This is a genomic window from Haloferax sp. S2CR25 (assembly GCF_031624535.1).
Classification (GTDB): domain Archaea; phylum Halobacteriota; class Halobacteria; order Halobacteriales; family Haloferacaceae; genus Haloferax; species Haloferax massiliensis.
In genome coordinates, this window is record NZ_JAMQOO010000002.1 from 384,034 (window position 1) to 490,933 (window position 106,900).

Annotated in this window: 120 protein-coding genes and 6 tRNA genes (2 of these 126 running past the window's edge); 51 read left to right on the forward strand and 75 right to left on the reverse strand. The window is 67.5% G+C overall.

Annotation, left to right across the window (positions count from 1 at the left end):
- Together NDI65_RS07320 and NDI65_RS07325 are read left to right on the forward strand one after the other, a co-directional pair.
- Positions 1-524, forward strand: the 3' end of a protein-coding gene (locus NDI65_RS07320) for a bifunctional metallophosphatase/5'-nucleotidase (protein ID WP_089777403.1). 856 nt of this gene lie to the left of the window's left edge; 524 of the gene's 1,380 nt are visible here — the last part of the coding sequence; the start codon falls outside the window, past its left edge; it ends in the stop codon at positions 522-524.
- A 91-nt stretch (positions 525-615) separates the two neighbouring features.
- Positions 616-1,023 carry a universal stress protein gene (locus tag NDI65_RS07325; protein WP_042662696.1) on the forward strand — a complete coding sequence of 136 codons (408 nt, stop codon included), beginning with the start codon at positions 616-618 and terminating at the stop codon, positions 1,021-1,023.
- A gap of 82 nt (positions 1,024-1,105) precedes the next feature.
- On the opposite strand, the gene NDI65_RS07330 is transcribed toward NDI65_RS07325, so the two are convergent.
- Positions 1,106-2,263 carry a mechanosensitive ion channel family protein gene (locus NDI65_RS07330; RefSeq protein WP_089777404.1) on the reverse strand — a complete coding sequence of 386 codons (1,158 nt, stop codon included), beginning with the start codon at positions 2,261-2,263 and terminating at the stop codon, positions 1,106-1,108.
- 92 nt (positions 2,264-2,355) lie between these two features.
- On the opposite strand from NDI65_RS07330, the gene NDI65_RS07335 reads away from it, so the two are divergent.
- Together NDI65_RS07335 and NDI65_RS07340 are read left to right on the forward strand one after the other, a co-directional pair.
- Positions 2,356-3,096 (forward strand): PAC2 family protein, encoded by a 741-nt coding sequence (locus NDI65_RS07335; protein WP_089777405.1) that lies wholly within the window; start codon positions 2,356-2,358, stop codon positions 3,094-3,096.
- A gap of 129 nt (positions 3,097-3,225) precedes the next feature.
- Positions 3,226-4,287: a TrmB family transcriptional regulator gene (locus tag NDI65_RS07340; RefSeq protein WP_042662698.1), complete on the forward strand. Its 1,062-nt coding sequence runs from the start codon at positions 3,226-3,228 to the stop codon at positions 4,285-4,287.
- Between the two features lie 59 nt (positions 4,288-4,346).
- Here the strand turns inward: NDI65_RS07340 and NDI65_RS07345 are convergent, their stop codons facing one another.
- The 8 genes from NDI65_RS07345 to NDI65_RS07380 all read right to left on the reverse strand — a co-directional run bounded on the left by NDI65_RS07345 (position 4,347) and on the right by NDI65_RS07380 (position 12,676).
- A complete protein-coding gene (locus tag NDI65_RS07345) occupies positions 4,347-5,147 on the reverse strand; it encodes a hypothetical protein (RefSeq protein ID WP_089777406.1) in 801 nt (266 codons plus the stop codon).
- Between the two features lie 42 nt (positions 5,148-5,189).
- Positions 5,190-6,290, reverse strand: a complete 1,101-nt coding sequence (locus NDI65_RS07350; RefSeq protein ID WP_089777407.1) for a Gfo/Idh/MocA family oxidoreductase — start codon at positions 6,288-6,290, stop codon at positions 5,190-5,192.
- A gap of 170 nt (positions 6,291-6,460) precedes the next feature.
- Positions 6,461-6,664 carry a hypothetical protein gene (locus NDI65_RS07355; RefSeq protein ID WP_042662700.1) on the reverse strand — a complete coding sequence of 68 codons (204 nt, stop codon included), beginning with the start codon at positions 6,662-6,664 and terminating at the stop codon, positions 6,461-6,463.
- Between the two features lie 104 nt (positions 6,665-6,768).
- A complete protein-coding gene (locus NDI65_RS07360) occupies positions 6,769-7,956 on the reverse strand; it encodes an ABC transporter ATP-binding protein (RefSeq protein WP_089777408.1) in 1,188 nt (395 codons plus the stop codon).
- A gap of 2 nt (positions 7,957-7,958) precedes the next feature.
- Positions 7,959-8,918 (reverse strand): carbohydrate ABC transporter permease, encoded by a 960-nt coding sequence (locus NDI65_RS07365; RefSeq protein ID WP_310893521.1) that lies wholly within the window; start codon positions 8,916-8,918, stop codon positions 7,959-7,961.
- A 1-nt stretch (position 8,919) separates the two neighbouring features.
- On the reverse strand, positions 8,920-9,867 hold the full coding sequence (locus NDI65_RS07370; RefSeq protein ID WP_089777410.1) for a sugar ABC transporter permease: 948 nt from the start codon (positions 9,865-9,867) through the stop codon (positions 8,920-8,922).
- 126 nt (positions 9,868-9,993) lie between these two features.
- Positions 9,994-11,487: an extracellular solute-binding protein gene (locus NDI65_RS07375; protein ID WP_345784707.1), complete on the reverse strand. Its 1,494-nt coding sequence runs from the start codon at positions 11,485-11,487 to the stop codon at positions 9,994-9,996.
- 211 nt (positions 11,488-11,698) lie between these two features.
- Complete coding sequence (locus tag NDI65_RS07380; protein WP_310893561.1) at positions 11,699-12,676, reverse strand: aldo/keto reductase; 978 nt, start codon at positions 12,674-12,676, stop codon at positions 11,699-11,701.
- 125 nt (positions 12,677-12,801) lie between these two features.
- Between NDI65_RS07380 and priS the strand changes: the two genes are divergently transcribed.
- The 3 genes from priS to bcp are packed head-to-tail and all read left to right on the forward strand — an operon-like array spanning position 12,802 to position 15,440.
- Positions 12,802-13,959 (forward strand): DNA primase small subunit PriS, encoded by a 1,158-nt coding sequence (priS, locus tag NDI65_RS07385; RefSeq protein WP_089777412.1) that lies wholly within the window; start codon positions 12,802-12,804, stop codon positions 13,957-13,959.
- Positions 13,956-14,936: a DNA replication protein gene (locus NDI65_RS07390; protein ID WP_089777413.1), complete on the forward strand. Its 981-nt coding sequence runs from the start codon at positions 13,956-13,958 to the stop codon at positions 14,934-14,936. Before priS ends, NDI65_RS07390 begins: the two co-directional genes overlap by 4 nt.
- 36 nt (positions 14,937-14,972) lie before the next feature.
- Positions 14,973-15,440, forward strand: a complete 468-nt coding sequence (bcp, locus tag NDI65_RS07395; protein WP_089777414.1) for a thioredoxin-dependent thiol peroxidase — start codon at positions 14,973-14,975, stop codon at positions 15,438-15,440.
- A 337-nt stretch (positions 15,441-15,777) separates the two neighbouring features.
- Here bcp and NDI65_RS07400 read toward each other — a convergent pair whose 3' ends face one another.
- Both NDI65_RS07400 and NDI65_RS07405 read right to left on the reverse strand, forming a co-directional pair.
- Entirely contained in the window at positions 15,778-18,042 is a 2,265-nt protein-coding gene (locus NDI65_RS07400; RefSeq protein WP_089777415.1) for a CDC48 family AAA ATPase, read from the reverse strand.
- Complete coding sequence (locus NDI65_RS07405; RefSeq protein ID WP_042662709.1) at positions 18,043-18,294, reverse strand: Hsp20/alpha crystallin family protein; 252 nt, start codon at positions 18,292-18,294, stop codon at positions 18,043-18,045.
- Between the two features lie 251 nt (positions 18,295-18,545).
- Between NDI65_RS07405 and NDI65_RS07410 the strand changes: the two genes are divergently transcribed.
- The gene (locus NDI65_RS07410) at positions 18,546-19,328 is read left to right on the forward strand and encodes an alpha/beta hydrolase (protein WP_089777416.1); all 783 of its coding nucleotides are present in this window, start codon (positions 18,546-18,548) and stop codon (positions 19,326-19,328) included.
- A gap of 45 nt (positions 19,329-19,373) precedes the next feature.
- On the opposite strand, the gene panB is transcribed toward NDI65_RS07410, so the two are convergent.
- A complete protein-coding gene (gene panB, locus NDI65_RS07415; RefSeq protein ID WP_089777417.1) occupies positions 19,374-20,183 on the reverse strand; it encodes a 3-methyl-2-oxobutanoate hydroxymethyltransferase in 810 nt (269 codons plus the stop codon).
- 148 nt (positions 20,184-20,331) lie between these two features.
- On the opposite strand from panB, the gene NDI65_RS07420 reads away from it, so the two are divergent.
- The 3 genes from NDI65_RS07420 to NDI65_RS07430 all read left to right on the forward strand — a co-directional run bounded on the left by NDI65_RS07420 (position 20,332) and on the right by NDI65_RS07430 (position 22,159).
- Complete coding sequence (locus NDI65_RS07420) at positions 20,332-20,838, forward strand: type IV pilin (RefSeq protein WP_089777418.1); 507 nt, start codon at positions 20,332-20,334, stop codon at positions 20,836-20,838.
- A gap of 132 nt (positions 20,839-20,970) precedes the next feature.
- Positions 20,971-21,207 (forward strand): DUF5822 domain-containing protein, encoded by a 237-nt coding sequence (locus NDI65_RS07425; protein WP_049920556.1) that lies wholly within the window; start codon positions 20,971-20,973, stop codon positions 21,205-21,207.
- Between the two features lie 103 nt (positions 21,208-21,310).
- Positions 21,311-22,159 (forward strand): translation initiation factor eIF-2B, encoded by an 849-nt coding sequence (locus tag NDI65_RS07430; protein WP_310893523.1) that lies wholly within the window; start codon positions 21,311-21,313, stop codon positions 22,157-22,159.
- 51 nt (positions 22,160-22,210) lie between these two features.
- On the opposite strand, the gene NDI65_RS07435 is transcribed toward NDI65_RS07430, so the two are convergent.
- The 3 genes from NDI65_RS07435 to NDI65_RS07445 all read right to left on the reverse strand — a co-directional run bounded on the left by NDI65_RS07435 (position 22,211) and on the right by NDI65_RS07445 (position 25,057).
- Positions 22,211-23,329 (reverse strand): Gfo/Idh/MocA family oxidoreductase, encoded by a 1,119-nt coding sequence (locus tag NDI65_RS07435; protein WP_310893524.1) that lies wholly within the window; start codon positions 23,327-23,329, stop codon positions 22,211-22,213.
- 173 nt (positions 23,330-23,502) lie between these two features.
- Positions 23,503-24,471 (reverse strand): sugar phosphate isomerase/epimerase, encoded by a 969-nt coding sequence (locus NDI65_RS07440; protein ID WP_089777421.1) that lies wholly within the window; start codon positions 24,469-24,471, stop codon positions 23,503-23,505.
- A 109-nt stretch (positions 24,472-24,580) separates the two neighbouring features.
- Complete coding sequence (locus NDI65_RS07445) at positions 24,581-25,057, reverse strand: N-acetyltransferase (protein ID WP_042662716.1); 477 nt, start codon at positions 25,055-25,057, stop codon at positions 24,581-24,583.
- Between the two features lie 175 nt (positions 25,058-25,232).
- On the opposite strand from NDI65_RS07445, the gene NDI65_RS07450 reads away from it, so the two are divergent.
- Entirely contained in the window at positions 25,233-25,643 is a 411-nt protein-coding gene (locus tag NDI65_RS07450) for an archease (RefSeq protein WP_089777422.1), read from the forward strand.
- Positions 25,644-25,749: 106 nt separating this feature from the next.
- Positions 25,750-27,210 (forward strand): RtcB family protein, encoded by a 1,461-nt coding sequence (locus tag NDI65_RS07455; protein ID WP_089777423.1) that lies wholly within the window; start codon positions 25,750-25,752, stop codon positions 27,208-27,210.
- A 21-nt stretch (positions 27,211-27,231) separates the two neighbouring features.
- Here the strand turns inward: NDI65_RS07455 and NDI65_RS07460 are convergent, their stop codons facing one another.
- The 3 genes from NDI65_RS07460 to NDI65_RS07470 form a co-directional block, all read right to left on the reverse strand.
- Positions 27,232-27,579, reverse strand: coding sequence for a hypothetical protein (locus NDI65_RS07460; protein WP_310893525.1), 348 nt, complete (start codon positions 27,577-27,579; stop codon positions 27,232-27,234).
- Between the two features lie 126 nt (positions 27,580-27,705).
- Positions 27,706-28,119, reverse strand: a complete 414-nt coding sequence (locus tag NDI65_RS07465) for a hypothetical protein (RefSeq protein ID WP_089777424.1) — start codon at positions 28,117-28,119, stop codon at positions 27,706-27,708.
- A gap of 193 nt (positions 28,120-28,312) precedes the next feature.
- Positions 28,313-28,867: an HAD hydrolase-like protein gene (locus NDI65_RS07470; protein WP_089777425.1), complete on the reverse strand. Its 555-nt coding sequence runs from the start codon at positions 28,865-28,867 to the stop codon at positions 28,313-28,315.
- 75 nt (positions 28,868-28,942) lie between these two features.
- Here NDI65_RS07470 and NDI65_RS07475 point away from each other — a divergent pair, with 75 nt between their 5' ends.
- Positions 28,943-29,356 carry a hypothetical protein gene (locus tag NDI65_RS07475; RefSeq protein ID WP_089777426.1) on the forward strand — a complete coding sequence of 138 codons (414 nt, stop codon included), beginning with the start codon at positions 28,943-28,945 and terminating at the stop codon, positions 29,354-29,356.
- Between the two features lie 46 nt (positions 29,357-29,402).
- Here NDI65_RS07475 and NDI65_RS07480 read toward each other — a convergent pair whose 3' ends face one another.
- From NDI65_RS07480 to NDI65_RS07490, 3 genes are all read right to left on the reverse strand, one after another.
- Positions 29,403-30,548 (reverse strand): acyl-CoA dehydrogenase family protein, encoded by a 1,146-nt coding sequence (locus NDI65_RS07480; RefSeq protein ID WP_089777427.1) that lies wholly within the window; start codon positions 30,546-30,548, stop codon positions 29,403-29,405.
- Positions 30,549-30,645: 97 nt separating this feature from the next.
- A complete protein-coding gene (locus NDI65_RS07485) occupies positions 30,646-31,842 on the reverse strand; it encodes a DHHA1 domain-containing protein (RefSeq protein ID WP_310893526.1) in 1,197 nt (398 codons plus the stop codon).
- Positions 31,843-31,877: 35 nt separating this feature from the next.
- Positions 31,878-32,399: a multiprotein-bridging factor 1 family protein gene (locus NDI65_RS07490; protein ID WP_089777429.1), complete on the reverse strand. Its 522-nt coding sequence runs from the start codon at positions 32,397-32,399 to the stop codon at positions 31,878-31,880.
- A gap of 53 nt (positions 32,400-32,452) precedes the next feature.
- On the opposite strand from NDI65_RS07490, the gene NDI65_RS07495 reads away from it, so the two are divergent.
- The gene (locus NDI65_RS07495) at positions 32,453-32,611 is read left to right on the forward strand and encodes a hypothetical protein (protein WP_167344106.1); all 159 of its coding nucleotides are present in this window, start codon (positions 32,453-32,455) and stop codon (positions 32,609-32,611) included.
- 65 nt (positions 32,612-32,676) lie between these two features.
- Here the strand turns inward: NDI65_RS07495 and NDI65_RS07500 are convergent.
- Positions 32,677-32,761, reverse strand: a tRNA-Leu gene (locus tag NDI65_RS07500).
- Between the two features lie 142 nt (positions 32,762-32,903).
- On the opposite strand from NDI65_RS07500, the gene NDI65_RS07505 reads away from it, so the two are divergent.
- On the forward strand, positions 32,904-33,464 hold the full coding sequence (locus NDI65_RS07505) for a DUF420 domain-containing protein (RefSeq protein ID WP_089777430.1): 561 nt from the start codon (positions 32,904-32,906) through the stop codon (positions 33,462-33,464).
- 333 nt (positions 33,465-33,797) lie between these two features.
- Here the strand turns inward: NDI65_RS07505 and purF are convergent, their stop codons facing one another.
- The 3 genes from purF to NDI65_RS07520 form a co-directional block, all read right to left on the reverse strand.
- A complete protein-coding gene (purF, locus tag NDI65_RS07510; RefSeq protein WP_004969405.1) occupies positions 33,798-35,279 on the reverse strand; it encodes an amidophosphoribosyltransferase in 1,482 nt (493 codons plus the stop codon).
- Between the two features lie 395 nt (positions 35,280-35,674).
- Entirely contained in the window at positions 35,675-35,851 is a 177-nt protein-coding gene (locus NDI65_RS07515; RefSeq protein WP_004042936.1) for a 50S ribosomal protein L37e, read from the reverse strand.
- A complete protein-coding gene (locus NDI65_RS07520; RefSeq protein WP_004042938.1) occupies positions 35,848-36,078 on the reverse strand; it encodes an LSM domain-containing protein in 231 nt (76 codons plus the stop codon). The genes NDI65_RS07515 and NDI65_RS07520 overlap by 4 nt, the downstream gene beginning before the upstream one ends.
- Before the next feature lie 380 nt (positions 36,079-36,458).
- On the opposite strand from NDI65_RS07520, the gene NDI65_RS07525 reads away from it, so the two are divergent.
- From NDI65_RS07525 to NDI65_RS07540, 4 genes are all read left to right on the forward strand, one after another.
- Positions 36,459-37,811 (forward strand): ribonuclease J, encoded by a 1,353-nt coding sequence (locus NDI65_RS07525; RefSeq protein ID WP_004061394.1) that lies wholly within the window; start codon positions 36,459-36,461, stop codon positions 37,809-37,811.
- Complete coding sequence (locus NDI65_RS07530; RefSeq protein ID WP_089777431.1) at positions 37,811-38,857, forward strand: polyprenyl synthetase family protein; 1,047 nt, start codon at positions 37,811-37,813, stop codon at positions 38,855-38,857. The genes NDI65_RS07525 and NDI65_RS07530 overlap by 1 nt, the downstream gene beginning before the upstream one ends.
- Before the next feature lie 190 nt (positions 38,858-39,047).
- Entirely contained in the window at positions 39,048-40,760 is a 1,713-nt protein-coding gene (locus tag NDI65_RS07535) for a glutamate--tRNA ligase (protein WP_310893527.1), read from the forward strand.
- 66 nt (positions 40,761-40,826) lie between these two features.
- The gene (locus NDI65_RS07540) at positions 40,827-41,486 is read left to right on the forward strand and encodes a cyclase family protein (RefSeq protein WP_007275186.1); all 660 of its coding nucleotides are present in this window, start codon (positions 40,827-40,829) and stop codon (positions 41,484-41,486) included.
- 39 nt (positions 41,487-41,525) lie between these two features.
- On the opposite strand, the gene NDI65_RS07545 is transcribed toward NDI65_RS07540, so the two are convergent.
- On the reverse strand, positions 41,526-42,005 hold the full coding sequence (locus NDI65_RS07545; protein ID WP_310893528.1) for a DUF456 domain-containing protein: 480 nt from the start codon (positions 42,003-42,005) through the stop codon (positions 41,526-41,528).
- Positions 42,006-42,174: 169 nt separating this feature from the next.
- Between NDI65_RS07545 and NDI65_RS07550 the strand changes: the two genes are divergently transcribed.
- The 6 genes from NDI65_RS07550 (at position 42,175) to NDI65_RS07575 (ending at position 48,202) form a co-directional block, all read left to right on the forward strand.
- Entirely contained in the window at positions 42,175-42,504 is a 330-nt protein-coding gene (locus tag NDI65_RS07550; protein WP_004969399.1) for a ferredoxin family protein, read from the forward strand.
- Positions 42,505-42,634: 130 nt separating this feature from the next.
- On the forward strand, positions 42,635-43,510 hold the full coding sequence (locus NDI65_RS07555; RefSeq protein ID WP_089777434.1) for an electron transfer flavoprotein subunit beta: 876 nt from the start codon (positions 42,635-42,637) through the stop codon (positions 43,508-43,510).
- A gap of 2 nt (positions 43,511-43,512) precedes the next feature.
- A complete protein-coding gene (locus NDI65_RS07560) occupies positions 43,513-45,258 on the forward strand; it encodes an electron transfer flavoprotein subunit alpha/FixB family protein (RefSeq protein WP_089777435.1) in 1,746 nt (581 codons plus the stop codon).
- Positions 45,255-46,919 (forward strand): FAD-dependent monooxygenase, encoded by a 1,665-nt coding sequence (locus tag NDI65_RS07565; RefSeq protein ID WP_089777436.1) that lies wholly within the window; start codon positions 45,255-45,257, stop codon positions 46,917-46,919. Before NDI65_RS07560 ends, NDI65_RS07565 begins: the two co-directional genes overlap by 4 nt.
- 13 nt (positions 46,920-46,932) lie before the next feature.
- Positions 46,933-47,373 (forward strand): hypothetical protein, encoded by a 441-nt coding sequence (locus tag NDI65_RS07570; protein WP_310893529.1) that lies wholly within the window; start codon positions 46,933-46,935, stop codon positions 47,371-47,373.
- 94 nt (positions 47,374-47,467) lie between these two features.
- Positions 47,468-48,202, forward strand: a complete 735-nt coding sequence (locus NDI65_RS07575) for a GNAT family N-acetyltransferase (RefSeq protein ID WP_089777437.1) — start codon at positions 47,468-47,470, stop codon at positions 48,200-48,202.
- Positions 48,203-48,316: 114 nt separating this feature from the next.
- On the opposite strand, the gene NDI65_RS07580 is transcribed toward NDI65_RS07575, so the two are convergent.
- Positions 48,317-48,481 (reverse strand): hypothetical protein, encoded by a 165-nt coding sequence (locus NDI65_RS07580; RefSeq protein WP_310893530.1) that lies wholly within the window; start codon positions 48,479-48,481, stop codon positions 48,317-48,319.
- 75 nt (positions 48,482-48,556) lie between these two features.
- Positions 48,557-50,821 (reverse strand): tRNA(Met) cytidine acetyltransferase TmcA, encoded by a 2,265-nt coding sequence (tmcA, locus tag NDI65_RS07585; protein WP_310893531.1) that lies wholly within the window; start codon positions 50,819-50,821, stop codon positions 48,557-48,559.
- A gap of 369 nt (positions 50,822-51,190) precedes the next feature.
- Between tmcA and rpl7ae the strand changes: the two genes are divergently transcribed.
- From rpl7ae to NDI65_RS07610, 5 genes are all read left to right on the forward strand, one after another.
- Positions 51,191-51,553 carry a 50S ribosomal protein L7Ae gene (rpl7ae, locus tag NDI65_RS07590; protein ID WP_004042964.1) on the forward strand — a complete coding sequence of 121 codons (363 nt, stop codon included), beginning with the start codon at positions 51,191-51,193 and terminating at the stop codon, positions 51,551-51,553.
- A 6-nt stretch (positions 51,554-51,559) separates the two neighbouring features.
- The gene (locus tag NDI65_RS07595) at positions 51,560-51,784 is read left to right on the forward strand and encodes a 30S ribosomal protein S28e (RefSeq protein WP_004042966.1); all 225 of its coding nucleotides are present in this window, start codon (positions 51,560-51,562) and stop codon (positions 51,782-51,784) included.
- 2 nt (positions 51,785-51,786) lie between these two features.
- Entirely contained in the window at positions 51,787-51,987 is a 201-nt protein-coding gene (locus NDI65_RS07600) for a 50S ribosomal protein L24e (RefSeq protein ID WP_004974594.1), read from the forward strand.
- Positions 51,987-52,451, forward strand: coding sequence for a nucleoside-diphosphate kinase (ndk, locus tag NDI65_RS07605; RefSeq protein ID WP_089777438.1), 465 nt, complete (start codon positions 51,987-51,989; stop codon positions 52,449-52,451). Before NDI65_RS07600 ends, ndk begins: the two co-directional genes overlap by 1 nt.
- Positions 52,452-52,666: 215 nt before the next feature.
- Entirely contained in the window at positions 52,667-53,233 is a 567-nt protein-coding gene (locus tag NDI65_RS07610; protein ID WP_310893532.1) for a hypothetical protein, read from the forward strand.
- An 88-nt stretch (positions 53,234-53,321) separates the two neighbouring features.
- Here the strand turns inward: NDI65_RS07610 and NDI65_RS07615 are convergent, their stop codons facing one another.
- From NDI65_RS07615 to NDI65_RS07650, 8 genes are read right to left on the reverse strand one after another with little or no spacing between them, the layout of a single operon-like run.
- Positions 53,322-54,395 carry a methionine synthase gene (locus tag NDI65_RS07615; RefSeq protein WP_310893533.1) on the reverse strand — a complete coding sequence of 358 codons (1,074 nt, stop codon included), beginning with the start codon at positions 54,393-54,395 and terminating at the stop codon, positions 53,322-53,324.
- Positions 54,392-55,399: a 5-methyltetrahydropteroyltriglutamate--homocysteine methyltransferase gene (locus NDI65_RS07620; RefSeq protein WP_089777439.1), complete on the reverse strand. Its 1,008-nt coding sequence runs from the start codon at positions 55,397-55,399 to the stop codon at positions 54,392-54,394. Before NDI65_RS07620 ends, NDI65_RS07615 begins: the two co-directional genes overlap by 4 nt.
- 59 nt (positions 55,400-55,458) lie before the next feature.
- Entirely contained in the window at positions 55,459-56,055 is a 597-nt protein-coding gene (locus NDI65_RS07625; RefSeq protein WP_310893534.1) for a HemK2/MTQ2 family protein methyltransferase, read from the reverse strand.
- The gene (locus NDI65_RS07630; RefSeq protein ID WP_089777441.1) at positions 56,052-57,290 is read right to left on the reverse strand and encodes a mechanosensitive ion channel family protein; all 1,239 of its coding nucleotides are present in this window, start codon (positions 57,288-57,290) and stop codon (positions 56,052-56,054) included. The genes NDI65_RS07625 and NDI65_RS07630 overlap by 4 nt, the downstream gene beginning before the upstream one ends.
- Positions 57,291-57,293: 3 nt before the next feature.
- Positions 57,294-58,157, reverse strand: a complete 864-nt coding sequence (locus NDI65_RS07635; RefSeq protein ID WP_310893535.1) for a 16S ribosomal RNA methyltransferase A — start codon at positions 58,155-58,157, stop codon at positions 57,294-57,296.
- A 42-nt stretch (positions 58,158-58,199) separates the two neighbouring features.
- Positions 58,200-58,793, reverse strand: coding sequence for a DUF655 domain-containing protein (locus NDI65_RS07640; RefSeq protein WP_089777443.1), 594 nt, complete (start codon positions 58,791-58,793; stop codon positions 58,200-58,202).
- Positions 58,794-58,846: 53 nt separating this feature from the next.
- A complete protein-coding gene (locus NDI65_RS07645; RefSeq protein WP_004042989.1) occupies positions 58,847-59,203 on the reverse strand; it encodes an RNA polymerase Rpb4 family protein in 357 nt (118 codons plus the stop codon).
- 3 nt (positions 59,204-59,206) lie between these two features.
- Positions 59,207-59,497: a 50S ribosomal protein L21e gene (locus NDI65_RS07650; RefSeq protein ID WP_004061361.1), complete on the reverse strand. Its 291-nt coding sequence runs from the start codon at positions 59,495-59,497 to the stop codon at positions 59,207-59,209.
- A 123-nt stretch (positions 59,498-59,620) separates the two neighbouring features.
- On the opposite strand from NDI65_RS07650, the gene NDI65_RS07655 reads away from it, so the two are divergent.
- On the forward strand, positions 59,621-60,781 hold the full coding sequence (locus tag NDI65_RS07655) for a cystathionine gamma-synthase (RefSeq protein WP_089777444.1): 1,161 nt from the start codon (positions 59,621-59,623) through the stop codon (positions 60,779-60,781).
- Between the two features lie 167 nt (positions 60,782-60,948).
- Positions 60,949-61,206: a hypothetical protein gene (locus NDI65_RS07660; protein WP_089777445.1), complete on the forward strand. Its 258-nt coding sequence runs from the start codon at positions 60,949-60,951 to the stop codon at positions 61,204-61,206.
- Positions 61,207-61,268: 62 nt separating this feature from the next.
- Here NDI65_RS07660 and NDI65_RS07665 read toward each other — a convergent pair whose 3' ends face one another.
- The 8 genes from NDI65_RS07665 to NDI65_RS07700 form a co-directional block, all read right to left on the reverse strand.
- A complete protein-coding gene (locus tag NDI65_RS07665) occupies positions 61,269-61,535 on the reverse strand; it encodes an elongation factor 1-beta (protein WP_089777446.1) in 267 nt (88 codons plus the stop codon).
- Positions 61,536-61,537: 2 nt separating this feature from the next.
- On the reverse strand, positions 61,538-61,717 hold the full coding sequence (locus tag NDI65_RS07670) for an HVO_2753 family zinc finger protein (protein ID WP_004042997.1): 180 nt from the start codon (positions 61,715-61,717) through the stop codon (positions 61,538-61,540).
- A gap of 83 nt (positions 61,718-61,800) precedes the next feature.
- On the reverse strand, positions 61,801-63,084 hold the full coding sequence (locus NDI65_RS07675; RefSeq protein WP_310893536.1) for a tripartite tricarboxylate transporter permease: 1,284 nt from the start codon (positions 63,082-63,084) through the stop codon (positions 61,801-61,803).
- 202 nt (positions 63,085-63,286) lie between these two features.
- Positions 63,287-63,625 carry a 50S ribosomal protein P1 gene (gene rpl12p, locus NDI65_RS07680; RefSeq protein WP_004974573.1) on the reverse strand — a complete coding sequence of 113 codons (339 nt, stop codon included), beginning with the start codon at positions 63,623-63,625 and terminating at the stop codon, positions 63,287-63,289.
- A gap of 21 nt (positions 63,626-63,646) precedes the next feature.
- Complete coding sequence (locus tag NDI65_RS07685; protein WP_089777447.1) at positions 63,647-64,693, reverse strand: 50S ribosomal protein L10; 1,047 nt, start codon at positions 64,691-64,693, stop codon at positions 63,647-63,649.
- Positions 64,690-65,328, reverse strand: a complete 639-nt coding sequence (locus tag NDI65_RS07690) for a 50S ribosomal protein L1 (protein WP_089777448.1) — start codon at positions 65,326-65,328, stop codon at positions 64,690-64,692. The genes NDI65_RS07685 and NDI65_RS07690 overlap by 4 nt, the downstream gene beginning before the upstream one ends.
- 305 nt (positions 65,329-65,633) lie before the next feature.
- Positions 65,634-66,113, reverse strand: coding sequence for a 50S ribosomal protein L11 (locus NDI65_RS07695; RefSeq protein WP_310893537.1), 480 nt, complete (start codon positions 66,111-66,113; stop codon positions 65,634-65,636).
- 99 nt (positions 66,114-66,212) lie between these two features.
- Positions 66,213-67,277: a M42 family peptidase gene (locus tag NDI65_RS07700; RefSeq protein WP_310893538.1), complete on the reverse strand. Its 1,065-nt coding sequence runs from the start codon at positions 67,275-67,277 to the stop codon at positions 66,213-66,215.
- Positions 67,278-67,429: 152 nt separating this feature from the next.
- On the opposite strand from NDI65_RS07700, the gene NDI65_RS07705 reads away from it, so the two are divergent.
- The 3 genes from NDI65_RS07705 to NDI65_RS07715 all read left to right on the forward strand — a co-directional run bounded on the left by NDI65_RS07705 (position 67,430) and on the right by NDI65_RS07715 (position 69,709).
- A complete protein-coding gene (locus tag NDI65_RS07705; protein ID WP_089777451.1) occupies positions 67,430-67,771 on the forward strand; it encodes a hypothetical protein in 342 nt (113 codons plus the stop codon).
- 118 nt (positions 67,772-67,889) lie between these two features.
- Positions 67,890-68,966, forward strand: coding sequence for a mevalonate kinase (gene mvk, locus NDI65_RS07710; RefSeq protein ID WP_310893539.1), 1,077 nt, complete (start codon positions 67,890-67,892; stop codon positions 68,964-68,966).
- Positions 68,963-69,709, forward strand: coding sequence for an isopentenyl phosphate kinase (locus tag NDI65_RS07715; RefSeq protein ID WP_089777453.1), 747 nt, complete (start codon positions 68,963-68,965; stop codon positions 69,707-69,709). The genes mvk and NDI65_RS07715 overlap by 4 nt, the downstream gene beginning before the upstream one ends.
- Before the next feature lie 24 nt (positions 69,710-69,733).
- On the opposite strand, the gene NDI65_RS07720 is transcribed toward NDI65_RS07715, so the two are convergent.
- Positions 69,734-70,480, reverse strand: coding sequence for an MBL fold metallo-hydrolase (locus NDI65_RS07720; protein WP_089777454.1), 747 nt, complete (start codon positions 70,478-70,480; stop codon positions 69,734-69,736).
- A 104-nt stretch (positions 70,481-70,584) separates the two neighbouring features.
- Between NDI65_RS07720 and NDI65_RS07725 the strand changes: the two genes are divergently transcribed.
- Positions 70,585-73,341, forward strand: a complete 2,757-nt coding sequence (locus tag NDI65_RS07725; protein ID WP_089777455.1) for an ATP-dependent helicase — start codon at positions 70,585-70,587, stop codon at positions 73,339-73,341.
- A 25-nt stretch (positions 73,342-73,366) separates the two neighbouring features.
- Here the strand turns inward: NDI65_RS07725 and NDI65_RS07730 are convergent, their stop codons facing one another.
- Positions 73,367-76,021, reverse strand: a complete 2,655-nt coding sequence (locus tag NDI65_RS07730) for an AAA domain-containing protein (RefSeq protein ID WP_310893540.1) — start codon at positions 76,019-76,021, stop codon at positions 73,367-73,369.
- A 120-nt stretch (positions 76,022-76,141) separates the two neighbouring features.
- Between NDI65_RS07730 and NDI65_RS07735 the strand changes: the two genes are divergently transcribed.
- Together NDI65_RS07735 and NDI65_RS07740 are read left to right on the forward strand one after the other, a co-directional pair.
- The gene (locus NDI65_RS07735) at positions 76,142-76,714 is read left to right on the forward strand and encodes a hypothetical protein (RefSeq protein WP_089777457.1); all 573 of its coding nucleotides are present in this window, start codon (positions 76,142-76,144) and stop codon (positions 76,712-76,714) included.
- Positions 76,715-76,817: 103 nt separating this feature from the next.
- On the forward strand, positions 76,818-77,045 hold the full coding sequence (locus tag NDI65_RS07740; RefSeq protein ID WP_089777458.1) for a hypothetical protein: 228 nt from the start codon (positions 76,818-76,820) through the stop codon (positions 77,043-77,045).
- 6 nt (positions 77,046-77,051) lie between these two features.
- Here NDI65_RS07740 and NDI65_RS07745 read toward each other — a convergent pair whose 3' ends face one another.
- Positions 77,052-78,014, reverse strand: a complete 963-nt coding sequence (locus tag NDI65_RS07745) for a zinc-dependent metalloprotease (protein WP_089777459.1) — start codon at positions 78,012-78,014, stop codon at positions 77,052-77,054.
- 110 nt (positions 78,015-78,124) lie between these two features.
- On the opposite strand from NDI65_RS07745, the gene NDI65_RS07750 reads away from it, so the two are divergent.
- Positions 78,125-78,943, forward strand: coding sequence for a VOC family protein (locus NDI65_RS07750; protein ID WP_089777460.1), 819 nt, complete (start codon positions 78,125-78,127; stop codon positions 78,941-78,943).
- Between the two features lie 27 nt (positions 78,944-78,970).
- Here NDI65_RS07750 and NDI65_RS07755 read toward each other — a convergent pair whose 3' ends face one another.
- From NDI65_RS07755 to NDI65_RS07820, 14 genes are all read right to left on the reverse strand, one after another.
- Positions 78,971-80,131: a rhodanese-like domain-containing protein gene (locus NDI65_RS07755; protein WP_089777461.1), complete on the reverse strand. Its 1,161-nt coding sequence runs from the start codon at positions 80,129-80,131 to the stop codon at positions 78,971-78,973.
- Between the two features lie 177 nt (positions 80,132-80,308).
- Entirely contained in the window at positions 80,309-81,094 is a 786-nt protein-coding gene (rpsB, locus tag NDI65_RS07760; protein WP_089777462.1) for a 30S ribosomal protein S2, read from the reverse strand.
- Positions 81,091-82,290 carry a phosphopyruvate hydratase gene (eno, locus tag NDI65_RS07765; RefSeq protein ID WP_089777463.1) on the reverse strand — a complete coding sequence of 400 codons (1,200 nt, stop codon included), beginning with the start codon at positions 82,288-82,290 and terminating at the stop codon, positions 81,091-81,093. The genes rpsB and eno overlap by 4 nt, the downstream gene beginning before the upstream one ends.
- 4 nt (positions 82,291-82,294) lie before the next feature.
- On the reverse strand, positions 82,295-82,471 hold the full coding sequence (locus tag NDI65_RS07770; protein WP_004043021.1) for a DNA-directed RNA polymerase subunit K: 177 nt from the start codon (positions 82,469-82,471) through the stop codon (positions 82,295-82,297).
- Positions 82,468-82,662 carry a DNA-directed RNA polymerase subunit N gene (locus tag NDI65_RS07775; protein WP_004061330.1) on the reverse strand — a complete coding sequence of 65 codons (195 nt, stop codon included), beginning with the start codon at positions 82,660-82,662 and terminating at the stop codon, positions 82,468-82,470. Before NDI65_RS07775 ends, NDI65_RS07770 begins: the two co-directional genes overlap by 4 nt.
- 12 nt (positions 82,663-82,674) lie before the next feature.
- Positions 82,675-83,073 carry a 30S ribosomal protein S9 gene (locus tag NDI65_RS07780; protein WP_004969360.1) on the reverse strand — a complete coding sequence of 133 codons (399 nt, stop codon included), beginning with the start codon at positions 83,071-83,073 and terminating at the stop codon, positions 82,675-82,677.
- A complete protein-coding gene (locus NDI65_RS07785; protein ID WP_089777464.1) occupies positions 83,067-83,504 on the reverse strand; it encodes a 50S ribosomal protein L13 in 438 nt (145 codons plus the stop codon). The genes NDI65_RS07780 and NDI65_RS07785 overlap by 7 nt, the downstream gene beginning before the upstream one ends.
- On the reverse strand, positions 83,501-83,851 hold the full coding sequence (locus NDI65_RS07790) for a 50S ribosomal protein L18e (protein ID WP_004043025.1): 351 nt from the start codon (positions 83,849-83,851) through the stop codon (positions 83,501-83,503). Before NDI65_RS07790 ends, NDI65_RS07785 begins: the two co-directional genes overlap by 4 nt.
- Before the next feature lie 26 nt (positions 83,852-83,877).
- Positions 83,878-83,962, reverse strand: a tRNA-Leu gene (locus NDI65_RS07795).
- Between the two features lie 144 nt (positions 83,963-84,106).
- The gene (locus NDI65_RS07800; RefSeq protein WP_089777465.1) at positions 84,107-84,886 is read right to left on the reverse strand and encodes a DNA-directed RNA polymerase subunit D; all 780 of its coding nucleotides are present in this window, start codon (positions 84,884-84,886) and stop codon (positions 84,107-84,109) included.
- A 6-nt stretch (positions 84,887-84,892) separates the two neighbouring features.
- Positions 84,893-85,285, reverse strand: a complete 393-nt coding sequence (locus NDI65_RS07805) for a 30S ribosomal protein S11 (protein WP_004043027.1) — start codon at positions 85,283-85,285, stop codon at positions 84,893-84,895.
- The gene (locus tag NDI65_RS07810) at positions 85,282-85,809 is read right to left on the reverse strand and encodes a 30S ribosomal protein S4 (protein ID WP_004043028.1); all 528 of its coding nucleotides are present in this window, start codon (positions 85,807-85,809) and stop codon (positions 85,282-85,284) included. Before NDI65_RS07810 ends, NDI65_RS07805 begins: the two co-directional genes overlap by 4 nt.
- The gene (locus tag NDI65_RS07815) at positions 85,806-86,309 is read right to left on the reverse strand and encodes a 30S ribosomal protein S13 (protein ID WP_089777466.1); all 504 of its coding nucleotides are present in this window, start codon (positions 86,307-86,309) and stop codon (positions 85,806-85,808) included. Before NDI65_RS07815 ends, NDI65_RS07810 begins: the two co-directional genes overlap by 4 nt.
- Before the next feature lie 23 nt (positions 86,310-86,332).
- Positions 86,333-86,417 (reverse strand) — tRNA-Ser (locus tag NDI65_RS07820).
- A gap of 206 nt (positions 86,418-86,623) precedes the next feature.
- Between NDI65_RS07820 and NDI65_RS07825 the strand changes: the two genes are divergently transcribed.
- Entirely contained in the window at positions 86,624-86,971 is a 348-nt protein-coding gene (locus NDI65_RS07825; protein ID WP_089777467.1) for a thioredoxin family protein, read from the forward strand.
- Between the two features lie 59 nt (positions 86,972-87,030).
- Here the strand turns inward: NDI65_RS07825 and NDI65_RS07830 are convergent, their stop codons facing one another.
- The 3 genes from NDI65_RS07830 to moaA form a co-directional block, all read right to left on the reverse strand.
- Positions 87,031-87,504 (reverse strand): zinc ribbon domain-containing protein, encoded by a 474-nt coding sequence (locus tag NDI65_RS07830; RefSeq protein ID WP_089777468.1) that lies wholly within the window; start codon positions 87,502-87,504, stop codon positions 87,031-87,033.
- A gap of 185 nt (positions 87,505-87,689) precedes the next feature.
- Positions 87,690-88,598 (reverse strand): universal stress protein, encoded by a 909-nt coding sequence (locus NDI65_RS07835; protein WP_310893541.1) that lies wholly within the window; start codon positions 88,596-88,598, stop codon positions 87,690-87,692.
- 54 nt (positions 88,599-88,652) lie between these two features.
- Positions 88,653-89,615, reverse strand: a complete 963-nt coding sequence (gene moaA / locus NDI65_RS07840; RefSeq protein WP_089777470.1) for a GTP 3',8-cyclase MoaA — start codon at positions 89,613-89,615, stop codon at positions 88,653-88,655.
- Positions 89,616-89,808: 193 nt separating this feature from the next.
- Here moaA and NDI65_RS07845 point away from each other — a divergent pair, with 193 nt between their 5' ends.
- The 5 genes from NDI65_RS07845 (at position 89,809) to NDI65_RS07865 (ending at position 92,965) form a co-directional block, all read left to right on the forward strand.
- Entirely contained in the window at positions 89,809-90,849 is a 1,041-nt protein-coding gene (locus tag NDI65_RS07845) for an Mrp/NBP35 family ATP-binding protein (RefSeq protein WP_089777471.1), read from the forward strand.
- Positions 90,846-91,145: a hypothetical protein gene (locus NDI65_RS07850; RefSeq protein ID WP_089777472.1), complete on the forward strand. Its 300-nt coding sequence runs from the start codon at positions 90,846-90,848 to the stop codon at positions 91,143-91,145. Before NDI65_RS07845 ends, NDI65_RS07850 begins: the two co-directional genes overlap by 4 nt.
- Positions 91,146-91,362: 217 nt before the next feature.
- The gene (locus NDI65_RS07855; protein ID WP_089777473.1) at positions 91,363-91,998 is read left to right on the forward strand and encodes a uracil-DNA glycosylase; all 636 of its coding nucleotides are present in this window, start codon (positions 91,363-91,365) and stop codon (positions 91,996-91,998) included.
- 81 nt (positions 91,999-92,079) lie between these two features.
- Entirely contained in the window at positions 92,080-92,835 is a 756-nt protein-coding gene (locus tag NDI65_RS07860; RefSeq protein WP_089777474.1) for a hypothetical protein, read from the forward strand.
- Positions 92,836-92,881: 46 nt separating this feature from the next.
- Positions 92,882-92,965 (forward strand) — tRNA-Ser (locus tag NDI65_RS07865).
- A 205-nt stretch (positions 92,966-93,170) separates the two neighbouring features.
- Here NDI65_RS07865 and NDI65_RS07870 read toward each other — a convergent pair.
- A complete protein-coding gene (locus NDI65_RS07870; protein ID WP_089777475.1) occupies positions 93,171-93,902 on the reverse strand; it encodes a GNAT family N-acetyltransferase in 732 nt (243 codons plus the stop codon).
- A gap of 146 nt (positions 93,903-94,048) precedes the next feature.
- Between NDI65_RS07870 and NDI65_RS07875 the strand changes: the two genes are divergently transcribed.
- The gene (locus NDI65_RS07875; RefSeq protein ID WP_089777476.1) at positions 94,049-94,369 is read left to right on the forward strand and encodes a DUF5785 family protein; all 321 of its coding nucleotides are present in this window, start codon (positions 94,049-94,051) and stop codon (positions 94,367-94,369) included.
- Between the two features lie 36 nt (positions 94,370-94,405).
- Here the strand turns inward: NDI65_RS07875 and udk are convergent, their stop codons facing one another.
- Positions 94,406-95,101, reverse strand: coding sequence for a uridine kinase (gene udk / locus NDI65_RS07880; protein WP_089777477.1), 696 nt, complete (start codon positions 95,099-95,101; stop codon positions 94,406-94,408).
- A 186-nt stretch (positions 95,102-95,287) separates the two neighbouring features.
- Here udk and NDI65_RS07885 point away from each other — a divergent pair, with 186 nt between their 5' ends.
- Both NDI65_RS07885 and NDI65_RS07890 read left to right on the forward strand, forming a co-directional pair.
- A complete protein-coding gene (locus NDI65_RS07885) occupies positions 95,288-96,598 on the forward strand; it encodes an ABC transporter substrate-binding protein (protein WP_089777478.1) in 1,311 nt (436 codons plus the stop codon).
- Between the two features lie 168 nt (positions 96,599-96,766).
- Positions 96,767-97,945, forward strand: a complete 1,179-nt coding sequence (locus NDI65_RS07890; protein WP_089777479.1) for a hypothetical protein — start codon at positions 96,767-96,769, stop codon at positions 97,943-97,945.
- Between the two features lie 41 nt (positions 97,946-97,986).
- On the opposite strand, the gene NDI65_RS07895 is transcribed toward NDI65_RS07890, so the two are convergent.
- The 4 genes from NDI65_RS07895 to NDI65_RS07910 are packed head-to-tail and all read right to left on the reverse strand — an operon-like array spanning position 97,987 to position 101,903.
- Positions 97,987-98,748, reverse strand: coding sequence for an ABC transporter ATP-binding protein (locus tag NDI65_RS07895; protein ID WP_089777480.1), 762 nt, complete (start codon positions 98,746-98,748; stop codon positions 97,987-97,989).
- A complete protein-coding gene (locus NDI65_RS07900; protein ID WP_089777481.1) occupies positions 98,745-99,608 on the reverse strand; it encodes an ABC transporter ATP-binding protein in 864 nt (287 codons plus the stop codon). The genes NDI65_RS07895 and NDI65_RS07900 overlap by 4 nt, the downstream gene beginning before the upstream one ends.
- Positions 99,601-100,968, reverse strand: coding sequence for a branched-chain amino acid ABC transporter permease (locus tag NDI65_RS07905; protein ID WP_089777482.1), 1,368 nt, complete (start codon positions 100,966-100,968; stop codon positions 99,601-99,603). Before NDI65_RS07905 ends, NDI65_RS07900 begins: the two co-directional genes overlap by 8 nt.
- Positions 100,965-101,903: a branched-chain amino acid ABC transporter permease gene (locus NDI65_RS07910; RefSeq protein ID WP_193310942.1), complete on the reverse strand. Its 939-nt coding sequence runs from the start codon at positions 101,901-101,903 to the stop codon at positions 100,965-100,967. Before NDI65_RS07910 ends, NDI65_RS07905 begins: the two co-directional genes overlap by 4 nt.
- Positions 101,904-102,231: 328 nt before the next feature.
- Here NDI65_RS07910 and NDI65_RS07915 point away from each other — a divergent pair, with 328 nt between their 5' ends.
- Together NDI65_RS07915 and NDI65_RS07920 are read left to right on the forward strand one after the other, a co-directional pair.
- On the forward strand, positions 102,232-102,759 hold the full coding sequence (locus tag NDI65_RS07915; RefSeq protein WP_089777484.1) for a GNAT family N-acetyltransferase: 528 nt from the start codon (positions 102,232-102,234) through the stop codon (positions 102,757-102,759).
- 11 nt (positions 102,760-102,770) lie between these two features.
- Positions 102,771-102,844 (forward strand) — tRNA-Thr (locus NDI65_RS07920).
- An 83-nt stretch (positions 102,845-102,927) separates the two neighbouring features.
- Here the strand turns inward: NDI65_RS07920 and NDI65_RS07925 are convergent.
- The 5 genes from NDI65_RS07925 to NDI65_RS07945 form a co-directional block, all read right to left on the reverse strand.
- A complete protein-coding gene (locus NDI65_RS07925; RefSeq protein ID WP_089777485.1) occupies positions 102,928-103,347 on the reverse strand; it encodes a hypothetical protein in 420 nt (139 codons plus the stop codon).
- A gap of 447 nt (positions 103,348-103,794) precedes the next feature.
- Positions 103,795-104,013, reverse strand: coding sequence for a helix-turn-helix domain-containing protein (locus tag NDI65_RS07930; RefSeq protein WP_008094913.1), 219 nt, complete (start codon positions 104,011-104,013; stop codon positions 103,795-103,797).
- A 235-nt stretch (positions 104,014-104,248) separates the two neighbouring features.
- Positions 104,249-104,346 (reverse strand) — tRNA-OTHER (locus tag NDI65_RS07935).
- A gap of 159 nt (positions 104,347-104,505) precedes the next feature.
- Entirely contained in the window at positions 104,506-106,353 is a 1,848-nt protein-coding gene (locus NDI65_RS07940; protein ID WP_089777486.1) for an FAD-binding protein, read from the reverse strand.
- Between the two features lie 55 nt (positions 106,354-106,408).
- On the reverse strand, positions 106,409-106,900 hold the 3' portion of the coding sequence (locus tag NDI65_RS07945) for a succinate dehydrogenase/fumarate reductase iron-sulfur subunit (protein WP_089777487.1). Its footprint extends 390 nt past the window's final position; the window shows 492 of its 882 coding nt (coding positions 391-882); its start codon lies off the right edge, out of view; it ends in the stop codon at positions 106,409-106,411.

The window sequence follows — 106,900 nt, forward strand, 5'->3', positions numbered from 1 at the left end:
GCAACGCCATCGCCGACGCCTACCGCTGGGCGACCGGCGCGGACGTGGGGCTCCAGAACAGCGGCGGCATCCGCTCCGGCCCGCCCATCGGCCCCGACGTGACCCACGCCGACCTCGTGAGCCTCGTTCCCTTCGAGGAACACCTCGTCGTCGCCGAGGTGACCGGCACGGAGCTACTGGCGGCGTTCGGAGCCGCCCGCGGAGCCGAGATGGGCTTCGGCGAACCCGACTGGTGGCACGCCCACGTCAGCGGCGCGCGCATCGTCTGGGACGACGACCGAGACGAGGTGGTCGAGGCGTTCGTCGACGGCGAGCCAATCGACCCCGAGGCGCGCTACACCGTCGCCACGAGCGACTACCTGCTGCACAGCACACAGGAGTTCCCGGCTATCACGCAGGCCCACCGCGTCGGCGAGTTCGAGATTCAACACGACGCGCTGGCGCGGTACGCCCGCGAGGTCGGCTTCGACGCCGCCGTCGAGGGCCGCATCGAGCGCCGGTCGGCCACCCGCGCCGACGACTGAGCGCGGAACGGGGCCGAAACCGAGACGCGGCCGCCGGCGAACCCGTCCGAGAGGGAAAGGTTCACGCACGCCCGGCGAGTGGCTTCGGAGTATGACACGGGTCGTGGTCCCGGTTCGATACCCCCTCTCGAAGCACTCCCGGGCGACGCTCGAAGAGGCCGTCCGCGTCGCGAGAGAGCGCGACGCCGAACTGACGGTCCTCCACGTCGACCTCTACCAGTCGAACCGCGGCGTGACGCGGACCGAACTCAAGCGGGCGGTCGAAGGCGAGTTCGGCCCGCTCGTCCGCGCGCGCTACGTGGTCCGCCGGGGCTTCCTCGTCGAGGAGACGATTCTCGAAGAGGTCGCCGCCGAGGAGGCCGACATCGTCGTCATCGGGTCGAAACAGGCGAGCCGCTGGCGGCGGATGCTCCGGCGGTTCCTCGACGACCCCGACATCGACGTGTTCCTCCGCGAAAAGCTCGACTGCACGGTCATCACCGTCCGCGCGGACGACTGAACCGGCGACGCTCGGGTTCGGGTTCGGTCGGTTTTCCGTTTCCGCCGCCGCCCCAGTGCCGACCGTCTCGGGCGCTACCCGCTCAGTCGTCGTCGGCGGTGTCCGTCGACTCCGCGTCAGCCGAATTCGGGGAGTCAGTCGCGTCGGCCGCGTCGGCCGAATCAGCCGCATCGACCGGGGCTTCGCCGCCCTCCCCGGAGACCGGGTGGGTAGGCGCTCCCGGTGCCGGCGACGCGGTGGCGTGACGCCGGTTCGCGGCCTCGTCGCCGGTGACGTGGAGGCTCCCGCTCGTCTCGTCGAAGACGAGGTGGGTGTGCGGGTAGGCGAACTCGACGGTCGCCTCTGACTCCTCGACGAGCGTCCAGAGCCGCGTCTGGACCTCGGACTGGATGCGGCCGATTTTGTACGGTTTCAGCGCCCAGTAGCGGAGGCGCAGGAGGACGCCGTTGTCGGCGTAGGAGTTGATGTAGGCGGTCGGCTTCGCCGGGTAGCGGGCGCTCCCGATGCGGATGTCCGGCCCGCCTTCAACCACCGCGTCGCAGTCGCGGGCGGCGCGCTCGACGAGGTCGCGGGCGGCGTCGATGTCCGACTCGTAGGTGACGAGCACGTCGAGCGACAGGCGGGTCCGCTCGTCCTCCGCGGAGTAGTTGATGACGTCGCGGTCGCGGATGTTCGAGTTCGACATCACGAGAAAGGTGTTGTCGAGGGTGAATATCTTCGTGTAGCTCAGGGTAATCTCGTCGATGAAGCCCTTCGTGCCGTCGTCGAGTTCGATCATGTCGCCGATTTCGAACGGCTGGTCCGAGAGGACGAACACCCCGTTGATGATGCTCCCGACGATGGGCGCGAGGACGATACCGAGCACCGCCGAAAACACCGTCACCGAGAGGACGATGTCGCCGAGTTCGAGGCCGAGGACGTTCGCCCCGACGCCGACGCCGACGAGGACGATGGCGAGGCGGACGATTCGGAGGACGGTCTGGGCGACGCTCTGACGGCGGAACTGCCGGGCGACCGGCCGGCCGAGCAGGCGGACGATGTACTTCGAGAGCCCGACCGACAGGGTGACGATGACGAGCGCGACGGCGATGCGCCACCCCGGGAACAAGAGGTACTCCGGCACGAACGTCGGCGGCGTGAGCGCCGTGGACTGGAGCGGGGCGACCGCGACGTGGATCCCCGCAGTCGGTACCCCGCCCGACGCGCCCGACACGTCGGCAACCCCCTCGACTCCGTGCATGGAAACCGCAACGGGGAGCGGCGAAAAAAGGGTTGTTACTACGGGGGGCGGTCGCGGTGAACGGCTAAGTGTCGGGGCGTCGCAATATTAGTATGAGCAACGCGACGACCTCCCGTCCCGACTTCCGGATAACGCACGACACCCCGCCCAGTCGAGCGCTCCTCTGTGGCTTTTCGTCGTTCGGACTCGCCGGCCTCACGGCCGTCGACTTCATCGTCGACCACCTCGACCTCGAACAGACCGGTCACCTCACCGTCGAGGGCCTCCCGGCGGTGACGCCCTTCGAGGACGGGCGGCCCCGACACCACACGCGACTGTTCTCCCGCGACGACCTCGACGTGACCGTGCTCGTCGGCGAACTGTTCGTCCCGGCGGTCCACGGCACGCAGTTCGGAAACGCCATCCTGGAGTGGACCGAACGAAATCAGGTGGAGGAACTCGCCGTCCTGTCGGGGATTCCGATGGCCCACGGCCCGGACGAACACCGCGTGTTCTACATCGCCACCGACGACTACCGCGAGGCGCGACTCGCCGACAGCGACATCCCGCCGATGGGGCGCGGATTCTTCGACGGCACCAACGCGGCGCTCGTCGAGCGCGGCATCGGGTCGCCCCTCGGCGTCGGCGTCTACGTCACGCCCGTCCACGCGCAGGTCCCCGACGTTGAGGCGGCGATTCGACTCGTCGACGCCGCCGACGACGTGTACGACCTCGGCGTCGACTCCTCGCCGCTGGAGTCCTTTGCGGCCGAGGTGCAGCAGTACTACGCCGAACTCGCCGAGCGACTCCACGACAGCGAGGCCGACCTCCCGGAAGACCGGATGTACATGTGAGGGGCGATTCGCCCGCCGTCCCGCGATATTCGGCGGCCACCCTGCTATCAGTTGTGCCACTTGTTTTCGGAATTTCGTGCTACTCGGATTTCAGTAAATGATTTAGGTGATGCCGTACACGTCACGAGCATGGCCGACGAACTGCGGCTCACCATGGAGCGAGTCGGTGAGCGCTTCAACCTCGGTGAGTACGAGATAGACGCGTATCTGGCCGTCCTCGAACACGGACAGTTGACGGCGAGCGAAATCGCCGACCGAACCAGCATCCCCCAGCCGCGGGTGTACGACACGGTCCGGAGCCTGTCCGACCGCGGCCTCGTCGAACTCCGCGAGTCGCGGCCGATGAAAATCGTCGCCGTCGACCCCGACGACGCCTTCGCGAACGTCAAGACCTCGCTGGAGGAACTCATCGAGGAACTGGAGGCGCGGTACACCGCCCCCGCCCGCGACACCGAGGCGGTTTCGCTCGTCAAGTCGCGGTCGACCATCCTCCGCTACATCGAGGAGATTATCGAGGCCGCCGAGTACGAACTCGTGCTCTCTTTGACGCCCGACCTGCTCCGTCGCTTCCGCGACGACCTCGCGGCGGCCATCGATAGCGGCGTCAGCATCGACCTGCTCGTCACGCCCGCCTCCCGCGCGCCCGACCCCGAGGAGTTCAACTACCTCGACGTGGCGACCATCGCCCGCGCCCGCCGCGGCATCACCTCGCCCGTCCTCGCGGTCGCCGACGGCGAGTACTCCATCTACGCGACGCAGGACGCCCTCCGAGACGACCGCGACCGCTACGGCGTCATCTTCAACCGCTCCGCGCTCGGCTTCCTCGTCAGCGGCTTCTTCGGGACCGTCCTCTGGACCACCGCCGAGACCATCGTCGCCAACGGCAAGCGTCGGCCGTTCCCGCGCCGCTACGCCTCCATCCGCCGGGCCGTCAAGGACATCCGCGAGATAGACGGCGACTTCTACGCCTCCGTCTCCGGCCGCGACATCGAGACGGGCGACCCCGTCGTGGTCGAGGGCCGCGTCATCGAGACGGCCTTCGAGGACACGGAGGAGGTCGCGTCGCTCCACATCGAGACCGAAGAGAGCGTCGTCGAAGTCGGCGGACTGGTCGCCGCGCTCGAAGACGTGGAAGGACAGGAGATTCTGCTCGGCCGCGACGAGGTTCCGAACCGCGACGAAATCGTCTGAAGCCGCGTCGTCAGTCACCGCACGTAGCTTTTCGGGCCCGCCGCCCTCGCCAGCGACGGCTACTCGTCGGGGAACTCGTAGACGACCGCGCCGCAGTCCGCACAGCCGAGCACCTCGTGTTCCGGTGAGTCGTACAGCCCCGCGGTGCCGCCGCAGCAGTTGCGCGTCGTCGTCTCCTCGACCGGGCCGCCGCAGTCCGGACAGACCTCGGCGAACATCCGCATCGGCTCCGTGGCCGCGAGCGCGACCATCGGGTCGACGCCGCGCTCGACGACCGTGTAGAGGGTCGCCACGTCCGCGATGGCCTGCGGCCGGGAAATCCACACGGACATCGAGGGACCGTCGAGCGAGATGCCATCGAACTCGGCGTCGACCGTCGCGTCGAACGGGACCGCGTTGGCGACGGCCTCGGCGAGTTCCTCGTCGGTGGTCTTCCGGAGCGTCGCCATCGTCGACTCCCACTCCTCGCGGGCGTCGTCAGTGAGGAACAGCCCGTCTTCTTCTTCGACGAGGACGCCGGCGTTCAGGAGCGCCGAGAGCATCACGTCGGGGTCGACGTTGGCGTCGAGCGATTCCGAGCGGCGGTCCGAGGCCGGCCCCTCGTCGCCGTGGTCGAAGACGCCGGCGAGGCCGACTGCGCCGACCAACTGCGGCGCGAACGAGGGCGTGCCGGGGACGACGTAGCCCCGGAGGTACACAGAGAGCGCGCCGCCGACGAGGACGACGAGGCCGGCGACCGGCGAGAGCACGCTGACCGCGAGACCGACGACGACGACGATTGCGACGTTGACGGCGGTACACGGCAGACAGCGGTTCTCGCCGGTGTGTTCCGGGCGCCTGAGTGAGTCGATGACGGACATGGTGTGAGAAGTGGGACTGAGAGGTGTTCGCGTTCGCGGTGGTCAGTTCGCCGGGGGCGTCTCGGTCTCGGTCTCGGCCGCGTCGAGGCGGACCGCCTTCCCCGTCTCCGACGAGCGGTAGATTGCGTCGATGACGCGCTGGACGGCGAGGCCCTGTTCGACCGTGTTGCGGCCGGGGTGTTCGCCCTCGGCGACGGCCGCGAGGAACGCCTCCTGTTCGGTCTTGTGGGTGTCGTTGTCCTGCGTCACCACGTCCGTCGTCGAGAGGTGGTTGCCGCCGCCGACGCCGTCCTCGTAGAACTGGAGATCGTGGCTCGCGCGGTCGAAGCGCACGCCGCCCTCCGTGCCGCGGAGGAAGAACTCGTCGTTGGTCGGGCGGTTCGTCGCCCACGCGACTTCGAGGGAGATGGTCGTCCCCTCGTCGGTGCGGATGAAGGCGCTCGCGGAGTCGTCCACGTCGAAGGCCTCCGGGCCCACGTCCTCGCCCCACATCTCGACGAAGGTGTAGTCGTCGCGGTCGCCGAACTCGGAGCGGGTGACGCCGGAGACTTCGACGACCTCGGGGAAGTCGAGGAAGTAGAGCGCGAGGTCGATGGCGTGGACGCCGATGTCGATGAGCGACCCGCCGCCCGCGACCTCCTTCGAGGTGAACCACGACCCGCGGCCGGGGATGCCGCGGCGGCGGACGTAGTTGGCCTCGACGTGGGTGACGTCGCCGAGGCGGCCCTCCTCGTAGTGGTGGCGGACGACCTCGACGGGGTTGGCAAAGCGGTTGTTGAAGCCGACCATGCAGAAGCCGTCGGCCTCCTCGGCCGCCTCGGCGATTCGCTCGGCGGATTCGAGCGAGTGCGCCAGCGGCTTTTCGAGCAGGACGTCGAGGCCCGCGTCGAGCGCGGCGACGGCGTACTCCTCGTGGAAGCGGTTCGGGGTGGTGATGATGACCGCGTCGACCGCCTCGAACAGTTCCGACTTCTCCTCGTAGGTGTTCACGTCGTACTTCTCCGCGAAGCGCCGACGGGCGTCCGCCATGATGTCGAGGCCGCCGACGAGGGTCGCGCCGAGGTCGACGAGGCGGTCTGCGTGGTGGTGTCCGATGTTTCCGAGTCCGACGATACCGATTCGGACCGATGATTCCGTGCTCATGATTCGATGATTAACTACTGGTGGTGTTAAGTTTCACGTTCTTTGGGCTGAATTGCCAGAATCGACCGCGAGACCCCGGTTAGCAAGCGTTCTCACTGCGACGGGTGGCGTGCAATGGAGCCGGACCAGACGGGGCGAGACGAGACGGGACACGCGGGTCGAGTCGGCGTTCAGTAGAGCTGTTCTTCTCGCTCCTTGCGTTCTTCTTCGCGGCGCTGTTCCTCCTTGAGCCGACGCCGTCCGCGGAGGTACTGCCTCCCCTTCGGGATGAACTTGTTCTTCAGGTCGAGGAGGAACGAGACGATACCGTAGGCCCAGAAGAAAAACAGGACGGTCATGCCGCCGAGGTACAACAATCCGAGTTCGTTGACCATGGGTGTGAGTGTGTGCTGTGGGTGGGTTCGGTGAGCGTTGTGCGGGCTGTGCGAGTCGCGTGCGGGGTCGAGGACGAACCGACGCGGGCCGTTTTACGGGCGCGTCAGTCGTCGCTTTCGGCTTCCGTGCCGGCCGCGCCGCTCGTCTGGACGGCCGTCTCGATGCCGTGGCTGATGGCCTCGCCCGTCGCCGTGTCGAAGAGGTGGACGCGCGAGCGGTCGAGGACGACCGTCACGTCCTCGTCCTCCTCGATGTCGGTGTCGGGGGCGACGCTCATCAGCAGTTGGTCGTTGGCGACGCCGCTCGTGTCTTCGAGGTCCGTCTCGGCCGACTCCGAGAGCTTCAGGTAGACGAATATCTCGTCGCCCATCGGTTCGAGCACGTCCGTCACGGCGTCGATGCGGCGGCTGGGGTTCGAGACAAGCGACTCCTCTTCGACGAGGTACACGTCCTCCGGGCGGATGCCCATCGTGACGTCCGTCCCCGGTTCGACGCCGAGGTCGGCGGGGTCGAACTCCACGTCGATGTTGGTCGAGACGAAGCCGCCTTCGGTGACTTCGCCGTCGAGGAAGTTCATCGAGGGCGAGCCGATGAAGCCCGCGACGAACAGGTTCGACGGCTCGTTGTAACAGACCAGCGGCGGGTCTATCTGCTGGAGTTGGCCGGAGTCGATGACCGCGATGCGGTCGGACATCGTCATCGCCTCCGCCTGGTCGTGGGTGACGTAGATGATGGTCGTGTCCAGTTCCTTGTGGAGGCGCTGGAGTTCGGTCCGCATGTGGACCCGGAGCTTCGCGTCGAGGTTCGCTAACGGCTCGTCCATCAGGAAGACGCCGGGGTTGCGGACGATGGCGCGAGCGATGGCGACGCGCTGGCGCTGGCCGCCGGACATCTCGTCGGGCATGCGTTCGAGCATCCCCTGCAACTGGACGATTTCGGCGGCGCGCTCGACGCGGCGCTCGATTTCCTCCTTGTCGTAGTTGCGGAGGCGGAGCCCGAAGGAGATGTTGTCGTAGACGTCCATGTGGGGGAACAGCGCGATGTTCTGGAACACCATCGCCACCCCGCGGTCCTTCGGCGGGAGGTTCGTCACCTCGCGGTCGCCGATGAACACCTTCCCCTCCGAGGGGATGGTGAGGCCCGCAATCATCTCCATGGTCGTCGACTTCCCGCACCCCGACGGACCGACGAGACAGATGAATTCTCCGTCGTCGATGTCGAGGTTCATGTCGTCGACCGCCGTTACGTCGTCGTAGTGCTTGCTTACGTGTTCGAGTGTTACGTCTCCCATGATTACTCCTTCAGCGCTCCTGCGGTCAGTCCACTCACGATGCGTTCCTGTGCGATGATGACAAGGATGGCCACGGGTAAGACTCCCACGATGGAGGCGGCGGCCATCAGGTTGTACGGGGTGTCGAACTGCCCCTGATACTTCAGGATACCCGCGACGATGGGGGCCCACGAGTCGGCCTCGCCGTTGTTCATCAGGAACGAGAAGAAGAACTCGTTGTAGACGCTGATGAACGTGAGGACGCCCGCGGTCGCCACGCCGGGTGCCGAAAGCGGCACGATGACGCGGAATAGCGCGCCCAGTCGGGTCGTTCCCTCCACCCGCGCGGCATCCTCCAACCCGTCGGGAATCTGCCCGTAGAAGGTCGTGAGGATGAATATCGACAGCGGCAGGAACAGCGCGCTGAACGGGAACACCATCGGTGCCGGCGTGTTGAACAGGTCCGGCGTCGATATCGTCACCATCCCGACGGTGAGCGAGGTGTTCCCGGTGAACAGCTCGAAAAGCGGGATGAGAAACGCCGCCGGGGGGAAGTAGCTGATGGCGAGGATGCCGAGCATCAGCACGCCCTTGCCGGGGAACCGGAGGCGACCGAAGACGTACCCCGCGAGGCTGGCGATGAGCAACACGAGCACGGTGGTCGTGATGCCCAGCACGAAGCTGTTGAACATGTAGTAGTGGAACGGCACCCGTTCGAACATGGCGACGAACACCTGCGGGTTGAACCCGTTCGGCACGAGCCCCATGTCGGCGATGAGGTTGTTCGGCGTGAGCGCGAGCACCAGCAGCCAGTAGAACGGGAACAGCGTCGTGACGAGGAAGAACAGCATCGCCACGTAGAACATCGCGCGGTAGACCCTGTCGGGGTTCTTGATGGCCGAGTCGACCCAGCGGCCGAGCGGCCCGCGTTTCGTGTCGGCGTCGTCGGAGCCGATGCCGGCTCCCGGAGTTTCGTTGGACATCTCAGAGACCCTCGCTGGCGAAGTTCACGATGTACACCGAGACCACGACGGCGATGATGCCCGCGGTGACGAACGCCACGGTCGCCGAGGTCCCGTACAGCGGCGTGTTGAACGTCGTGACGACGAGACACGACAACGACGGGACCGTCTGACAGCCGGCCATGGTCTGGATGATACCGTAGACGCGCATCGCGTCGATGGTGCGGAACAGCATCGCCACGAGCACCGTCGGCAGGATGAGCGGGAAGGTGATGAGCTTGAACTGCTGCCAGCGCGACGCGCCGGCGACCTTCGCCACGTCGTACAGAGACCGGTCGATGCTCTGCATCCCCGCGAGGATGAGAAGCGCCATGAACGCCGAGGTCTTCCACACGTCGGCCACGATGATGAGGAACAGCGCGTCGGCGGTGTTCCGAAGCGGCGTGGTGCCGATGAGGCCGAGTTGGTTCAACAGCGCCGGGTTCTCGGTCGTGCCGACGAGGAAGCCGATGTTCGGCTGGAACATCAGGTACCAGATCATCCCCTGGATGACGATGGGGACGGCCCACGGGATGATGATGGCGACGCGGACCCACCGCCGCCCGCGGAAGTCCTGGTCGAGGATGAGCGCCTGACCGAAGCCGATGAGCGTTTCGAACAGCACGCTGAAGACGGTGAAGATGAGCGTCACCGCGAGCGCGCTGGAGTAGATGTTCGTGACGAAGGGGAACTCCGAGGTGAACGTCGGGAGGAACTGCGACGGCAGCGCGTAGTTCCGCGCGCCGGTGAACAGGTCCACGTAGTTCTGCAGTCCGACGAACTCGCCGAGCCGCGCGCTCCCGGTCAACTGGTCTGCGAACAGCGACATGCTGAACGTCGAGACCAGCGGGTAGACGGCGATTACCCCCAAGAGGACGAGCGCGGGCGTCAAAAGCAGGTACGCGAACTGCGTCTCGGAAAGCGACTCCATCCAGTTGACGGCCGAGGCGTACGGGCCGCTGTTTCGGGTGTCGGAAAGTGCTTCCCCTGATTGTTGTTCTGTAGCCATGTCAAATGATAACGTGTATCTTGGTTACGTCTCGGTAAAGACGTTACTCTACGCGCTCTGCTCGATCTGTTCGAGCTGTGATGCGAGGTCGGACATCGCCTGTTCGGGGGATTTCTCCTGGGCGAACGTGGCGTTGACCTCCTGAGCGATGCGGCCGGACTGCTGCGGCCAGACGACGGTGACCGGCCGCGGAATCGCGTTCTCGCCGGCGACCTTCAGGGCGTCGAGGTAGCGGCCGATGATGGGCACCTCGGCGGCCTCGTCGGAGTCGAGCAGCGACGGGCGCGGCGGAATCCAGCCGATGATGCGGAACATGTCGAGCTGGAACTGCTCGGTTTGCATCGTCCGAAGCACCTGCACCGCTGCCTGCTTCTGTTCGTCCGACGAGTTCGGGTTCATCGTCATGTGCCAGCCGCCGAGTGCGGCGACGGGGCCGCCGGTGCCCTCGTACTGGGCCTCGTCGGCGGTGACGCCGTACGGAATCGGCATGACGCCGAGGTCCTCGCCGAAGCCGGTCTGCTCGTTCTCCGCCGACGGCTCCGCGCCGTTGATGACGATGGAGTACGGCCAGTTGCGGTGCATGACCGCGTTGCCGGTCGTGAAGGGTTGGCGGGACGGGTCCTCGGTCCACTGGAGGACCGCTTCGGGCGAGATGCCGCCCGTGATGCCGTCGAGGGCGTACTCGTCGTCCTCGCCGTGGATGAGCGTCCGAACCATCCGAATCGCGTTGATGACCGGCTCCTCTTCGACCGTGATGGGGCGGTCGCCGATGGGGCCGAACAGGTTCTCGCGGCCGCCGAAGTACGCGCCGCCGTACGAGGTCATGAACTCGTTGAAGTCACAGCACGACAGGCCCTCGTAGACGTTCGCCTGGAACGTAAACCCGTTCTCGATGTCTTCGTTGGCGTCGAGCGCCTCTCTCGTAATCCGCGAGAACTCCTCCCACGACATCGACTCGGTCGCCCACGTCGAGAAGTCCTCGTCCGTGTAACCCGCGTTGCGGAGCAGGTCCTTCCGGTACTGAATCGTCGGGAAGTCGGGGAACAGCGGCTGACCGTAGAGGTCGCCGTTCGGTCCCATCGCCGTCGAGACGCTGGCCTCGAAGTACTCCTCTTCGATGGTCGACGTCAACTCATCGGGGAGCGACTGCGAGAGGTTCTGCAGTTGGTTGCGGGCGATGAACGGAATCGTCCACCCGCTGTCCATCATGAGCAGCGTCGGCTCCGAGCGACCGCCGGAGAGCCACTGCTGATACTGCGCCTGTCTGTTGTCGGTCACCTGCGAGCCGGCGAGGATGTCGATGTCGATGTTCTCCGGGAGGCCCGCGTCCCGGAGCGCCTGCACGACTTCCGCTTCCGCCTCCGCGACCCGGGTGTCGGCGGCCCACTGAAGCGTGATTTCGTCGGTTGTCTCTTCGGTGTTAATCGGCGTGTCGGTGTCGGCGTCCGTGCCGCCGTTGCCGCCGCCGTTTCCGTCTCCACCGCCGGTGCTAATACATCCGGCCAGCCCGACGGCGACGCCCGATGCGCCGGCCGCCTTCACAAAACTGCGTCGAGAGACGCCAGTACGCTCGCCCTCGCGTGAGTCAGCATCAACCATTACAGTCTGTATTCTACAATTAGTGATTATTTATAGTTTTGGTGCTGGCCACTACCGCTGTTGTAGTAAATTACTTGATAATATTCTCGACGGCTCGAAAATCAACCAGTCCCGAATATGTAATAATTGTACGTGAAGGTTAGGTTCCGGGGGTTTAGTCTTTCCCCGGCGCGGGCCACCGCGGCGACTTCGGTGCCTCGATTCGCTCGATATCGTCGTCGCTCAGGGTCACGTCGAGCGCGCCGACGTTCTCTTCGAGGTGGTCGAGTCGTCGCGGCCCGATGATGGGCGCGTCCACGACGGGCTTGTGGAGGAGCCACGCGAGCGACACCTGCGCGGGCGTGGCGTCTTTCTCCTCGGCGAGCGACCGAATCGCGTCGAGGACGGCCCAGTTCTCGTCGGTGAAGCGGTTCGACGTGTACTCGTCGGACTCCGCGCGCGTGTCGGCGGGCACCTCGGCGTCGCGCTCGTACTTGCCCGTGAGGAAACCGCCCGCGAGCGGCGACCACGGGATGACGCCGACGCCCTCGCCCTCGCAGACCGGAAGCAGGTTCGCCTCCTCGTGACGGTCGACCGCGTTGTACTCCGGTTGCATGCAGGCGAAGCGTTCGAGGTTCTCCACGTCGGCCGTGTACAGCGCCTTCGTGAACTGGTACGACGACATCGTGGACGCGCCGACGTACCTGACGAGGCCCTCCTCGACGAGGTAGTCGAGCGCCGACAGCGTCTCCTCGATGGGGACGCCGTCGTCCCAGCGGTGAATCTGGTAGAGGTCGATGTAGTCGGTGCCGAGGCGGTCGAGGCTCGCGTGCGCCTGGTCGATGATGTGCTTGCGCGAGAGCCCCGATTTGTTCGGCCCGTCGCCCATCGGGAAGTAGACCTTCGTCGCGATGGCGAGTTCCTCGCGGTCGCGCTCGGCGATAGCCTCGCCGACGATTTCCTCCGACTCCCCGCGGGAGTAGGCGTTCGCCGTGTCGAGGAAGTTAATGCCGGCGTCGAGCGCGCTGTCGAGGAGGTCGAGGCTCGCCTGCCTGTCGTTCATCATCCACTCCGCGCTGGAGCCGAAGTTCATACAGCCCAGACAGAGCCGCGAGACTTCGAGGCCGGTGTCGCCGAGGTAGGTGTACTCCATGTCGGTCACACCGGTTCATACACGAACGACAATGATAAGCATGCGCACACTACGGTAGTGAGAGAAACGACCACGGGCGCGCGGAGACGTAATCGCTTTACCCGCGCCACCGGAACCCGAGGTGTATGGACGGGCGCACTCGCGAGTACCTCGAAGGTCGCTTCGGCGATTACTACCGGAGCACCGACGTTCCGCTCCCGCCAGCGCCGGGCGAACGCGAGTGGGGTGTCATCCCGTGGTCGGCCGGCGGCACGCGGATGCACCGCCACCAGTCGCTTCTCGACCTCGGCGACCTCTCGGACTACCTCGCCCGGAGCGCGCCCCGGCACGTCTACTTCTCGTCGGCCCGGTTTGCGGACCCCGGCGCGTCCTCGATGGACGACAAGGGCTGGCGCGAGGCGGACCTCGTGTTCGACATCGACGCGGACCACCTCCCCGGCGTCGACCCCGAGACGACGGGCTACGCCGACATGCTCGACGCCGGGAAAGATGCCCTGTTAGACCTCCTCGACCTCCTCGAAGACGACTTCGCGTTCGAGGAGATGCAGGCGGTGTTCTCCGGCGGCCGCGGCTACCACGTCCACGTGCGCGACGAGTCGGTCCGCGGCCTCGACAGCGAGGCCCGCCGCGAGGTGGTCGACTACATCCGCGCCATCGACCTCGATTTCGACGCGCTCATCGAGACGCGACAGCACGGGACGACGACTCAGCGCGTCCTCCGAACCGAGGGCGGGTGGGGCCGGCGGACCCACCGGCGACTCCTCGCGTTCGTGGACGCGCTGTTGGAGATGGAAGAAGACGCCGCGCTCTCGCGGCTGAAGGAACTCGACGGCATCGGCGACGGGCGCGCGAAAACCATTCTCGGCGCGTTCCGCAACAACCCCGACGCCGTCCGCGAGGGCAACGTCGAGGCCGGCGGCCCCGGCGTCCGGACGCTGGTCGAGGCGCTCGCACACGAGACCGTCGAGGACGAGACCTCGCCGATAGACGAACCCGTGACGACCGACACGAAGCGGCTGATTCGCCTCCCCAAGAGCCTCCACGGCGGGTCCGGACTCGTCGTCGAACCGCTCGACCGCGACGAGATCGACGACTTCGACCCCCTGTCGGACGCGGTGCCGGACCGCTTCCGCGGCCGCGACATCGCCGTGAAAGTGACCGACGCCGGCGAAGTCGAGTTCGACGGCGATAGCTTTACACTCGACTCCGGCGTGCAGTCAGTAGACGAGAGCCTCGGCGTGTTTCTCATGACCCGCGGCCGAGCCGAGAAGGTGACAGAATGAACGTAGACGACCTCAGGAGCGTGCTTCGGACGGAGCGACAGAAAGACAGCTTACAGCACCTCCGCGAGTCGTTTTACGAGGACGTCGCGGAGTTCATCGCCGAGCAGAAGGCGAAACGCGAACAGAAGGCCGAACAGCTCGGCACCCACTACTCGCCGGAGATTCGGCGGCTCACGGACGAAATCGAGACCGCGGAGGAGGTCGTCACCTCCATCTACGAGCGCCGCGTCGGCAAGGTCGTCAAGGCCGCGAGCTTCGCGGCCGCGGGGATGTCCTCCGAGACGGACGGGCTGACCCGCGAGGAAAAGCGGCTGTTCGACGACCTCGTCGACCGCATCGAGGAGAACCGCGGCACGGTGCTGTCCGCGCTCGAAGACGTGTCGGCCGCCGACTCCCCGCGGGACGACGTTGCGGCGACCGACGTGGCGACCGCGGAACCGGACGCGCCCGGCGGGTCGGGTCCCGCGATTCCGCCGGACGAGCCTGACCCGGAGACCGCGCCGACCGGCACCGGAACCGACGCTGGCGGCTCCGAGACCCCCACCGGCGATTCGGCCGCGGGCGACGTGCTCGCGGACGCGATGGGCGGTGGGACCGGCGACGGCGCTTCGAACCCGGAGCCGACGCCTCAGACGGGGACCGACCGACCGGCCACCGAGGCCGCCGCGGTCGAACCCGACTCCGAACCCGCCGACTCCACCCCCACAGACTCCGGCCCGGCGGTTCCGCCGGACGAACCCGACCCGGAAACCGCGGCCCCGTCGGCGGACGACGCCGACACGGTCGAGCCGTCAGCCGACGACCCGCTTTCCGGCCTCGCCGACGAGCGCGAGACGGTGCGCATCACCGCCGACGTGGGGACCATCCTCGGCGTCGACGAGCGCGAGTACGACCTCGCCACCGAGGACGTGGTGACGCTTCCGTCGGCGAACGCCGACCCGCTGGTCGAACGCGGCGCGGCCGAGAAACTCGACTGAGAAAGACCCTTCTTTCCGCCGCCGGAACTGGTGGCTATGCTCGAAATTGGCGACGACGCCCCCGACTTCGAACTCCCCGACCAGCGCGGCGACCTCGTCTCGCTGTCCGACTTCCGCGGCGAACACGTGGTGGTCTACTTCTACCCGCGCGCCGACACGCCGGGCTGTACCACCGAGGCCTGCGGCTTCCGCGACTCGTGGGACGAGTTCGAAGACCGCGACGCGGCGGTCATCGGCATCAGCGACGACCCCGTCTCGGACCTCGACTCGTTCGCCGAGAAGTACGACCTCCCGTTCACGCTCCTCTCGGACGAAGACGGCAGCGTCTCCGCGGCGTACGACTCCTACGGCGAAAAGAACATGTTCGGCAAGACGTTCGACGGCGTCTTCCGCAACTCGTATCTCGTCGGCCCCGACGGGACCGTCGAACGGGTCTACGAGGGCGTCTCGCCCGACGGCCACGCCGACGAAATCCTCGCCGACCTCGACGAACTCGACGGCTGAGGGGGACGCCGCCCCGACCGGGCGACCGCTCCGCCGGACCGTCCGGGTTCCGTCCCGCGCCGAAACGACAACTACCGGCCGAGTACATTCTTTACAAACGCCGGGAGACACACCGCATTTCCGGTGAAACAAACGTAGGACTCGTTTATTATTTCGTATCCCGAGAACCGCGTACCACTACGTAGCAGATGGGAGTGATATGAACGTGACGGTCGCCACCGCCGCGGCGGGCGGCGGACGAACAGTCGCCGCGAACTGGCTGGGCTGTCGCGGCCGACAGCGCCACCGCTCGGGGACAATCACTTCGAAAAACCGCTTGAGCCGGGTTACGAGGCGCTTACTGGAAGGTGCGACCGACTTCCGTCTCGCGGTCGCGTTCGACCTCGCTCTTCTGGAAGCGCTCTTCGATTTCCTCGTAGCGGCGGCGCACGTCGTCGGTGACGCTCGCGCCGATTTCGTCGAGCGCGTCTTCGAAGTGTTCCATCGTCACGCGGACGTTCCCGACGCTCTCGCCGATGTCCTCTTTCTCGACGCTCCGGATGAACTCGCGGGAGGCGTTCATCGACGCCTCGCGGGCGAGCGCTTCGAGGTCGGCACCGACGTAGCCGTCGGTCTTGGACGCGATTTTGTCGAGGTTCACGTCGTCCGCGAGCGGCTTGTTGCGGGTGTGCACGTCGAGGATGGCGCGGCGGGCGTCCTCGTCGGGGACGGGCACGTGGACGTGGCGGTCGAGGCGACCGGGGCGCAGGAGCGCCGAGTCGATGAGGTCCGGCCGGTTGGTCGTCGCGATGACGACCACGTCTTCGAGCGCTTCGAGGCCGTCGAGTTCGGTGAGCAGTTGGGAGACGACGCGCTCGGTGACGCCCGAACTCGACGAGTCGCGGCCGCGCTCGGTCGCGATGGAGTCTATCTCGTCGAAGAACACCACCGTCGGGGCGTTCTCGCGGGCCTTCTTGAACACCTCGCGGACGCCCTTTTCGGACTCGCCGACGAACTTGTTCAGGAGTTCGGGGCCCTTGATGGAGATGAAGTTCGACTCCGCCTCGTTGGCGACGGCCTTCGCCAGCAGGGTCTTCCCCGTGCCCGGCGGGCCGTACATCAGGACGCCCTTGGCGGCGTCCATGTCCATCTGCTGGAACACCTCGGGGTATTCGAGCGGCCACTGGATGGTCTCGCGGAGGCGTTCCTTGGTGGGTTCGAGTCCGCCCACGTCCTCCCAGGTCACGTCGGGAACCTCGACGAACACCTCGCGGAGCGCCGACGGTTCGATGCTCTTGAGCGCCTGCTTGAAGTCGTCTTCCGTGACTTTGAGGCCTTCGAGCACCTCGGCGTCTATCTCCTCGGCGTCGAGGTCGAGCTGCGGGCGGATGCGCCGCAGGGCGTGCATCGCCGACTCCTTGGCCAGCGATTCGAGGTCCGCCCCGACGAAGCCGTGGGTGCTGTCGGCGTAGGCGTCGAGGTCCACGTCGTCGGTCAGCGGCATGTTCCGCGTGTGGACCTGCATGATCTCCTTGCGACCGTCGCGGTCCGGCACGCCGATTTCGATTTCGCGGTCGAACCGGCCGCCGCGGCGGAGCGCGTTGTCGATGGCGTCCACGCGGTTGGTCGCGCCGATGACGACGACCTCGCCGCGCTCGTCGAGGCCGTCCATGAGCGACAGCAACTGGGCGACGACGCGGCGTTCCACGTCACCGCCGGCCTCGCTGCGCTTGGGCGCGATGGAGTCTATCTCGTCGATGAAGACGATGGCGGGCGAGTTCTCCGTCGCCTCCTCGAAGATTTCGCGGAGCTGCTCTTCGGACTCCCCGTAGTACTTCGACATGATCTCCGGGCCGGAGATGGTGTGGAACGAGGCGTCGATCTCGTTGGCGACGGCCTTCGCGATGAGCGTCTTCCCCGTCCCCGGCGGGCCGTGGAGGAGCACGCCTTTCGGCGGCTCGATGCCGAGGCGCTTGAACAGCTCGGGGTGGCGCATCGGGAGTTCGATCATCTCCCGGACCTGTTCGAGCTCCTTGTCGAGGCCGCCGATGTCCTCGTAGGTGACGGAGGGGCCGCCCTCGTCGCCCGGCGCGGCGTCTTTAATCTGCTCGGCGGGCTTCTGGCTCACCTGGAACTCGGTGTTGTCGGTGACGACGACGGTCCCGTCGGGGTCCGTCGACGCGATTTTGATGGGGACCGACTGGTTCGACGCGCTCATGAAGCCGAAGCCGAGCGGAAGCTGGACGCTCTGGCCCTGCGCGACCGGCTGGCCGGAGAGCTTGTCGCGGATGTACGTCCCGATGTTGCCGCCGATGCGGAGGTTCTGCGGGAGCGCGATGGTGACGCGCTTTGCGGGCTTCACGTCGGCTTTCTCCACGTCGACGCGCTCGTCGATGCCGACGCCGGCCTGCTGGCGGAGGCGACCGTCGATGCGGATGATGCCCGTGCCCTGGTCTTCGGGGTAGCCGGGCCAGACGCGGGCGATGGCGGTCCCGTCGTTCGGACCGTCGATGCGGATGAAATCCCCGCCTTCGAGGTCGAGTTCCGCGGCCGCGGCTCGGTCGATGGCGGCGAGCCCGCGGCCGGCGTCCTTCTGCTTGAGGGGTTTGACGATGAGTTTCATTTACTTGGTGAGGGTGATGGTGAGCACGCCGTTCCGAACCGCCACGTCGGCGTCGCCGCCGGCGGGAAGTTCGAACTCCGTCTCGGTCACGCGGTCGCCGGTGTCGGCCACGACGATGGCCGTCGACCCGACGATGTCCACGTCGATCTCGTCTTCCGAGAGACCCACGTCGGCCGCGATGACCCAGCTGTCTTCGTATTCGTACCGGCGAATGAACCGCTCGTTCCCGCCGGCGAACTGTTGCATGCTCATGATAAGTCTAACCCAAGGTTAGCGTTTTGAATATATAAATCTTTCTCCGCCGAATCGGGTGACGACACCGATATTCCGCACTTCGGTTGAATTGCGGTTCACAGTCGCCACGCCTCACCGTACTGTTCGCGGCGGAGTAACGTCAAACTAGTGGCCTCGGCAGTCGGCCGCCCGGTCGGTCGGGGCGCTCCGCCGCCGAAACTCGGTGCCTGCGTGGGGGTTTATTGGCTCGCGGCGACCAGTTTCGAGGTATGGAGACGGCCTCGGTTGACCACCACGGACGGGAGACAGCCTATCGATACCGCGACGCGGGCGGGGAGGGACCGACGCTCCTCTGTGTACACGGGAGCGGCGGCGCACACGGCGTCTGGCGCGGCCAGTTCCGCCTCGCCGACGACTACCCGGTCGCCGCGCTCGACCTGAGCGGCCACGGCGACAGCGACGACGTGGACGCCGACGCCGGCTACGAGACGCTGTCGGCCTACGTCGACGACGTGGTCGCCGTGGCCGAGGAGACCGACGCGAGCGTCCTCGTCGGCAACTCGCTCGGCGGCGCGGTCGTCCTGACGCTCGCGCTCGAACGCGACCTCGACCTCGACGCGCTGGTGCTCGCGGGGACGGGCGCGAAACTCGCCGTGCTCTCGGACCTGCTGAACTGGCTCGACGACGACTTCGACCGCGCCGTCTCCTTTCTCCACGGCGAGGACAAACTGTTCCACGCCGACGACGAGCGACTCGTCGAGGGCTCCAAAGAAGCGATGTACGACGCCGGACAGGCCGTCACCCGCCGCGACTTCCTGTCGTGTCACACCTTCGACGTCCGCGACGAGGTGGGCGAGATTTCGGTTCCGACGCTCGCGCTCGTCGGCGAGTACGACCGTCTCACGCCGCCGTCGTACCACGAGTACCTCGCGGAGACGATGCCCGACTGCGAACTCGGGACGGTCGAAGACGCCGCGCATCTGGCGATGCTCGAACGGCCGGCGGCGTTCAACGAGGCCGTGAAGTCGTTCCTCGACCGCCGCGTCGCGTAGGTCGTCGCAACCGGGCGCGAGTTCGGGTGTCTGGAACGGGGCCCCTCAGTACAGTTCGTCGAGGTCGTCTTCGACGTGGCTGTGTTCCTCGGCCGGGAACTCCCCGGCTTCGACGGCGTCCCGGTACGCGCCGACCGCCCGCTCCATCTCCGATTTCACGTCGCCGAACTGGGCCGCGAAGGGCGGGGTTCGGTCGCTCATGCCCACTACGTCGTCGACGACGAGCACCTGCCCGTCGCAGTCGGGGCCCGCGCCGATGCCGATGGTCGGGACGTCGATGGCCGCCGTGACCTGTTTTGCGAGGTTCGCCGGGACGTGTTCGAGGACGAGCGAGAACGCGCCCGCGTCGGCGTGGGCCTTCGCGAGGTCGAGAATCTCCCGCGCGTCGTCGCGGTCGGTTCCCTGCCTGCCGTAGCCGACCTCCCTGACGCGCTGGGGCGTCAGCCCGAGGTGGGCCATCACCGGGATGCCGAGCCGGACGAGATGTTCGGTCAGTTCGACCGTGTGCGGGCCGGATTCGAGTTTGACCGCGTCGGCGTCGGCCTCCTTGAGCATCCGGCCGCAGTGTTCGACGCTCGACGCCTCGTCCACGCCGACAGAAAGGAAGGGCATGTCGGCGACGACGAGGGCGTCGTCGGCCGCGCGCGCCACCGCGGCGGTCCGGCTCGCCACGTCCTCGACGGTCACCGGGAGCGTCGAGTCGTAGCCGAGCGCCGTGTTGCCCATGCTGTCGCCGACGAGGACGATGTCGATGCCCGCCTCGTCGACGATGCTCGCGGTCGGCGCGTCGTACGCCGTGAGCATCGTGATAGGCTCGCTACCAGCCTTCGCCCGAATGGACCGTACCGTGACCATGCGTGCCGTTGGCGCGTCCGCGTTATCAGGTTACCCTTGCGCGTCGCCGAACGCGGGCCCCCGCCGCCCGCGGCGTCCGCGCGGGTCGCCCCGACCCCCCGTCCGAAGTAACACTTTACTTAGGGGAATGCGCCTGTGCGAACGACGCATGCCCGCTTTGTCCCCCACCGAACGCCGGTCGAACCGCGGCCTCTCGCCGGTCGTCGGCGTCTCGCTTCTCGTCGTCATCGTCGTCCTCCTCGCCGCCACGGTCGGCGCGATGGTGATGGGGTTCGAAGACGTGCTCACCGAGCCGCAACCGCAGGTGTCGTTCGACGTGGACTACCACCCCGACGGCCCGGGCAACGGCGCGAACGGCGCGTACATCAACATCACCCACGAGTTCGGCAGCATCGAAGACGGCAGTCAGGTGTTCGTCGTCGACGACGCCGGCAACCGAATCGCGTGGGAGGACGTGTGGACCGGCGGCGAGACGGTCGGCCCCGCGGGCGAGTACGCCCACATCGACGGTGCCGGCTCCGACAGCGCGCTCCGCCCCATCTGCGAGGCGGGCCAGCACTACCGCGTCGTCATCGAACGCGAGGGCGGCTCGTCGAGCGTCCTCGTCGACTACGAGATACCGACCGAGCCGACCGCGACGAACGCCGCCTGCTGAGCCCCGGCGGCCGGGGCGTCGGACCCCCGCGCAGCGAGCGGGAACCGGCACGCATTAGCCGTCGCCGTGAAACTGCTACCCGTGCAACCAGTCGAGCGCTCGAATCCGGACGGCGTCGATTACGGGTGGGTCATGCAGATGACGTTCGTCACGACGATTCTCGTCGGCTCGCCCATCGTCGCGGTCCTCTCGATTAACGCGGGGCTCCAGACGTGGGGCGCGCGCGCCGAGTTCGCGGTCCGCGTCGGTGCGGTCATCTGGTTCGTGACCGCCGTCGCCCTGTTCGTCTACGCCAAGCGGACCAACGCGGGCGACGGCGGGACGCCCCCCGAGGCCGAGTTGGACACCGACATCGACGCGGAGGACTGAGGCCGACCGCGGCTGACCGCGGGGCCGCGCCCACGACGGCGATGGCGACCGCGACGTCGCCCGCTCCCGGAAACTCTTTCACACGATACGGCGACGTTCTCGTATGATAGACGAGACCATCGAGGAGATTCGCGAGATGCAGACGCACAGCTCCTCGGTCGTCGCCGTCAAGGCCACGCGGGCGCTCGCGGAGCTGACCGAGCGCGACTACGCGACCGTCGAGGAGTTCGAACGCGACCTCGAACGGAACGTCGGCGCGCTCAAGCGGGCGAACCCCTCGCACGCGTCGCTGTACAACGCCCTGCAGGACGTGCTCCACAGCGTCCAAGGCGAGGCCGACGACCTCGACGAGGCGCGGGAGCTCACCGTGGCGACCATCGACCGCGTGGTCGAGACCGTCGAGACGGGCAAGCGCCGCGCCGCCCAACAGGCGGCCGCGACCATCGAGGACGGTCAGACGTTCCTCACCCACGACTACTCCTCGACGGTCATGGAGGCCGTCGAACTCGCCGTCGCCGACGGCGCGGAACTCACCGCCTACGTGACAGAGGCCCGCCCGCGGTTCCTCGGCCGGAAGTTCGCGCGCGAACTCGCCGCCATCGACGCGGTCGAGCCACACCTGATGGTCGATGGCGCGACCGGGATGTTCCTCCCGAAGTGCGACCGCGTCATCATCGGCATGGACTGCATCGTCGAGGAGACGCTCTACAACCGCATCGGGACGTTCCCGCTCGTCGCCGCCGCAAACGAAGTTGGCGTACCGGTCACGGTCGTCGGCTCGGGCGCGAAGGTCGTCGACGACGGCTTCCGCTTCGAAAACGAGATTCGCTCGCCCTCCGAAGTCATGCTCGAACCCGTCGAAGGCATCGAACTCGAAAACCCCGCCTACGACGCCACGCCGGTCGACCTTATCGACGAGGTCATCACCGACGAGGGCGTCATCGAGTTCTGAGCGGGCGGCGGGTCGCCCGCGGTTCGGGTCGATTTCCTTCCGTCCGCCCCGTCAGCCGAGGCTGACCCACTCGCCGGCCTCGTCGGAGCGCTCGATGGCGTCGAGGATTTTCTGGACCTCGTAGCCGTCCTCGAACGACGGCGAGAAGTCGCCGCCCTCGGCGACCGCCGACAGGAACTCGTAGTTCTCGTGGACGAACGTGTGTTCCCAGCCGATGACGTGGCCCGGCGGCCACCAGTGGTCGAGGTAGGGGTCCGTCTCGTCGGTGACGAGCACCGTCTCGTAACCGCGGGCGTCGCCGGTTTTTACCTCCAGTTCGTTGAGGCGTTCGAGCGAGAACTGTAGGCTCCCCTCGGAGCCGTGAATCTCGATGGTGTGGTCGTTCTTGTGGCCGTCGGCGAAGCGCGAGGCCTCGAAGCTCCCGACCGCGCCGTTTTCGAACTCCGCCTGCGCGGTGTAGGCGTCGTCGACGGTCACGGGCCTGTACTCGTCCTCGCCGGGCACGGGTCGCTCGTCGACGAACGTCTGGAGATGCCCCGAGAGGCGTTCGATGTCGCCGGCGCGGTCGCCGACGAGGAACCGAACGAGGTCGACGGTGTGCGCGCCGAGGTCGCCGAGCGCGCCGGAGCCGGCGGCGTCTTCGTCCATGCGCCACGTCCACGGCGCGTCGGCGTCGACGAGCCAGTCCTGTAAGTAGCGCCCGCGGACGTGTCGAATCTCGCCGAGTTCGCCGTCCTCGATGAGCCCCTTCGCGTACCGGATGGCGGGGACGAAGCGGTAGTTGAACGCGCACCCGGCGACGCCGTCGGCCGCGCGGGCGGCGTCGCGCATCGCCTCGGCCTCGTCGAGCGTCGGCGCGAGCGGTTTCTCGCAGAAGACGCTGGCACCGGCTTCGAGCGCGGCGATGGAGGGCTCGGCGTGGAGGTGGTTCGGGCCGAGGTTGTAGAACACGTCCACGTCGTCGACCACGTCGCGCCAGTCGGTCGCCGTCGATTCGAAGCCGAAGCGGTCTGCGGCGTCGGAAAGCGCCTCCTCGTCGCGGCCGACGATGACCGAGCGCTCCACGTCGGGCGCGTCGGGGAAGAACATCGGCAGGCGGGCGAGCGCGTTGGAGTGCGCCTTCCCCATGAAGCGGTAGCCGAGGACGCCGACGGTGAGTGGTTCAGTCATTGTGCCACCTCCGTGCCCGATGCAGTACCGCGAGCGAGGCCGGAGGCCGAGTCTCGCGGCAGTTTTTGGTCCAGATTTTTGCGGTGAGCGGGTCGCGACGCGGCCCCGAACCGGAAAAAGGTGGGCCTGAAGCGGTAGCCGAGGACGCCGACGGTGAGTGGTTCAGTCATGGATTACTCCGCCCAGTAGGCGTCGCCGGGTTGCGTCTCGAAGACGGCGCGCGAGAGCACGTCGACGGCCTTTTCGAGGCCCTCCTTGGACGACGTGAGCGCGTCCTCGTGTTCGATGGAGAGCGCGCCCTCGTAGCCGACCATCCGGAGCGTCGAGACCACGTCCTTCCAGTGGCCCTCGTCGTGGCCGTAGCCGATAGAGCGGAACAGCCACGAGCGGTCGGCGGTGTCCGCGTAGGAGGTCGTGTCGAGGACGCCCTTGATGCGCGATTCGGACTCGTACACCTTCGTGTCCTTCGCGTGGAAGTGGTGGATGGCGTCCTCCTCGCCGAGGAACCGAATCGCGTCGGTGATGGAGATGTCCTGCCAGTAGAGGTGCGAGGGGTCGAAGTTCGCGCCGATGCGCTCGTTCGTCGCCTCGCGGAGCTTCAGCATGCCCGTCGGCTCGTAGACGAGCATGTTCGGGTGCATCTCGATGGCGATGTCGACGCCGTGGTCGTCGGCGAAGGCGGCGAGGTCGGACCAGTAGTCGACGGCGACCTCCCACTGGTAGTCGTGGGCGTCGGCGTGCTCGGTCGGCCACGGCGCGGTAATCCAGTTCGGCACCTCGTCGTTCGGCCCGCCGGCGGGGAGCCCCGAGAAACAGGTGACGGTGTTCACGTCGAGGGCGTCCGCGAGTTCGATTGCCTCGCGGAGTTCGGTGTCGGCCTCGGCGGCCGTCTCCTCGACGGGGTGCAGCGGGTTGTTGTGCGTGGCGAGCGCGCTGATCTGCAGGTCCCGGCTCTCGACCGAATCGAGGAGGTCGGCCTGCGCGTCGTCGTCCGCGAGGACGGCGCTCCGGTCGACGTGGTCCTCGCCGGGCCAGCCGCCGACGGCGAGTTCGACGCCGTCGACGCCGATACCCGACAGGTAGTCGAGCGCGTCGTCGAGGGGTTCGTCTCCGAGCGGGACGGTGAGCACTCCGATGTACATATCGACTACATATACTAGGAAGTGAATAAAAATTAAGGATACGCGCAAGGGGGCGTGGCTGCGGCGCGACGGCTCTCCAACCGGTGTCGAATGCGGCGCAGTCGGTCGGTTACCGGCGGAGGAACTCCGAGAGCTTCTCTCTGAGTCCGGCCTCCTCGCCGAGTCGGAGGTAGAACGCGGCCCCGCCGTCCTCGTAGTAGTTCTCGATGCGGCGGCGGACCTCGAAGCCCATCTTCTCGTAGAAGTCGAGGGCGTTCGTGTTCGTCGTTCGGGCGTGACAGGTCACGACCGGGTGTTCCTTTGCGACCTCGGCGACGAGGCGCTTGCCGTAGCCCTCGCCGCGGGCGTCGGGCGAGACCGCGAGAAAGAGGATGTAGCCGTCGCGCCGCGTGGAAGCGAACGCGACGAGCGCGTCGTTCTCGTAGAGGAGATACGTGTTCGCCCGGCGGTAGGCGTCCATGAAAAAGCCCCGTCGCTGTTTCAGGAGGCCTTCCTCGACCCGAATCCGCTCTTTCAGGTCCCACGCCTCCTCGGCGTACTCGCGCTGGCCGGGGGCGTCGACCCGCATCTCCACGTTGACGCTCACACCCGGTCGTAACCGGAGCGAGAATATAACTCCACCGTCCGTTTGGACGACCGGTCGACGCCGCCCCCCGACTGGATAGCGGGGCGACACGACCGGCGAACGGACCCCCGGGGAGCGAGACGCGCGCTCGCCGCCGACCGAAAGGACGAGGGTCGACGGCGTCCCTCGTCTCGGCATGGGATTTACGCTCCGCGACCACACCGCCGACGTGGCCGTCGAGGCCGACGGCGAGAGCCTCGGTGCCGTCTTCGCCGCCGTCGCCGACGGACTCACCGCCGCGATGTGCGACGCCCCCGCCGAGACGGGCGACCGATTTTCGTTCGTCGTCCGCGCGGAGAACCGCGAGGCGCTGTTGTTCGACTACCTCGACCAACTCATCTACGAGCGCGACGTGCGCGGGGTCCTCCCCGCGGCCCACGAGGCGGCCGTCCGGCGGGAGGGCGACGAGTGGGTCGTCGCGGCGTCCGCGCGGGGCGTCCCCTTCGCCGACGTGGACGCCCGCGACGTGAAGGCCGTCACCTACTCCGAGATGCGGTTAGCGGAGACCGACGCCGGCTGGGAGGCGTACGTCGTCTTCGACGTGTGAGTTGTCGGCTTCGTCTTCGTCGCCCTCGTCGTCCCCGGCGGCCGCGCGCCGCGGGCGCTCGCGGCGTGACGGAATCCTATTGAGTCGCCGCGTCGATTGTCCGGGTATGGAAACGCGCGAGTTCGGCGACATCGAACTGCGACGGGTTCGCGAGCACGTCTGGGAGATTCCGCGGGAGGGCGAGATGAACGCCCCCGCGCGGGTGTTGGCCTCCGAGGCGCTGCTCGACCACATCGGCGACGACAAGACGCTCGAACAGCTGCGGAACGCGACGCACCTACCGGGTATCGCCAACCACGCCATCTGCATGCCCGACGGCCACCAGGGCTACGGGTTCCCCGTCGGCGGCGTCGGCGCGACCGACGCCACGGACGGCTGTATCTCGCCCGGCGCGGTCGGCTACGACATCAACTGCGGCGTCCGCATGATGACGACGAATCTCACTTACGAGGACCTGCGGGGTCACGAGGAGGAGCTCGTCGACGCCCTGTTCGAGGCGGTTCCCTCGGGCCTCGGCGGCGGCGGCGTCGTCAAGGGCGACGCCGAGACCATCGAAGACATCCTCGCGCGCGGAATGCGCTGGGCGGTCGACGCCGGCTACGCCACGGAGGACGACCTCGCCCACTGCGAGGACGAGGGCTTCCGCGACGACGCCCGCCCCGAGTTCGTCTCCCAGAAGGCGAAGGACCGCGGCCGCAACCAAATCGGCAGCCTCGGCTCCGGGAACCACTTCCTCGAAGTCCAGCGCGTCACCGACATCTACCGCGAGGACGTGGCCGAGTCGTTCGGCCTCGAAGCCGACCAAATCGTCGTCCTCATCCACTGCGGCTCCCGCGGCCTCGGCCACCAGACCTGCACCGACTACCTCCGGCGCATCGAGAAGGAGCACAAGGACCTGCTCGACGAACTGCCGGACAAGGAACTCGCGGCCGCGCCCGCCGGTTCCGAGCTCGCCGAGGAGTACTACGGCGCGATGTGCGCCGCCATCAACTTCGCGTGGGTGAACCGACAGCTCATCATGCACCGCACGCGCGAGGTGTTCGCCGACGTGTTCGACCGCGACTGGCGCGACATGGAGATGCGTCTGCTGTACGACGTGGCGCACAACATCGCCAAGAAGGAGGTCCACGAGGTCGACGGCGAGGAGCGCGAACTCTACGTCCACCGGAAGGGCGCGACGCGGGCGTTCCCCGCGGGCCGGCCCGAACTCCCGCCCGCCTACGCCGACGTGGGTCAGCCGGTCATCATCCCCGGCAGCATGGGCGCGGGGAGCTACGTCCTCCGCGGCGGCGACCGGTCGCTCGACCTCACCTTCGGCTCGACGGCCCACGGCGCGGGCCGACTCATGAGTCGGACCAAGGCGAAACAGGAGTACTGGGGCGAGACGGTGCAGGACGAACTCCGCGAGCAGGAGAAGATATACGTGAAGGCCCAGTCGGGCGCGACGGTCGCCGAAGAAGCGCCGGGCGTCTACAAGGACGTCGACGAGGTCGTCCGCGTCTCCGACGAGTTGGGCATCGGCGACAAGGTCGCGCGGACGTTCCCCGTCTGCAACATCAAGGGCTGAAGTCCCCGACGTCTTTTCGCGTCAGGCGACGGTGGTTCCGACCGCGCGGCGCTTGTAGAAGTAGTACGCGAGCGCCGCGAGACCGACGAACACCGCGGTCACGCCGTCGCCGACCGCGCCGCCGGAGAGGAAGGCAGAGACGACGCTCCCGAGGCCGAGCGCGAGCACGAGCAGGCCGCCGCCGAGAATCCACGCCCGCGAGTCGCGGCCGGCCTCGTCGTAGTGGCCGCTCTCGATGAGCGCCATCTCCTTTCTGTGTTCGAGGTAGACCACCGCGCCGGCGAACGCGAAGATGACGACGGCGAGGGCGACGAACGGGACGAAGAACAGCGCGTCGCCGAGACCGAACGAGGACTGAATGGGAACCATGCGTGAGTAATCGACGCGTGAGCTATTGAATACGAGCTGATGCGTGCTCGCACGACGTGGGCAGTCTCGCCGTCGAGCGACTACGTGACCGGGCGACCGAGTGTGCGTGCGAGTCGCGCCGAAGGTTCAGAACCCCCCGGGGCCGCGCGGCCCCGCGTTCGGTCCGCCGGGTCCGGCCGGCCCCGAAGGGCCTCGCCCGCCGATGACGACGTAGTCGCTCTCGGGGACCGCCTCGACCTCGCGGCCGTCTTCGTATCTGACGAACGAGAGGTAGAACTCGCGGCCGCACGGCGACTCCAATCCGGGGTGCTCCACGTCGTCGGCGTCGACCACGTCGCCGGTCCACGACAGGCCGGGCGCGTCGCTCTCGCCGCAGGAGAGCCGGACGCCGTCGGCGTCTTCGAAGTCGTCGGTCGGGTCGACGTACGACCAGCCTTCGAGGGGGTACGGCGTCACCGACTTGTCGGCCAGGTAGCCGTCGCGTTCGAGCTCGACGACCGCGCCGCAGTGCGGACAGTAGTACGAGACCGGAAATCCCATAGATGAGCGTAGGACTCGGCGGGCTTAACGCCCGCGCCGAAACGGGGATTTATCACGGATTCCGCGACCAGCGCCGCCGTGCGTTGAGCATCGCCGCCGGGCGAGACGCGGGAGCGCGGCACGCCGCCCGGCGGAGCGGCCGTGCCGCCTGTTCGCCCCTGTTCTGACGGGCTTCCGGCCCCCGGCTCTCGTCTCAGACGCCGGAGGGGCCGCCGTCGACGTATCTGAAGGCGATGCCGGCGCGGTCGGCCGTCACCTCGTCGCGGGCCGAGTCGCCGACGAACACGGCCGAGTCGGGGCCGACCGCCATGCGTTCGAGCGTCGTGAGCAACGGTTCCGGGTCGGGCTTCTGCGTCGCCACGGTGTCGCGGCCGACGACGGCGTCGACGTGGTCCGAAAGGTCGTGCACGTCGAGCGCGACCCGGCAGGCGTCCTCGGCGTTGAGAGAGCAGACGCCGGAGGGGACGCCGTCCTCGGCGAGGAGGTCCGCGAGCGGGAGGCGGTCGGAGAGCCGCGCGCCCTCCCGCTCGTGCGCCGCGATTTCCCGCTCCAGTTCGTCGCGGACGCCCGCCTCGTCGGCCGCGTCGAGCATCTTCCAGAGGTCCAGCGAGTCGGCGTCGACGCCGGCGTCCCGCAGGACGGCCGCGGCGTCGCGGGCGGTGTCGTTCCAGTCGACGCGGAGGTCGACGAGCGTCCCGTCGAGGTCGTAGACGACCGCGTCGAACGCCGAGAGATCGGGGAGCGTCATTGCCCGCAGTAGGGAACCGCGGGGAAAAGACGCTTCGGGAGAAGGCCTATACGGAAACCCGGCGTCGCTTCCTGCATGGCATCCCCGCTCCGCGAACGCCTCGCGCCGGTCCTCCCGTCGCTCGTCGTCGCGGCCGGCGTCTTCCTCCCGTGGATACAGGTCGACCCGGCCCACGAGGGGCCGGTCATCGACGTCTACTACGGCGGCATGGGAAACGGGCTGGAACTCGTTCACGGCATCGTCCTCCTCCCGACGGTCGTCGTGCTTTCTCTCGCCGCGCTCGCCGGACGGCGGTCCCGACGCGCGGAACTCGTCGTCGGCGTCGTCGGGACCGTCGCAGTCCTGCGGTTTATCCAGCTGTGGGACGAGACGTTCGTCTCGGCGGCCGGCGCGTGGGTGACGCTCGTCGGCTGTCTCCTCCTCGCGGGCGTCGCCGCCGCCGACGTGGTCCGCGAGCGAGGACTTCCGACGCTCGCCCGGAGTCCGTGAGCGACGCGACTGGCAGAAACAGAGGTCGGCTCGCCGGCTCGCGCGTTCAGTCGAGGAGCGACCGCGCGATAATCTCCTTTTGAATCTCGCTGGTCCCCTCGTAGATGGTCGTGATTTTCGAGTCGCGGTAGTAGCGTTCCACGTCGAAATCGGTGGTGTAGCCGTAGCCGCCGTGGATCTGCACGGCCTCGTTGGTCACGTCGACCGCGGCCTCGCTGGCGAAGTATTTCGCGATGGACGCCGCGGTCCGCGGGTCGTCGCCGGCGTCGGCGACGCGGGCGGCCTCGCGGACGAGCATCCGCGAGGCGTGGACCTGCGTTCCCATGTCGGCGATTTTGTGGCGAATCGCCTGAATCTTCGAGATGGGTTTGTCGAACTGCTCGCGCTCGTTCGCGTAGTCGATAGCGTCGTCGAGCGCGGCCTGCGCGAGTCCCACGGCCTGCGAGGCGATGCCGATTCGGCCGCCGGTCAGGATTCGGAAGGCCGCAGAGAGGCCCTTGCCCTCCTCGGTGAGCCGGTTTTCGGCCGGGATGCGAACGTCGTCGAAGATGAGCGCCGTCGTGTCGGACGCGCGGAGGCCGAGTTTCTCCTCTTTCTTGCCGACCTCGTAGCCGGCCGATTCCGGGACGAGGAACTGCGTGACCGACGAGGGGTCGTCGGGGTCGGTCTTGGCGAAGAGGATACAGACGCCGCCGCGCTGGCCGTTCGTTATCCACTGCTTTTTCCCGTTGATGACGTACTCGTCGCCCGCTCGTCGGGCGACCGTCGACATCTCCGCGGGGTTCGACCCGGCGTCCGGCTCGGAGAGGCCGAACATGCCGACCGGCCGGCCGCGGGCCATCTCGGGGAGCCACGTCTCTTTCTGCTCGTCGGTGGCGAACTCGGCGATACACTCGGTGGCGAGACAGTGCACGGAGAGCGCCGTGGCGACGGCAAGCTGGCCGTAGGCAACCTCCTCGTTGACGACGGCGTAGGTGGCGCGGTCGGAACCGAACCCGCCGTACTCCTCGGGGACGGTCAGCCCGGTCAGGTCGAGTTCGGCGAGACCGTCCCACACGTCCTCGGGGAACGTCTCCGTCTCGTCGGCCTCGCGCGCGGTCGGGCGAATCTCCTCGACGGCGAACTCGTGGACCACGTCGCGGATGGCCCGTTGCTCGTCGGTCAGACCCGTGGCAGACCCTACGGTTTCCATGGTGTTGAGTACGGACCATCATTGAAAAAGATGATCGAAGCGTCGGGCGTCCGCCGGGCGTCAGCACACCACAGTCTCGGCCGCACCCGGGCGTCACTCAGTCGCGTAAGTACGCCAGCACCTCGTCGGCCGGCGCGCCGAGACCGCCGCCCTGCGCGAAGGTCGGCCCGCCGCCGCCGCCGCCGCCGAACTCGTCTGTCACCTCGGCGACGACGTCGCCGGCGGCCGCGTCGCCGGCGCTGGCGACGACGACGAACGGCGCGTCGGACTCGCCGACGGCGACGAGCACGTCTACGTCGGCTCCGTCGCGGGCCTGCTTGGCGGCCTCACCGACCTCGTTCGCATCGAAGCCGGAGACCGCGCCGACGTTCCACGTCAGCCCGTCGCGCTCGACCGTCTCGAAGTCGGCGAGTCGGGAGCGAAGCACCTCGGATTTCAGGTCGGCGAGTTCGGACTCCAGTTCCTCGCGGGCGGCCGCGGTTCCGGCGGCCGACTCCCCCAATCCATCGAGGTTCGTCCCGAGCGCTCGGGCGGCCTCGTAGGCGGACGTTCGGACCGCGGCGCGCCGGTCGATGGCTGACGGACCGACCGCGAACTCGACCCGGGTGAGTCCCTCTCCGGGATTCGACCGGCCGAGCACTTCGACCGGCCCGATTTCCACGGTGTTCGAGACGTGCGTGCCGCCGCAGGCCGCCCAGTCCCAGCCGTCGATGGAGACGACTCGGACCTCGTCAGCGTCGGCGAAGACGCCCTCCTCGGTCTTGACGTTGAACGCGATTTCCTCGCGCTCGCGGGCCTCCGAGACGGGAATCTCCTCCCACGACACCTCGCGGCTGTCCCACACCGCCCGGTTGACGAGACGCTCCAGTTCGACGAGCGCGTCGTCGTCCACCTCGGTCGAGGTCTCGAAGTCGACGCGCACCTTCTCCGCGGAGATGTCGAAGCCGCCGTAGCCGAGGTCGTCGAAGATGCGGCGACCCGCGCCGTAGAGGACGTGACTCGCGGTGTGGGCCCGCATGCAGTACGTCCGGAAGTCGTCGTCGACGACGCCGGTCACCTCGTCGCCGACGCCGAAACCGGGGTCGGCCGCGAGGTCGTGGACGACCGCTCCGTCGGCGTCCGTGCGAACGTATTCGACGTCGACGCCGCCGAGAACACCGCGGTCGGCGGGCTGGCCGCCGCCTTCGGGGTAGAAGTACGTCTCGTCGAGAGTGACCGACCGACCGTCGACGCGCGTCACCGTCGCGTCGAACGCCCGGACCGTCGGGGAGTCGGCTGCGAGTGAGTCGGACATGTGCGCGTCGACACGCCCGACCGAGAAAAATCGTGCTACTCGTCGACGAGGGTCACGTCGAGGCGCTCTTCGAGCGCGCGGATGGCCGACCCGCCGACGTTCGCCCGCGTGGCGCGGCCCTGCTCGATGGCGAGCAGTTGCTTCTCGTCGAGGTCGAGTTCGTCGGCGAGTTCGGCGAGTTGGAGGCCGGCGTCCTGCCGGGCGGATTCGACGACGCCGCCGTAGCCGGAAACGAGGTAGGGAAGCCGGTCTTTCTCGTAGTTCGTCCCTTTCTCCTCCCAGTGCTTGGAGTCGCCCTTCGCGCTGTCGTACATCTTCGCCGTCCGCTGGGCGGCGCGCTTCTTTCGGTTCCCCGAGGAACCGTCCCGGGAGGTGTCACTCGACCCGCTCTTTCGGTCGGCGTGGCGGTTCTCGCCGTGCGGCGCGCAGTCCGGACAGACCAACAGGTCCGCGCCGGCCACGTTCGCGCGCCGGAGCTTCGCGGTGCTTCGGCCGCAGAGTTCGCAACTGTCGCCGTCGCCGCCGCCACCGCCCCGGTTCGTCGAGTACTTGGCCATGCCGCGTGTTACTCGTTCGACCCTTTTAAACTCGCGGCACGGGACGGCGGTCGATGGTCGAAGTCGGGGGGCGGCACGGGCGCTGTCCGGTGAACAACAAGATACTCAGAGAGGTGTTCCTCACCGAGGAGCAGTTCAGAGAAATCCAGAGAGACGCATCTCTCTGTGGTGTAGTTTCGTGGAAGGATTGTGCGTGGGTGATGTCCGTGTAGGGACGTCACCTGCATCATTCGGCGGCTTCGCCGCCTCATTGCGGACTGTGAGTCCGCACATGCGATGCGTGGGACCGGATTTGAACCGGCGGACCTCTACAGGACAGCGCCCTCAACGCTGCGCCGTTGGCCTGGCTTGGCTACCCACGCTCGCTGTGTCTTACTGCATTCTCGTTTACCCCGTGGTAATTTAAATGACTTTCCTTTCGACTCGGCAATGTCGGGCGTTTGCAGGCGTCGCACCGCGGGGGACGACAGAACGATTTTGGCCCCGCGGCACCGGGATACGCCCATGGAGTTCCGAGCACGCGACCACGTCCGCGGACTGACCGCTCTCCTCTCGGTGCTGTCGCTCGCGCTCGTCTTCGGCGCGGCGCTCGGCGCGATTCCCCGCGCCGCGATCCCGGTCGCGCCGGCGGCCGCGTTCGACGCGATTCCGCACGTGAACGCGGTCATCAGCACCGTCGCCATCGTCACCATCCTCGCCGGCGTCCGGTTCGTCCGGCGCGGCGAAATCGAGCGTCACCGGCGCATGATGCTCGCCTCGTTCCTCCTCTTCGCGACGTTCCTCGTCCTCTATCTCTACAAGGTCGTCGTTCAGGGGACCGCCGAGTTCCCCGGCCCCGACGCAGTCTACCGGTTCGTCTACCTCCCGACGCTGGCGATTCACATACTCTTGGCCATCGTCTGCGTCCCCGTCGTCTACTACGTCCTGTTGCTGGCGTTGACGCGGCCGATAACGGAGGTCTTCGGCACCGAACACGCCCGGTTCGGCCGCGTCGCCGCCTCGCTGTGGCTCGTCTCGTTCGTCCTCGGAAACGTCGTCTACGCCCTCCTTTACGTCGTCTACTGAGGCGGGAGTCGCCGAGCACCGCCGCTCGGCCGTTCAAAGGGAGTACCCGTCCGACGCCCGCGGCTGGCGCGCGGCCCGAGGGCCGGTGCGGACGGGCGGTAGTACGCGGTGCGACCGGCAGGTCACAGAGACGGGATGTGCGGGCCCTCCCGCGGTGTTACACCACCCCGTCGATTCGCACTCCGTACTCCGCTCGCAACCCGGTCCTCGGCGAGTCGGAGTACGGTTCGAACGACGGGCGCGAGAGAAAAGAAAGGCCGCGTTGATTATGCTATCGAGGCTCTCGGTGACTGTCAGGCGGAGCGATAGGTCGGGGGGACGAGACGGGGGAACTCAGTCGCTCAGCGGCGCTTCGGCACCGACGACGGGACGGCTCACGTCGCGGTCGGTCTCCTCGCCGTCGATGTCGTAGGGGTACTCGCCGGTGACACAGCCGAGACAGAGGTCGGCGCGGGACTTTTCGAGCACCTCGGCGACGGAGTCGATAGAGAGGTAACCGAGGCTGTCGGCGTCGATAGTGTCGCGGACCTCCTCGACGGACTTGTCCGAGGCGATGAGCTCCTCGCGGGTGGCCATGTTGATGCCCATGTAGCAGGGCGCGACGATGGGCGGCGCGCCGATTCGCATGTGGACCTCGGTCGCGCCGGCGTCGTACAGCAGTTGGACGAGTTGGTTCGAGGTCGTCCCGCGGACGATGCTGTCGTCGATGAGCGTCACGGACTTCCCCTCGACGGTGCTCTTGATGGGGTTGAGCTTCAGGCGGACGGCGCGCTCGCGCTCGTCTTGGGTCGGCATGATGAACGTCCGACCGACGTAGCGGTTCTTCATCAGCCCCTCGGCGAACTCGACTGTCGCGTCGTCTTCCTGCGCGGCCTCGGCGTAGCCGGAGGCGAACGCGCGACCCGAGTCGGGGACGGGCATGACGACGTCGGTGTCGACGCCGTTTTCCTCCCAGAGCTTCCGGCCGAGCCCGCGGCGGACCTCGTAGACGAGCGTGTCGTTCATCACGGAGTCCGGGCGGGCGAAGTAGATGTGTTCGAAAAAGCAGTGGGCCGTGTTGTCGCGTTCGACCAGTTGATACGAGTCGAAGCCGCTTCCGTCGGGGTCGAGCACGACGAGTTCGCCCGGTTTCACGTCGCGGACGAGTTCGCCGTCGAGCGTGTCGATGGCGGCAGACTCGGAGGCGAGCACGTAGCCGTCGTCGACTTTCCCGATGCAGAGCGGGCGGTTCCCCTCGGGGTCGCGCACGCCGAGGACCGTCTCGTCGTGCATGATGGTGAGCGCGTACGAGCCGTGGATGCGCTCCATGGTCCGCTTGACGGCGCGGACGAGGTCCTCTTCGAGGAGGTTGCGCGCGAGGTCGTGGGCGATGACCTCGGTGTCGCCCGTGGAGGTGAAGGCGTGACCGAAGTTCTCCAGTTCGTCGCGGAGTTCGTCGGCGTTGACGAGGTTGCCGTTGTGCGCGAGGCCGAGCGACCCCGACTTGAACGAGACGGCGAACGGCTGGGCGCACGACTTCGACACGTCGCCGGCGGTGGGGTAGCGGACGTGACCGATGCCCGCCTCGCCCTTCAGGCCGTCGAGGTCGTCGGCACCGAACGCGTCGCCGACGAGACCCATCTGGACGTGACTGTGCTGTTGGAACCCGTCGTGGGTGACGATGCCTGCGGACTCTTGGCCCCGGTGCTGGAGGGCGTACAGCGAGTAGTACAGGGGTCGTGCGGCGTCTCGACCGCCGAGTGCGACGCCGACGACACCGCACTTCTCGGTCGGTCCGCCGATGTGGTGGTGGGAGTCGTCCCGCCCAGTTACCATGGAAGACGATAGAGAGTCGAGGGGGTAAAAAACCCGTCCTTATGCAGTAACGACGGGTTCAGAAACCAGCAAATATACACATACGTGCATATCTCGGCGTGCGACGGAACTGCGGACGACGACGTGGCGAAGCGCGGTGACGTCAGCCACGGAGACGCTGGCTGTTGCAGGGATGACGACGGTGCTCGTCGGGGAGTAGTGACGAAGACGGCCGCGGAGGCGACGACGACGCGCGAGGAAGCGCGCACGCAGTCGGCGAGCGCCGAGGACGACCCGTACTCGGTGCTAGCGAGTGTCACGGGTGCGAGGACGAACCGGGAGTCAGGAACGCGGGTTCGTTCTCGCCGCAGACGGCGAGAGAGAAGACAGAGACGGTCGGAGACCGTCGAGAGTCGTTAGTTGTCGCCGGACTTCGACTGCCAGGCGTAGCTCCGACGCTTCTTCGACTTACCGAAGCCGCAAGACGAGCAGACCTTCTTCTTCACGTGGTAGGACTTCTCGCCGCAGCGACGGCACTTGACGTGCGTCGTCTTGTTCTTCTTTCCTTGGCTGGGGGTTCCTGCACCCGTCATGCTTTGATGGTGACGACGTTATCGCCGCGTATAATGGTTGTGTCTTGGACTTGCTCGAGTTCGATATCCCCGGGCACGGTGTCTTCGTCCAGCGCTTCTTCGAGTACGACGTTCATGTGCTGGTCGTAACCAGCGAGGACGCCGAAGTACGCGTTTCCGTCCTTGAGGAGAACCGTCACCGGCTCGTCGAGTGACGCTTCGAGGACGTCGAGGGGTCGGCCGCTCATGCATCAAATCCGTCTCGTAGTTGTCTTAAAGGTGCCGGACCGACAGTGCTCGATAGCGTCAAACCTGGTCGTTCGAAGGCGAAATCGTCGTCGAACGGACAGGTGACCGCGAATCGAGCGAGAGATTCCCACGGGTACGGGCGTGCGGACGCGGTGAACCCACGTAGTTTTTAGTACCCCCGTGAGTAGAACTCAGTACCAGAAACCCGCGGGTAAGTGCGGGCGCGCCCAGTTCGACCGGTTCGGGCCGTCTCGTACGCGGGGTCATTCGACCGACGAGCTGCAAGACGCCGGGGCCGGTGGCCCCCAGACACCCGTCTTTCCGTGAGCACCTTCGCCACATCGTGGCTTTCGATGCTCGGAATATCGAGACACAAACCATGGAAATCGAAATCGCAACCATAGGCGGATACGAAGAAGTCGGCCGTCAGATGACGGCCGTCCGTGCCGGAGACGACGTCGTCGTCTTCGACATGGGTCTCAACCTGTCGCAGGTCCTCATCCACGACAACGTCGAGACCGAAAAGATGCACAGCCTCGACCTCATCGACATGGGCGCTATCCCGGACGACCGGGTCATGAGCGACCTCGAAGGAGACGTGCAGGCCATCGTCCCCACGCACGGCCACCTCGACCACATCGGGGCCATCTCCAAGCTCGCCCACCGCTACGACGCCCCCGTCGTCGCGACGCCCTTCACCATCGAACTGGTGAAACAGCAGATCGAAGGCGAGAACAAGTTCAACGTCAACAACGACCTCGTCAAGATGGAAGCCGGGTCGACGATGTCCATCGGTGACTCCGGACAGGTCGAACTCGAATTCGTCCACGTCACCCACTCCATCATCGACGCCATCAACCCGGTCATCCACACGCCCGAGGGCGCAATCGTCTACGGTCTCGACAAGCGCATGGACCACTCGCCGGTCCTCGAAGACCCCATCGACATGAAGCGCTTCCGCGAGATCGGCCGCGAGGGCAACGGCGTCCTCGCGTACATCGAAGACTGTACGAACGCCGGCCGGAAGGGCCGCACGCCCTCCGAGTCCGTCGCGCGCCGCCACCTCAAAGACGTGATGACCTCCGTCGAGGACTACGACGGCGGCATCGTCGCGACGACGTTCTCGTCGCACATCTCTCGGGTCTCCTCGCTCGTCGAGTTCGCCAAGGACATCGGCCGTCAGCCGGTCCTCCTCGGCCGCTCGATGGAGAAGTACTCCGGCACCGCCGAGCGCCTCGGCTTCGTCGACCTCCCCGACGACCTCGGGATGTACGGCCACCGCAAGTCCGTCGACCGCACCTTCAAGCGAATCATGAAGGAGGGCAAGGAGAACTACCTGCCCATCGTCACGGGCCACCAGGGCGAGCCGCGCGCGATGCTCACCCGCATGGGCCGCGGCGAGACGCCGTACGAGATCGACGACGGCGACAAGGTCATCTTCTCGGCGCGGGTCATCCCGGAGCCGACGAACGAGGGCCAGCGCTACCAGTCCGAGCGCCTCCTCCGCATGCAGGGCGCGCGCATCTACGACGAGATTCACGTCTCGGGCCACCTCCGCGAGGAGGGCCACTACGAGATGCTGCAGGCGCTCCAGCCCCAGCACGTCATCCCGGCTCACCAGAACCTGAAAGGCTTCGCTCCGTACGTGGACCTCGCGGAGAGTCAGGGCTACGCCCTCGGTCGCGACCTCCACGTCACGCGGAACGGCAACATGATCCAGCTGGTGGAGTGATGACTCCCGACGCGACGGAAAAGCGGGTGCTTGAGGCGATTCGCGAGCGACGCGAACTCGTCAACGAGGCGCTCGACGAGGACGTGCCGATGGCCGAGCCCGAGCGGCTCTACGAGGCCTCCCGGTACCTCCTGCAAGCCGGCGGCAAGCGCCTCCGGCCGACCGTCTCACTCCTGACCGCGGAGTCCCTCGCGGACGTCGAACCGATGTCGGAGGACTACCGGGCGTTCCCGACGCTCGCGGGCGACGCCATCGACGTGATGGTCGCGGCCGTGAGCATCGAAGTCATCCAGTCGTTCACGCTCATCCACGACGACATCATGGACGACGACGACCTCCGTCGCGGCGTCCCGGCGGTCCACAAGGAGTACGACAACTCGACCGCCATCCTCGCCGGCGACACGCTGTACGCCAAGGCGTTCGAACTCCTGACGAAGACGGGTGCTGACCCCGCCGACGGTCTCGAAGCCGTCCGCCGACTTGCGACCACCTGCACGCAGATCTGCGAGGGGCAGGCGCTCGACATCGAATTCGAGCACCGCACCGAGGTGCTCCCTGACGAGTACCTCCAGATGGTCGAACTGAAGACGGCGGTTCTCTACGGGACCGCCGCCGCCGTTCCGGCGGTCATCATGGGCGCTGACGACGAGGTCGTCGAGGCGCTCTACCAGTACGGCATCGAGTCCGGGAGCGCGTTCCAGATTCAAGACGACGTGCTCGACCTGACCGTACCGTCCGACCAGCTCGGCAAACAGCGCGGCTCGGACCTCGTGGAGAACAAAGAGACCATCATCTCGCTCCACGCGCGTCAGCAGGGCATCGACGTGGACGACCTCGTCGACGCCGAGACGGCCGAGGAACTCACCGAAGACGCCGTCGAAGCCGCCGTCGCCGAACTGAACGAGGCGGGAAGCATCGACTACGCCCGCGAGATGGCCGAAGACCTCACCGAACAGGCCAAGTCGCGGCTCGACGTCCTCCCGGATAACGAGGCCCGCGACCTGCTGTGCGACATCGCGGACTACCTCATCACCCGCGGCTACTGAACGCGCGGCGCGCTCGCCGCAACCCGCGAACCGCGGCCGTGCGCTTTTCTCTTCGAACCGCTCCGTCCCCGAGTCGCGCCGTAACTCATATTTACTCTGAAGTGCTAACATATGACGTACCCCTGCCCGCGCGAGGACCCTTCCCCGCAATCCGGGCCTGTTTTTAGGCGCGCCGCGGAAGCGAACGGTAATGGACGACGAGCTTCGAGAGCGCATCGAGCGAGAGGCCGAGAAGCACGCGCTTCTCAACGCGGTCAAACACGACAGCGACGCCGACGTGGGCGCGATTATGGGTCCGCTGATGGGCGAGAACCCCGACTTCCGACAGCACGGCGGCGAGATTCCGGGGCTCATCGGTCCCGTCGTCGCCGAGGTCAACCGGCTGTCCGCCGACGAAAAGCGCGAGCGACTCGAAGAGCTCGCGCCCGAGGAACTCGCCGAGATGGAAGCCGAGGAGGAAGCGGACGACGCCCTCCTTCCCGACCTCCCGAACGCCGAGGAGTACGACGAGGTCCGCATGCGCGCCGCGCCGAACCCAAACGGCCCGTGGCACCTCGGCCACGCCCGCATGCCCGCGGTCATCGGGACGTACAAGGAGATGTACGACGGCTCCTTCCTCGTCCGGTTCGACGACACCGACCCGGAGACGAAGCGCCCGGACCTGACGGCCTACGACGCCATCCTCGACGACATCGACTACCTCGGGTTCGAGCCCGACGACGTGATTCGCGCCTCCGACCGGGTGGAGACGTACTACGATTACGCCCGCGAACTCATCGAGATGGGCGGCGCGTACACCTGTTCGTGTTCGGGCGAGGAGTTCTCGAACCTGAAGAACGACGGGAAGCCCTGTCCGCACCGCGACAAGGACGCCGAGACGACCCGCGAGGAGTTCGAGGGCATGGTCGCAGGCGAGTACAGTTCGGGCGAGATGGTCCTCCGCGTCAAGACCGACATCGAACACAAGAACCCCGCGCTCCGCGACTGGGTCGCCTTCCGCATGATAGACACGCCGCACCCCCGCGAGGAGGCGGCCGACTACCGCGCGTGGCCGATGCTCGACTTCCAGTCGGGCGTCGACGACCACCTCACGGGCGTCACCCACATCATCCGCGGCATCGACCTGCAGGACTCCGCGAAGCGCCAGCAGTTCGTCTACGACTACTTCGGCTGGGACTACCCCGAAGTCGTCCACTGGGGCCACGTGCAGGTCGACGCCTACGACGTGAAGATGTCCACGTCGAGCATCAAGGAACTCATCGACGCGGGCGAGGTCGAAGGCTGGGACGACCCGCGCGTGCCGACCATCAAGAGCCTCCGCCGCCGCGGCATCCGCGGGCAGGCCATCGTGGACGCGATGGTCGGCCTCGGCACCTCCACCTCGAACGTCGACCTGTCGATGTCGACGGTGTACGCGAACAATCGCGACCTCGTCGACGACGAGACGGACCGGTACTTCCTCGTTCGAGACGGAGAGGAGTTCGCCGTTGAGGGCGGCCCAGACAGCGCCCACCCGCCGCTCCACCCGAGCTTCGAGGAGCGCGGCACCCGCGACATCCCCGTCGGCGACAGCGTCCGCCTCGAATCGGGCGACGTGCCCGCCGAGGGCGAGCGCGTCTGGCTGAAGGGCTTCGGCGCGGTCCGCCGCGAGGGCGACTCGCTCGTCGCCACCGGCGACGACCTCGACGTGGTCCGCGAGGGCGACGTGGCCGTGATTCACTGGGTCCCGACCGACGGCGTCTCGGTCCGCATGCGCACCATGGACGGCGACGTGACGGGCGTCGCTGAGCCCGACTTCGGCGACGTGCCCGAGGACGAACTCGTCCAGTTCGAGCGCGTCGGCTTCGTCCGCGTGGACGACCGCGGCGACGACGAGACGGTCGTCTACTTCGCGCACAAGTAAGCCGAGCGACGGACAGTCGCTCTCGACACGAACACTCGTTTTACCCACCCGCGCCTAAGGAGTCGTATGACCCTCCTCGACCTCACCCGCCGCGTCGAAACGGGGATGCCGACGTACCCCGGCGACCCGCCAGTCACAGTCGAGTCGCACGCCGACTTCGACGCCGACGGCTACCGCGTCTCGCGGCTCGAACTCGGAACCCACGCGGGCACGCACGTCGATGCCCCCGCCCACACCGAGCCGGACGGCGCGACGCTCGACGACTTCCCGGTCGAGGACCTCCGGTTCACCGCTCGGGCCATCGACTGCCGAGACGCGGGGGCCCGCGGCCGAATCGGACCGGACGCGATTCCAGAACACCTCGAACCGCGTGTGGACTTCCTCGTGTTCCGGACCGGCTGGGACGACGAGTGGGGAACCGAGCGCATGACCGACCACCCGGCGCTCGCGCCGGAGACAGCCCGTGCCTGCGCGGACCGGGGGCTGTCTGTCGGTATCGACGCGCTCAGCCCCGACCCGACCGGCGGCGACGACGTGCCCGCCCACCACGCGATTCTCGGGGCGGGCCTCCTCGTCGTCGAGAACCTCCGCGGGTTGGACGCGCTCCCGACCGACCGGACGTTCGACCTCTACGTCATGCCGCTTCGGGTGGACGCCGACGGCGCGCCCGCCCGGGTCGTCGCCGACGCGGAGACGGGGCTGATTCGGCGTCGAGACGAGCGGTGAGTCGGCGGGAACCGGGGGGAACGCGAAACCGGTCGGCGCTCAGACCACCACGGTCAGGACGAACCCGACGAGCATCGAGAACGTCAACAGGGCCTGTACCGCCGCGGTGGCGAGGACGCCGACGGTGGCGACGAGGGCGCACCGACCGCTCTCTTCGGCGTCCTGATGGTCGAGGTATTCGAGGGCGAAGACGGTGCCCGCGACGCCGACGAAGATGCCGAGCGGGCCGATGAGGAACATGAGCAGGAAGCCGGCGACGCCGGCGATAATCGACGTTCGAGTCGACGCGCCGCCGAACCGTGCGGCGACCATCCCGCCGGCGTAGTCGGTGACGAGCGCGACGAGGCCGACGAGGGTCAGCCCGACGAACGCGATGGGACCGGGGTCCGAAAAGCCGGACGCCACCCAGTAGACGACCACACCGAGCACGGACAGGAGCGCGCCGGGGAGAAGCGGGAGCACGCTCCCGACGACGCCGAGGACCAGGAGGGCGAGCGCAATCCAGAGGAACACGTCCATACCGGGGTGGTTCGGGCCGGGGGCTATTCACCCCACCGAGTGGGCGCGTCGAGACTGCGGCGGGAAACGGTGAGTGTAATGGGCCACCGATTCGCGCGCCGCGCGACCCGGTTTCGCGCCCGTTCGGGGGATAGTTTATTGCCTCTACCGGAATATGTCACTAAGAGTCATGGCTATCGACCCGCAGTTCGAGGCAAACAGAGAGAAGGTCGGAGAGGAAAACGGCGTGGCCGTCTGGGGACCGGTCGAACCGCCGGAGAAACTCGGCATCCACGGCACGCACGTCGCGGTGGACTTCGACATCTGTCTCGCCGACGGGGCGTGTCTGGAGGACTGCCCCGTGGACGTGTTCACGTGGGTCGACACGCCCGACCACCCCGAGTCGGACATCAAGGCCGAACCGACCCACGAAGACCAGTGTATCGACTGCATGCTCTGTGTCGACGTCTGCCCGGTCGACGCCATCGACGTCGACCCCGGGCGAGCGGGACGCATCTGAGGGAAGAAACCCCGATTTTTTGCGGGTGACGCCGCCGCCAGCGACGCCGCCGAGCGGCGCAGACGTTCCGGCCACCTAGTACAAAAGATTATTATGAATATGAGCTAGCATTAACTGGAGAGTGTTCTCAATGCACATGGTGGTACTTACCAAAGGCGTGCCCGACTTCCGGGAGGGCCAGGTATCGTTCGACGAGGACGGGCATCTCGAACGGGGAAAGACGCCCACAGTGATGAATCCGAACGACCGCTTCGCGCTGGAGGCGGCGCTCCAGACGCGGGTTCGACACGGCGGGCGAGTGAGCGTGATGAGCATGGGTCCGCCGGGGTACAAGGAGGTGTTACAGGAGGCGATGGAGACGGTGTACGCCGACGACCTCCACCTCGTCTCGGACCGCGAGATGGCGGCCGCCGACACGTGGGCGACGGCCATCACCCTCAGCGCGGGCATCGAGACGCTCGGCGAACCGGACGTGGTGTTCGCCGGGTTCAAGACCGCGGACGGGGAGACGGGCCACACCGGCCCGCAGACGGACTGGTGTCTCGACATGCCGCTCGTCACGCACGTCATCTCCCTCGACATCGACGAGGAGGAGGGGACCCTGCGGGCCAAGCGACTGGTCGAAGGCGACATCGAGGAGATAGAGACAGTCGAGACGGAGCTTCCGGCGTTCGTCGTCGCGGACCCCGAGTTCGAGCCGTCGTATCGGACGGCGGGCGAGCGCCTGACGCTGAAGGACTTACGCGAGGAGACGAAGGCGCGCGCCGAGAACTACGAGGAGCACCTGACGGTGCGGGACCACGCCGACATCAACGTCGACCCGGACTACATCGGTCTCGACGGCTCGCCGACCATCGTCTCGTCGGTCGACCCGATTCCGAAGGCACCGGCGGAGCGGGAGGCGACGATGGTCGACCCGGACGACGCGGGGGCCATGCAGGACGTGCTGTCCGCGATGCAGTCGGCGGGCGACGGCGGCGACGCCGCGGCCGCGGGGGGTGACTGAGCGTGACCGACTTCGACCCCGGCGACTACGAGATTTCGGAGCTCGGCCCGGCCATCAAGGACATCGACGACCTCGGCGAGCTAGAGGAGATTCTGCAGGCGGAACACCGCGGGCAGAACCGCGCGCCGGCCGTCGCGCTCATCGAGAGCCGCATCGAGAAGTTCTCCGAGGACGACGAGGAGCCGGCGGACGCGGACGAACTGGACCTCGCGTCGATGAGCACCGCGGAAGTCGGGAACACCCTCCAGAACGTCGAGGAGGTCTCGGAGCTCGAAGCGCTCCTCGAACGCGAGGAGGCCGGCGAGAACCGCGACCCGGTGAAGCGACTCATCAGCAACCGCATCGACTCGGTGAAGGGAAGCGACGAGGAGGACACGGAAGTCGAGGTGGACGAACGGCCGCCCGAGGAGCGCCATCCGGACCTCGACCATCCGACCCGCGACAAGCGGCACGTCCGGTCGCTCCACGGCGGCGTCTACCGCGACATGTGGGTCTACTGCGAGACGCAGGCGGGCGAACTCGTGGACGTGTCCAAGGAGATGCTCGGCAAGGCCCGCGAGCTGATGGACGCGTACAACGACGACTACGCTGCCGACGAGCGGGTCGTCGCGGTGCTCATCGGCTCCGACGTGTCGAAACACGTCGAGGACGTCATCGCCTACGGCGCGGACGTGGTCGTCGTCCGCGAGGACGCCCGGCTCGAACGCTTCCAGCACAAGCCGTACACCGAGATATTCTGCGACATGGCCCGCGCGGGAGCCACCCACCAGAACTTCGAGGTCACGGACGGCCGCGACGAGTCGTGGCGCGACTACGACAAGCCGCGGTACGTGCTGTTCCCGGCGACGAACAACGGCCGGGACCTCTCGGCGCTCGTGCAGGCCGAACTCGACTCCGGCCTCGCCAGCGACTGCTCGGGGCTGTACATCACGGAGGAGGTCATCTCCAACCCGGTCAAGACCGGCGTCGCCGGCGAGAAAAAGGAGTTCCAGCGCGTCCTGCACATGAAGCGCCCGGACTTCTCGGGCTTCGAGTACTCGACGATTCTCTGTATCGACAACCCGACGCGGGAGTTCCACCCGCAGGGCGCGTCTGTCATCCCGGGGAGCTTCGACCTGCCCGAACCCGACGCCGAGCGCGAGGGCCTCGTGGTCGAACACGACGCCCCGCTCGACGACGACTGGTTCCGCGTCACCGTCACCGACTTCGACCGGCTCGACGAGGGCGTCGACCTGACGGGCCACGACGTCATCGTGGCGGTCGGCCGCGGCATCGGCGACGACCCGACGAAGGGTATCGAACTCGCCTTGGACCTCGCCGACCAGTTCGAGGACGCCGACGTCGGCGTCACCCGCGGCATCGTCACGGGGTCGTTCAACTTCGACGGCCACGTCGAGCAGTACACCCACGAGGACCGACAGATAGGCGAGACGGGACAGGTCGTCGCGCCGAAACTCTACGTCGCGGCGGGTATCTCCGGCGCGGTCCAGCACAAGGTCGGCATGGACGAGTCGGACACCATCGTCGCCGTCAACACCGACCCCGACGCCCGAATCCGCGACTTCTCGGACTACTTCATCGAGGGCGACCTGTTCGAAGTCCTCCCGAGGCTGACGACGGCGCTCAAGGAGGGCCGGTTCGAGGCGGCGGTCGCCAGCGACGGGGGGCGCGCGGCGTCGACGCCGCCGACCGGAACGCCCGACGCTGGCGCTGGCGCTGGCGCGGACGACAGGGGTGAGTCCCGATGAGCGACTACGAACACTACGAGGCGCTCGTCGTCGGGGCGGGTCCCGGCGGCGCGGCGGCGGCCGCGACGTTCGCCAACTACGGCATCGAGACGCTCGTCCTCGAACGCGGCGTCGAGGCCGGGTCGAAGAACGTCTCGGGCGGGCTCATCTACGCCGAGGAGTCCGCGCCCTACACCATCGACGACCTCTTTCCGGGCTTCCGCGAGGCAGCCGCCGAGCGGCCCATCACGAAGTACCGCATCCACAACATCGCCGGCGACAAGGTCGAGTCGTTCGACCTCACCGACCTGCACGAACACGACACCGAGTGGTCCGACTCGGTCCTCCGGCGGAAGATGGACTCGTGGCTCGAAGACCGCGTCCACGAGCGGACCCGCGAGACCGGCGGCGGCCTCCTGACGGGCGTCCACGTCAACGGCCTGCTCCGCGAGGAGGGCCGCATCGTCGGCGTCACGCTGGACGAACTCGACCCGATAACCGCCGACGTCATCGTCGCGGCCGACGGGGTGAACTCCGAACTCGCCCGCGACGCGGGCCTGATGGACTGGGACGAGCCCGACGAGTGGTTCCAGGGCGTCAAGGCCGTCGTCGACATGCCGGAGGACGCCATCGCCGACCGGTTCGACGTGGCCGACGACGAGGGCGCGGCCCACCTGTTCTCGGGCGACCTGTTCGAGGGCGTCCGCGGCGGCGGCTTCCTCTACACGAACCGCGACACGCTGTCGCTCGGAACGGTGTTCCACCTCGACAGCCTCGTCGCCGAGGAGGCCGAGCCGCACGAGTTACTGGACGGGCTTCTGACCCACCCGCTCCTCGCGCAGTGGCTCGGCGACGACTACACCGAACTGGAGTACAGCGCGAAGCTCGTCCCCGACTCGAAGAAGGTCGCCCTGCGCGAACCGCACTTCGGTCGCCTGCTCCTCGTCGGCGACGCGGCCGGCCAGATGCAGGCGCAGGGGCCCATCATCAAGGGCATGAACCACGCCGTCACCGCCGGCGCGCTCGCCGCGGAGTCGTACGCGCAGGCCAAATCGCGCAACGAACCGGAGAAGGCGGGGACGCGCTACGCCCGCAAACTCCGGAGCGAGGGCGTGATGAAGAAGCTCCGGCCCCGCGGCTACGAACTGCTCCGCGGCGTCGCCGAGGACGACGGCGTGACCGGCGTGGTCGATTCGGTGCTCACCTCGGCGGTCGGGCGCGCCGGCGTCCGGGCGCTCTCGGGGCGGCTCGAACGCCTCTACAACGTCCCGACGCTGTCGGCGCTGATGCCGGACACGCGGACGCCCTACGTCACGCTCCCGACGGTCATCGCCGAGGAGTTGGGGACGCGAGTGCGCGAGACCAACTCCGTGACGCCGCCGGACCTCGAAGCCCGCATCGGCGGGCTGACCTACGACACCGACATCGGCAACCCGCACATCACGCTCCGCGACGAGTCCTACGAGGCGAGCGGGGCCGCGGTGGCGGCCTGTCCGGTCTCGGCGGTCGACTTCGGCGGCGGCTGTTACCGCGAGGAGGTCGTCCGGACCAACGGCACCGAGGAGCGCGTCGTCAGCCTCGACACCCAGCCCTGCGTCGAGTGCGGCACCTGCGCCGTCGTCGCCGACACCGAGTGGACCCACCCGCGCGGCGACAAGGGCGTCGAGTTCAAGTGGGGGTGACGGGGGTGCGAAGATGAGCCGCGACGCGACCCATTCGGACGCCCGCCCCGTCGCCGACGGTCGCGGTGCCGAGGAGCGCCACCCCGAAGACGTTCGGTTCGGGGAGCGCGCCAGAGCCCTCGCCGCCGAGGCGCGGGAGGCGCGGGAGTCGTTCGACCCGCCGCCGCCGTCGGCCGCGGACCGGCGCGCCCTCGAATGCGCCCGCGACGGCGTCGGCCCCGCGGTCTCGCTGTACGTCAGCGCGCGGACGGGCGACCGGCTGGTCTCGTTTACCGGCGAGGAGTTCGAACTTCTCCACCGGGCGATGAACGACTGGCTCGCCATGTACGCCCGGTGCTACGGCGTCGACCTCGACGCGGACTTCACGGTGCGCGAGGCCGCCGAAGTCCTGCTTCGGACCCACGACGTGGTCGATACCGCCCAACTCTTGACCTGCGTCCCCGAGCGGCGCTGAGGGGGCCGCGGCCCCGTTTCACCCGTCGGTGCCGGCGACTCTCGGCGAACCCGACACGAACAACAATTATTAATCATGAGTGTGATTGAGTACCATGGAAGTAACTGACAGTCTCAACTTCGGACACAAAGACCGCAAGGACATCTACGAGTACATCGAGCGCAACGGGACCGTCCGCGAGGACGAGGTGCGGCGGGCGCTCAACTTCGAGCCGGCGGCGCTGGGGGCGCATCTGACCGTCCTGCGACGCGACGGCTACATCCGAAAGGTCGGCAACCACGTCGAGGTGGCTTACGCGCCCGGCGAGGAGGAGACGGTCGAACTCGGCGACCTCGACGTGACGATTCGGATAGCCCAGAACGTCGACCTCGAAAGCCTCGTCGACGCCATCCACGAGGTCGCTGACGAGGGCCGGTACATCGAGGCCGAGACGGTCGCGGACCTGCTCGACCACGAGGAGGTCGTCCTCCGACACAACGAGGTCAGTTCCCGGATGGTGTTCGTCGCCACCGTCGGCGACGAACTCGCCGGCTGGGTCCACCTCGACCTGCCCGAGGCGGAGAAACTGAGCCACACCGCCGTCCTGACGGTCGGCACGCGACCGGAGTTCCGCGGCAACGGCATCGGGAGCAGACTCCTCGACCGCGGCGTCGACTGGGCGCGCGAGCGCGGCTTCGAGAAGCTCTACAACAGCATCCCGGCGACCAACGAGGAGGCAATCGCGTTCCTCGAAGGCCACGGCTGGGAGACCGAAGCCGTCCGCGACGGTCACTACAAGATAGACGGCGACTACGTCGACGAAGTGATGATGGCCGTCTCGCTCCGGTGAGCGCGGACTCGCCTCGCTCCTAACCCCGAATTTCTGCGCGTCGTCGCCCCCGCCAGCGAGGCGTGGGTCTGCGACTGCCCCGCGTGCGACCGGTCGCGCGACCACCCGACCGGCTTACGACCAGTCGTCTTCGGCCCCGTCGAGGGGTTCGGCGACGACGCCGTCCTGCTGGACGAGCGCCCTCGCGTGAGCCGTACAGACGTCCCTGTCGGCGTCCCACGGCACGTAGAGCCTGACCGCCGCGACGTTCTCGCAGTCGGGTTCGCTACAGTCGGCCATACGGGGAGCGTCGGCTCCGACGACTATCGGTGTGTCGGCGAGGGGGCGACAGACTCGCCCTCCGACCTCCGGCCGTCACCGGAACCGCTCGCGCTCTGCGCGGGCCGCGTCGGTGCCGTACTCGTCGACGAGCGGTTCGTAGGCGTCGCCGAGCGCGCGCATTGCACCCGCGGTGGAGTGGAAGTCGAGTTCGTCGGCGACGGCGTCCCACGAGTGCGTCTGAAACACCTTTCGGACGAGCAGGCGCTCCTCCCGGGGCGTAAGCGACGCGCGCTCGGGGTTCGTGAGGTGCGCGAGGCCGAGTCGCCGGAACGCGCCGGGGGCGGTCGTGTAGAGTCCCGGCCCGTACGACGCGCCCACGACGACGCGCCACTCGTACTCGGAGAGGTCCGGTTCGGCGGCGGTGTCGACGGCGGCGAGGGCGGCCCGCGCCACGTCGGCGTCGAGGTCCGAGAGCGCGTCGCCGAGCACGTCGCCGACGCGGCCGAGGAACCACTCGGCGTGGCGGTCCCGGAGGTCGCGGCCGGCGGGCGACAGGGGGCGCATCATGAGCGCCGAGTACTCGCCGCTGGTGTCGTTTCTGGTGGTCGAGAGGTGGACCGTCCCGTAGCCGTTGTCGCGCCAAAACGAGAGGAGCTCGGGCGTCGCGCCGAAGCCGACGCCGAGGTAGTCCGCGTCGCCCGCGAACTCGTCGCGTACCTCCGAGAGGAGCCGCGAGCCGAGGCCGGACGACCGGACGGCGTGGTGGGTGGCGATGCGCATCACGCGGTAGCCGACGGGGACGCCCGCCGCCTCGTCGCGGAGTTGGCTCGTGAACACGTCGGGGAGCATGTTCCCGCGGATGCGGCCGCCGTCGTACATGTGCCGGCGGGTGTCGGCGTCGAGGCCGCCCTCGCGGGCGAGGAGCGCGACCGAGACGACTCGGCCCTCGTGGGTGAGCGCCCGGAGCGTCAGGTTCGGCGCGTCGAGGAGGCGGGCGAGGTCGTCCGGTTCGGTCCGGTAGTGCGCGAGGACGAGCAGGCCGAACGCCTCGCGGAGCAGGTGTTCGTCAGCCAGCAGGTCGTCGGGCGAAAGCGCCCGGTAGGAAACGGTATCGGGCGTCGCGTCCGCGACGAGCTGGTCGACCGGCGGCCGAGCGTCGAGGAGGAGCGCGCGGAACGTCCACGACTCGACGGGGTCGCCGGCGGCGTAGCGAATCGGGTCGTCGAGGCGCGCGTCGGTCACCTCGCGGTCCGCGTCGGCGAGGCGGTCGCGGAAGCGGACGGCGAAGCCCCGGCCCGCGCCCTCGTAGCCGCGGACGGTCGTACAGAAGGCGACCGCGGGCGCGGCGAGGAACGATTCGAGGAGCCTGACGGGCAGGGCGGCGGCCTCGTCCACGACGAGCGCGTCGGCGTCGGCCGCCGCCGCGCCGGCTTCCGTCGGCGGGACGTAGCGGACGCGCCCGCCGCGTTCGGCCGCGATGTCGAAGTCGTCCGCGCCGCCGCCTCGGAGCGCGTCGAGTTCGGAGAGGAGTCGCTCCGCGCGGGCGAACACCTCGGCGGCGTTTCGCTTTCCGGGCGCGGTCACGACCACGTCCGCGCCCTCGGCGGCGAGACTCCCGGCGGCGAGGCCCGCCGCGCTCGACTTCCCGCGGCCGCGGTCGGCCTCCACGACGACGGCGGTGCCCGGTTCGGTCAGAGCTTCGAGCGCGGCGAGCGCGTCCGACTGGTCGGCGGTGAGGCAGTCCTCGTAGGCGCGCCGCGGGAATCTGCGGTCCCCCTCTCTCGGCACCCGCGGCGGCGCGGCGTCGAAGCTGATTCCCTGCCGGTACGCGCCGTCGCGCTCGACGGTCCCCGAATCGAGGGCGACGAGCGCGATGCCGGGGTGGTCCCGGAGCGTCGAGACGAGTCGGCCGCGGAAGCGACCGGCCACGTCGTCGACGGAGAACGGCGGGACCGCCAATCGCTCGTCGAACGAGTCGCGGCGGGCCGGCCAGCCGTCGAGAGAGGGGGTGAGCAAAACGAGCAGGCCGCCGCCGTCGACCGCGCCGGCGACGCGGCCGAGCGCGTTCGCCGAGAAGTCCTCGTGGGCGTCGAGGACGATGAGCGTCCGGGTCGTTCCGAGGAGCGACGAGGCGCGCTTCGGTTCGACGCGGTGGAAGCGAAAGCCCTCGCGGGCGGTGACGAACGTCACCTCGTCGTCGGGCACGTCGGCCCCGCGAACCGCGTCGAAGGCGGCGTCGATACCGGCGTCTCGGTCGCCGGCGAGGACGAGGAGGCGTCGCTGGTTCGTCGCCAGCGCCTCCTCGCGACGGGCGGCGGCGAGCGCCTCGACGTCGGGGTCGTCGCCGAGTTCGGTCATAGAGGCGATACGCCGGCGCGGCTATTCACTTCCTTCGGTCGGGCGAGGGCCCCGCGTTCCGGTCGACACAGCGGTGGTTCCGGTGCGGCGTCACGCTCCGCCGAAAGTGGATTGCGCGAGCAATCGACACGAAAACCCGGGCGCTGTGGTCGGCGAGAGATCGGGCGATTCGCGGGTCGTGCGGACGCGTCGCACGGCGCTACGATTTTGAAAGCGCTTTTATGGGGGCCGGAGCAAAGGATGGTTACAGCCTGTCCGGGGTTGATGAACCTCCTCGCCGTAGGGAAATCGTTGACCGGTCGCGACCGACCGACCGGTGTGATACCGGCGAGGGAGTCGAGCCCGCGAGCAGGATATAGGTGAACAACAATGGCTGTCTACGTAGACTTCGACGTACCGGCCGACCTCGCTGACAGCGCCGTCGAGGCGCTTGAGGTCGCCCGAGATACTGGTATCGTGAAGAAAGGAACCAACGAAACGACCAAGTCCATCGAGCGGGGCAACGCCCAGCTCGTCCTCATCGCGGAAGACGTTTCCCCCGAGGAAATCGTCATGCACCTGCCCGAACTCGCCGACGAGAAGGGCATTCCGTTCATCTTCGTCGAGACGCAGGACGACATCGGCCACGCCGCCGGCCTCGAAGTCGGCAGTGCCGCGGCCGCCATCGTCGACGCCGGCGACGCGTCCGACGATGTCGAGGACATCGCGACTAAGGTCGAGGACCTTCGATAACCGACCATGAGCGCGGACGAACAAGCCAGCGACTCGACGCCTGCCGAAGTCATCGAAGTCGTTGGAAAGACTGGGATGCACGGCGAGGCCATGCAGGTCAAGTGCCGCATCCGCGAAGGCTCCAACCAGGGCCGTATCATCACGCGAAACGTGCTGGGTCCCGTCCGCGAGGGCGACATCCTCCAGCTCCGCGAGACCCAGCGTGACGCCGACTCCATCGGAGGGCAGTAACAATGGTCGAGAAGCGCACGTGCGACTACAGCGGTGAAGAGATCGAGCCCGGCACGGGCACGATGTACGTCAAAACCGACGGCACCATCCTCCACTTCAAGGACTCGAAGGCCGAGAAGAACTACTTCCTCGGCCGCGAGGCCCGCGACCTCGAATGGACGGAGGCCGGCCGCCGCGCGAGCGGCAAGTCGGAGGACAACTGATGTCCGACGCTGAGCGCACCTTCGTGATGGTCAAGCCCGACGGCGTCCAGCGCGGCCTCATCGGAGACATCGTCTCCCGCTTCGAGGACCGCGGTCTCAAGATGGTCGCCGGCAAGTTCATGCAGATCGACGAGGAGCTCGCCCACGACCACTACGGCGAGCACGAGGGCAAGCCCTTCTTCGAGGGTCTCGTCGAGTTCATCACGTCCGGTCCCGTCTTCGCGATGGTCTGGGAAGGACAGGATGCGACGCGACAGGTCCGCGGCATGATGGGCGAGACGGACCCCGCAGAGTCCGCCCCCGGCACCATCCGCGGCGACTACGGTCTCGACCTCGGCCGGAACGTCATCCACGGCTCCGACCACGAGGACGAGGGCGCGAACGAGCGCGAAATCGCGCTCTTCTTCGACGAGGACGAACTCGTCGACTACGAGCGCGTCGACGAGACCTGGCTCTACGAGTAAGTCTCGTCTCGCGGTTCTCACGCTTTCTTCCGAGAGGAGCGACGGCCACGTCTCCCCTCTCGTCCGCGCTCCAGCCGTCGAGAGGGTGTTCTCGTCGGTCCAGTGTGCGGGATTCTACCACTGGTCATCCGCGGTCGACGGCGACCCTCACCGCGCCCTGACCGTCATCCCCGCGGCGAACAACGGTTTTCTTGCCGCCCGGCGAAACGTGTCACATGGTCGAAGTGGAACTCGTGCTCCTCGCGCTCGCGGTGGTGTTCGTCGGCGGTGCGGTGGCGATGCTCGGCGCGACCGCGGTTGCGGCGTGGACCGCTGCGCGGCTGGCGGCGACGCTCTCGACGCTCGTGCGGCCGGTCGTCCTCGGGCCGACCGACATCCGCGACGTGGAACTCCGCGTGGCCGGCCTGCGCGCGCTCGACCACGTCGACTCGGGGGTCGTCACGAACGTCGTCCCCGAGCGGCGGCGGGGCGCGAGCGGCCTCGCCCGGCTCTCCCGGAGCGACGGCGTGCGGTTCGACCTCGCGCTCGCGACTCCCGACGACCGGACCGCGACCGTCTGGGTGCCGGTACCGGAGGCGCTGACCGGCGGGTCGCGGTTCGAGCGCATCGCCTCGGCGTGCGACGTGGTCCCCGAGGAGATTTCCGACGCCGTCGGCGCAGAGCTTCCGCTGGTGCGCGGTGCCGACGGCGGCTGGCGCGTCGGAGGCGGCGGCGCCTCCGGCCACCGCCGGGGCGACGACGATGCCGCACTCGGTCGGTCGTTCGAGCACGAGCGCGCCTGAGTCGCCGGTCGCGTCACCGCCGAGTCGGGCGGCGGCTATCCAACAGAAGCTATCGAAAGAAAAGACCGAACCGAGTCGCGTCGGTCGCTCAGTCGGCCTGCGGGACGGGCGCGTCGAGGTCGATTTCGCCGGCGTCGAGTTCGGCTTCGACCTCGCGGGCGGCTTTGACCATGTTCTCCATCTTCTGGTAGGCGACCTCGCGGGGGAGGAGCTTCACGCCGCAGTCGGGCGAGACGGTGAGCTTCTCCGGCGGGACGACCTTCAGGCCCTGCTTGATGTTCTCCTTTATCTCCTCGACGGTCTCGACTTCGGCGGTATGCACGTCCACGACGCCGAGCGCGAGGTCCGGCTCGAACTCGGGGTCGGTGAACACGTCTATCTGCTCGTAGCCGCCGTTGCAGAGTTCCACGTCGAACTCGTCGATGGGGTAGTCGTTGAGTTCGGGGTAGATGCGGGAGTAGTCGCCGTAACAGACGTGGAGGCCGATGCGGACCTCGTCGGGGACGCCCGCGACGATGCGTTCGAGACACTCGCCGACGATGGCGTGGTCGTCGGGCGTCGTCGCCAGCGCGGGCTCGTCGATCTGGATGTAGGTCGCGCCCGCCTCGACGAGCTGTTCGATTTCCTCGTTGACGAGGTCGGCCAGCGCGTACGCGAGGTCCGCCTCGGAGTCGTAGTGTTCGTTGAACGACCAGCTAGCCAGCGTGTACGGGCCGGTGATGGGCACCTTGACCGGCTTGGAGGCCACGTCGCTCGTGAACTCGAACTCGTCGACCAGCCACGGCTCGTCGTACTCGACCTCGCCGACGACGGAGGGCTTGTCGAAGTAGTTGTGGCCCCACACCTTCACCGGGCCGTTGAACTCGTAGCCGGGGATGCGGTGGGCGAAGTACTCGACCATCTCTTCGCGGCGCATCTCGCCGTCGACGACGGTGTCGAGGCCGGAGCGCTCGTGTTCGTGGGTGATGACGCGACAGGCGTCGTCGTGGGCCTCGTGGAGGTGCTCCTGGGTGAACTTGGAGTCGGGGTCCTCCGCGAGGTCGTTGGCGCGGTTGAGCCACTTGGGCTTGGGGTAGGAGCCGACGACGGTCGTGAGCAGGAAGTGCTCGGTGTCGTGGCCCTCGGGGCGGAACTGCTCGCGGTTCTCGGTGTCGCGGCTCATGCTTCCACCTCCAGTTCGTCCTCCGTGGCGGCCGCGAGCGCGGCCAGTTTCTCCGTCGCGCGGTTCTCCGGCAGGTAGAACAGTTCGGTGTTGGAGGTCACGTAGGCGGTGTCGAACGTCTGGCTCTGGATGTTGTCGAGGGTCCACTCGACGCGCTCGCGGACCGTCTCGGGGTCTTCGACCAGCGTGTTCTGGCCGTCGACGAGACCCAGGGCGATGTCGTCTTTCGTACCGTACTCGTTGATGTTGTAGAGCGTCTGGTCGCGGTCGCCGGCGACGAAGTCGAAGCCGATGGCGTCGACGTCGGCGTCCATGAGGTGCGCGTAGACCTTCTCGTCGAGCGCGCCCCAGTAGGTGTGGACGACCACGTCGGCGTCGGTCGCGTCGGAGACGGCCGAGATTGCCTCGGCGACGCGCTCGTCGACGTCCTCGCCCGGCGGCGAGAACACGAGCGAGGGTTCGAGGAGGAACAGCGTCTCGTGGTCGGGGAAGGCGTCGACCTCGCCCGCGAGGAACTCGCTGACGGCGTCGAGGAAGTCGGCCTCGTCGCCGTAGTGCTCGTCGGTGGCGAGGTCGGAAAGCGAGTACGGGCCGGGGAGGACCGCCTGCAGCGACTCGTCGCCGAGGAGGTCGGCGGTGGCGTCGAGTTCGGCCGCGACGTCGCCGGAGAAGGTGAGTTCGCCGCGGACCTGCGGGTCGCGGTAGAAGTTGTTGTTGTCGTAGTAGCGGACGATGCCCCCGGTCTCGACGTTCTCGTGGACCGTCAGCGGGTGCGCGAGCATGTCGTCCCAGCGGAGTTGCCCCTCGACGACGCGGTCGAGGCCGGCGTCGCGCTGCTCGGAGACGACCTCCTCGCGGGCGCGGTCGTACGCGCCCACGATGTCGCCGCTCTCGTTACCGGAGATGAGGTCGTGTTTCTGGTGACCCTTGAGGTCGGAAAGCTCCTGCTTCACCCAATCCGGGAGGGGATACAGTCCCGGTGTCGTCGAGACGAGTTCAGTCATCACTCCTGGCTAAGAAATGACGGTGTATAATATTTCCTGTATCAACATATGCGCATTGGTTATCCCAACGCGAGCACCGTGAGCGTCTCGTAGGGGTACGACTCCCGAACGACGACCTCGTGGTCGAAGCCGTTGGCCTCGGCGCGCGCGAGCACCTCGTCGTAGCCGGTGAAGCTACTCACGAGGAGGAAGACCGTGCCGCCCGGTTTGAGGACGCGCCCGACCGTGTCGAGGAAGGGGTCGATGATTTCGCGGCCGTCCTCGCCGCCGGTGAGCGCGACCTCCATCCAGTCGTCGCGCGCGGCTTCGAGGTCTTCTGGGAGGTACGGCGGGTTGAACGCCACCGCGTCGAAGGCGTCGTCGCGGAACGGTTCGACGAGGCTCCCGCGGACCAGCTCGAACCCGCGGTGGCCGTCGGCCCGGAGGGAAGCGGCGCGGTCGGCGGCCTGCCGGCAGGCGTGGGGGTTGAGGTCGCTGGCGACCACGTCGGCGTCGGTCTTCGTCGCGAGTTGTTCTGCGACCCAGCCCGACCCGGTCCCGACTTCGAGGACGCGCCCCGAGACGCGGCCGACCGCGGCCTGTGCGAGCAGGCCCGAGTCCTCCGCGGGCTGATAGACCGAGGTGTTCATCCCGCGTCGCTCGGCGAGGTCGGTCATCGGTCCGCCTCCGCGGAACCGGGCGAGGCGTCGTCGCCTTCCCCGCCTTCCTCGCTCTCGCCGCCGCCGTCGGCCTCGGGACTCGCTTCGGGCCGCGCGTCGGTGAGCGGAACCGGACCCGAGGGGTCGCGCTCGGACAGCGCGCGCTGCGGGAACGGGATGGTGATTCCCTCCTCGTCGAACGCCTCGCTGACGGCCGAGATGGTCGCGGTGCGCGCGCGCCACCACCGGCGGGCGCTCGGGCGGTCTATCCACGGGCGCACCCCGAGGACGACGGCGGAGTCGCCGAACCGCTTTGCGACGACCTGCGGCTTCGGCACCGAAAGCACCTCGTCGAGGTCTTCGACGGCCGCCTGCGCCACCTCGGCGGCGCGGTCGACGTCGGTGTCGTAGTCGACGCCGACCTCGATGTCGAGGCGGAGCCGCCCCTTTCGGCTCCGGTTGACGAGGCTCTCCGAACTCACCACGTCGTTCGGAATCATCACGAACTCGCCGTCGAACGTCTGGATGCGCGTGTTCACGACCGTGATTTCGGTGACGATGCCCTCGTGGTCGCCGAGCTCGACCCAGTCGCCGATTTCGAACGGCCGGGAGAACATGATGACGAAGCCCGCGATGAGCGCGCCGAGAGTCTGTCTCGCCGCCATCCCGACCACGATGCCGAGGAAGCCAGCCCCGACGAGGAAGCCGCCGAGGTCGGCCCGCCAGATGCCGAGGATGACCGCGAGCGTGGCGAGGTAGGTCGTCACCTGCGCGATTCGGTAGATGACCTCGCGCTGGTGGTCCGAAATCTCCGGGCGCGTGCTCGCGATTTCCTTGATGAACCGGCCGAGGACGCTCGTGAGGACGTACGCGCCGACGATGAACGCCGCAGACAGCACGATGCGGACGAACGTCTGCCGGTTGACGTCGTACTGCTCGGAGAACGTGCCGATGTCGCCCGACAGCGACCAGACCGCGAAGACGAACGCCCCGCCGCCGGCGACGACGACGAGGCGGAGAACCGTCACCGAGAGGTGCCACACCGGCATCGAGACTGCCTCTACCTCCTTGTCGTGGAGGCGGGCACCGACCCGCCAGACGGCGACGACGGCGACGGTCACGAGGACGCTCGCGGCGACGCGGAGTTCGAACGTCGGGAACAGCGACGCGATGTCGAGGACGGCGTCGCTCTGGAGGGGCGTTCCCGTCGAGGCGAGGCGGAGAAGCACCGCGGCGAGTGCGGGGAGCGTCATGGATTACAGGCCGACCGACGCGGCGAGTTGCGCGAGTTCGGCGAACTCCGCGGGAGCCATGTTGCCGGCGCGCTTTCGGAGGACGTCTTCGTCCGCGGCCTCGACGACCGCTTCGGGGTCCGACAGCCCGGAGATGTGCGCCGTGTTACGGATGCCGTTTCTGATGGTCTTGCGTCGCTGGGTGAACAGCGCCTTCACGAAGTCGAGGAAGAACGCCTCGTCGTCGACCTCGTAGTCCGGGTCGCGCGGCGTGATGCGGACGACGACGCTCTGGACCGCGGGCTTGGGGTCGAACGCCTCGCGGGGGACGTGCTCGCAGACCGCCACGTCGCCGTAGTGTTGGGTGCTCACCGAGAGGCGACCGTACTCCGAGGTGCCCGCCTCGGCGGCCATCCGCTCGCCGAACTCCTTTTGGAACATCAACACGAGCGGCTTGCCTCGGGGGAGCAGGCGGAATGAAATCTCCGAGGAGATGCCGTAGGGGAGGTTCGAGACGCACGCCGTGAACTCGGGCAGGTCGACGTCGAGCGCGTCGCCCTCGACGACCGCGAGTCGCCCCGCGTCGACCTCGTCGGCGAACTCGCGGCGCAGGTGCTCGGCGAACGTCCGGTCCTGTTCGACGACGGTCACGCGGTCGGCGACGTCGAGCAGCCGGTCCGTGAGGACGCCCGGCCCGCCGCCGATTTCGAGGACGTGCGAGCGGTCTGCCTCCTCGGGGAGATACGTCGGGATTCGGTCGACGACGCGGTCGTCGACGAGGAAGTGCTGGTCGTGGTCCGGGTTCCCGCGAGCGCCCGCCCGCCGGATGAGGGCGTCCGGGTCGCGCGCGGCGGCCCCGCGGACCTGTTCGCTGCCGTCGCTCGTCATTGGGAGAGGTATCGTGCGGGAGCGGGTAAAAGTCCCGTTCCGCTACCGCCCGTCGCGTCCGACGAACGTCTTGTACTTCACGTCGTTGTCGCGGAGTTCGTCGAGGATGCGCTCGACGATGACCTCCTTCGGGCGGTGGAGCCCGGAGACGCGCTCTTCGAGGTCTTCGAACGACTCGAACGGCCCCTGTCGCTTGCGCGATTCGAGAATCTTGTCGCGGAGCTTCTTCCCGATGCCGGGAAGCAAGTTGAGTTGGTGGAGCCGAAGCGTGATGGGCTGTGCGTCGTTGTAGAAGTCGACGAACCGCCGTTCGTCGGCCTCGACGATGTCCTCGACGACGTAGTCGACTTCGGCCGTCGCCGTGTTCGAGAGGTCGCCGTACGAGAGTTCTTCGACGGACTGAATCAGCTCGCGGTCGGCGGCCGGCGAGACGACGAGCCGGTCGCCGATACTCACGTCGGCGTCTTCGACGAGGGTCAACTCCAGGAGACGGAAATCGGACTCTCCGAGCGCGTACGCGATGGGTGCCGCGTCGAAGCGCCGTCGGTCGTCCCCCTGACGCCCGTGGCGGAGTACGTCGAGTACGACGACGTACTCGGTCGTGGCGTCGGCGTCACCGCTCTCCGTACGTGTCATACCAGTAGTTACGGCGAGCCGATATTTAAAGAGTTGGCCGCGCCGTCACGCGGTCAGACGTACTTCGCGACGACGTTGAGGATTTCGTCGAGTTCGTCGCCCGACAGCGCGTAGCGCTGCTGAGCGAACACCGCGCGAAGCTCGTCGCGCGACTGCGGAAGGAGGTCCGCGATTTTGATGGCGGTCGGACCGTCGACCTTCTCCAGTTCGGCGAGCTCCTCGACGAGTTCGCGAGACTCCTCGGGGTCGAGGTGGGCGAACCGGTTGACGTGTTCTATCGCACGGGCCAGTTCGTAGCGCATCTCGCGCTCTTCGTCGGCGGCGCGTTCCGCCTCAACCTCGGCGAGCAGTTCCTTGACCTCGGAGGTCGTCAGATACTCCTCGTCGAGCTTTTCTTTGAAGATGGTCATCGCTTACTGCTGGGCGCGCAGGTGAGCGGGACGGACGATGACCGTCTTCTCTTTGCCGCCGTCGTTGATCTGCACCTTGAATGCGCGGCCCTGCTTCCCGGTGACTTCACCGGTGAGACCGTTGAAGCGCGGGTGGAAGCGACCCTCGCGAACGCTCGGGTCGATGTTGAGGTGGACCTTCTGGCCCTCCTCGAATTCCGCGATAGCGCGCTGCGGCGGCGAAGTGCCGCGCTCGCGCGGCTTGTTCGAGAGCTTTCCTCGCGTCCCCTTCATCGGACCGTTGGAGCTCGGCATAGTCGTGAGAACGAATACTTGCGTCGCCATTATAAATTGCACGTTACGAACCGCGCGTGTGTGTCTCCCGCGTGGTCGCGCGGGAGGGACGGACTTAACCCGAGTCGGCGCGGCGCTCTTTGTATGTCCGAAGACGAGCGACGCATCGAGACGCGCGCCATCCACGCGGGTCAGGAGCCCGACGAGGAGACGGGGGCGCTCATGACGCCCATCTACGCGAACTCGACGTACGCCCAAGACGGGCCGGGCGACCACCGCGGCTACGAGTACTCCCGCACCGGGAACCCGACGCGGACCGACCTCGAATCGAACCTCGCGGCGCTCGAACACGGCTCGCACGGCCGCGCCTTCTCCTCGGGGATGGGGTCGATAAACACCGTGCTCAACCTCCTCGAAGCGGGCGACCACGTCGTCGCCGGCAACGACGTCTACGGCGGCACCCACCGCATCTTCACGCAGGTGTACGAGAAGTACGACCTTGAGTTCGACTTCGTCGACACCACCGACCACGACGCCGTCCGCGACGCCGTCCGAGAGGAGACCGAACTCGTGTGGGTCGAGACGCCGACGAACCCCCTCATGCGCGTCAACGACATCGGCGCGCTCGCCGACATCGCCCACGAGGTCGACGCGCTCTGCGCCGTCGACAACACCTTCGCCACGCCGTACCTCCAGCGGCCCCTCGACCACGGCGCGGACATCGTCTCGCACTCGCTGACGAAGTACCTCGGCGGCCACTCCGACGTCGTCGGCGGCGCGCTCGTCACCGACGACGCCGACCTTGACGAGGAAATCGGCTTCTACCAGAACTCCGTCGGCGCGACGCCCTCGCCGTTCGACTGCTTCCTCGTCCTTCGGGGAACGAAGACGCTCCCGGTCCGGATGGACCGCCACTGCGACAACACCCGCGAACTCGCCGCGTGGCTCGACGACCACGAGGCGGTCGCCGAGGTGTTCTATCCCGGCCTCGACTCCCACCCGCAACACGACCTCGCGGCCGAGCAGATGGACGACTTCGGCGGCATGCTCTCGTTCGAACTCGACGGCTCGCTCGAACAGGCCTCGACCGTCGTCGAGGAGACCGAGGTGTTCACGCTCGCCGAGAGCCTCGGCGGCGTCGAGAGCCTCATCGAACAGCCCGCGGCGATGACCCACGCGGCCATCCCCCGCGAGGAACGGCTCGAAGCCGGTCTCACCGACGGCCTCATCCGCGTCTCGGTCGGTATCGAGCACATCGACGACATGAAGGACGACCTTCAGCGGGCGTTCGACGCGGCGTTCTGAGGTCGCCCCGCGTCCGCCGGGCGTTCGACGCGGCGTTCTGAGGTCGCCCCGCGTCCGCCGGGCGTTCGAGCCGCGCGATTTCACTCATTCCCGCGTTCAGGTTCCAGCGTTGCCGGAAACTGGGAACGCGAGTAAGGGTTATTGAATAGCACGATGAATAATGAGGTATGTCCCAAGAGACGTTCACCCTGAGCGCGGAGTCCGCACAGCGACAGAGCTACGGCGAACCCGCAGACCGCGTGACGGTCGATTCCGACGACCACGAGGGGTCGAGCCACAGCGCCGAGCAGTTCGGTATCGGGCTGGCCATCGGCTTCCTCCTCGGCGGCGTCGCGGGGGTCATCGGCAACTCCCTTCCCATCGGCGTGATGCTCGGGCTCACGTTCGGCGTCGTCCTCGGCGTCTACCTCATGGAGCACCGCTGACGGCGGGCGAGCGCGGCGGCTCCGGGGACGAGACGGAACTGCGAAAAAGGTCGGTCGTCAGTTCAGATACGGCCGACGTTCTCGACGGAGACGCTCTCGACGCCGTCGACTTCGATGAACGCTTCCTCGACGGCCTCGGTGCCGCCGGCGTCGTCGGGGACGATGACGGTCGGCAGGAGGGCGACGAGACCGAACGCGACGTCGTCGCGTTCGAAGCCCTTGATTTTCGCACCCTCGGGCAGGGAGTCTTCGAGCGCGTCCTCGAGGTTGTCGAGGTCCAGCTCGGGACTGTTCGGCATGACCTTGATTTTGGCGGCTACCTTTCCCATGATTATGGACCCATGAACCCGCAGTCGGGGCACTCGTAGAGGTTACTCTGCTTGCGGCACTTGGAACAACGCGAAATCTCCTGGCCACAGTCGGGGCACTTGAACGTCGCCGCGCTCATGCCGGCGATGTTGATGCCACAGGACACACACTGGTGCGCGTGTCGCTGTTCGGACTCGCTCATACGCTCATAAACCGGCGCGCGACTTTTAACCGTTGTCTTTCCGGGTTCCCGCGGGGGAAATCCGTGTCCCGCGTGGACACGTCTCACCCGAGTATCAGCGGCCCCATGAGGACGCACATCAGGTGGACGCGCCGACAGCCGAACCGGACGGGGATGTGACCGACGACGCCGGCGACCGCGAGGACGACGACGCCGGCGACGCCCGCGAACGCCCACGAGAGAACGACGAGGAGGGCGCAGACGGCGGCGACGAGTCGGCGCTGGTCGAGCCTCCCGACGACCGCGAGCGCCCGGTCGCCGACGACCGGCACCAACACCGCCCCGCAAAGCCCCGCGACGACCGTCACCGGCACCGCGAGGCCGAGTCCGGTCGGGAGCTCCGCCTCGGTGAGCGCGACGAGCGCCCCCGTTCTGGGCGTCCCCAGCCCAGCGAGCGCGAACAGCGCGAACACCGTCGTCGCCGTCGTGGCGGCGCTGGTCGCTGTGACGTAGGCCCGCGTCGATTCGTCGGGGTCGCGGCCGGGGAGAACGGCCAGCGCGAGCGTGCCCGCGACCCCCGCGGAGACGCCCGGGAGGTAGCCGACGAACGCGCCCCCGCCGGTCCCCGCGGCGACGCTCCGCGCGACCGACCCCGGCGACGTTGCGAGCGCCGCGTCGCCCTGCGGCGGCACGCCCCCGCCGCGTCGCGCCGCCAATAGAACCGGTACGCCGAACAGGCCGGCCAACAGCGGGGCCAACACGCCGCCGACGGGGAGCGGCCCCCCGAACGACCTGTCGAGGACGGCGAGACCCAGCCCCGTCGAGGCGGCGATGGTCACGCAGGCCGCCAGCGTCGCCCGACGGCTCGGTTCGGTCCAGACGAGCGCGACGACGACGCCCGCGAGCACCAGCCACAGGTGGTCGCGGACGACGGGGTAGCCCTCGACCAGCACGTCGGTGAGCGGCACCGCGACCGGCACGGCCAGACAGAGCGCCGCGCCGCTTCCGAGCGCCGACAGCCGAAGCGCCTCTCGCCCTCGCCCGCCGAGGACGAGTTCGTGCGCCGGCAACGCGCCCGGCGCGAGCGCGGCGTCGGGCACGCCGAGCGTCAGCGCCGGCACCACGTCGAGGAACGTGTGGACCGTCGACGCGGCGAGCACGGCGGCCGCGACGGCGACGGGCGGCCCCGGCGCGTCGGACGCGACGCCGGCGAGAAGCAGGGCAAAGGCGTTCGCGTGGAGGCCGGGGACGAGACCCGAACAGGTCCCGAGCAAGACGCCGACGGCCACGCCGAGGAGGGCGGCGGTCGTCGGGTCGACCGCGGCGGGAGCCGCGAGCGCCGCCGCTCGGCCGAGGAGAGACACGACCGCCCCGCCGGTGAGGAACATCGCGCCGGAGTGGCCGCGGCCTCGGGTATGAAGCTACGGGGTCGGCACCGACGCTGACGGCGTCGTGGCCCGTATCCGAGTCGGCGGGCGTGCGACCGGGGTCGTCAGATGCGCGGACAGAACCGCCGCTGGCGGGTTGCGTCGAAAGAAAGCGGAGTTTCGAAGCGAGCGTCGCCGCGGACGCGGCGGGGTCTCGCGGGAGTTAGCCGAAGAGCGCGCCGAGGCCCTCGCCGTCGGCCTCTTCGTCGTCGTCGTCGTCGTCGCCGCCTTCGTCAGCGGCCTCTTCTTCGGCGTCTTCCTCGTCGTCGTCGTCAGCGGCCTCGACTTCGCCACCGGCGGAACCGCCCGCGGCGGGCGCGGGGGCGGCGGCGGCCGTCTCGATGGCCTCTTCGATGTCGACGTCCTCCAGCGCGGCGACGAGCGCCTTGACGCGGGATTCTTCGACATCGACACCGGCGGCTTCGAGGACCGCGGTGATGTTCTCTTCGTTGACCTCTTCGTCCGACTCGTTCAGGATGAGCGCAGCGTAGACGTATTCCATTGTTGTGTACCTTGTGTGTTGTTAGAACAGGGAGCCGAGGGCGTCGCCGGCGTCTTCGTCGTCGTCGCCGTCGTCTTCGGCGGCGTCGTCGGCGTCGGCGTCTGCCTCGTCGGCGTCCGCTGTTTCTTCGTCAGTCGATTCTTCTTCCTCGGCGGCACCCGTGTCAGCCGCGGACACGCCGCGGAGTTCCTCGGGAAGCGCCTCTTCGTCGTCGATGTTCGCCGCGAGCGCCCGAAGCTGGGCGTCCGCCTTCGAGATGAGCTCGGGCATGAAGTCCGGGCTCTCGATGTTGGCGAACAGACCGACGGCCTTGGCCTCGCTCGTCGCCTTGGCGATGAGCGTCGGCGCGGTCTGGGCGGTCGGGTAGACCGCGTTGACCGACAGGTTCGTCGCGGCGGAGACGGCCGACTGGATGTCGGCGCGGTACTCGTCCACGTCGATGGCGAGTTCGTCGGGCTCGAACAGGACGCCTTCGGAGAAGACGCCGCGGAGGTCGAGACCGACCTCCTTGGGCTCGATGCCGAGTTCCGCCAGGACGTTCGCGAGTTCCTCGGAGACTTCCTCGCCCGCCGAAAGGACGTTGGAGTCTTCCGTCACCTTGATCGAGCCGTCCATGATGCGGGCGGACGCCCCGACCTGCTGGAGTTCGCCGACGAACGGACCCGGGTCGACACCGGTGTCACCCTCGGGGATGACGATGTCGTTCGGGGCGACTTCACCGGCGTTGATGGGCGCGGGCGTCTTCGACGCCTCAAGCTCCTTGAACAGGGCGAACGGGTTGTCGTTCGTGCCGATGAGGGCGACCTGCCCGGCGATGTACTCCTTGAGTTCCTCGAAGCCGTCGTTGACCTCGTCGAGCGCGCGGTTGACGAGCGTGTTACGGCTCATGCGCACCGCGGCCGAGCCGTGAAGCTCGCGGCGCATGGCCTGGAGCTGGCGGCTCGGGATGCCCGCGACGCCGACGACGCCGACGGATTCGTAGGATTCGATGAAGTCGACGAGCTCGTCGACCTCTTCACGCTTCCACTGCGGGATGACCTCGGTCTGCCGAACCTCGGATTCGCTCATTCGGGCACCTCCACGGACGGCCCCATCGTCGTCTTCACGTAGACGGAGTCGATGTTGAGCGGGCCCTTTTCGAGCGTCGCTTCGAGACGACGGACGATGACGTCGATGTTCTCCGCGATCTCGTCGGGCGTCATGTCGTCTGCGCCGACGCGCGTGTGGAACGTGCGACGGTCACGCGAGCGGAGCTGCACCGTGTTCTTCATCCGGTTCACCGTCTCGACGACGTCGTCGTCGGGCTGAAGCGGGGTCGGCATCTTACCACGGGGACCGAGCACGGTACCGAGGTAGCGACCGATGTCCTGCATCAGTCCAGCCTCGGCAACGAAGAAGTCGGTCTCGTCGGCAAGGTCTTTCGCCGCATCGGTGTCGTCGCCGAAGTCTTCGAGCTCGTCGGGCCCGAGAACTTCGTCGGCGACATCCTCTGCGCGGAGCGCGGTTTCACCGGTCGCGAACACCACAATCTGGGTGTCCTGGCCGGTGCCAGACGGGAGCACGATGCTCTCGTCGACACGCTTCGACGGGTCGTTAAGATCTAAGTCTCGCAAGTTCACGGCGAGGTCAACCGTTTCGCGGAAGTTCCGCCCGGGTGCCTCGTCGAGTGCGCGAGAGACTGCGTCAACTATTGTGTCTGCCATTATTCACCTCCGTAGTACGCAGGATTGCTCCTACGGGTCAGTGAAACAGGCTACTGCCTGCCTCGTCCGGCAGGACGAGTAGGCTCAACTTAAGTCCGTCGAACCACGGGAGCCGAAACCCCCGAATTCGGGGGTTTCGCGTGCCACAGCCACACATGCGAACCGGCGGGCACGCGAGCGACGTGAGGCCGTCGACGGTCGGGCCGCTCCGGGTCGAGTCGGGTCCGTGGAGAGAAGAAAGCGGGCCGAGTCGGCTCGGCCCGACGGAAAGGGCGGTTCGAACCGCCGAGGCGGGTCCGAGACGATTACTCGTCGTCGTAGTAGTCGTCGAACTCGCCGCCGTCGATGCGCTCTTTGAACGTGCGGGCGTCCTCGCCTTCGACGGTGACGCCGAGGGACGCGCACGTGCCGGCGACTTCCTTCGAGGCGTTCTTGAGGTCGTACGAAAGCAGGTCAGAGGACTTCTGCTCTGCGACCTTCTTCAGCTGTTCGATGGACATGTCGGCGATGAAGTTCTCCTGGGGTTCGCCGCTGCCGGTGTCGAATCCGACTTCGTCCTTGATGAGGGCGGCCGTCGGCGGGACGCCGACCTCGATGCTGAACGAGCCGTCGTCGTCGTATTCGACGGTGACGGGCACTTCCATGCCGTCGAACGCGGACGTCTGGTCGTTGATCTGGTTGACGACGTCCTGCACGTCGACGGGGGTCGGGCCGAGTTCCGGGCCGAGCGGCGGACCGGGGTTCGCCTTCCCGCCGGGAACGAGTACTTCGATAGTTCCAGCCATACGTGGAAACACCGTGTGGCGACTTTTAACGGTTTTCTTTCGGCCGGAGCCGTATGCGACAACTACGCACAGGCGAGACGCCGCTCGGCGACGTCCCGCTTAGAGGTCGACGCCGAACGAGTCCACGTCGCCCGCGAGCGCGGCCATCGACCCGAGGAGCGCGGCCACGTCGTCGAGGTCGCTCGTGGAGACGACCTCCACGGGCGTGTGCATGTAGCGGTTCGGGATGCCGATGTTGAGCGAGGGGATGCCGGAGCGACTCGTGTAGAAGGCGTCCGCGTCGGTGCCCGTGCGGACGCCGGCGGCCTGCAACTGCACGCCGATGTCGGCCTCCTCGGCCGCGTCGCGGGCGAGCGAGACGACGTTCGGGTGGTTCGCGCTCCCGCGGGAGACGACCGGTCCCTCGCCGAGTTCGACCGGGCCCTTGCGCTTGCCGGGCACGTCGGGGTTGTCCGTGGCGTGGGTCACGTCGACGGCGACCATCGCGTCGGGGTCGAGGTCGTAGCCGACCATCTTCGCGCCCTGCACGCCGACTTCCTCCTGTACCGTGCTGACGGCGTACACCGTCGCGTCCACGTCGGCCTCGACGGCGGCGCGGAGGCCCTCCGCGGCCGACCACGTGCCGACGCGGTTGTCCATCCCGTTGGCCGCGACGCGGTCGCCCGCGAGGTCGCGGACCCGCGCTTCGACCGTCACGGGGTCGCCGACTTCGACGTGGTCCTTCGCGTCGCCCTTGCTCGTCGCGCCGATGTCGACGAACTGCTCTTCGAGGTCGTCGTACTCCTCGCTCCCCACGTCGCGGAGGTGGATGGCCGTCTGGCCGATGACGCCCGCCACGTCGCCGTCGTCGCCGTGGACCGTCACGTGCTGGCCCTTCGAGACGGTGCGGTCCGCGCCGCCGATGGGGCCGATGCGGACGAAGCCGTCGTCGTCGATGTCGCGGACGATGTAGCCGATTTGGTCCGCGTGGCCGGTGAAGGCGATTTCGGGGCCCCCGCCGATTCCCTCGTGGACCGCGACGGCGTTGCCGTAGTCGTCGACCGTCACGTCGTCGGCGAACTGCGAGACGTAGTCCACCCACACGCGCTGGCCGGCGACCTCGTAGCCGGACGGACTGGGTGTGGTGAGCAGGTCTTCGAGGAAGGCGCGTCGGTCGTCGTCCATACCGGACGTTCGCGGGCGGCGGGACAAGAACACAGCGAATCCAGCACACCCCACCGGAAGCCGGTCTGGGCGTCGCGGTTCGGAGCGTCCCGCGAGGCTCGAATCCCCCCGTCGCCACAAGGCATATCCATCTTGTGAGCGTACTGATGGGTATGGCCGACTTCACCCTCTTCGAGGTTCACCTGCACGACGGCTTCGAGTTCAGCCCGACCAACAGCGCGCCGCTGCTCTCCAAGGGCGCTGACGCGGAACTCGAAACCGACGACGAATCGAACGACGACTACGACGCCGAATTCGACGCCGACGAGGCTGACGAGACCGACGAGGCCGAGTCGGGCGGCCGTCCCGGACTGGGGCTACTCGTCGGGCTGGTCCTGCTCGTCGGCATCGCGGCGGCGGTCCGCTACATCCGCGGCGACGGCGACGACCTCGACGAACTGGCCGACCTCGACGATTCCGACGAGGAGCGCGACGAAGTCGAAGTCGACGCCTGAACCGGCGTCCCGAACACCGTTTTTCCGCGGCCGTCCCCCGACCGTTACCGCCGACCACCACCGCCGAGTTCGGCCGCGGTCGGATACCCTTAAGCGAATCCCGTAGCAACTCCGGGGTATGACCGTTTCGAGCGCTCCCGGCAAGGTGTACCTGTTCGGGGAGCACGCAGTCGTCTACGGCGAACCGGCGGTCCCCTGCGCGGTCGAGCGCCGGGCGACCGTCACCGTCTCCGCCCGCGAGGACGACCACGTCCGCGTCCGCGCCGAGGACCTGAGTCTCAACGGCTTCACCGTCGAGTACCGCGGCTCGACCGGCGACCGGCCCGACGTGGACGTTCCGGCACCGCTCGTGGAGGCCGCGATGGGCTACATCGACGCCGCGGTCGACGAGGCCCGCGACGCCGCCGACGCGCCCGACGCCGGCTTCGACATCACCGTCGAAAGCGACATCCCGCTCGGGGCCGGCCTCGGCTCCTCCGCGGCGGTCGTCGTCGCCGGCATCGACGCCGCGACCCGCGAACTCGGCGTCGAACTCGCGCCGCGCGAAATCGCGGAACGCGCCTACCGCGCCGAACACGAGGTCCAAGACGGACAGGCGTCCCGCGCCGATACCTTCTGTTCGGCGATGGGCGGGGCCGTCCGCGTCGAGGGCGACGACTGCCGGACCATCGACGCGCCGCCGCTCCCGTTCGTCATCGGCTTCGACGGCGGCGCGGGCGACACCGGCGCGCTCGTCTCCGGCGTCCGCGCGCTCCGCGAGGAGTACGACTTCGCCGCCGACACCGTCTCGACCGTCGGCGACGTCGTCCGCCGGGGCGAGGAACTGCTGGCCGAGGCGGACCCCGACGCCGACGAACCCTCCGAGGAACTCCTCTCCGAACTCGGCCGCTTCATGAACTTCAACCACGGCCTGCTCGAAGCTCTCGGCGTCTCCTCGCGCTCGCTCGACTCGATGGTGTGGGCCGCCCGCGAGGCCGGCGCGTACGGCGCGAAACTGACCGGCGCGGGCGGCGGCGGCTGTATCGTCTCGCTCGACCCGACGCCCGAGACCCAGACCGCGCTCCGATTCACCCCCGGCTGCGAGGACGCCTTCCGCGCCGAACTCGCCACCGAGGGCGTCAGAGTCGAGGTGCCGCCCGGGGCCGAGGTTGACGCCGAGGGCGACTCCGAACCCGACCGGGGGGACTCGGCGTGAGTCTCGTCGTCCTCAAACTCGGCGGGAGCGTCGTCACCGACAAGGACGAACCGGAGACCGTGGACGAGGCGGGGCTGGCGGCCGCGGCGGACGCGGTTTCGACCCTCGCCGAGTCGGGCCGCGTCGTCGTCGTCCACGGCGGCGGGAGCTTCGGCCACCACCACGCCGCCGAACACGGCGTCTCCTCGGACTCCGGGAGCCGCGACGCCCGCGGCGTCCGCGCCATCCACGACGCGATGAAGCGCCTCAACGACGCCGTCCTCGACGCCCTCGCGGACCGCGGCGTCGCGGCCCTGCCGGTCCACCCGCTTTCGGCCGGCGCGCGCGAGGCCGACGGCTCGCTGTCGCTTCCTCTCGCGGCGACCGAAACGATGCTCGACGAGGGCTTCGTCCCGGTCCTCCACGGGGACGTCATCGCGCACGCGGGGAAGGGCGCGACCATCGTCAGCGGCGACGACCTCGTGGTGTCGCTCGCGTCCGGTCTCGGCGCGGACCGCGTCGGGCTCTGTTCGACCGTCCCCGGCGTCCTCGACGCCGACGGCGACGTGATTCCCGAGATTACGGCGTTCGCGGACGCGGCCGACGCGCTCGGCGGGTCGGACTCGACCGACGTGACCGGCGGCATGGCCGCGAAGGTCAGAAAACTGCTCGCGCTCGGCGCGCCGGCGCACGTGTTCGGCCCCGAGGGGCTGTCGGCGTTCGTCGCCGGCGAGTCGCCGGGGACCGTCATCCGCGGGGAGTAGCGCGTAGCCGGCGTCGAACGCGACTCAGAGTTCGACGACCAATCCGTCTTCTGCGACTCGGACCTCGCCGTCGAAGCGCTCGCTCACGCCCGCCCGGAGGTCGTCGGTGACGCGGTCGGCGTGGGGGTAGAGATGCGTCAGGAAGACCGAATCGATGTCCCGACCGGCGAGCGCCTCGCCCACCTGCGACGGCGTCGGGTGGTTCGACACGTCCACGTCGTCCGGGAACGAGCAGTCGTGCGCGAGGACGCTCGCGCCGTCGGCGAAGTCGCCGAGGGCGGAGAACGCCTCGGTGTCTCCGGAGAAGACGAAATCGGCCTCGCCCCGCTCGTTGCTGAAGCGGTAGGCGAGCGTCGGCATCGAGTGGCGGACTTCGAACCCCATCACGTCGAAGCCGGCGACGCCGAACTCGGTCGGGCCGACCTCCCGAATCTGCACGTCGAGGCGGCCCCGCAGGTAGTCGTGGACGTCGAACAGCCCCTCGACGAGGGCTTCCGTCCCCTCCGGCCCGACGATTTCGAGGCTGTCAGCGCCGGCGAGCCACCGGGCTTTCACGAGCGCCATGAGGTCCGACACGTGGTCGAGGTGGTGGTGCGTGAGGAGGACCGACGAGACGCCCTCGTAGCCGACTTCCGTCTCGGCGAGGCGGGCGAGGACGCCCGACCCGCAGTCCACGAGGAGGGCGTTGCCGTCCGATTCGAGGAGGAGTCCGGTCTGGGCGCGGCCGGTGACGGGCATCGCGCTGCCGGTGCCGAGGAACGTGACGCGCATGCGCAGAGCTACCACGGCGGCGGCGTTAGTCCTTGTGCTCGCCGGGTCGGTCGTCCGCGGGGACAGGCACAACCCTCATACCCGCGCGGGCTAACCCCGAGGTAATGACCCGGCGCGGCCGCTCGCTTCTCGCGTCGAGAGGCGGCGACTACGAGTTCGACCCCGAGTCGGTGTCCGTCGCCGACGAGGACGTCCTCGACCTGCTGGAGCCCGCCGTCCAAGCGTGGTGGGTCGACCGGTTCGGGGAGTTCGTCCCCGGCAACGGCGGCTTTTTCACCCCGCCGCAGCGCGGAGCCATCCCGCACATCCACGACGGCGACAACGCCCTCATCTGCGCGCCGACGGGGTCGGGAAAGACCCTCGCCTCCTTCACGGCCATCATCAACGAGCTGTTCCGCCGCGACCGGGGGTCGCCCGACGGCCTCGACAACTCGGTGTACTGCCTCTACGTCTCGCCGCTGAAGTCGCTCGCGAACGACATCCACCGGAACCTGACCGAGCCGCTTTCGGGCATCGCCGACATCGCCGAGGGCCGCGGCGAGACGGTTGACATCAGACACGCCATCCGCCACGGCGACACCTCCTCGGCGGACCGCCAGAAGATGCTGTCTGAGACGCCGCACATCCTCAACACGACGCCCGAGACGCTGGCGATTCTGCTCAACTCGCCGAAGTTCAAAGAGAAGCTCCGAACCGTCGAGTACGTCGTCGTCGACGAGATTCACAGCCTCGCGGAGAACAAACGCGGCACGCACCTGTCGGTGTCGCTGGAGCGACTGGAGGACCTCGCCGAGTCGTCGCCGACGCGCATCGGCTGTTCGGCCACCGTCGAACCGCTCGACACGGTCGCGGAGTTCCTCGTCGGTTGCGAGGGCGGCGACCCCCGCGACTACGAACTCGTGGACACGCGGTTCGTCCGCGACTTCGACGTCCGACTGGAGTGCCCGACCGACGACCTGATTCGGACGCCCCGAAGCGAGGTCCAGAGCCGGTTTTACGACCGCCTGCACGACCTCGTCGCCTCGCACACGAACACGCTCGTGTTCACCAACACCCGGTCTGGCGCGGAGCGCGTCCTCCACAACCTCCGCGAGGAGTTCGACGACATCGACGAGTCGAACTCGGGCTGCCACCACGGGAGCCTCTCGAAAGAGCGCAGACAGGAGATCGAGTCGAAGCTGAAGGCCGGCGAGCTTCGCGTCGTCACCACCTCCACGAGCCTCGAACTCGGCATCGACATGCCCCACATCGACCTCGTGGTGCAGGTCGGCTCTCCCAAATCCGTCGCCGCGCTCCTCCAGCGGGTCGGCCGCGCGGGCCACCAGCTCGGCCAGACGGTCGAAGGCCGCGTCATCGCCCTCGACAGGGACGAACTCGTCGAGTGCGCGGTGATGCTCTCGAAGGCCGAGTCAGGGTTCGTCGACCGGGTGTTCATCCCCGAGAACGCCTTCGACGTGGCCGCCCAGCAGGTGTACGGCATGGCCATCAACGCGATTCGCCCCGAGTCGGAACTCCGCGAGACGCTCCGGCGGGCCTACCCCTATCGGAACTTCTCGGACGACGACTTCGAGCGCCTCTTTCGCTATCTCACCGCCGACTACGACGGCCTCGAAGACAAGAACGTCTACGCGAAAATCTGGCGCGACACCAACGACCCGCCGGACGGCGAACACCACTACGAGGAGTACCCCGTCGGCGAGCCGCTCATCGGCAAACGCGGTCGGATGGCCCGCGTCATCTACATGACCAACATCGGCACGATTCCCGATTCCTTCACCTGTGACGTGCTGGTCCGCGGGGCCGACCAGTGGGTCGGCACGCTCGACGAGGGCTACCTCGACACGCTGGAGAAAGGCGACGTGTTCGTCCTCGGCGGCGACCACTTCGCGTACCGCTACCGCCGCGGGTCGAAGGTGTACGTCGACCGCACCGCCCAGCGCCCGACGGTCCCCTCGTGGTTCTCCGAGCGCCTGCCGCTTTCGTACGACCTCGGCCGCGAACTCGCGGCATTTCAGGCAGACCTCGTGGACCGACTCGACGCCGGCGGCGCGCCCGCCGTCAGGTCGTGGCTCCGGGAGTTCCCGCTCGACGAGAACAGCGTCCGCGCCGTCACGCGGATGTTCGACGAGCAGGTCAGATACGCCGGCCCCGAGAGCGTGGCGACGCCCGACAGACTCGTCGTCGAGACCGAACTCGACCGCGAGGCCTACCGCCGGCATTTCTACGTGCATTGCACCTACGGCCGGCGGTTCAACGACGGGCTCTCGCGGCTCCTCGCGTACCACGCGGCCCGCCGGACGAACGCGAACGTGCAGGTCGCCGTCGCCGACAACGGCTTTTCGCTGTCGATGCCGCTCAACCGCAAGGTCGACCTCGCGGGCGTCCTCCGCGACCTCAACCCCGAGGAAGTCGAGGACGACCTGCGGGCCGCCCTCGACGGGACCGACCTCCTGAAGCGCTACTTCCGCATCAACGCGACGCGCTCGCTCATGATTCTCAAGCGCTACAAGGGCTACGAGAAGTCGGCCGCCCAACAGCAGGTCTCCTCGGAGATGCTGCTGTCGTTCGCACAGGACCTCGACGAGTTCGCGGTGATAGAAGAGACCTACCGCGAGATTCTCGAAGACAAACTGAACCTCGACGCCATCGAGGACGCGGTTGCGGCGATTCGGGCGGGCGACGTGGACGTGGTCGGCCACCAGGTCTCGTCGCCGACGCCGCGGGCGTTCGGCCTCGCCACGCTGACGGCGAGCGACGTGGTCCTCGCCGAAGACGAGAGCGCGGCGCTCAGGGAGTTCCACGAGCGCGTCAAAGCGGAAATCGACGACGACGAGGCGGACCTCGATATCGACGTGAACTGAGAGTCGATTGGCCGCCGAGACGCCCTTACCGCCGCGCCCACGCGAGCATCCGGTCGTAGAACGGGTCGGATTCGAGCGCGTCGGCGTCGCCGACGAGACACAGCGCCTTCTTCGCCCGCGTGAGGGCGACGTTGATGCGGCGGTGGTCCTCGAACAGCGGGCCGTCCAACTCGCCGGTGGCGACGAAGGAGACGACGATGACCTCCTTCGAGGAGCCCTGGAACCGGTCGACCGTGTCGACGGTGGCGTCGGTTCGGCGGGAGATTTCGGCGACCTGCGCCCGGAACGGGGCGATGACGCCGATGTCGTCGGTGTCGACGCCGGCGGCCTCGTAGGCGGCGACGACCTCGGCCACGCGGTCAGCCTCGACGGGGTTCGTGTTGCCGACGCGACGGCCGTCGGGGTCGACGAAGGAGACTTGGTCCGCGAGTTCGGCGGGGAGGTCCGCGGTGTCGACGCCGAGGTCGCGGAGGTGCTGAGCCGCGACGGCCCCCGTGGCCGGGCGGAGCGCGCCGTCGTAGAACTCCTTGGAGGCGAACGCCTGAATCCGCTGGGACATTCGGTACTGGCGGTCGAGCATGACCGAGGCGTCGGGGTAGGTCTCGATGAGCCGCTGGAACAGCGATGTCTGGAGGTCGTTTTCGGCGCGGACGACCGGCGGAAGCTGTTTGTGGTCGCCGACGAGGACGAACCGGTCGGCGAGGTTGACGGCGGCGAGCGTCCCCGGTTCGGTTATCTGCGACGCCTCGTCGACGAGCGCCGCGTCGAACGACTGCTCGCGCATCACGCGCGACCCGCAGGAGGCGGTGGTCGCGGCGACGACCGGCGCGTCGCGGAGGGCGGCGGCGAGCGCGTTCGGGTCGCCGCTCCGCGAGAGGCGCACGTCCTGCATGTCCTCGCGGACGCCCGATTCGGTGCCGACGCGAACAATGTCCTCGAAGCCTTGGTCGCGCAGGGCTTCGAGCGCGTTGTCGACCGCGCGGTTCGTGAAGGCCGAGAGCAAGACGCGGTTGCCGTCCTCGACGAGCGCGCGGATGGTCCGGGCGATGGTGTAGGTCTTGCCCGTCCCCGGCGGCCCGTGGATGAGCGCGAGGTCGTCGGCGTCGACCGCGAGGCGCACCGCGTCGTCCTGCGCGTCGTTGTTGTCGATGAACGTGCGACCCGCAGAGCGGTCCGCAAACTCGGGGTCGCGGCGGCCGAACAGGGCGTCCTTGCGCTCGGGCGAGCCCTTGAGCACCGCGTCGTGGAGGGCGGTGAGCAGGCGGTCGACGGTGAGTTCGGAGGGGTAGACGTCGAGGCGTCGGAGCGGGACGGGCTCGTCGGTCGTGACGACGATTTCGTCGCCGAGTTCGACGATGCGCGCGAGTTCGGCGTGCCCCTCGACGGGGTGGCCGTCGCTGGCGAGCGCCACGTCGCCCGCGCGGAGTTTCGACACCGCGTCGTCGGTCTGCTCCGCCCGGAGTTCCCACGTGCCGTCGGGGCGCTCGGTCCGGCCGAGTGGTTCGAGGCCGATGAGCGCCCGGTCGTCGTCGGCGCGCTCCTCGGCGCTCTGGTCCCAGAGTTTGCGGTACTCGTTGTGGACCGCCCGGCGCTCCTCCTCGACCGCGCGGTAGAAGCGGTCGAAGTAGTCGCGTTCGTCATCGGGAACCGGAGTCCCGATTGCGCCGGCTTTCGACTCCTGTCCGAGCCTGCCGGAGACGACCATGCAGGTGTCCTTCTCGAAGCAGTACTCGCACTTCGAGTTCACCTCGTAGCCGGTCGGCACCGACATGTCGTGTTCCATCGCCGCGATTTCGTTGCGGGTGCGGACGACGAATTCGAGGAGGCCGCGACCGATGGAGAAGTCCTTCGCCGGCGAGAGGTCGCCCGACTCCTCGGTGCGGTCGAGCGTCGTGTTCTTCGTGTAGAGGAGCGTCCCCGTGTCGACCGGGACGCCCCGCTCTTCGAGGATGAGCGCGTAGGAGGCGGCCTGAATCTTGTCCTGAAACCGCGGGTCGCGGTTGAGGTTCTTACCGGTCTTGAGTTCGACGGGCGACCCCCGGCGGAGGGCGTCGGCGCGGCCCTTGATGCCGAACGTCGGCGAGATGAGGGTGTACTCCGAGCGCCACTCGTCCTCGTCGGTGAGGACGCCCTGCGAGAGCCAGCCCTCGATGGCGGCGGCGTTGCGGCGCACCTCGTCCGCGACCTCGTCGACCTCGCGGCCGAGCAGGCCGAGTTCGAGGCCGCGCTCGTCGATGCGCTCGTCGATGGACGAGTCGAGGTCGCGGCCGCGGAGGAGGTCGCCGAACACGTCGTGGACGATGGTCCCTTTCACAACCGGGTAGTTCAGCGGGATGCCCGAGAGCTTGTTCAGGTAGTACATCCGCGAGCACTGCACCCACGAGCGGACGTCAGTCACGTCCACGAGGAAGTCGGGCTCGACGACGACGAACGACTCCGAGCCGGTCGAATACGTCGTCTCGCCGCGGTACTCGGACTCCTCGGCGTCGGTGACGAGGAGGTCCATGCCCGGTTCGGCGTGTTCGGCGGCGTGGGTCCACTTCCCCCAGAGGGTGACGGTCACCGGCTCTCCGGTCCCGCGCTCGGGGCGGAGCGTCACCTCCGCCAGCGAGCGCTCGCCGTGCTTCGTTTCGACGTCGCGCGGCTCGCCGACCTCGACGAGCGGACCGCGAAGGTTCACGTCGAAAGCGTGGGTGAGGCGCGGGCAAATAGCCGTCGGTGGGCGCGGGCAGTTCGGCAGGTCGCGTGTGTGAATCCCCCGACCGTCACGCTCTTTCTCTCTCGCGCGGTACGCACTCCCATGCGCGTCAGAGATTGGCAGGACATCCTCTCGGAGGTCGTCGACGACGACCGCAACCGCGACCCCGACGGGTGGCGGGCCGTCGCGGGGAGTCGCCGCCGAAGCCTCGGCGAAGACCTCTTTCTCGCCCACCCCGACGCCGGCGTCTACCAACTGAAGACGTACGCGAAGAACCCCTACGAGGTCCGCGGCGTCGGCGCTCGCGTCGCCCGCCGCGTCGACGACGACCTCGACCCGCTGTTCCCGCGCCGGCGCGACGGCGGCGAGGGCGACGCCGGCCGGTTCGCCGTCCAGCGACCGCCCGAAGACGAGTCGCAGGCCGAGTCGATGGCGCGGCGACTCGAAGAGACCGTGAAGGTCCACGCCGACGCGCCGACCACCGCCGACGACTTCTTCACCGACGTGATGGAGGCGCTCGAAAGCCCGGCGTTCGGCCCGATGGACTACGAGTTCGACGCCCGGCCCGACCGCCTCGACGACCTCTCCGATGAGTTCGCGGACGCCGACGAGTTGCTCTCATCGGACCTCGACGACCTCATCGAGTCCGACGGCATCGACCGCGGCTTCCAGTAGGAGTCATCGGTTTCAAACCCTCGCACTCCCATTAGCCACGCATGGACGATAGGCTCCGCGGGCGGGCGCGACGACCGCCCCACTGCGGGACTTCGGAGGGACGATGGTCGGGTCGAGCATGAGCGACGACGAGACGCGGCTCGCCAACAACCGGCTCAAAATCGGCTTCACCCTGCTGGTCGGCGTGTCGGCCGCGCTCGTCGCCGCGCAGGCGGGCGCGACGCTCGTTCAGGGCGCAATCGCGCTCCTCGCCGGACTGGTCATCGGCGGCCTCCTCACGTGGTACATGAGCCGGTGGGCGCGCGAGTTCACCGCCGTGAACCGCCGGTAGGGGGACTCAGGGCGACACCCGAGCGAGCCATCGCTCGGGGGCGTCCAGTTCCGCGTCGGTCGGTAAGTTCTCCGGATGGTCCCACACCCGCGACGCGGCGGCGACGCCGCGCTCGTCGGCGACGTGCTCGAAGAAGCGAGCGCCGCGTTCGTACTGCCGGCGCTTGAGTCCGAGGCCGAGGAGTCGCCGCGCGAGTTTGGCGACCGGGCCGCCGCCCTGCCGACGCTCGTCGAGTTTCCGGCGGAGGTCCTCGTAGTCGTCGTCGAACGCTCGGTCCATCAGCAGTTCCGCGTAGCCCTCGACGGCGGTCATCGCCGTGTCGAGTTCGCGGAACGCGTCGCGGTCGATGTCGCCGTCGACGAGGGCGTCGACGCCGCGTTGCATCCGCGATTCGAGGTGCGTCGAGAGCCACGGGGCCGCGCCGAACTCCGCGGCGTGCGCCACCTCGTGGAAGGCGATCCAACGGCGGAACCGCGGGTAGTCCACGTCGAGGCTGTCGGCGACCCGGCGGATGTTCGGGTGGACGAAGTACAGGCCGTGGTCGTCGTCGCCCTCGGCGAGGAGGAGCGGGTCGTACTGCCCGAGGACGTTGTTGCCGAGAAACGAGAGGACGAAGGCGAACGACCCGGTGTTGACCGCGCGCGTGACGCCGGGGAGGACCGCGGGACCGTGTTCTTCGAACGGGGCCATCACCCGGCGGAACGTCGCCACGTTCGCGTCTATCCAGTGGTGTCGGTTCTGGACTTCGACGACCTCGGGCACGTCGAACTCGACCTCGGCGACGGCCGACAGTCGGTCGCGCGCGTCGCGAACGTCGGCCGCGTAGCCCGCGCGCTCGGCGTCCGTGAGGTCGAGCGACCCGGGCTCGGTCGCTGACTTCGCGGCCTCGGTGACGGCGTCCCAGTCGATGGTGCCGGAGCCGGTCGCCGAAGCGTCCGCGACCGCTCTGACGCTCCGAAAGAGGTTCATACCGTATCGTGGCGGTCCGGACGCAAAACGCTTCGGTCGGGGTGTTCGAACCCGCCGATTCGCAGACACGACGACCCTAGACACTATATCGAGTCAGACGTGGGGGGCGTATGGACCGAACCATCGACCACGTCGCGTTCGGTGGTACCGAGCTGTACGAACTCCGGGCGGCCGCGAACGAGGTCGGTCTCACGCCGACCTACGGCGGCGAACACGGGACCGGAACGACCCACATGGCCGTCGTTCCGTTCCCCGACGGGTCGTACCTCGAACTCATCGCGCCGACGCTCGGGACCGACGCCGAGGACGCCGGCTTCTGGCCCGACCACCTCGCGACCGACGCCGGCCCCGCGGCGTGGTGTCTGGAGACCGACGACGCCGCCGCCAGCGCCAAGGCCGCCATCGACGCCGGTCTTCCAGTCGACGGCCCGCACGAGGCCTCCCGCGCCCGCCCGGACGGCCGCCTCGTCGAGTGGGACATGTGCTTCGAGGGCACAGACCAGCGACTCCCCTTTTTCATCCGCGACCGCACCCCGCGGGGCTACCGCGTTCCGACCGCTGTGCGAAACGCCGCCGTCCGCGGACTCCGCACTGTCGTCGTCGCAACCGCCGACCGCGAGGCGACCGCGGCGCTGTTCGCCCGGCGACACCGCTACCCCTCGCCGGTCGATATCAACGGCCCGTTCTCGGCGTTCGCCACGCTTCCCGGCACGCCGCTCGCCCTGTGCGAACCCGGCGACGGCGCGCTCGGGGAACGCATCGAGGCGGTCGGCGAGGGGCCGTGCGCGTTCCTCGTCGGCGTCACCGACCTCGACCGGGCACGGAACTCGCTGTCGCTCGGCCCCGAGATTCGCTACAGCGACCGCCGCATGGCGTGGTTCGACCACGACCTGTTCGACGGTCGGTTGGGTGCGGTGGAACTCCCCTGAACCGCCGATTGAATCCGGACGACGGGCTCAGGCGGCGCAGTTGTTCGGGCCGAGTTCGAGTTCGGTCGCCTCCTCCTCGTCGCCGACCGCGGCGCGGCCGGTGTTGATGTCGATGACGCGCTCGTAGTTCGCCGGCTTTTCCGGCGTGTCCTCGGAGACGCGAGAGACGAACGCCGCCTCGTCCATCGACAGGAGGTCGAGTTCCGAACGCAGGTCGCCGAGCGTCGCGCTCACGAGTTCGCCCGGCGCGGCGACCCCGTAGCGCCCGTCCGCCCCGACGGAGACGTGGCCGGGGAGGACGCGCGTCTCGTCGGGAAGCGACAACAGCGTGTCGTGGAGCGTCTCGTAGAGGAGTTCCGCGCCCGTCGACGCGTCCGCATCGCCGAACTGGAGTTCCGTCCGGCCGACCGACTCGACGAACAGCGTGTCACCGGTGCAGAGGAACCGCCCGTCGACGAGGTAGTTCGTCATGTCCGAGGTGTGCCCCGGCGCGTGAATCGCCTCGACCTCGTAGTCGCCGACGGCCAGCGTCTCGCCGTCGTCCAGCGCGGTGAACTCGTAGGCCACGTCGCGGTCGGTTGCCTCCGACCCGAGGTAGTACGGCACGCCGAGTCGGTCGGCGAGCGCGCGTCCCCCCGAGACGTGGTCGGCGTGGATGTGTGTGTCGAGCACACCAGTGATCGTCAGCCCCGCGTCGGCGGCGACGAGTTCGAACTCGTGGGTCTGACGGGTCGCGTCCACGACGACCGCCTCGCGGGCCGACCGCGAGCCGACGACGTAGCCGAGACAGCCCTTCGCGCGGCGCTGGACCTGCGCGACGAACAGGTCGTCGTCGCCGGTGTCGAGTTCGACCACCTCGTACAGTTTGCTCCAGTCTTCCATGCCGCCTTTGACGACCTCCACGTCGTCGTAGTCGCGCGCCGCGAGTTCAAAGCCGAACGACGTCGAGGACAGTCCTTTCCCGCAGATAGCGACGACCGGCCCCTCCGCGGCGAGGTCGCCGACGCGGTCCCAGTCCCAGTCGCCGCCGAGCCCGTCGACGGGGTGGAAGGGGACGTTGACCGCGCCCTCGATGTGCCACGACTCGAAGCTCTCCGGCGGCCGCGTGTCGATCACGGTGAACGAGTCGCCCGCGTCCAGTCGGTCGGCGAGTTCGCCCACGGTGAGCTGGTGGAGGAGTTTGCTCATGTGCCTAGCTATGGGAACGACGCACAAAACCGTTTGTGGCGGGCGCGGCTGACACGGCTCTCGCGCGGCGGCGAATCGACGCGCGGTCGGCGTTTCGCAACCGCGGCTGACCCGAAAGAGAGCGCCGCCGCTCACCGGGCGGGCGTCAGAAAAGTCGAATCGAAAGGTCGTCCCGAACTACAGTTCGGCCTCGAAGTCTTCGAGGGCGTAGACGGTGTCGGAGCCGCGGCGGTCGAGCGTCTCGTTGGCCAGCAGCCAGTAGACGACCGACAGCGCGCGCCGACCCTTGTTGTTCGTCGGGACGACGAGGTCGACGTTCGACGTCTGGTTGTTGGAGTCGCACATCGCGATGACCGGGATGCCGACCGTGATGGCCTCCTTGACGGCCTGCGCGTCACCGATGGGGTCGGTGACGACGACCACGTCGGGTTCGATGTAGCCGGCGTAGTCCGGGTTCGTCAGGGTTCCCGGGATGAAGCGGCCCGTGCGGGCGCGAGCGCCGACGGCGTCGGCGAACTTCTCGGCCGGGAAGCGACCGTACTGGCGGGAGGACGTGACCAGAATCTGCTCCGGACTGTAGTTCGCGAGGAAGTCCGCGGCGGTGCGGATTCGCGAGTCCGTCTGGCTGACGTCGAGCACGTAGAGCCCGTCGTCGCGGACACGGTGGATGAACCGGACCATGTCCTTGGTCTTCTGCTGGGTACCGATGTGGACACCGGCGGCCAGGTAGTCCTCGACCGGGATGAGCAGGTCGGCGTCTTCGTCGGGCATGACGTCCTCGTCGAAGGCCGGTTCCGGCTCTGCTTCTTCTTCGGCCTCGGCGGCGTCGTCGGCCGCCTCGGCGGTCTCTGCTGTCTCGTCTTCGGTGGCGGCCTCGGCGGGTTCCGTCTCGGCGACCGCTTCGGTCTCCGTCTCGGGTTCCTCGTCGGCGACCTCCACCGCGTCGTTTTCGTTGTCGCTCATACTGCGTCGTCCGCGATGCGGATGAGTTCGTTCAGTTTGGCGGTTCGCTCGCCCTGCACCGTGCCAGTCTTGATGAACGGCGCGTCGGTTGCGACGGCGAGGTGTGCGATGGTCGCGTCTTCCGTCTCACCGGAGCGGTGAGAGATGACGGCGTCCATCCCGTTTCGGGAGGCCAGTTCGACGGCGTCGAACGCGTCGGTCAGCGTCCCGATCTGGTTCGGCTTGATGAGGATGGAGTTCGCGGCGCCCACGTCGATGCCGTCCTGCAGACGGTCGACGTTGGTGACGAACAGGTCGTCACCGCAGATGAGCGTGCGGTCGCCCACGCGCTCTGTGAGTTCCGCGAAGCCCTCGTAGTCGTTCTCGTCGAGGGGGTCTTCGACGTAGACGAGGTCGTACTCGTCGACCATCTCGGCGACGTAGTCGATCTGCTCGTCGGTCGTCTTCGTCTCGTCACCGTAGTGGTAGACGCCGTCTTCGAACATCTCCGAGGCCGCGATGTCGAGACCGAAGCCGATCTCGAAGCCGAGTTCGTCCTCGACGTCGGAGACCGCTTCGCCCATGATTTCGAACGCGTCGGCGTCCGACACCGGCGGCGCCCACGCACCCTCGTCGCCCTTCGCGGCGGGCACGTCGCGCTCGTCGAGAATCTCGGACGCGCGGGCGTGGACCTTCGCGTTGGCGAAGACGGCTTCGGAGACGCTCGGCGCGCCGACCGGCGCGGCGAGGAACTCCTGGATGTTCGTCGCTTCCTTGGCGTGTTCACCGCCACCGATGACGTTCCCGAGCGGCGTCGGGAAGTTGTCGCCGCGGAACGCGCCGCCGAGGTGCTGGTACAGGGGCGCACCGAGCACGTCGGCACCGGCCTTGGCCGCCGCCATCGAGATGGCGACCGCGCTGTTCGCGCCGATTTCCGAGAAGTTCTCGGAGCCGTCGGCGGCGCGGAGCGTCGCGTCGACCTCGCGCTGGTTGCCCGCGTGGACCTCGTCCACGAGTCGGGGAACCGCGTGTCGCCGCGCGGCGGCGATTGCTTCGGTCGGCGGCAGTTCGATTGCCTCGTACTCGCCGGTGGACGCCCCGCTGGGGGCCGCAGCGCGACCGAACCCACCGGATTCGGTGAGCACGTCGGCTTCGACAGTCGGGTTCCCACGGGAGTCGAGCACGCGGCGCAGAGCTACGGATGTGATTCGTGTCATGTTGTCACTTACCCTCTCGTTTGACGGTGAACGGAAGTACACCTGCGTCGTACTCCTCGGCAGCGATTAATATCGGTTCTGTCTGTTCCGAATCGACGAGAACCGGTGCCCCGTAGGAGACCTGCAGCGCTCGCGCGCCGAGGATGCGTGCCTTCTCGTATCGGTTGTACCGTTGCATCATTGGTAGGGGGATACGACGTCCACGAGGTCCTTGTGCGACACCATCATCCGCCGGCAGCAGGCACGCGTGACCCCGAGGTCGTCGAGGACATCAGCGGGGTCCTCGTCTCCCTCGCGAGCACGGGCTTTGAACTCGTCCCAGTGTTCGCCGATCACTGTGCCGCAGGTGAAACACCGGACGGGAATCATCATGGTTAGATCACCTCAGCGGTAGGACTTCTGGTAACGAGCGCGCGCGCCCGGTCCGCCCCACTTCTTGGGTTCGGACTGGCGAACGTCGTTGACCAGAAGCGAGCGGTCGAACTCCATGTACGCGTCGCGAAGCTCCGCGTCGTTCAGGTGCTGCACCAGCCCACGAGCGAGCGCGGTGCGGACTGCGTCGGCCTGACCGGCCACGCCGCCGCCGTTGACGCGCACGTCGATGTCGACCTGCGAGCGGAGGTCCTCGCCTGCGATGCGGAACGGCTCCAGCATCTTGAGGCGGGCCATCTCCGGCTCGACCAGCTCGACCGGCTGGGAGTTGATTCGGACTCGACCCTCGCCCTCGCGCACGGTGGCGCGGGCGATTGCGGTCTTCTTCTTACCGGACGTGTTCGTTACCATGTGACGTTAGCACCCAGCTTCTCGGAGACCTCTCCGAGCGAGATGAACTTGATGTTCGAAAGGCGGTCCAGCGAGGTGTCTTCGAGCATCTCGCCGTCTTCGTCGTACGGATTGCCGACGTAGACGCGGACGTTCGAGAGCGCCTCGCGGCCGCGGGGCTTCTTGTACGGAAGCATGCCGCGGATGGCACGCTTGAAGATGCGGTCGGGACGCTTCGGGTAGTACGGACCCTGGTCCGAACCGACTTCGACGCGCTTTCTGTACTTGGCCATCACGTCCTCTTCCGAGCCCGTGATGACGGCGTCTTCCGCGTTGACGACGGCGACCGTATCGCCCGCGAGGGCGCGCTGTGCGACCTCCGAGGCGACGCGGCCGACGATGCAGTTTCGAGCGTCGACAACGACGTCTGCGTCGAATTCTGCGAGGCTCATCGGATCACCCGTACGTTGGACCCGTCGGGGTTCTGTTCAGCGAGTTGTTCTAGCGTCACGGTGTCGCCGACCTGCTCGATCTTCTTTCGAGCGGTGGACGAGAAGTCCACGGCCGCGACTGTGACGTTCTTCTGCAGCACACCGCTACCCAGCACCTTGCCGGGCACGACGACGGTCTCGTCTTCCTGAGCGTATCGTTCGATACGACCAAGGTTGACTTCCGCGTGGGTGCGCCGTGGCTTTTCGAGACGGTCCGCGACATCCTGCCAGACGTTGGCACCGGACTCACGCGAGACCGCCTTCAGCTCGGCGATGAGACTGTTGAGTCTCGGGTTCGTCTTACTCATTGTCTACCTCCAGAGAGAAAGCGGAGTGCAGGGAGCAGGATTTGAACCTGCGGACTCCTATGAGACAGCGCCCTGAACGCTGCGCCGTTGGCCAGACTTGGCTATCCCTGCAAGCATTCCGCTGTACTTCATGCCCCGTAAAAACACCTTCGGTCCGACCCGCCGTCGTGAGGGAGTCACACGCCACGCTATCGGTGGCAGTGACCCCTCGCGGGGCGGGCGAACGTCGGTGTTGAGACGGGGCAGCGTTCATTCTTACAGTGCGACCTTCTCTTCGAGTTCGGCCGCGCGGTCGCCCAAGGAGGCGACGGCGCGCGTCACGAGCTCGTCGACGTCGAACGAACCGTCCGTCTCCACACTGAAGACGAACGCTCCGGGCACGTCGTGTACTTCGACCTCTTTACCGGGGTACCGCTCCGTCAGGTCGTTGCCGAACGTCTCCGTCGCGACGAGGTCGCCGTCTGCGGCGTCCCCCTCGGCGTGCTCCGCCGCGGCCTCTTCGATGACGCCGCGGAGGATGTTCGGCTCCTGTTCATCGAACTCGCCGGCGTCGCCGACGACCTCCACGCGCTGGAGGTGTCGGTAGCCGACGGCGACCCCGCCTTGGTTCTTGGCGTGGTCCTTTCCGTAACCGAGGACGGCGTCGGCCTCAAATTCGAGGCGCTGGCCCTCCTTCAGCTCGATAATGGGGATGTTCTCGTCCGCCGGGACGACCATGTCGTCCGCGGATTCGATGTCCCCGGAGTAGGCGGTTGCCGGCCCGTCGACTTCGAGCGCGACGGTGACGGTGTCACCGGGCTCGAAGTCGTCGAGAGGCGTGGTCAACGGAACCAGACCGAGACGAAGCCCGATCATCTCGTCGAACATGACCGAGGTGTTCTCCACGAACCGAACGGTGTCGATGGAGAACGTCGGCACGTCGGCGACCATCGCCCGGCGAATGCCGTTGGCTAGCGCCGGGGTCAGACCGCGCGCGACGAAACGGGCGCGTCGGTCTTCGCGTTCGATGAACTCGACCTGGAAGTCGTTTACCATGGTGTGTTAGAGTCGGCTGTTTTTCGGCGCGCGAGTTCCGTCGTGCGGAATCGGCGTCACGTCCTCGATGCGACCGATTTCGAGACCGGCGCGAGCGAGGGCGCGAATCGTTGCCTGTGCGCCGGGTCCGGGGCTCTTGTTACCGTTGCCACCGGGACCGCGAACGCGGACGTGCAGACCGGCGATGCCCGCCGCCTTGATCTGGTCGGCGACGCTCTCTGCCATCTGCATGGCCGCGTACGGAGATGCCTCGTCACGGTTCTGCTTGACGACGGAACCGCCGGACGACTTGACGATCGTCTCGGCGCCCGTGATGTCAGTCACCGTGATGAGCGTGTTGTTGAACGATGCGTGAACGTGGGCGATGCCCCACTTGTCACCGGTTTCGGATTCGCTCATTCTTGGGCCTCCGCGCGCTCAGGGTGCAGTTCGTCCGCGAGCTTCGACGTCTCGTCGAACGCCACGGTGTCCTCTTCGTCGACCTCGACCTTGCGGGAGGGGACGGTCGTCCGCGCACCGTCGACGGTCACGTGACCGTGGACGATGAACTGACGGGCCTGCTGGGGCGTCTGTGCGAGCCCCTTGCGGTAGGCGACCGTCTGGAACCGACGTTCGAGGATGTCGGTCACGTCGAGACGCAGCGTCTGGGAGATGTCGTCCTCCGCAGAGAGGATGCCGTAGCGGCGCATGCGCGCCATGAACTCGGCACCGAGCGACTCGGCTTCTTCGACGTCACCCTGGGCCTCGCCGAGGAGGCGTCGCGCCTCGCGGCGGAGGTTGCGCAGTTCGGACTGCGCGCGCCAGAGTTCTTCCTTGTTCTTGAGACCGTACCGAGAGAGGAGGTCCGATTCCTGCGCGATGCGCTCGCCCTGGAACGGGTGGTTCGGGGTCTCGTAGAACTTGGTGTTGTTACCCGTCGTCATTCTTCAGCCTGCGCCTCCTTGATCTCCTCGACGTTGACACCGATGGTGCCTTCGGTACGTCCAGTGGACTTCGTCCGCTGGCCGCGAACCTTCTGGCCGCGCTGGTGTCGAACGCCCTTGTAGGAGCTGATCATCTTCATGCGGTTGATATCATGCCGCCGCTTCTCTTCGAGGTCCGAGCCCGTGATGTGGTCGGTCTCACCGGAGAAGAAGTCCTTCCGTCGGTTTGCCATCCACTCGGGGGCGTGGTCCTCGAAGTTCTCGACGACATCGACAACGGAGTCGATCTCGCCTTCGGGGAGCTTACCGAACAGCGCCGTTCGGTTCACTTCCGCGGCGTCGGCGATGATGCGCGCTGTGCGCTTGCCGATACCCTTCATGTCCGTCAGACTGCGCTCTACCGTCTTCGTTCCGTCAAGGTCGGTCTGACCAATTCGGATGAAGTAACGGAGGTCCTCTTCCTCCTCCGGAGAGCCGTCCTGTGGTTCTTCTGCACTCATGACTTTGGAAGTCGTGTTGTGAGCGTTGCGGCGGGGATTCGAACCCCGGGGGCTTGACGCCACTGAGTTAGCAACCCAGCGCCTTGGGCCAGGCTTGGCTACCGCAACACTTCGGTCGTGTTAGTTTCGCCCTTCCGGACTCGGGGACGACATTCCCCTACATCGATTGCATCCGTTACGAGACGGGGGCATTACTTAAACATCACGAAAGGGACCTCGCGTGACAGCCCGAGTCACCGCCGCTCGCCGCCGAACTGTGGCGTGTTACACAATCTCACCAAAATCATAATAACTGCGGTTACGTATTCCCGCCAATGAGTTCGACAGAGTCCGCGACCGCGCCGACGAAGCCCGTGCGAATCGACACCGCCGAGGAGCTCGACGCCCTCGTGGCCGAACACGACCGCGTCCTCCTCGACATCTACACGAAGGGCTGTACGCTGTGTCAGAGCATCGAACCCGTCCTCGGCAACGTCTCGAAAGCCACCGACGTGGTCGTCGCGATGCTGAACCCGCAGACGGATATGTCGGTCGCGGAGCGGTACACGATTCGGAGCGTCCCGACGCTCCTCCTGTTCGAAGACGGCGAACTCGTCGACCGCCTCGCCGACGGCTTCCAAGGGGCGCAGGCGGTCGTCGACTTCGTCGAGAAAGAGCGGTAAGGTCGGTCGCGTCGGTTCGGCCTCCGTGGGGGCGCTCTTTCGACCCCGCGGTGGCAGTCTCAGCGGTCGGTCGGTTCGTCGAGGCGGGTCGTACACCAGTGACAGAAGCCGAGATCAGCGTCGACCTCACGGCCGCACTCGGGGCACGTGACGGTGTCCGAATCGGGGTCGGCGACGGTCGCCGCCGAGGCGTCGGTGTCGGCGTCTTCGGCGGCGGAGCGGTCGGCCTGCGCCTGCGCTTCGGCGGCCTGTCGCAGGCCGAGGAAGAAGGCGTCGAGGACGCTCACGAAGCTCACCGCGAGGATGGGCACCAGTTCCGAGAGGACCGCGACGAACTCCGACGGCGGTATCGCCTCCCCGACGGACAGCGGGTCGAACGCCTCCGGCGGAACGAACAGCGCGGACACCGCGAACGTGAGAAGCACCCAGAGAGCGGCCCGCCGCCAGCGTCGCAGATACAGATGCCCGAGCCCCGTGAGTATGAGGCCGAGTATCGCGGCGAGCCAGGGGCGGTGTTTCGTGAGTGCGGACATACGTGGATTGGGTTGGTTCTCGCTCATGAGAGTTCCGTTCGTGAGACGCGGCGAGCGAACGCGGTCGCACGTCCGCCTCTGACGCCGAGCGACCGAACGCACATGGACACGTGAACCGACGTGGAGCGGACACATAAAGTGAGCCACGCGAACCGGCGCGGCGCTCCCGAAACAGTCTCAGCGAGTTATCGTCGCCCGGGCGAGTCGATGGTATCGCCGTCGCCCGCGCTCGGAACGACGAGCGCCGGAACCCCGACGTGGCGGACGATTCGCCCGGCAACGGTTCTCGCGGTGCGGTCCCCGCCGCCCTGAGCCTCATCGGCCCCGTCGACGCCGACGACGACCACATCGGCTCCCGTCCGTTCGACGTGCGCCAGCAGTTCGGCCGCGGGAACGCCGGTTCGGACGGTCCCACCGGACTCGACGGCGTCTCTCGCGGCCGCGGCAGCGACGGCGTTCACGCGGCCTCTCGCCTCGGTTTCGAGCGTCCGGCGCGTGTCGGGCGACGCCGTCTCGACGGCGCGCTCGTCGATGACCGCGAGCGGTTCGAGAACCCCGCGAGTCGCCGCGGCGATGCGGCGAGCGAACGTTGCGGCCGGCTCCGCCGAGGGCACGTCGTCGGCGAAGAGCGCAATCCGTCGGTACGTCGGTCGAGGCGACGCCGACGGGACCACGAGCGTCGGGACCGGCGGCGCGTCGAGGACGCGCTCGGCGACCGACCCGACGAGGAACCGACCGGGGCCGGACCGGCCGTGGCGACCGAGGACGAGCAGGTCGCCGTCGCCGACGGCGCGTTCGACCGCGGCCGCGGCCGGCCCGCCGACGACTGCCGAGGTCAGACGGACGCCCGCGAGGAGCGCCCGACGCGTGACCGCGCCGACGGCCTCCTCCGCTTCGACGGCGGCGCTGGCGGACGGCCCGGCGGTCTCGGTTTCAGTCGTCCCGGACGCGGCGGTGGACGGCACACCGGTCGCGGAGACGACGTGGAGCGGCGCATCGAGGACGCCGGCGAGAAACAGCGCGTGGGCCGCGGCGGTCGCCGCGGCGGCGCTTCCGTCCGTCGCGAGGACCACTCGCTCGGCGGTGACAGTCATGCGCCCCGAGAGGTCGTCGGAGGAGAAAAGTTCGCGCGTCGGGGCGACCGACGCTCAGGCGCCGATGTACTCCTCGTTTATCGTCCAGCCGTCGTCGCCGTCGCGGACGAGGTACTCGCCGTAGTACGGGACGCGGTTGGCGACGACCGCCTCGAACGTCTCGCGGATGTCCTCCCGGGTCATCTCGCCCATCGGGCGCAGGTCGTCGTTGCGGTTGAGACAGCCCTTCAGGTATCCCTCGTGCGTCACGCGCACGCGGTGGCAGTTGGCGCAGAACTCGGGGTTCTCGACGGGGTCGACGATTTCGACCATGCCCTTGCCGACGTAGTAGCGGCGGCGGTGGTGCATGTCGCGGACCTCCACCTCGTCGGCGAGGTCGGCCAGCCACCGGTGGACGCGCTCGATGTCGATGTTCCACTCCGGGCGGCCCGTCAGTTCGGGCATGTACTGGATGAGTTGGAGCTGTAGCCCCTCGTTTTCGGCGACGTACTCGACCATCTCCTCGACGTGGCCGGCGGTCTTCGTGAACACGACCATGTTGAGCTTCACGGGCGTGAGGCCGGCGTCGACCGCGGCCTTGACGCCCTCCATCACCTTGTCGTACGCCCCGGACTTCGTGATTTGCGCGAACGCCTCGGGGTCGAGGGCGTCCTGCGAGACGTTCACGCGGTCGAGGCCGGCCGCGACGAGGTCCTCTGCGCGGTCGCCGAGGAACGTCCCGTTGGTGGTAAGCGAGGTCTCCATCGAGTCCGGCGTCCGCCGGATAATCTCTTCGAGGTCCGCGCGGAGCATCGGCTCGCCGCCGGTGAATTTCACCTTCTCGACGCCGTACTCCTCGACGACTTCGAGAAAGCGGACCACGTCGTCGGCGCTCATCTCCTCGTCGGAGGCGTCCATCGGCCCGCGGGTGTCGCCCAGTCCCTCGTTGTGGCAGTAGACGCAGTCGAAGTTACACCGGTCGGTCAGAGAGATTCGAACGCCAGTTACCTCGCGGTCGAAGTCGTCCACCAGCACCATATACCGAATCCTGGGAGTGTACGTTGATAAATTCGCTGTCGATGACCGGAACGGAGTAACTGGAACCCGTTACGTTCTCGGGGTCTCGAAGTCGGTGGCGGTGTGGGCGGCGATGCGGGTCGCCACCTGCGACCGTCACCGCGCGACGAGACCTTACAAAACCCTTATCGGCCGCACCGCCGGAGTGACGGACATGGACGAAGCCGACGTACGCGACCGCTTGCGGTCGGTCGAGGACCCCGACCTCGGAGACGATATCGTCTCGCTCGGACTGGTGAACGCCGTCGAGGTGGACGGCGACACCGCCCGCATCTCGCTCGCGCTCGGTGCCCCGTACTCCCCGGCGGAGACGGACATCGGCCGTCGAATCCGCGAGGTCCTCGCCGAGGACGGGTTGGAGGCCGACCTCACCGCCAAGATTCCGACCGACCGCGACCCCGACGAGGAGGTGCTCCCCGGCGTGAAGAACATCATCGCCGTCGCCTCCGGGAAAGGCGGCGTCGGGAAATCGACGGTCGCCGTGAACCTCGCGGCGGGCCTCTCGAAGCTCGGCGCGCGCGTCGGTCTGTTCGACGCCGACATCTACGGACCGAACGTCCCGCGCATGGTCGCCGCCGAGGAAGCGCCGCAGGCGACCCAAGACCAGACCATCGTCCCGCCAGAGAAGTACGGGATGAAGCTCATGTCGATGGCCTTCCTCGTCGGCGACGACGACCCGGTCATCTGGCGCGGCCCGATGGTCCACCAACTGCTCACGCAACTCGTTGAGGACGTGGAGTGGGGCAGTCTCGACTACCTCGTCCTCGACCTGCCGCCGGGCACCGGTGACACACAACTGTCTATCCTCCAGACGCTCCCGCTCACGGGCGCGGTCATCGTCACGACCCCGCAGAACGTCGCCCTCGACGACGCCAACAAGGGGCTTCGGATGTTCGGCAAGCACGACACGAACGTCCTCGGCATCGTCGAGAACATGAGCACGTTCCGGTGTCCCGACTGCGGCAACCGCCACGACATCTTCGGCGCGGGCGGCGGCCGCGAGTTCGCCGCGTCGAACGACCTGCCGTTCCTCGGGGCGCTCCCGCTCGACCCGGCCGTCCGCGAGGGCGGCGACGGCGGCAAGCCCATCGTCCTCGAAGACGACGACGAGACGGCCGACGCGTTCCGCGTGATGACCGAGAACATCGCCGACATGGTCGGCGTCGTCCAGCGGCGGACCGTCAGCGAGCGATGAGCGACGACGGCCGACTGGACGGTGACGCCGACGTGAACGGCGACGCCGACGAAGTCGACTGGGAGATGGCTCCGGACTCGGACGCCGATTTCCCCGCGGACCCCGAGCGCGTCGCGTTCCTCCGCGACATCGCCGACGACATCTACGGCGAGTCCTCCGAGAGCCGACAGGTGTCGGCCATCCTCTACCGCGTCAGCGACCTCTACGACCCCGACGGCGACACCTCGCCCGAGGAGATATACCTGAACGTCCGTCACATCATGGACATCAAGGCCCAGGGCGGCATCGACCGCTGAAGCGTTCGAAACCACGTCTCCCAAGCCCCCGACGGGCGTCCGCCCCCGGACGTTCACTTCCGCTTTCTTCGAGTCCGTGATTCGACCGCCAGCGTCGCCGCCGGCGACTCATCCGCCCGGTCGCCTCGTGTTCACTTTCACCGCGGACTGGAGGTCGGACGAACTGAGAACCTGCGCCGACCGGGCGGGTTTTGGTTCCGGAGCCGAATTCGAGGGTGTGGACGCACACCAACGCCAGTTCCGGAACCCCTTCTCGATGGACACCGATTGCACGAACTGCTCGGCGCTCTGCGAGACGCGCGAGCGGGTCGTCCACGGCTACGGCGACGTGGGCGCGGAGTTCCTGTTCGTCGGCGAGGCTCCGACCGCGGCCGCGGAGCGGGCGGGCGTTCCCTTCACCGGCGACGAGGCCGGCCAGCGCGTCCAGCGCGTCCTCGGCGACCTCGGGTTCGTTCGCTCCGACCCGGACGCCGACGAGCCGGACGTACAGAACGTCTTTTTCACGTACCTCACGCGCTGTCGACACCCCGACCGCGGGCCGACCGACGACGAAGTGGCGACCTGCGAGCCCTACCTGAACGCGGAGATTCGGATGATAAACCCGCACATCATCGTCCCCGTCGGACAGGCCGCACTGGAGGCGCTCGCCTTCGATTACACCACGCGCGCGGCCGACAGTTTCGACGTCGACGCGGAGCACGCGACGACCATCCGCGGCCGCGGCTTCGAACTCGTCCCGATGAAGGAGCCGGAGCGCCTGACCGACGCCGACGCCGAGGCATTCGTCGAACACGTCCGCGAGTCCGTGTTCGCCCGGGACTACCGGCAGACGAAGGGGCGGCAGAGTCGCTGAGGCGGCCCGCCGGGTTCGAGGCGTCCGCGACTGCGCCCCGCAAGCGGCGGGTTCAAGGGTTCCCCGGCGCGAGGGGAGGGTATGACGGTCATCGCCGTACTCGCCGAACCGCCGCGGCCGGGACTGGTGCTTTCGGAACTCGCTGAGACGAGTCCGCTCTCCGAGTCCGAAGCCGCGGAGCTCTACGCCGCGATGCTCAAAGACGTCTGTATCGCCGTCGAGCGGTCGGGCGGCGACCTCCTCGTCAACTACCGCGCCGAGGACGACATCCCCGACGAGTTCGCCGGGGACCACGACTCGGAGGCCGAGGTTCGGAGCGTCGTCGCCGACGCCCTCGGCGGCACCGACGACGCGCGGTTCGAGCCGCAGGTCGGCTCGACGTTCTCCGCCCGAGCGGGCAACACCGTCTCGCACCTCCTCACCGAAGAGGAAGTTCACTCGGTCGCCGTCGTCCGTCCGGTCGCGCCGCTTCTCGGCCGCACCCATATCGACAGCGCGGCGATGAAGCTCCGGAGCACGCCGGTCGTCCTCGGTCCCTCGACGGAAGGTCGGGTCTACTTCTCGGGCTTCCTCGACCCAATCGACTTCACCGACGCCTACGCGGAGCCGGAAGTCGAGACGCTCGCCGAGGCGGCCGACGACGCGGGCCACGGCCTCGACTACGTCCCGATGTTGCCCGTCCTCGAAACGGGCGCGGACCTCGCCACGGTCGTCCCGATGCTCCGCTCGCGGGTCGAATCCGAGCGGCTCGTCCCCGAGCACACGACGACGTTCGTCTTCGAGAAGGGGCTTCGGGTCGAATCGACCGACGGCGTGTTGGAACTCGTCCGCGACTGAGCGAAGCGACAACACTTAGGTATCCGACTCAAAATTCCCGTGTGAAGGTGGGATGGCGGAGTGGCCTAACGCGCCTGCCTTGAAAGCAGGTTTCCTCACGGAATCCTGGGTTCAAATCCCAGTCCCACCGCATTCTCAGAGAACCGAGACGCGCAGGTTTAGCTGCGCGTCTCCGGTGAACGCGTGACGCGGAGACGGACTGTGATTTGAACGAGACGAGTCGCAGCCCGAGCGGGGCGAGGGACCGTCTCGGCGTTGTTCAAATCCCAGTCCCACCGCACTTACTACGCGACACCAACGACCCCACAAAAAGCGACTAACAGCCCCCGACCAACTCAGAACTGATACGCCATCATCACCTCGTCGATGTGTTCGTCGCCGATGGTGTAGTGGTCTCTGCGAATCGCCTCGGTCTCCCAGCCGTGGTCGCCGAGGAACTCCAGCGCGCGGTCGTTCGTCATCGGAACGCTGTTGTACACCTTCCGGAAGCCGTTGGCCTCGGCCCAGTCGAGGCCGCGACGAAGCAGGAGGCTCCCGATGCCCGACCCGCGGTAGTCCTCCTTGACGCCGACGGTCTGCTGGGCGGTCTCGCGGATGCGCGACACCTGCGGGAGGTCGAGATGCGTCCAGCCGACGACCTCCTCGCCGATGGTGGCGACGAAGAACACGCGGGACTCGACGCGGTTGTGGCGCGTGACCGCCTCGTCGTAGAGGAGCTGTTCGGCGATGGTCTCGGCGACGACGTACGTCTCCTCGGAGGTCACGTCGCGAATCGCGTCGATGAGGCCCTCGAAGTCGCGCTGGCGGCCCGGCCGGATGGTGACGACGCCGGCGTCGGTCTCGTGTTCCTCGATAGCGCCCACGTCGAGCGCCAACTGGAGCGTGCCGCCGTCTTCTTCGAGATAGCCGCGGGACTTCAGCCGGTCGAGTTCGCTCCGGAACTCGTCGGAGGGAACGGGCGCGACGTCGAGGAGGACGTTTCGCTTGGCGGTGCCGTGCCGCTCGACGTACTCGTAAATCAGCTTGCTGGCCTCGGATTCGAACGTCGGGCGCTCGGTCGCTCGCATGACTCCAAGAACGATAGTGTGCCACGCGTATATTTCTTGTTCATGGATAGCAAACAGCATAGTCGGCGCGGCTCGGCAGCGGCGTCCCGCATGACAGATATCAACAGATGCGTAACGGCTTTGAATCGGCCTGCCAACACTCGGGTATGGATTGGCCACACGACCCGGACGGCGAAGAGGGGAGCGAAGGCGGACGCAAGTACGGCCAGGCGGTCATCGCGAAGAAGATCGACGAGGACGAGGACTTCCCGCTGAACAAAGCGGCGTTCGTCGAGGAGTTCGGCGACCACCCCATCCGACTCGACTACGAGCGCGTCGTCTCGCTTTCGGACATCTTCGAGCACGTCGAAGGCGAGGAGTTCGGCGACTTCGTCGAGCTCCACAAGGCCGTCGGCAAGGCGATGCGCGAGAACGGCTTTTGGTTCTACGAGGGCGCGGAGCAGTTCGTCACCGGCAAGAAGGCGTAATCTTCGCGGCCCGGACTTTCGACCCGCGACGGCGAGTTAGTTGCCGGACCCGCGGAACGAGGTCCGCTCTTTGACCTCCCGTTCGATAGCGTCGCGCTCCCACGTGCGCGTCTCGTCGCCCTCCACTTCGGCTTGGACCTTCTCTTCGAGCAGCGTGACCGCGACGCTGTTGGCTCCCTCGGGGATGATGAGGTCCGCGTGCTTCTTCGTCGGCTCGATGAACTGCTCGTGCATCGGCTTGACCGTCGAGAGGTACTGGTCGATGACGCCCTGCAGGTCGCGCCCGCGGTCGATGGCGTCGCGTTGGATGCGCCGGAGGATGCGCACGTCGGCGTCGGTCTCCACGTAGAGCCGGAGGTCGAGCATCTCGTTTACGTCCTCGTCGTAGAGCGCGAGAATCCCTTCGAGGATGATGACGTCGGTCGGCTCGACGGTCTCCCGCTCGGGCTTCCGGTTGTGAATCTCGAAGTCGTACTGGGGCATTTCGACCGCTCTTCCCTCCAACAGCTCCGAGAGCTGTTCGTACAGCAGGTCCCACTCGAACGCCGAGGGGTGGTCGTAGTTCAACTGCTCGCGTTCCGCCATTTCGAGATGGCTCCGGTCTTTGTAGTAGTTGTCAATCGGAATCCGCGTCACGGACTCGCCGACGTTCTCCGTGATGAGTCGGGCCACGGTGGTCTTTCCGGCACCGCTCCCCCCCGCGATACCGATGACGAACGACGGGATAGTCATTGTCCCAAAGACGCCCGCGAACGGGTTTGAACGCAGCGGTTCGCCGGCTTCACCGCCTTGGTACTTAAAGGAGGATGTGTGGTAGTTTCACGCAACCGATTCTCGCACCGCCGTCGGTCGCAATTATCATGGCTTTTCAAACGCAGGGAGTAAGGCTTATAAGTAGTAGTTGCTATTGCCTTTCACATGGTACGTGATATCGTACGCCGCGACTTCCTCAAGGGAGTGGGAGCCGCGGGCGCGGCAGGCTTGACTGGCTTATCCGGATGCATCGGTGGCGGCGGCGGCGGCGGCCCCGAGGGGCTCGTCGTCATCGGCTACCCCGAAAGCGGTATTCAACTGTTCCGTGACTACTACAGCGCGTCCGACGGGAGCCAGGAGATTCTCGTGCCCGACGGGATGCGCTCCGGGTCGATGCCCGGGCAAGTCGGTAACGACATGGCGAACGTGACCGGGACGGCGCCCGCGGCGGGCGGCCCGAATCAAGACACGTTCAATCAGCTGTTCGAAGACGAGTACGATGCGGCACCGGGCGTCTTCACGTCGCAGACGTACGACTCGGTCGCGATTCAGTTGCTCGCGAACGCCGCCGCCGGGGAGAACTCCGGGCCGGCCATCAAAGATCAGATGCGCCGGATGGCGAACCCCGGCGGGATGACCGTCGGACCAGACAACCTCGTCGAGGGTATCGAGGCCGCTGCGAACGGCGAAGACATCGACTACCAGGGCGCGTCGTCGTCGGTCAACTTCGACGAGAACGGCGACCCGGCGGAGGCCGCGTACGCCATCTGGACGTTCGACGCCGACAACAACGCGACGAGCCAAGAGGACGTCCAGAGCTTCGAGGGCGAGAACCCGGACGGCTCCGGGCCGGCGGCCGACAGCGGCCCGGGCGGTTCCGACCGCGAGATGTCGATCGGTATCCTCCTACCGGAGACCGGCGACCTCGCGGCCGTCGGTGCGCCGATGATTCAGGCCGGACAGATTCCGGTCATGCAGGTCAACGACGCCAACCCGGCCGGCCTCTCGGTCAACGCGCAGATCGAAGACACCCAGACGTCCCCTGACGCCGGTGTCTCCGCCGCGAGTTCGCTCGTCTCCGCGGGCGTTCCCTCGGTCTGTGGGTCCGCGTCGTCCGGCGTGAACGTCCCCGTCTCACAGCAGGCGTTCATCCCGAACGAAATCGTCGGCTGTTCGCCGTCCTCGACGGCGCTGTCCGTCTCGAACCTCGACGACAACGACTTCATCTTCCGGACCGCGCCCTCGGACTTCCTGCAGGGCCGCGTCATGGCGCAGGTCATGGCCGAGCGCCTCGAAGCCAGTTCGGTCTCGACGCTGTACGTCAACAACGACTACGGCCAGCAGCTCTCCGAACGCTTCGCGAACGTGTTCAGCGACTCGTTCGACGGCGAGGTGTACAACCAAGTCGCGTTCAACATCGGCGAGTCCTCGTACTCCTCGGTCATCGAGACGGCGCTGTCCGGCCCGGAGAACTAACCCGACGACAACCCCGGATTTTCTTTCGTCGCCGCCGACGCGAGCGGCCGCGCCCGGTCGTCGCGCCCGCGTTCCGGTTCGCGTCTCTGTTCGTGATTCTGTTCCGCTCTCGCCACACGCCCCCGGGGGACACAAGACATACATACCCCCGTTGACAGATTCGAGTCGATGAAGCGACGCGCCCTCCTCTCGACCGTCGCCGGGTCGGCTCTCGGACTCGCCGGCGGCTGTCTCTCCGACGCCGACGAAGCGACCGAGACCCCCGCGAACCCACAGACCACCGCGACCGGCTCTCCGACCGGTTCGCCGACCGAGACGGACACGTCGGACCCGGAGGCCGACCCCGACGTCGGCCTCTCGGTCGTCAACGAGGACGACGAACCGCACGCGCTGTCGGTTCGAGTGACCGACGGCGGCGGGACGCGCGTCGACAGTTCGCTCGACGTCGGGGCCGGGCCCGGCTACGGGCGGAACGTCGCGAACGACCTCGTCGGCGACGGCAGCTACCGCGTCGTCGCGGAACTCGAAACGGGCGCGACGCTCGACTACGAGTGGACGGTCACGAACGAGGCGCGCCGCCTCGAACTCGTCGTCACGCCCGACGCCGACCTCGAACCGCGGCAGCGCGTGACGCCGGCATTCGACGACGCCGACCTGCCGTACTCGGTGCCGGATGCGGCGGACATCTTCTCGCCGCCGACCGCGGGGATTCGGAACCGGAGCGACGCCGACGCCCGGCTTACGGTCGCCATCGAACACGACGGGACCCTCTTTTTCGAGCACGCGTTCGACGCGGCGACCGACAGGGAGATTTCGACGCCGTCGCTCGTCGAGTCCCACGGCACCTACGAGGTGTTCGTGGAGGCCGAAGACGGGCGCACCGCGACCCACGAGTGGCGCATCCCCGAGAAGTGGGCGTGGCCGACGCTCGCGGTACTCGTCGCGGACGACGGCTCGCTCCGGGTCGGCTCTGGATGGCCCAAGATGGCCTCGGTCCACGTCGAAAACGAGGGCGAGGCGGAACGCGACCTGACGGTGACGCTCGTTCGACCCGACGACGCGGACGCCGCCGGCGACGACGCCGGCGGGACCGGCACCGGCTCTGGTGGCACGGTCGTCTCGGAGACGAGCCGGACTGTCTCGCCCGGTGAGTCGAATCTCGCGTTCGACGTTCCCATCGGCGACGAGTACGAACTCAGTATCGAGACGCCCGCGGGCTCGGAGACGGTCGACTACCCGGCGTGTTACTGCTGGAGCACGAACGTGACGGTGACGCTCGAAGGTGGTTCGAGCGGCGGTAATGGCGGCGGCCCGTCGGTCGAGTCGTCCCAGTACGTCTGCGAGTGACCGCCGAAACATAACGCGGCCTCCCGGAGGCGGGAGACGGACTATCCGCCGAGGAAGTCCTGCCGGACCTGTTCGTCTTCGAGGAGCGCGGTCCCGGTGTCCATGTAGCGGTTCTGCCCGTTGGCGAGGACGTAGCCGCGGTCACAGCGCCGGAGCGCCTCCTTGGCGTTCTGTTCGACCATCAGGATGGCCGTGCCGGCCTCGTTGATCTCGTCGATTTTGTCGAACATCTCCTCGACGAGGTCGGGCGCGAGCCCCGCCGACGGCTCGTCTAACAGCAGCAGGTCGGGGTCGAGCATGAGCGCGCGACCCATCGCGAGCATCTGCTGTTGCCCGCCGGACATGGTGCCCGCCTTCTGGTCTTTCCGCTCTCTGAGGATGGGGAACCGCTCGTAGACCGCCTCCATGGCATCCTGCGGCACCTCGTCGAGGATGTACGCGCCCATTTCGAGGTTCTCTTCGACCGTCAGCGTCGGGAAGATGTTGTCGTTCTGCGGGACGTAGCCGATGCCGACGTGGATGATGTCCTCGGGGCGACGGCCGGTGATGTCCTCGTCTTTGAACCGGACGTTGCCGCCCATGTGGGCGGTCAGTCCGAAGACGGATTTCATCGTCGTCGACTTGCCGGCCCCGTTCGGCCCGACGATGGTGACGTACTCGCCGTCGAACACGTCCATGTCGACGTCGGTGAGTATCTGGAGGTCGCCGTAGCCGGCGTCGAGGTCGCGGACGCGCAAGAGCACGTCGTCGCGGCCCTCGACGCCCGCGCCGCTCGTCGCGTCGGTGTTGGCGTCGACGCTCATACGTTGCCTCCGAGGTAGGCCTCGATGACCTCTTCGTTGCTCCGAATCTCGTCGGGCGTCCCCTCGGTGAGCACTTTGCCCTGGTGGAGGACGATGACGTGTTCACAGTTGTCCATGATGAGGTCCATGTCGTGTTCGACGAGCAGGAACGTGTAACCCTGTTCGCGGAGTTCGTGTACGTGTTCGAGCAGCTTCTTCTCCAGCGTGGGGTTGACCCCGGCGAACGGCTCGTCCAAAAGCAGCATGTCGGGGTCGGTCAGAAGCGCCCGCGCCATTTCGAGGAGTTTGCGCTGACCGCCGGAGAGGTTGCCCGCGTACTCCTCCGCGATGTGGGCGATGTCGAAGAAGTCGAGCACCTCCCAGACGCGTTCGAGCAGTTCTTCTTCCTGTTCGCGGACGTCGTCGCGGACGCCCGGCATGACCGAGCGCCACAGCGCCTCGCCGCGCTGGTGTTTCGGCGCGAGCATCATGTTTTCGAGGACGGTCATCTCGCTCAGTTCGCGGGCGATTTGGAACGTCCGGACCATCCCGCGGTTGGCGATTTGGTGGGGTTCCTCGCCGGTGATGTCCTCGCCGTTGAACGTGACCGTGCCGGCATCGGGCTTGAGCATCCCCGTGATGAGGTTGAACGTCGTCGACTTACCGGCCCCGTTCGGCCCGATAAGCCCCGTGAGCGTCCCGGATTCGACCTCGAAGGTCGCGCCGTCGACGGCGGTGATTCCGCCGAAGGACTTCTCCAGTCCCTCGACCTGAAGCGGGTAGTCGACCGACGTGTCGACGCCGGAGGCGAACGCGCCGAGCGCGCCCTCGTCGACCTTGTTCGCCACGTCTTCGACGGGCTGGTCGGCGGCGTCACTCATCGGTCTCACCCCCCTCGGCCGCGGCGTCGACGCCGCCGTCGGTGCGGACCGAGTCGTCGTCGCCGCCGTCCGCGGCCATCGACTTCGGCCGCGACAGCGGGATGACGGACGCCGTCTCCTTGCGGTAGCCGAGCATCCCCTCCGGCCGGTTGTGCATCAGCCAGATGAGCACGAGCCCCATCACGACCAACTGGAGCTGCCGGATGCTGTCGACCGTGTACAGGAGGAACGGCACGGGGTCGAACTGCGAGATGAGCGGCGAGATAGCCTGTCCGAAGCCGGACGGCGAGTCGAGGTTGGGGAACACCGCCGTCACGAGGTTCTGGAAGTACCGCGGCCCCTGGTAGAGCACCGCGGCGAAGACGGCCCCGCCGAGGACGCTCCCCGTGTTCGAGCCGGCACCGCCGATGATGAGCGCGATCCAGACGAAGAACGTCACGCGCGGCCGGAAGAAGTTCGGCGTCACCGCGCCCTGCGGGACGAGCCAGAGGATGCCGGCGAGCCCCATGAGCGCACAGCCGAGCATGAACGACTTGATTTTGAACCGGTCGGTGTTCTTGCCGAGGGCGTTCGCCACGTCCTCGTCCTCGCGGATGGCCTTCAGGACGCGACCGAACGGCGACTCGCCGGTGCGCTTGAGCAGCCAGTAGAACGCCGCGACGAAGCCGAGGAGCAACAGCCCGTAGATGAGGCCGTCGACGACCGGCTTGGGGTTCCTCGGCACCACCACTTGGAAGGCGTCGACGAAGCCGAGGTACGCGTTCCAAAGGCCGACGCCGCGGAGCAGCGCCTCCAGCGGCGGGGCGAAGTCGAGGATGAGGCCCGACCCGCCGCCGAAGCCGACGCGGTTGCCGAACAGCTGGAACTGCTGGAGTTCGCCGGAGAGGAAGCTGAACCGGACGATTTCCGACATGGCGATGGTGACGATAGCCAAGTAGTCGGCCCGCAACCGGAGCGCCGGGAGCGCGACCACGAGCCCCAACAGCGCGGCCGCGAGCATCCCGGCGAGGATGCCGACCCAAAGCGGCAGGCCGAGACCACCGACCTGCGCCGCGCCGCCGGCGACGTACGTCGGTTTCGTCACGATTGCCGTGACGTAGACGCCGACGGCCATGAAGCCGACGATGCCGATGTTGAACAGCCCGGTGTACCCCCAATGGAGGTTGAGCGCGAGCGACAGCATGGCGAAGACGCCGATGTAGAACGTCAGCGTCGCGATGGAGTTGAGCTGTCCGCGGAGCGTGTAGCCGAGGACGAACCCGGCGAGGACGTACGCGAGGTACGTCGCGAGGAGGACCAGCACGATGAGGCCCGCGTCGCCGCCCGGAATGCGGTCGGTGAAGTCGTCGCGGACGCTCATGCGGTCGCCCTCCCGCTGAACAGCCCGGACGGTTTCACGAGCAGGATGACGATCATGACGACGAAGGCGGCGGCCCGCGAGAACGCCGAGGGAATCCACAGGACCGACATGGACGCCGTCAGCCCGATGACGAGGCCACCGGCGATGGCCCCGTAGATGGAGCCGATGCCGCCGAGGATGACCGCGGCGAAGATGAGAAGCAACAGGAGCCACCCGTCGTTGAACCCGAGTGTCCCCTTCCAGAGGATGAACATGTACCCGGCGACGCCGGTCAGTCCGCCGCCGATAATCCACGTCGCACGGACGACGCGCTCGGTGGAGATGCCGGTGATGAGCGCGAGGTCCTTGTTGTCGGCCATCGCGCGCATCGCCTTCCCGAGTTTCGTCCGCTGTAAGAGGACGTGAACGCCGAGCATCAGACCCGAGGCGACCACGAGGAGCGTGATGTCGTGGGCGTTGATGAAGACCGTTCCGTCGACGAAGTACAGCGATATCGAGGGCGGCTGGGCGGTCGTGCCGCGAACGTCGGAGCCGAAGACGAACTGCATCAGGTAGCGGAGCGCGAACGCGACCCCGATACTCGTGATGAGGAGCGTGATACCGTCCTCGTTCCGAATCGGTTTGAAGATGGTTCGGTCGACCGCGAGCGACAGCGCGATGGCGAAGCCGCCGGAGACGACGATGCCGGCGACGACCGCGAGCGGCGTCGAGAGCATCCCGATGCCGAGCGTCCCGCCGTAGACCGACCCCCCGGCCCCGACGAGCAGGAGCGCGCCGACGTCGGCGCGACCCAGTCCGGCGATGAGATACGTCGTCGCCCACCCCGAGAACGCTCCGGCCGTGATGTAGTCGCCGTGCGAGAAATTAGCGAAGTTTAGAATGCTGTACGTCATCGACAACCCGATGCCCGCGAGGCCGATTACGAGCCCCCGCATCAGACCGTCCCAGACCAGCGTGCCAATGTCGGCAAACTGCGTCTGCCCTGTTGCTAACCCGAGAAGCAAGTCACCGAGTAGTACGACTGCGATGACCGCCAAGACGAGCGCGAACGGACGCTCGATGGCGAGCTGCCTTCCCCGAGTGTAGGTTTCGGCAATACCCATTGATAACTATCCTCATGATATGTGCGGACCATAAACATAGATAAATCTTTCCTCATCGGTCGTCTTTACTGACCCCACTCGGCACCCCGCAGGAATGCGATTCCCCGATTTGGAGTCGAATCGTCGACACTTAAAAGCGGATAGAGCCACGACAGACACCATGCGCGTCAGTTCGGCGGCGTTTTCGGACCTCGACGCCCTCGCCGACCTGTGGGTCGAACTCGCCGCGGACCAGCGGGCGTTCGGGTCGCACCTCCGGGCCGACGCCAACCGGACGTCGATTCGGGAGGCGCTGGCTCGGCACGTCGCCGCCGACGGCGTGCTCGTCGCCCGGGAGGGCGATGAGGCGGCCGGTTCGGGGTGCGGGACGGAACCCGCGGACGCGGACGGCCTCGTCGGGTTCGTCATGTTCGACATCGAGGCGGGGGCGTACGAACAGGACGCGACCCGCGGGATGGTTCGGAACCTGTTCGTCCGTCCGGCGTACCGGAACGCCGGCGTCGGCACGCGACTGCTGGCGGCCGCGGAGGACGCGCTCGGCGAGGCTGGAGCCGACACCGTCGCGCTGGACGTGCTGGCGGCCAACGACGCCGCCCGCCGGTTCTACCGACGACACGGCTATCGACCCCACCGCGTCGAACTGGAGAAATCGATGCGAAGCGATACACACTCAAAGGAGGACGGGTAACCGGCAGACGCGCCAGGAGAGCATGGGCGGTTCATGCACTCGACTTGTAATCGAGACTTCGTGGGTTCGAATCCCACTCCTGGCTTCCCTCGGCGGTTCGCTCGGTCCTCTTGCGTCTCGTCGCCCACCGCGAGCCACCGCCGCGACCGGGGCCGAACCGCCGCGCCGTCAGTTCCGCCGGGCGGGCGACCGCACGCGGATGAGGAGGAGCGTTCCCGGGACGCCGAGGACGAGCGCGCGGAACGGGTTGTGCTTGATGATGACGTCGGGGTCGAGCGGCTCCGACTGGAGGTCGGTGATGCGGATACACGAGTAGTAGACCGTGACGTGAGTCAGTACGTACGCGAACGCCGCGGGGACGACGACCGGATACCGGATTCCCAGCATCATCAGCCCCTCGAACGCGAAGGCGGTGAGCGCCGAGATGAAAAGGAGATTCCCCAGTTGGAGCGTGACGCCGGTCAGCGCCGTTATCGCGGTGTCGAACAGCGACGCGCCGTAGGGCGTGTACGTGAGCGCGGTGACGACTGCCACCGCTCCGAGGAAGAGCCCGGCGAACAACCCAGACAGCGCGTACACGAACTCCATTGGAGGACCGTTACGGGACCGACGGGTGCGAGGAATTTAGTTCTACCCCCCTCGTTATCGCGGTCGAAAATCAGAGAACCCCCACGAGAGCGGCGTGGACGCGGCGTCGAGACGGAATTTTATCTTTATCGGGAACGTCGTGCTCGGTATGAACGGGACCGACCAATTCATGCTCGCCGTGACGCTTCTCATCTTCGCGCTCCTCGTCGTCGGCCTGCTTCTCGCAGTCGCGTAGGGAGAAAACTTATGTGATATTCATGGAGGATACTAGATACCATGCCGGAATGTCAGAACTGTGGTTCGTTCGTGACGCCCGCATACGCCCGAGTGTTCGCTCCAGATGGCATGGAGAACCCGCGTGTCTGCCCGAACTGCGAGGATATGGTCCGCGACGGCGCACAGGTGCGGGCGGCGCGTTCGCCGAGAAATCACTGACTCGCCGAGCCGTCACTGCGCGACGTGGTAGCGTTCGGCGTCCTGCCGGACGAACCCGCGCTTCGAGAGCGTACTGAGGATGCTGTAGAGGGCGATTTTCTTCATCTCCAGCCCGTTTTGCAGGTCGGTGATGGACGCGCCGTCGTGCGTGGTGAGATAGAGGTACACGAGCTTGGCCGAGGGCGATTCGAGTTCGCCGGGGACTTCGATGGTCGGAACCGTCTGTTGCATGGTCGTTGTCATCCTGTTTGCTTCGACGATAATAAAACTCTCTTACAACAATCGTCGAAGAACCGAGGTTGGGGGTGAGGCGGCGAACGTCTCGAATTCGGGAGAATCGTCGAATTCGTCACGAACGTACATCGCACGAAACCCGGCGTTCGACGCCTCCGACTTCGACGACAGTCGAAGAGCGCGAGTCGCGGGTCGTCGAGTCCCGAACGCTCCGGGCGTCGCGGTTTCGAGACGGAAGGGGCGGGAGTCGAACCACGCGAAGCCATTGAAAACCACCGGTCCGACCGCGAGGGCCTGTGCCGGTGTGCTCTACCACTGAGCCACCCTTCCGGCCGGGCGTAGGTGTCGAGCGGGCAAATAGTCGTTGGTGGGTTCGGTCACGGGCACGCGGTTCGGCGGGTCGAGCTCCCGTCGATGCGCCGCTGGGCGGCTGGCGGCGTCGAAAGAAATGTCGCCTGCGACGACGCGACCGGCGCGGTCGAAGTCGGCTCAGTAGCTCCGGACCTTCGGCTCGTAGGTCTTGTTCTCGCCTTCGAGGATGACCGGCTTGAACCAGAGTTCCGGGCGGCCGTCGTTCCACGAGAGCATCGTGTGCTTGAGCCACTCCTCGTCGCGGCGCTCCTGGTACTCCTTGCGCCAGTGGGCACCGCGGAACTCGTTGCGCGCGAGCGCGCCGAGCGTGATGGCCTCCGCGATGTCGAGGATGTTGCGCGTCTCCAGCGTCTGCAGCAGGTCGGTGTTGAACGTCCGCGACTTGTCGGCCACGAACACGTCCTGATAGAGTTCGCGCGCCTCGCGGATGTCGCGGAGCGCGTCCTTGAGGGCCGACTCCTCGCGGAAGACGTTCACGTTGCGCGTCATCGACTTCTGGACGCGCTCGCGGATTTCGGCCTGCTGGATGCCGTCGTCTCGCTCCAGGAGCGTCTCGATGGTCTCGCGCTCGTCTTCGACGGCGCGCTGGACGAGGTCGGTCCCGGAGGCTGACGCGCCGGCGTCGGCGGCCGTCCCGCCGTCCGCGACGGCGTCCTCGCCGATGCCCGCTTCGCCGAGTTCGACCGGCGAGTCGACCTCGCCGAGTTCGTACTCGCCTTCTTTGCCGGTCGTGATTCTGGCCTCCTCCATGTCCTTGCCCGCGGCGTGGTGGCCGGCGCGCTTGCCGAAGACGATGAGTTCGGGGAGCGCGTTGCCGCCGAGGCGGTTGCCGCCGTGGACGGAGGCGCAGGCGCACTCGCCGGCCGCGTACAGGCCGGAGATACACGTCTCGCCGTTCTCGTCGGTCTCGATGCCGCCCATCGCGTAGTGCTGGCCGGGCTTGACCGGCATCGGCGCTTCGAGCGGGTTGACGCCCTCGAAGTCCTCCGAGAGGTGGACGATGTTTTCGAGGCGGTCGATGATGCGCTCCTCGCCGAGGTGGCGCATGTCGAGGTGGACGTACTCGTCTTCGATGCCGCGGCCCTCGTTGACCTCGGTCAGTTCGGCCCGGGAGACCACGTCGCGGGACGCGAGTTCGCCGAGGTTGTTCGCGTAGCCGTACTCGAACATGAAGCGCTCGCCGTTCTCGTTGTAGAGGATACCGCCCTCGCCGCGGACGCCCTCGGTGATGAGGACGCCCGTCGAGGGGAGCGTCGTCGGGTGGAACTGGATGAACTCCATGTCCTCCATCGGCGCGCCCGCGCGGTAGGCCATCGCGACGCCGTCGCCGGTGTTGGCGACCGCGTTGGTCGTGTGGTCGTAGACCTGTCCGAGACCGCCGGTGGCGAGGATGACGCCGTTGCGGGCGCGGAAGCCCTCGACCTGTCCGGTCTGAACGTCGTAGGCGACGATGCCGTGACAGTTTCGGTCCTCGGGCTTCTCCTCGTCGGAGACGGCCAGTCGGGTCACGTGCCACTCGTCGTACACCTTGATGCCGCGCTTGACGAGCTGCTCGTACATCGTGTGGAGCAGTTGGTGGCCCGTCTCCGCGCCCGCGTAGGTGGTCCGCGGGAACGAGAGTCCGCCGAACGGCCGCTGACTCACGCGACCGTCGTCGTCCCGGGAGAACGCCATTCCCCAGTGTTCGAGCTGGATGGTCTCTTTCGGGCTGTCCTTACAGAGGGTCTCGGCCGCCGGCGCGTCGGCGAGATAGTCCGAGCCCTTCATCGTGTCGTAAGCGTGGTCCTCCCACGAGTCGCCTTCGCGGAGCGCGGCGTTGATGCCGCCCTCCGCCGCGCCCGTGTGACTTCGGACCGGGTGGAGCTTCGACACGATGGCCACGTCGGCTCCTTCTTCGTGTGCCGCAATCGCCGCGCGCAGGCCCGCCCCGCCCGCGCCGACTACGATAACGTCGTGTTCGTACATGGTGTGTTTGGGTGTGTCGTAGGGTTGGTCGAACTTCAGGGTTTCACCGGGAAGTTCACCAGAACTTCAGGTTGTTCTTGATCGCCTCGCGCTTGAGCTCCTGGATGTGCTCCGTGAGGGGGATGTCCTTCGGGCACACCTCGGTACAGGAGAACTGGGTCTGACAGCGCCAGACGCCGTGTTCCTGTTCGAGGATTTCGAGGCGGCGCTGTTTCATGTCCTCGCCCTCGCGTTCGTCCATGGCGAAGCGGTAGGCCTTGTTGATGGCCGCGGGACCGAGGTACTCGTTGTCGCCGGCGGCGATGTTACACGAGGACATACACGCGCTACACCAGATGCAGCGGGTGGACATCTTGACCTTCTCGCGGTTCTCGCGCGTCTGCCGCTGCTCGTCGAGTTCGTCGTCCGGAAGCGAGTTCGTCTGGAAGTACGGCTCGACGGCCTCCATCTGGTCGTAGAAGTGCTCCATGTCGACCACGAGGTCCTTGACCACGTCGGCGTGCGGGAGCGGTTCGACCCGAACCGGCTCCGAGAGGTCCGACAGTTG

Bases quoted from the DNA above. Each gene is read 5' to 3' on its own strand.
- NDI65_RS07325 (WP_042662696.1), top strand. From the start codon at position 616: ATGACACGGGTCGTGGTCCCGGTTCGATACCCCCTCTCGAAGCACTCC.
- NDI65_RS07330 (WP_089777404.1), bottom strand. From the start codon at position 2,263: ATGCACGGAGTCGAGGGGGTTGCCGACGTGTCGGGCGCGTCGGGCGGG.
- NDI65_RS07335 (WP_089777405.1), top strand. From the start codon at position 2,356: ATGAGCAACGCGACGACCTCCCGTCCCGACTTCCGGATAACGCACGAC.
- NDI65_RS07340 (WP_042662698.1), top strand. From the start codon at position 3,226: ATGGCCGACGAACTGCGGCTCACCATGGAGCGAGTCGGTGAGCGCTTC.
- NDI65_RS07345 (WP_089777406.1), bottom strand. From the start codon at position 5,147: ATGTCCGTCATCGACTCACTCAGGCGCCCGGAACACACCGGCGAGAAC.
- NDI65_RS07350 (WP_089777407.1), bottom strand. From the start codon at position 6,290: ATGAGCACGGAATCATCGGTCCGAATCGGTATCGTCGGACTCGGAAAC.
- NDI65_RS07355 (WP_042662700.1), bottom strand. From the start codon at position 6,664: ATGGTCAACGAACTCGGATTGTTGTACCTCGGCGGCATGACCGTCCTG.
- NDI65_RS07360 (WP_089777408.1), bottom strand. From the start codon at position 7,956: ATGGGAGACGTAACACTCGAACACGTAAGCAAGCACTACGACGACGTA.
- NDI65_RS07365 (WP_310893521.1), bottom strand. From the start codon at position 8,918: ATGTCCAACGAAACTCCGGGAGCCGGCATCGGCTCCGACGACGCCGAC.
- NDI65_RS07370 (WP_089777410.1), bottom strand. From the start codon at position 9,867: ATGGAGTCGCTTTCCGAGACGCAGTTCGCGTACCTGCTTTTGACGCCC.
- NDI65_RS07380 (WP_310893561.1), bottom strand. From the start codon at position 12,676: ATGGAGTACACCTACCTCGGCGACACCGGCCTCGAAGTCTCGCGGCTC.
- priS (WP_089777412.1), top strand. From the start codon at position 12,802: ATGGACGGGCGCACTCGCGAGTACCTCGAAGGTCGCTTCGGCGATTAC.
- NDI65_RS07390 (WP_089777413.1), top strand. From the start codon at position 13,956: ATGAACGTAGACGACCTCAGGAGCGTGCTTCGGACGGAGCGACAGAAA.
- bcp (WP_089777414.1), top strand. From the start codon at position 14,973: ATGCTCGAAATTGGCGACGACGCCCCCGACTTCGAACTCCCCGACCAG.
- NDI65_RS07400 (WP_089777415.1), bottom strand. From the start codon at position 18,042: ATGAAACTCATCGTCAAACCCCTCAAGCAGAAGGACGCCGGCCGCGGG.
- NDI65_RS07405 (WP_042662709.1), bottom strand. From the start codon at position 18,294: ATGAGCATGCAACAGTTCGCCGGCGGGAACGAGCGGTTCATTCGCCGG.
- NDI65_RS07410 (WP_089777416.1), top strand. From the start codon at position 18,546: ATGGAGACGGCCTCGGTTGACCACCACGGACGGGAGACAGCCTATCGA.
- panB (WP_089777417.1), bottom strand. From the start codon at position 20,183: ATGGTCACGGTACGGTCCATTCGGGCGAAGGCTGGTAGCGAGCCTATC.
- NDI65_RS07420 (WP_089777418.1), top strand. From the start codon at position 20,332: ATGCCCGCTTTGTCCCCCACCGAACGCCGGTCGAACCGCGGCCTCTCG.
- NDI65_RS07425 (WP_049920556.1), top strand. From the start codon at position 20,971: ATGCAGATGACGTTCGTCACGACGATTCTCGTCGGCTCGCCCATCGTC.
- NDI65_RS07430 (WP_310893523.1), top strand. From the start codon at position 21,311: ATGATAGACGAGACCATCGAGGAGATTCGCGAGATGCAGACGCACAGC.
- NDI65_RS07435 (WP_310893524.1), bottom strand. From the start codon at position 23,329: ATGACTGAACCACTCACCGTCGGCGTCCTCGGCTACCGCTTCATGGGG.
- NDI65_RS07440 (WP_089777421.1), bottom strand. From the start codon at position 24,471: ATGTACATCGGAGTGCTCACCGTCCCGCTCGGAGACGAACCCCTCGAC.
- NDI65_RS07450 (WP_089777422.1), top strand. From the start codon at position 25,233: ATGGGATTTACGCTCCGCGACCACACCGCCGACGTGGCCGTCGAGGCC.
- NDI65_RS07455 (WP_089777423.1), top strand. From the start codon at position 25,750: ATGGAAACGCGCGAGTTCGGCGACATCGAACTGCGACGGGTTCGCGAG.
- NDI65_RS07460 (WP_310893525.1), bottom strand. From the start codon at position 27,579: ATGGTTCCCATTCAGTCCTCGTTCGGTCTCGGCGACGCGCTGTTCTTC.
- NDI65_RS07465 (WP_089777424.1), bottom strand. From the start codon at position 28,119: ATGGGATTTCCGGTCTCGTACTACTGTCCGCACTGCGGCGCGGTCGTC.
- NDI65_RS07470 (WP_089777425.1), bottom strand. From the start codon at position 28,867: ATGACGCTCCCCGATCTCTCGGCGTTCGACGCGGTCGTCTACGACCTC.
- NDI65_RS07475 (WP_089777426.1), top strand. From the start codon at position 28,943: ATGGCATCCCCGCTCCGCGAACGCCTCGCGCCGGTCCTCCCGTCGCTC.
- NDI65_RS07480 (WP_089777427.1), bottom strand. From the start codon at position 30,548: ATGGAAACCGTAGGGTCTGCCACGGGTCTGACCGACGAGCAACGGGCC.
- NDI65_RS07485 (WP_310893526.1), bottom strand. From the start codon at position 31,842: ATGTCCGACTCACTCGCAGCCGACTCCCCGACGGTCCGGGCGTTCGAC.
- NDI65_RS07490 (WP_089777429.1), bottom strand. From the start codon at position 32,399: ATGGCCAAGTACTCGACGAACCGGGGCGGTGGCGGCGGCGACGGCGAC.
- NDI65_RS07495 (WP_167344106.1), top strand. From the start codon at position 32,453: ATGGTCGAAGTCGGGGGGCGGCACGGGCGCTGTCCGGTGAACAACAAG.
- NDI65_RS07505 (WP_089777430.1), top strand. From the start codon at position 32,904: ATGGAGTTCCGAGCACGCGACCACGTCCGCGGACTGACCGCTCTCCTC.
- purF (WP_004969405.1), bottom strand. From the start codon at position 35,279: ATGGTAACTGGGCGGGACGACTCCCACCACCACATCGGCGGACCGACC.
- NDI65_RS07515 (WP_004042936.1), bottom strand. From the start codon at position 35,851: ATGACGGGTGCAGGAACCCCCAGCCAAGGAAAGAAGAACAAGACGACG.
- NDI65_RS07520 (WP_004042938.1), bottom strand. From the start codon at position 36,078: ATGAGCGGCCGACCCCTCGACGTCCTCGAAGCGTCACTCGACGAGCCG.
- NDI65_RS07525 (WP_004061394.1), top strand. From the start codon at position 36,459: ATGGAAATCGAAATCGCAACCATAGGCGGATACGAAGAAGTCGGCCGT.
- NDI65_RS07530 (WP_089777431.1), top strand. From the start codon at position 37,811: ATGACTCCCGACGCGACGGAAAAGCGGGTGCTTGAGGCGATTCGCGAG.
- NDI65_RS07535 (WP_310893527.1), top strand. From the start codon at position 39,048: ATGGACGACGAGCTTCGAGAGCGCATCGAGCGAGAGGCCGAGAAGCAC.
- NDI65_RS07540 (WP_007275186.1), top strand. From the start codon at position 40,827: ATGACCCTCCTCGACCTCACCCGCCGCGTCGAAACGGGGATGCCGACG.
- NDI65_RS07545 (WP_310893528.1), bottom strand. From the start codon at position 42,005: ATGGACGTGTTCCTCTGGATTGCGCTCGCCCTCCTGGTCCTCGGCGTC.
- NDI65_RS07550 (WP_004969399.1), top strand. From the start codon at position 42,175: ATGGCTATCGACCCGCAGTTCGAGGCAAACAGAGAGAAGGTCGGAGAG.
- NDI65_RS07555 (WP_089777434.1), top strand. From the start codon at position 42,635: ATGCACATGGTGGTACTTACCAAAGGCGTGCCCGACTTCCGGGAGGGC.
- NDI65_RS07565 (WP_089777436.1), top strand. From the start codon at position 45,255: ATGAGCGACTACGAACACTACGAGGCGCTCGTCGTCGGGGCGGGTCCC.
- NDI65_RS07570 (WP_310893529.1), top strand. From the start codon at position 46,933: ATGAGCCGCGACGCGACCCATTCGGACGCCCGCCCCGTCGCCGACGGT.
- NDI65_RS07575 (WP_089777437.1), top strand. From the start codon at position 47,468: ATGGAAGTAACTGACAGTCTCAACTTCGGACACAAAGACCGCAAGGAC.
- NDI65_RS07580 (WP_310893530.1), bottom strand. From the start codon at position 48,481: ATGGCCGACTGTAGCGAACCCGACTGCGAGAACGTCGCGGCGGTCAGG.
- tmcA (WP_310893531.1), bottom strand. From the start codon at position 50,821: ATGACCGAACTCGGCGACGACCCCGACGTCGAGGCGCTCGCCGCCGCC.
- rpl7ae (WP_004042964.1), top strand. From the start codon at position 51,191: ATGGCTGTCTACGTAGACTTCGACGTACCGGCCGACCTCGCTGACAGC.
- NDI65_RS07595 (WP_004042966.1), top strand. From the start codon at position 51,560: ATGAGCGCGGACGAACAAGCCAGCGACTCGACGCCTGCCGAAGTCATC.
- NDI65_RS07600 (WP_004974594.1), top strand. From the start codon at position 51,787: ATGGTCGAGAAGCGCACGTGCGACTACAGCGGTGAAGAGATCGAGCCC.
- ndk (WP_089777438.1), top strand. From the start codon at position 51,987: ATGTCCGACGCTGAGCGCACCTTCGTGATGGTCAAGCCCGACGGCGTC.
- NDI65_RS07610 (WP_310893532.1), top strand. From the start codon at position 52,667: ATGGTCGAAGTGGAACTCGTGCTCCTCGCGCTCGCGGTGGTGTTCGTC.
- NDI65_RS07615 (WP_310893533.1), bottom strand. From the start codon at position 54,395: ATGAGCCGCGACACCGAGAACCGCGAGCAGTTCCGCCCCGAGGGCCAC.
- NDI65_RS07620 (WP_089777439.1), bottom strand. From the start codon at position 55,399: ATGACTGAACTCGTCTCGACGACACCGGGACTGTATCCCCTCCCGGAT.
- NDI65_RS07625 (WP_310893534.1), bottom strand. From the start codon at position 56,055: ATGACCGACCTCGCCGAGCGACGCGGGATGAACACCTCGGTCTATCAG.
- NDI65_RS07630 (WP_089777441.1), bottom strand. From the start codon at position 57,290: ATGACGCTCCCCGCACTCGCCGCGGTGCTTCTCCGCCTCGCCTCGACG.
- NDI65_RS07635 (WP_310893535.1), bottom strand. From the start codon at position 58,157: ATGACGAGCGACGGCAGCGAACAGGTCCGCGGGGCCGCCGCGCGCGAC.
- NDI65_RS07640 (WP_089777443.1), bottom strand. From the start codon at position 58,793: ATGACACGTACGGAGAGCGGTGACGCCGACGCCACGACCGAGTACGTC.
- NDI65_RS07645 (WP_004042989.1), bottom strand. From the start codon at position 59,203: ATGACCATCTTCAAAGAAAAGCTCGACGAGGAGTATCTGACGACCTCC.
- NDI65_RS07650 (WP_004061361.1), bottom strand. From the start codon at position 59,497: ATGCCGAGCTCCAACGGTCCGATGAAGGGGACGCGAGGAAAGCTCTCG.
- NDI65_RS07655 (WP_089777444.1), top strand. From the start codon at position 59,621: ATGTCCGAAGACGAGCGACGCATCGAGACGCGCGCCATCCACGCGGGT.
- NDI65_RS07660 (WP_089777445.1), top strand. From the start codon at position 60,949: ATGTCCCAAGAGACGTTCACCCTGAGCGCGGAGTCCGCACAGCGACAG.
- NDI65_RS07665 (WP_089777446.1), bottom strand. From the start codon at position 61,535: ATGGGAAAGGTAGCCGCCAAAATCAAGGTCATGCCGAACAGTCCCGAG.
- NDI65_RS07670 (WP_004042997.1), bottom strand. From the start codon at position 61,717: ATGAGCGAGTCCGAACAGCGACACGCGCACCAGTGTGTGTCCTGTGGC.
- NDI65_RS07675 (WP_310893536.1), bottom strand. From the start codon at position 63,084: ATGTTCCTCACCGGCGGGGCGGTCGTGTCTCTCCTCGGCCGAGCGGCG.
- rpl12p (WP_004974573.1), bottom strand. From the start codon at position 63,625: ATGGAATACGTCTACGCTGCGCTCATCCTGAACGAGTCGGACGAAGAG.
- NDI65_RS07685 (WP_089777447.1), bottom strand. From the start codon at position 64,693: ATGAGCGAATCCGAGGTTCGGCAGACCGAGGTCATCCCGCAGTGGAAG.
- NDI65_RS07690 (WP_089777448.1), bottom strand. From the start codon at position 65,328: ATGGCAGACACAATAGTTGACGCAGTCTCTCGCGCACTCGACGAGGCA.
- NDI65_RS07695 (WP_310893537.1), bottom strand. From the start codon at position 66,113: ATGGCTGGAACTATCGAAGTACTCGTTCCCGGCGGGAAGGCGAACCCC.
- NDI65_RS07700 (WP_310893538.1), bottom strand. From the start codon at position 67,277: ATGGACGACGACCGACGCGCCTTCCTCGAAGACCTGCTCACCACACCC.
- NDI65_RS07705 (WP_089777451.1), top strand. From the start codon at position 67,430: ATGGCCGACTTCACCCTCTTCGAGGTTCACCTGCACGACGGCTTCGAG.
- mvk (WP_310893539.1), top strand. From the start codon at position 67,890: ATGACCGTTTCGAGCGCTCCCGGCAAGGTGTACCTGTTCGGGGAGCAC.
- NDI65_RS07720 (WP_089777454.1), bottom strand. From the start codon at position 70,480: ATGCGCGTCACGTTCCTCGGCACCGGCAGCGCGATGCCCGTCACCGGC.
- NDI65_RS07725 (WP_089777455.1), top strand. From the start codon at position 70,585: ATGACCCGGCGCGGCCGCTCGCTTCTCGCGTCGAGAGGCGGCGACTAC.
- NDI65_RS07735 (WP_089777457.1), top strand. From the start codon at position 76,142: ATGCGCGTCAGAGATTGGCAGGACATCCTCTCGGAGGTCGTCGACGAC.
- NDI65_RS07740 (WP_089777458.1), top strand. From the start codon at position 76,818: ATGGTCGGGTCGAGCATGAGCGACGACGAGACGCGGCTCGCCAACAAC.
- NDI65_RS07745 (WP_089777459.1), bottom strand. From the start codon at position 78,014: ATGAACCTCTTTCGGAGCGTCAGAGCGGTCGCGGACGCTTCGGCGACC.
- NDI65_RS07750 (WP_089777460.1), top strand. From the start codon at position 78,125: ATGGACCGAACCATCGACCACGTCGCGTTCGGTGGTACCGAGCTGTAC.
- NDI65_RS07755 (WP_089777461.1), bottom strand. From the start codon at position 80,131: ATGAGCAAACTCCTCCACCAGCTCACCGTGGGCGAACTCGCCGACCGA.
- rpsB (WP_089777462.1), bottom strand. From the start codon at position 81,094: ATGAGCGACAACGAAAACGACGCGGTGGAGGTCGCCGACGAGGAACCC.
- eno (WP_089777463.1), bottom strand. From the start codon at position 82,290: ATGACACGAATCACATCCGTAGCTCTGCGCCGCGTGCTCGACTCCCGT.
- NDI65_RS07770 (WP_004043021.1), bottom strand. From the start codon at position 82,471: ATGATGCAACGGTACAACCGATACGAGAAGGCACGCATCCTCGGCGCG.
- NDI65_RS07775 (WP_004061330.1), bottom strand. From the start codon at position 82,662: ATGATGATTCCCGTCCGGTGTTTCACCTGCGGCACAGTGATCGGCGAA.
- NDI65_RS07780 (WP_004969360.1), bottom strand. From the start codon at position 83,073: ATGGTAACGAACACGTCCGGTAAGAAGAAGACCGCAATCGCCCGCGCC.
- NDI65_RS07785 (WP_089777464.1), bottom strand. From the start codon at position 83,504: ATGAGCCTCGCAGAATTCGACGCAGACGTCGTTGTCGACGCTCGAAAC.
- NDI65_RS07790 (WP_004043025.1), bottom strand. From the start codon at position 83,851: ATGAGTAAGACGAACCCGAGACTCAACAGTCTCATCGCCGAGCTGAAG.
- NDI65_RS07800 (WP_089777465.1), bottom strand. From the start codon at position 84,886: ATGGTAAACGACTTCCAGGTCGAGTTCATCGAACGCGAAGACCGACGC.
- NDI65_RS07805 (WP_004043027.1), bottom strand. From the start codon at position 85,285: ATGAGCGAATCCGAAACCGGTGACAAGTGGGGCATCGCCCACGTTCAC.
- NDI65_RS07810 (WP_004043028.1), bottom strand. From the start codon at position 85,809: ATGACGACGGGTAACAACACCAAGTTCTACGAGACCCCGAACCACCCG.
- NDI65_RS07815 (WP_089777466.1), bottom strand. From the start codon at position 86,309: ATGAGTGCAGAAGAACCACAGGACGGCTCTCCGGAGGAGGAAGAGGAC.
- NDI65_RS07825 (WP_089777467.1), top strand. From the start codon at position 86,624: ATGAGTTCGACAGAGTCCGCGACCGCGCCGACGAAGCCCGTGCGAATC.
- NDI65_RS07830 (WP_089777468.1), bottom strand. From the start codon at position 87,504: ATGTCCGCACTCACGAAACACCGCCCCTGGCTCGCCGCGATACTCGGC.
- NDI65_RS07835 (WP_310893541.1), bottom strand. From the start codon at position 88,598: ATGACTGTCACCGCCGAGCGAGTGGTCCTCGCGACGGACGGAAGCGCC.
- moaA (WP_089777470.1), bottom strand. From the start codon at position 89,615: ATGGTGCTGGTGGACGACTTCGACCGCGAGGTAACTGGCGTTCGAATC.
- NDI65_RS07845 (WP_089777471.1), top strand. From the start codon at position 89,809: ATGGACGAAGCCGACGTACGCGACCGCTTGCGGTCGGTCGAGGACCCC.
- NDI65_RS07850 (WP_089777472.1), top strand. From the start codon at position 90,846: ATGAGCGACGACGGCCGACTGGACGGTGACGCCGACGTGAACGGCGAC.
- NDI65_RS07860 (WP_089777474.1), top strand. From the start codon at position 92,080: ATGACGGTCATCGCCGTACTCGCCGAACCGCCGCGGCCGGGACTGGTG.
- NDI65_RS07870 (WP_089777475.1), bottom strand. From the start codon at position 93,902: ATGCGAGCGACCGAGCGCCCGACGTTCGAATCCGAGGCCAGCAAGCTG.
- NDI65_RS07875 (WP_089777476.1), top strand. From the start codon at position 94,049: ATGGATTGGCCACACGACCCGGACGGCGAAGAGGGGAGCGAAGGCGGA.
- udk (WP_089777477.1), bottom strand. From the start codon at position 95,101: ATGACTATCCCGTCGTTCGTCATCGGTATCGCGGGGGGGAGCGGTGCC.
- NDI65_RS07885 (WP_089777478.1), top strand. From the start codon at position 95,288: ATGGTACGTGATATCGTACGCCGCGACTTCCTCAAGGGAGTGGGAGCC.
- NDI65_RS07890 (WP_089777479.1), top strand. From the start codon at position 96,767: ATGAAGCGACGCGCCCTCCTCTCGACCGTCGCCGGGTCGGCTCTCGGA.
- NDI65_RS07895 (WP_089777480.1), bottom strand. From the start codon at position 98,748: ATGAGCGTCGACGCCAACACCGACGCGACGAGCGGCGCGGGCGTCGAG.
- NDI65_RS07900 (WP_089777481.1), bottom strand. From the start codon at position 99,608: ATGAGTGACGCCGCCGACCAGCCCGTCGAAGACGTGGCGAACAAGGTC.
- NDI65_RS07905 (WP_089777482.1), bottom strand. From the start codon at position 100,968: ATGAGCGTCCGCGACGACTTCACCGACCGCATTCCGGGCGGCGACGCG.
- NDI65_RS07910 (WP_193310942.1), bottom strand. From the start codon at position 101,903: ATGCGGGGGCTCGTAATCGGCCTCGCGGGCATCGGGTTGTCGATGACG.
- NDI65_RS07915 (WP_089777484.1), top strand. From the start codon at position 102,232: ATGCGCGTCAGTTCGGCGGCGTTTTCGGACCTCGACGCCCTCGCCGAC.
- NDI65_RS07925 (WP_089777485.1), bottom strand. From the start codon at position 103,347: ATGGAGTTCGTGTACGCGCTGTCTGGGTTGTTCGCCGGGCTCTTCCTC.
- NDI65_RS07930 (WP_008094913.1), bottom strand. From the start codon at position 104,013: ATGCAACAGACGGTTCCGACCATCGAAGTCCCCGGCGAACTCGAATCG.
- NDI65_RS07940 (WP_089777486.1), bottom strand. From the start codon at position 106,353: ATGTACGAACACGACGTTATCGTAGTCGGCGCGGGCGGGGCGGGCCTG.